Below are 115,343 nucleotides of genomic sequence, written 5' to 3'. Positions count from 1 at the left end.
AAGACGATCGTCTTCAGGCCGTGCTTCGGTTCGGGCGCAGCGAGGAATTCGTCGAGCGCGCGGCCGAGGTCGGGCTCGACGCGGTCGATCTCCACGCCGTCGTAGGCGAGCATGAGTGCCGCCTCGGGCGCCTTGGATCCGCTCACGATCGCCACACGGCCGAGCGACGAGGCATCCGTCGGCCAGAAGTACGAAGGATCGCGGACGTCGGATCCGATGGCGAAGAGGATCTGCTCGGTGCCGGGCTCGATGCTGTCGACGTTCAGCTGATAGCTGGCGGGGTTCTGCACGAGCACGAACTCCACCTCCTGCCCGCGCACGCGCACGCGCTCCCCCCGGCCGAAGACGGCGGGGATGGCGCTCAGCGCGTCGGCCGCCGTCACCGGCGAGAACCGCTCCCCCAGCACCGCCTTCGCGGTGGCGTAGGCGGCCGCGGCGTCCACCGCGTAGTGGGTGCCGCGTGCAGGCAGGCGGACGTCGACGGATGCCGCGCCATCGTGCAGCAGGGCGGACGCACCGTCCACCGACGCCACGACGATGCCGGAGCCCTCCCCGAGGCGCGTCGTGCTCGTCTCCGTGTACCCGAGTCCGCGCGGCGAGCGAGCGAGCACCTCGGCGGACACGCCGAACCGATGGACCGCGACATCCGGACCGGCCTTGGCAGCGAGGCGCTCGAGGTACGCGTCATCCGCGTTCACGACGATCGCCTCGTGTGCACGGGCGGCGATGCGGCCGAGCATGCCGGCCACCATCTCGGAGTCGTGGAACCGGTCGATCTGGTCGACCATCACGTTCGTCAGCGCCACGACTCGCGCGTCGACGCCCTGCATGACGAGGGCGCCGTGGCCCTCGTCCATCTCGAGCACCGCGACCTCGCCGGGCACGCGGCCCTGCCAGTCCGCCCGTTCCAGGAGTGCAGACGTGAGCCCCTGGCTGATGTTCGCGGTCGATGGGTTCGTGAACACGTCGACGCTATGGGCACGAAGGATCGCGACGAGCATCTTCGTGGTCGTCGACTTGCCGCTCGACCCCGACACGACCACGAGACCCTGCGGGAATCCCGACAGGGTGCGCTTCATGTAGCCGGGGGCGATGCGGTTGACGACGAGGCCCGGAACGGCCGATCCGCCGCCGGGCTTGCGCAGCCGGGCGGCGAATCGGGTGAGCCTGCCGACGAGGATCGCCGGCGCGTAGCGCACGTGCGGCCTACTCGAGGTAGTCGCGGAGCGACTGCGAGCGCGACGGGTGGCGCAGCTTCGCCATCGTCTTGGACTCGATCTGGCGGATCCGCTCGCGGGTCACGCCGAAGGTGTCGCCGATCTGATCGAGCGTCTTCGGCATCCCGTCGCCGAGCCCGAAGCGCATCCGGATGACGCCCGCCTCACGCTCGCTCAGCGAATCGAGGAGCGACTCGAGCTGCTTCTGCAGCATCGTGAATCCGACGGCATCGGCTGGGACGACCGCCTCGGTGTCCTCGATGAGGTCGCCGAACTCGCTGTCCCCGTCCTCACCGAGCGGCGTGTGCAGCGAGATGGGCTCGCGGCCGTACTTCTGCACCTCGATGACCTTCTCGGGGGTCATGTCGAGCTCGCGGCTCAGCTCCTCGGGCGTGGGCTCGCGGCCGAGGTCCTGCAGCATCTGCCGCTGCACGCGGGCGAGCTTGTTGATGACCTCGACCATGTGCACCGGGATGCGGATGGTGCGGGCCTGGTCGGCCATCGCACGGGTGATCGCCTGGCGGATCCACCACGTCGCGTACGTCGAGAACTTGAAGCCCTTGGTGTAGTCGAACTTCTCGACCGCACGGATGAGGCCGAGGTTGCCCTCCTGGATCAGGTCGAGGAACTGCATGCCGCGGCCGGTATAGCGCTTGGCGAGCGAGACCACGAGGCGGAGGTTCGCACCGAGCAGGTGGCTCTTCGCGCGCTGCCCGTCCTTCGCCACCCACTGCAGCTCGCGGCCGAGCTGCGAGCGCTTCTCGGCGTCGCTCATGTGCGACAGCTTCTCCTCGGCGAACAGGCCCGCCTCGATGCGCATCGCGAGCTCGACCTCTTCGGCCGCGTTCAGGAGCGCGACCTTGCCGATCTGCTTCAGGTAGTCCTTGACGGGGTCGGCCGTGGCACCGGTGATGGCGCTCGAGTAGACCGGGACCTCGTCTTCATCGTCGACCGCGCGCAGCACGAGGGCGCCGGTCGGGTGCGGCTCGACCACGACTGGCTTCGCATCCTCATCGTCGCCGTCGGTGTCGGATGCCGCGTCGTCGCCGGCCTCGTCCACCGTCACCTCGGTCGTCGCGACCTCGACCTCGACCTCTGCGTCGACCTCGACGTCCTCGAGCTCCGCGGGGTCGACCTCGTCCTCGTCCTCGCCCGCGGCGTCGGCCTTGGCCTTGCCGCGCGGCTTCGCCCCGGCCTTCGCCGTGCTGGTGCGCGGCGTCTTCGTCGCCGGCGTCGCCGCGCCCTTGGACGCGGTCGTCTTCGTGCCGCCGGCCTTCGCCGCGGAAGTCTTCGTCTTCGCCGCGGGCGTCGCGGCCGTCTTCGCGGCGGTCGACTTCGCGGCCGTCGCGCGCGTCGCAGCGGGCTTCTCCGCCTCGCTCTTCGCCGACGTCGCAGCCTTCGTCGTTGCCATTCGTTGAACCTCTCCTACCGTCGCGCGGCGCGTGCCCTCTCGGACACTCGGCTCGCACCCCCGGCCCGGTCGTTTTCGGACACTATGAGGACCCATGTCAAGTCCGCATGATCGGCGCGAGCGCGTCGCACCTGCGGACCAGAACGGGTCCTGCCTTCATTATACAGGCATGTACCCCGCCGAACGCGCGGCCCGCGCATTCCTCCCCACGGATTGCAACGCGCGCCACCTGCCGCGCATTCCCGTCGACCGCCGATCGCGCGGATCCCCCACTCCGCCGCTGCACGCGGCGCGCGCCGGTGATCGGCGTGAGGCAGCGTCAGCCGCCGAGCGGCGTGTCGTCGTCGCGAGTGCGACGGTACGCGAGGAAGTTCTCGAGCTCGGCGGCGATCTCGTCGGCGGATGGCAGCTCGCCGTCCTCGTCGGTGAGCGGCGACCGGAGGGTCGTGCCCTCCATGTAGGAGTCGTGCCGTTCCTCGAGCGTGCCGACGAGCTTCGCGAGCTCGCCGTTCTCCGCGACCTGCTCGTCGATGCGGGCGACGAACTCGCGGCCCTGCTCACGCAGCACGTCGGTGGGGAAGATGCGTCCAGTGGACGCGCTGATCGCCTCGATGGCGGCGACGGCTGCGGTCGGGTACTCGGCGTCGCTGAGGTAGTGCGGGACGAGGAGGACGAAGCCGGTGGTGGGATGGCCCTGCTCCTGCAGTCGGTACTCGACGAGGTGCAGTGCATTCGACGGCACCTGCGTGGTGGGCCGCCAGATCGACATCGCCTCGATGAGGTCGGGGCGGTTGCCGCTCACGGTCATGCCGATCGGTCGCGTGTGGGGCACGGGCATCGGGATCGAGTTGATCCACGTCGTCGACGACACCTGCAGCTCGTCGATCAGGCCGAGCACGGCCGCCCCGAACCGCTCCCACTGGAAGTCGGGCTCGTAGCCCGTGAGCATGAGGAACTGCTGGCCGATCTCGTCGCGCGCGAGGTCGAGGCTCAGGCGCGGCGGTCGGTAGTCGGCGAGGTGGTCGCCCTGGAAGAGGATGATCGGCCGACGCGCTCGGTAGTCGAGCAGCTCGTCGGCATCGAACGTCGCGACGACGGTGGTGTCGAGCGTCGACAAGAGGTACTCGGTCGTCTGCGCGACCGCCGACCCGGCGTCGGCGAACCCCGTCAGCCCGGCGACGAGCGGCAGCCCGGGCGGCACCTGGACGTCCGGATTCAGCTCGTAGAGGGAGCGGGGATCGCGCATGCATCCAGCCTACTGACGCGCCCGACGACCCCCGCTGCCTGCGGCCCGGTCGGATGATGCCGAGAGCGAACACGTACGATCGGCTGCATGACCGTGCCCTCGCTCTCCGTCACCGACGCCCCCGCCTCCCGCTCCGACGCCGATGTCGTGCTTCTCGCGGCGACGTCCGGTACCGAAGGGGCCGAAATGCTCGCCGTCGACGGGTTCGAGTGGGTTGCCGCGGCACTGCACGCGCTCGGCGCGAAGGGGTCGGCGGAGGAACTCACTCGGCTACCCGGCGTCGCCGACGGCCCGCGCGTCGTCGCGGTGGTCGGCACGGGCGAGGGAGTGGATGCGGCGGTGCTGCGCCTGGCCGTCGGCAGCGCGGTGCGCCAGCTCAACGGCATCACCTCGCTCGCGATCGCCATTCCCACGGATGACGCCGAGGTCGCCGCCGCGACCCTCGAGGGGGCGGCGCTCGGCGCGTACGCCTACTCGGAGTACCGATCCAAGCCGAAGTCGCCCGTGGAGCGGATCACCCTGCACACTCCGCTCGATGCGGACGGGATCGGGCTCGAGCGGGTGCGTGCGGTCGCCGCGGGCGTCGCCCGCACCAAGGACCTCGTGAACGCGTCGCCGGCAGACCTCTTCCCCGCGCGGCTCGCCGAGCTCGCGGTCGAGGCGGCCAGCAGTGCAGGCGTGTCCGCGAAGGTGTGGGATGAGGAGGCGCTCGCGGCAGATGACTTCGGGGGCATCCTCGGCGTCGGGCTCGGCTCGAGCCGCGGTCCGCGGCTCGTGCGACTCGACTACGCGCCGGCCGGGGCATCCGCTCACCTGGCGCTGGTCGGGAAGGGCATCACGTTCGATTCCGGCGGCCTGTCGCTGAAGCCCATGGCGTCGATGGTCGGCATGAAGACCGACATGGCCGGCGCGGCCGCCGTGCTCGCGACGGTGGTCGCACTGGCGGAGCTGCGGGTGCCCATCCGCGTGACGGGCTGGCTCGCCCTCGCCGAGAACCTCCCGTCGGGCACGGCGGTGCGTCCGAACGACGTGTTGCGCATGCACGGCGGCACCACGGTCGAGGTCCTCAACACCGACGCCGAGGGCCGCCTCGTGATGGCCGACGGGATCGTCGCCGCGAGCGAGGAGCAGCCCGACGCGATCGTCGACGTCGCGACGCTGACGGGGGCCCAGGTCGTCGCCCTCGGACACCGCATTTCGGGACTCATGGGAGACGATGCCCTCGTCGCGAAGGTGCGGGCCGCCGCCGACGCCGTCGGTGAGGCGACCTGGCCCATGCCCCTGCCGAACGACCTGCTCCCCCTCCTGAAGTCCGACGTGGCGGACCTGGCCAACACGAAGCTCGGCGTGACGGTCCCCGGCATGCTGCTGGCCGGCGTGTTCCTGCGCGAGTTCGTGGGCACGCGGGAGGGTTCGGACGAGCGGATCCCGTGGGCTCACCTCGACATCGCGGGGCCGTCGAACAACGCCGGAGCGGCGTGGGGATTCACCGGATCGGGGGGCACCGGAGTCGCCGTGCGCACGCTCGTGCGGCTGGGCGAGGACCTCGTCGCCGGGTAGTAAGGTCGTATGGGCGAGAACGTCGCCCATACAGCCTGCCCCCGTCTACGAACCGGCGGCAGTTCGTGTCGCAGATCAGTTGCGCAAGGGAGATTGCGGTTTGTCCGAGCAGAACTTTGACATTGTCATCCTCGGTGGCGGCAGCGGAGGGTACGCGGCGGCGCTGCGTGCCGCCGAGCTGGGCTTCACCGTCGGCTTGATCGAGAAGGACAAGCTCGGTGGCACGTGTCTGCACCGCGGGTGCATCCCGACGAAGGCGCTGCTGCACGCGGCCGAGGTCGCGGACAGCTCGCGAGAGTCCTCGAAGTTCGGCGTCCGCTCCACGTTCGAGGGCATCGACGTGCCCGCCGTCACGCAGTACCGCGAGGCTGTCGTCTCCAGCAAGTTCAAGGGCCTGCAGGGCCTCATCAAGGCCCGCGGCATCACCGTGATCGAAGGCGAGGGTCGCCTGGTCGCACCGAACGCCGTTCAGGTCGGCGACGACCGCATCGTCGGCAAGAACATCGTGCTCGCCACCGGTTCCTACTCGCGGTCGCTTCCCGGTCTCGAGCTCGGCGGCCGCGTCATCACCAGCGAGCAGGCCCTCGAGCTCGACTTCGTGCCGCGCAAGGTCGCCGTGCTCGGCGGCGGGGTCATCGGCGTCGAGTTCGCGAGCGTCTGGAAGTCGTTCGGCGCCGAGGTCACCATCATCGAGGCCCTCCCCCACCTCGTGCCCAACGAGGAGGAGTCGGTCTCGAAACAGCTCGAGCGCGCGTTCCGCAAGCGCGGCATCGAGTACAAGCTCGGCACCCGCTTCCAGGGCGTCACGCAGCATGACGACGGCGTCGTGGTGACCCTCGAGAACGGTGAGACCGTCGAGGCCGAACTGCTCCTCGTCGCCGTCGGCCGCGGTCCCGTCACCCAGGGCCTCGGCTACGAAGAGGCCGGCATCACCGTGGACCGGGGCTTCGTCATCACGAACGAGCGGCTCGCGACCAACGTGCCCGGCGTCTATGCGGTCGGCGACATCGTCCCCGGCCTCCAGCTCGCGCACCGCGGCTTCCAGCAGGGCATCTTCGTCGCAGAGGAGATCGCCGGCCTCAACCCGATCGTCGTCGAGGACGTCAACATCCCGAAGGTCACCTACTGCGAGCCCGAGGTCGCCTCGATCGGCTACACCGAGTCGCGCGCGGCCGAGAAGTTCGGCGCCGACCAGGTCTCCTCGTACGAGTACAACCTCGCCGGCAACGGCAAGAGCCACATCCTCGGGACGAGCGGCTCCATCAAGGTGGTGCGCGTGAACGACGGCCCGGTGGTCGGCGTGCACATGATCGGCGCGCGCGTCGGCGAACTGATCGGCGAAGCCCAGCTCGCGGTCAACTGGGAGGCGTACCCCGAGGACATCGCGCCGTTCATCCACGCCCACCCGACGCAGAACGAGGCGCTCGGCGAGGCGTTCCTGAAGCTGGCCGGCAAGCCGCTCCACGTGCTCTGAGCCGGACCCTGGAAACACGACTGCAATAAGCTAGAAAGCGTCACACGCTGTGAAGGAGACAAGCGCATGAGCGAATCCGTCAGCCTCCCGGCACTCGGGGAGAGTGTCACGGAGGGCACGGTCACACGCTGGCTGAAGAACGTCGGCGACCGTGTGGAGGTCGACGAACCGCTGCTCGAGGTGTCGACCGACAAGGTCGACACCGAGATCCCGTCGCCGGTGGCCGGGGTCATCGAGGCGATCCTCGTCCAGGAGGACGAGACGGTCGAGGTGGGCACCCCCCTGGTGACGATCGGCAACGGTTCCGCTGCTGCGGCGCCCGCCCAGGAAGCCCCCGCGGCGGCTGCGCCGGCGCCCGAGGCTGCGCCCGCCGCACCGGCTCCCGTTCCCGCTCCGGCGCCGGTCTTCGAGGCGCCCGCCGCACCCGCGCCGCAGGCGGCACCCGCAGCTCCGGTCGCACCGGCGCCGGTTCCGATTCCCGAGGCGCCCGCCGCACCCGCGCCGCAGGCGGCGCCCGCAGCTCCGGTCGCCGAGGCGGCTCCCGCTGCTCCGGCCGCACCCGCTCCGGCGCCGACTCCCGAGGCGCCCGCCGCACCCGTACCGCAGGCGGCCCCCGCTGCCCCGGCACCCGCAGCGCCTGTCGCTCCGGCTCCGGCTGCGCCCGCCGCACCGTCAGGGGCCCACGCTGGCACGAGCGGCTACGTGACGCCGATCGTGCGGAAGCTGGCCAACGAGCAGGGCGTCGACCTCGCGAGGGTGACGGGCACGGGCGTCGGAGGACGCATCCGCAAGCAGGACGTCATCTCGGCGCACGTGGTGCCGGCGGCGCAGGTCGCGGCCGCCGCACCTGCCCGCACGCCCCTCGAAGTCTCGCCGCTCCGCGGCACGACGGTGCCGATGACTCGCCTCCGCAAGGTCGTGGCCGAGCGTGCCGTCGTCTCGATGACGTCGACCGCCCAGCTCACCACGGTCGTCGAGGTGGACGTCACCCGCGTCGCGCGCCTGCGAGACCGCGTGAAGGGCGCATTCCTCGAGAAGACCGGCAACAAGCTGTCGTTCCTGCCGTTCTTCGCGCTCGCCGCCGCGGAGGCGCTCCGCGCCTACCCGATCATCAACTCGACGGTCGACGGCGACAGCATCGTGTACCCGCCCACCGAGAACATGAGCATCGCGGTCGACACCGAGCGTGGACTCCTGACCCCGGTGATCCGCAACGCCGGCGACCTCGACATCGCCGAGCTCGCGGCCCAGATCGCCGACCTCGCCGGACGCACCCGCAACAACCAGCTGAAGCCCGACGAACTCTCGGGTGGCACGTTCACGCTGACCAACACCGGCTCGCGCGGCGCGCTCTTCGACACCCCGGTCGTCTTCCTGCCGCAGTCGGCGATCCTCGGCACCGGGATCGTCGTGAAGCGCCCCGTCGTGGTCAAGCAGGACGGAGAGGACGCTATCGCGATCCGCTCGATGATCTATCTCGCCCTCTCGTACGATCACCGCATCATCGACGGCGCGGATGCGGCACGCTTCCTCACCGCGGTCAAGGAGCGCCTCGAGGAAGGCGACTTCGAGTCGCAGCTCGGGATCTAGTCGAACAGCTCGCGCAGACGCCAACCGGCCTCGCCCCTCACCATGAGGAGCGAGGCCGGTTCACGTCCGGGGGTCGTCTCGGCGCGGACCAGCACCGCACCACCCATCTCCGCGGCGAGCTCGATGGTCGCAGGGTCGAAGCGGGTGGAGGGCGGCTCGGCGCCATCGCGCGCAGCGGCGATCGCATTCAGGTCGGCCGCCTCGATGGCCGACCCCGGCTGCACCACCGTTCCGATGCAGTCGAGATCGAGGACCTCGAAGCATCCTGCACGGCGCTCCAGCAACACGATCGCCGCGGCGACGGGATCGTCCGCTCTCATGATCGCCGCCTCGTCGTGGGGCTCCGGTGTCTCGGTCGCGTCGGCCACCGCGGCGTCGGGAGCCGCTCCGGCACCCGTGGTCGGGGCATCCGGCATGTCCTCCGGCCGGAGCGTTGCCGCCGAGGAATCCGCCGACGGCCGGCGGACGTCGTCCGCGGTCATGGGCGGCACGAGCGTGAGCATCACCACCAGCGCCGCGCCCCCGATGAGCGCACCGAACGTCAAGGAGCGCCCTCGTCCGCGGACGACCGCGCCGATCCGCCGCTGCACCTGAGCCAGGAGATCCACGTCGGCGGCACCCGCGACCTGCTCCACGACTTCGTCGGGCGCCTGCGCCAGTGCGAGCATCCTTCGGAGCCCGCCACCGATCACGCCGATTCCACGGCCGGGCGGCGACACGACGTCGTGCGCTTCCTCCGCGGCCACGGGCGGGGCGAGGCGTGCGGGCAGCCGTCGCGGCCGTGGCCGCACGTCGATTCCGCGGATCGGCTCGGGCGCCGCCGCCGCGAACAACCGCCGTTCGAGATCGGCCTCGCACGGCACGAACGGGCGCACGGCGAGGCGCGCGCGGATCAGTTCGACGGCCTCGTCGAACGCCCCCACCGGCACGACCGCGGCGGTCACGTCCTCGAGCAGGTCGGCGAGGCGTTCATGCGCGAGCCGCACCATCGCGATGCGCTCCGCCCCATGTGCCGGGAGTCTCTGCAGCGAGCCCAGCCCGACGAGGCGCGGTCGTCCGGCGTCATCGAGGAGGACGTCGTTCGCCGCGAGACCGGCGTGGACGAACCCGCCGCGCGCCAACTCTTCGACCGCCACGACGATCGGCGCCAGGATCGTCACGGCCTCGCCCGCGGCGATCGTGCGCTCGGCGAGGACCCGCGCGAGGGAGACGCCCCCGATGCGCTCGACGACCACGCAGCAACGGCCGTCGTCGAGCGTCGCGACGTCGTGGAGCGCGGGGAGCGTGCCCGAGGCATCCGCCGACATCGCGTCGATCTCGCACGCGATGGATGCCTCGGGCACGTCGGCGTCGTAGACCCGCAGGACCACGAGCACGGGTGCGGCGGCGGCGTCTGCGGACTGCGCTCCCCCCGGCGCGAACTCGACCGCGGGCTCGAGCGGCTCGGCGGCCCCGGCTGCGGCGAGGTACACGTCGGCGCGGTCGCCCGAGGCGATCCGCCGCACGAGGCGGTACCCGACGAGCCTGCCCTCGAGCGGCGGCGCGTCGCCGTTCTGGGGCGACGGCGCGGGACTGGCACGGCGTGGACGACGGCTCATGCGACGATGCTCGACGATCCTCGGGGCGACGGGCTGACGCACGGCGTCGCGCGTGAGCGTCGCGCGCACGCCCGACGGTGTCGAGGACGAGTCCCGCCGGCCTCGCCTTGCCGCCCGTGGCCGTGGGCGGCGCCGGGCCGCCTAGACTGGACCGCATGCTCGACTTCGTCGTCGCGGGGCTAAGCGCCAACTCCGTGCCGTACATCGAGGGTCTCGACCTTCAGCGCGCCGTCCATCGCGCGGTCGTCGGGGGCGAACGCCCCGACACCGTCATCCTCCTGGAGCACCCCTCCGTCTACACCGCCGGCAAGCGCACCGCGCCCGACGAGCGGCCGACCGACGGGACTCCCGTCATCGACGTCGACCGCGGCGGCAAGATCACGTGGCACGGCCCTGGGCAGCTCGTCGGCTATCCGATCCTCCGCCTCGCAGAGCCGATCGACGTGGTCGGCTACGTGCGCCGGCTCGAGGGCATCCTCATCGACGTGCTCGCCGACCTCGGGGTCGTCGGTCGCCGCGTGGAGGGCCGTTCGGGCGTCTGGGTCGGTGAGCCCGGCCGCGAGAACAAGATCGCGGCCATCGGCATCCGCGTCGCCGACGGCGTCACGATGCACGGGTTCGCGCTCAACTGCAGCAACTCGCTCGAGCCCTATTCGAGGATCGTCGCGTGCGGCATCCGAGACGCCGGCGTGACCACCATCACACGCGAACTCGGGTACGACGTGATCCCCGAAGACCTGGTCGCGCCGATCACGCGGCGATTCCTGGCCGACGCCGAGGCGGCGGTCGCCGCATGAGCACCGCACCCGAGGGGCGCCGGATGCTGCGCCTCGAGGTCCGCAACGCGCAGACGCCGATCGAGCGCAAGCCCGAATGGATCAAGACCCGCGCGAAGATGGGCCCCGAGTACCGCCAGCTGCAGAGCCTCGTGAAGAGCGAGGAACTCCACACGGTCTGCCAGGAGGCGGGCTGCCCGAACATCTACGAGTGCTGGGAGGACCGCGAGGCGACCTTCCTCATCGGCGGCTCGCAGTGCACGCGCCGGTGCGACTTCTGCCAGATCGACACCGGCAAGCCCGCCGACTACGACGTCGACGAGCCGCGTCGCGTGGCCGAGTCGGTCGTGCGGATGCAGCTGCGGTACTCAACGGTCACGGGCGTCGCACGCGACGACCTGCCCGATGAGGGCGCGTGGCTGTACGCGGAGACCATCCGCGAGATCCACCGCCAGTCGCCCGGCACCGGCGTCGAGATCCTCGTGCCCGACTTCTCCGGCAATCCGGAGCTGCTCGGCGAGGTGTTCTCGGCCCGGCCCGAGGTCTTCGCCCACAACGTCGAGACCGTGCCGCGCATCTTCAAGCGCATCCGACCCGCGTTCCGCTACGAGCGCTCGCTCGACGTCATCACGCAGGGCCGCGACGCCGGACTCATCACGAAGTCCAACCTGATCCTCGGCATGGGCGAGGATCGCGTGGAGATCTCGCAGGCGCTCCGCGACCTGCACGACGCCGGCACCGACATCATCACGATCACGCAGTACCTGCGGCCGAGCCCTCGCCACCTCCCGGTGCACCGCTGGGTGCGGCCCGAGGAGTTCGTCGAACTGAAGGCCGAGGCAGAGGAGATCGGATTCCTCGGCGTGCTCGCCGGCCCCCTCGTGCGGTCCTCGTACCGGGCCGGACGCCTGTGGGCGCAGTCCATGCAGGTGAAGGGCCGCACGCTCCCCGCCGAGCTCGCGCATCTCGCCGATGCCTCGCTCGGGTTCGCGCAGGCGGTCGGCTAGGGCGACGGGCCGCCTCCGCCCACCGAGAACGCGGTCGGAGGCGGCACCAGCCCCCGGTATCCTTGAGACCATGGCACGCACGAAGGACAAGCCGTCCGCTCCGAAGGAGCCCGGCCGCATGAAGCAGATGTGGCAGGTCTTCCAGATGACCCGCCGCTACGACTCGAGCGCACAGTGGCTCATGCTCCTCGCATTCCTCGCTCCGGTGCTCGTCGGCCTCGCGCTCGCGCTGTGGCTGGGCGAGGGCAACGGCCTCACCATCACGCTCTGGGTCGTCGCCGGAGTGCTGGCGGGCGTGCTGCTCGCCCTCGTCATCCTCGGCCGCCGCGCCGAGCGAGCTGCGTACGCGCAGATCGACGGCCAGCCGGGTGCGGTCGGCGCGGTGCTGCGCAGCGGCCTCCGCGGCGGCTGGATCGGCAACGAGATGCCGATCGCCGTGAACGGCAAGACGCAGGACGCCGTCTACCGTGCGGTGGGTCGCGGCGGGGTCGCACTCATCAGCGAAGGCCCGGTCACCCGAACGAAGCGCATGCTCGACGAGGAGCAGCGCAAGGTCGCCCGAATCCTCCCGAACGTGCCGATCACGCTGATCTCGGTGGGTCATGACGACGGCTCCGTCGAGCTGCACCGCCTGCCGGCCACGCTCCGCAAGACCAAGCGCACGCTCACCAAGCCCGAGGTGCTCGCGGTGTCGAACCGCCTGAACTCGCTCCAGACGCCCCTGCCGATCCCGAAGGGCATCGACCCCATGAAGGCGCGGCCGCAGCGCGGCAAGATGCGCTGAACCCCCGACCTCTCGCGTGCGGCATCCGTCATCGGCGGATGCCGCTTCGCATGTCAGGCGCGGATGAGCACCGTGCCGGCGACCTTGTCGTGGAAGCCGCGCTGGTCGGAGTCCCACACGAGCGCGGGAATCACGATGACGAGCAGGAGCGTGCGCACCACAGGACGCCACGGTCCGACCCATCCGCCGACGATCGGAACGACCCGCATCCCCACGAGGCGGTGGCCGACGCTGCCGCCGATCGTCGGGATGAACACGATCTGCATGAGGGCGAAGATCCCGAGGGTGAGCCACGAGTGCAGCAGCGAGCTGTACGGCGCGAACAGCAGCGCGATCAGGAGGGCGGCCGCCCAGTCGATGGCGAGGGCGACGATGCGCCGACCGACCCGTCCCACGGAGCCGGGCCCCGAATCGGGGAGCCCGAGCCGCTCCCCCGGCCACCGGCTGGGCTCGAGTCCGCCGGGGGTACGGGGTTTCGCGTCGGGCATCCGACGAGTCTACCGACCCCGCATGCGCGTAACATGGCGGAAACATTCGTGTCATGGCAGGGAAACCGCGACTCGATAGCGTCGCTAGCGGCTGTGCACGTCCGTCCGGTCCCACCCGCCCCTCTTGGAGATTCCGTCACATGTTCAGTGATTCGTCTGAAGTGCTCAAGTTCATCAAGGAGACGGATGTCAAGTTCCTCGACATCCGCTTCACCGACCTCCCGGGTGTGCAGCAGCACTTCAACCTCCCGGCGTCGACCGTCGACGAGGAGTTCTTCACCGTCGGCCAGATGTTCGACGGTTCGTCGATCCGCGGTTTCGCGTCGATCCACGAATCCGACATGCAGCTGATCCCGGATGTCTCCACGGCCTACGTCGACCCCTTCCGTGCCGAGCGCACGCTCGTGATGATCTTCGACATCTACAACCCGCGCAACGGCGAGATCTACGGCAAGGACCCGCGCCAGGTCGCGAAGAAGGCCGAGAAGTACCTCGCGTCGACGGGCATCGCCGACACGGCGTTCTTCGCCCCCGAGGCCGAGTTCTACATCTTCGACGACGTGCGCTACGAGGTGAAGCAGAACGGGAGCTTCTACGCCGTCGACTCGAGTGAGGGCGCGTGGAACTCGGGCCGCGCCGAGGAGGGCGGCAACCTCGCCAACAAGACCCCGTACAAGGGCGGCTACTTCCCCGTCTCCCCCGTCGACCAGCACGCCGACCTCCGCGACGACATCGTGCTGAAGCTCATCGAGGCCGGACTCGAGGTCGAGCGCAGCCACCACGAGGTGGGCACCGCCGGCCAGGGCGAGATCAACTACAAGTTCGACACCATGGTCCACGCTGCCGACGACATCCTGAAGTTCAAGTACATCGTCAAGAACACCGCGAACGAGTGGGGCAAGACCGCGACGTTCATGCCGAAGCCGCTCTTCGGCGACAACGGCTCCGGCATGCACACGCACCAGTCGCTCTGGAACGAGGGCAAGCCCCTCTTCTACGACGAGGCGGGATACGGCGGCCTCTCCGACCTCGCGCGCTGGTACATCGGCGGCATCCTCAAGCACGCGCCTTCGCTCCTCGCCTTCACGAACCCGACGGTGAACTCGTACCATCGCCTCGTGCCGGGCTTCGAGGCACCGGTCAACCTGGTCTACTCGGCGGGCAACCGCTCCGCGGCCATCCGCATCCCGATCACGGGCACCAACCCGAAGGCCAAGCGCATCGAGTTCCGCGCGCCGGATGCCTCGGGCAACCCCTACCTCGCGTTCGCCGCGCAGCTCATGGCCGGCCTCGACGGGATCAAGAACCGCATCGAGCCGCACGAGCCCGTCGACAAGGACCTCTACGAGCTCCCGCCCGAGGAGGCCCAGTCGATCCCGCAGGTGCCGGGCTCGCTCGATGCCGTGCTCGACGCGCTCGAGGCCGACCACGACTTCCTCCTCGAGGGCGGCGTGTTCACCAAGGAGCTCATCGAGACCTGGATCGACTACAAGCGCGAGAAGGAGCTGAAGCCCCTGGCCCAGCGCCCGCACCCGTTCGAGTACGAGCTGTACTTCGGCGTCTGACTGCACCCCCTGCAATCCCGGAAGGGCCTGCATCGCTCCGGCGGTGCAGGCCCTTCCGTTTCATTCAGCCCGTGGTGGGCTCGCGGCGCGGCCCGACCCCGTAGAAGCCCCGCTCGAACACCGCGCGTGCACGGCGCGTGACCTGCAGGTAGTCGCTCTCGAGCCGCGACGCCGACCCGGGCGGGTAGCCCATGATGCGCGCGACGCCCTCGAGCTGCGAACGTTCGACGGGCAGCACGTCGGTGGTGCGATCGAGCCACAGCGTGAGGGCCGATCTGGCGCGGGTCGCGAACACCCAGGCGGCACGCAGGGTGCGGGCGTCGCTCGAGGTGATGTGGTCGTGCTCCACGGCGGCGGCCAGGGCCTCGAGCGTCGACGGCGTGCGCAGCGAGGCCTCCTCGGCGCCGTGCTCGAGCTGCACGAGCTGCACGAACCACTCGACGTCCGACAGCGAGCCGCGGCCGAGCTTCAGGTGCCGCGTCGGGTCGGCGCCCTGCGGCAGGCGCTCGTTCTCGACGCGGGCCTTGATGCGCTTGACCTCGCGGATGTCGCGCTCCGAGATCTGCTCGGGGTAGCGCACCGTGTCGGCGAGCTCCATGAAGTCGCGGATGAGCGCGGCGTCGCCGGCGACGCCGCGGGCACGCAGCAGCGCTTGCGCCTCCCAGGTGAGCGACCATCGGGCGTAGTACGCGCGGTAGGCCTCGAGTGAGCGGGCGACCACGCCGTTCCGGCCCTCGGGCCGCAGGTCGGCGTCGAGGTCGAACGGCAACCTGGCGTCCTCGCTGAGTCGCCCGAGCTCCGCGACGATCTTGAGCGCCCGCGAATGCGCCGCCTCGGAGTGGTCATCGGTCGGCCGGTACACGTAGATGATATCGGCGTCGGAGCCGATGCCGAGCTCGCGCCCACCGAACCGCCCCATCCCGATCACGGCGAACTCGAGGCCCTCGGGCTCGTCTCCCCTGATCGCCCTGACGATCGCCGCGATGTGGCTCTGGGTCACGTTGGAGAGCCCGTGGCCGAGTTCCTCGATCGAGCACACGTCGAGGATCGCCGACAGCGCCAGCCGCAGCACCTCGCGCCGTCGGATCGCACGGAACACTTTCGCAGCGGCGTCCACGTCGCCGTGCCGAGCGAGGACGGCCCGCTTCTCGTCGTCGAGGGCGGCGAGCGAGCGCGGACGGAGCTCATCGAAGTCCTCGAGCCAGGCCACGGCCTCGGGGATGCGCTCGAGGAGCTCGCCCGCGAAGCGCGAGCCCGAGAGCACGCGCGTGAGGCGCAGCGCGGCATCCGACGAATCGCGGAGGAGGCGCAGGTACCAGTGGGTGCTGCCGAGCGTGTCGCTCAGGCGTCGGAACGCGAGCAGGCCGTAGTCGGGGTCGGCACCGTCGGCGAACCACGAGATGAGCACCGGCATCAGGTGCCGCTGGATGGTGGCCCGTCGCGAGACCCCTGCGGTGAGCGCGCCGATGTGCGCCAGCGCCCCCTTGGGGTCACGGAATCCGATCGCCGCGAGTCGCGCCTCCGCCTGCTCGCTCGTGAGCTCGAGTCCACTCGCCGGCAGCGCCGCAACCGCCGAGAGCAGCGGACGGTAGAACAGCCGTTCGTGCAGTCCGCGCACCCGCTGCCGGGTCGCGTGCCAGAGGGCGGTGAGGTCGTCGGCGTTGCGCGCGAGGCCCGAGGAGCGCGCAAGCGTGCGCAGCTCGGCGGCGCCGCGCGGCATGAGGTGCGTGCGGCGCAGTCGCTCGAGCTGGAGGCGGTGCTCCAGGACGCGGAGGAAGCGGTAGTCGCGCGCGAACTCCGCGGCCTCGTCGCGGCCGACGTAGCCGCGCTCGGCCAGGGCGGCGAGGGCGGGCAGTGTGGCGGCCTGGCGGATCGCAGCATCCGTGGCCCCGTGCACCAGTTGCAGCAACTGCACGGTGAATTCGATGTCCCTGAGGCCGCCGGGGCCGAGCTTCACCTGCACGTCGACCTCACCGGCCGGGATGTGGTCGGTCACCCGTTCGCGCATGCGCTGCACCGACTCCACGAACCCGTCGCGGCCGGAGCTCGCCCACACCTTCGGCGCCACGCCTTCTGCATATCGCTCGCCGAGTTCGGTGTCGCCCGCGAGCGGCCGCGCCTTGAGGAGCGCCTGGAACTCCCAGCTCTTCGCCCATCGGTCGTAGTACTGCAGGTGCGACTCGAGCGTGCGCACGAGCGCGCCGTTCTTGCCCTCTGGCCGGAGATTGGGGTCGACCTCCCAGAGGGGCGGCTCGATGCCGGGCTCCGAGATGACGCGCATGCCGAGCACGGCGAGGCGCGTGGCGAGCTCGAGCGCCCGCGGGGTGGCGACGACCTCCTCATCGGCGGACCCGGCCACGAAGATCACGTCGACGTCGCTGACGTAGTTGAGCTCACGCGCGCCGGCCTTGCCCATCCCGATGACGGCGAGGCGGGTCGCCTCGACCTCGGACGCCGGGTACCGGCCCGGACCGGCCGGCTCGCCCTCGGCTCGGGCGATGGCACGCCGAGCTGCGGCGATCGCGGCGTCGAGCGTCGCTCCCGCGAGGTCGGCGAGACCCGCTGCGACCGTGTCCACCGCCTCGATCGAGTCGGGGCGCGTGAGGTCGTAGACGGCGATGCCCGCGAGCAGGCGCCGATACCGCACGCGGATCGCGGCGGCGGCGGCCTCCAGGTAGCGCGCGTGCGGCACGTGGACGTCGTCGAGCGCGGCGAGGAGCACGGTGCGGGCATCCTCTGTGCCGTTCGGCGTCACCGGCGCCTGCTGCAGCACGGCCAGTTCGCGCGGATGCCGCATCAGGAAGTCGGCGAACCCCCGTGATGCGCCGAGCAGCCGAGCCATGCGCTCGGCGGACGCGTCGTGCTCGAGCACCGCGGCGACCTCGTGCGGCGCGCGCTCCTGCAGCCGCCTGGCGGCGACGAGCGCCTCGTCGGGGTCGCCGGCGTGCGAGAACGCCACGAGCAGCCGCTCCTCGTCGACGCCCGTCGACGAGGCGAGTGACTCGAGGCCCGCGGCCGCGGCGTCGAGATCGTCGAAGCCCGCTCGTGCGAGCCGGCCGAGGGTCTGGGCCTGACGTGACATCCGGTGCGGGTCAGAGGATCTCGAGGTTGCGCTGCAGCTCGAAGGGCGTCACCTGCGAGCGGTAGTCGCGCCACTCCGCGCGCTTGTTCGCGAGCACGTAGTTGAAGACCTGCTCGCCAAGTGTCTCGGCGATCAGCTCCGACTCCTCCATGTACTCGATGGCGTGGTCGAGGCTCGCCGGCAGCGGGTGGTAGCCGAGCGCTCGGCGCTCGCTGTCGGTGAGGGCCCACACGTCGTCCTCCGCCTCGGGCGGGAGCTCGTAGCCCTCCTCGATGCCCTTCATGCCCGCTGCGAGCAGCAGGGAGAACGCGAGGTACGGGTTCGCTGCGGAGTCGATGGCGCGGTACTCGACGCGGGCGCTCTGCCCCTTGTTCGGCTTGTAGAGCGGCACGCGCACGAGCGCGGAGCGGTTGTTGTGGCCCCAGCAGATGAAGCTCGGCGCCTCGTCGCCGCCCCACAGCCGCTTGTACGAGTTCACGAACTGGTTCGTGACCGCCGAGATCTCATTGGCGTGTCTGAGGAGGCCGGCGATGAACTGGCGACCGATCTTCGAGAGCTGGTACTGCGCACCCGGCCCGTAGAAGGCGTTGGCGTCGCCTTCGAAGAGCGAGAGGTGCGTGTGCATGCCGCTGCCCGGGTACTGCGTAAACGGCTTCGGCATGAACGTGGCGTAGACGCCCTGCTCGATCGCGACCTCCTTCACGACCGTGCGGAAGGTCATGATGTTGTCGGCCGTGGTCAGCGCGTCGGCGTAGCGCAGGTCGATCTCGTTCTGGCCGGGCCCCGCCTCGTGGTGGCTGAACTCGACCGAGATGCCGAGGTCCTCCAGCATGCGCACGCTGCGACGACGGAAGTCGTGGGCGGTGCCGCCAGGTACGTTGTCGAAGTAGCCCGCGGAGTCGACCGGAACGGGGCCATCTTCGCCGTACTTCGACGAGCGCAGCAGGTAGAACTCGATCTCGGGATGCGTGTAGAAGGTGAAGCCGCGATCTGCCGCCCGCGCGAGCGTGCGCTTCAGCACGTTGCGCGGATCGGCGACGGCCGGCTCGCCGTCGGGCGTGGTGATGTCGCAGAACATGCGCGCGGTGGGATCGATGTCGCCGCGCCACGGGAGCGTCTGGAACGTCGTCGGGTCGGGGAACGCGAGCAGGTCGGACTCGTACGTGCGGCTCAAGCCCTCGATCGCGGACCCGTCGAATCCGATGCCCTCGGTGAACGCCCCTTCGACCTCGGCCGGGGCGATCGCGACCGACTTCAGCGTGCCGACGACGTCGGTGAACCAGAGCCTGACGAACTTGACTCCTCGCTCCTCGATGGTCCGGAGAACGAAGTCGCGCTGCTTATCCATCCACACCCTCTCTCGCACCTCTCAGGGTACCGGCTCGGCGAACGCCGGGGCGCCGAGGCCGGATGTCGCGTGTGCCAGACTGGCGACATGTCAGAGCAGCCCGTGAACGACGCAGCATCCGCGACCCCGGCCGCGGCCGAGACGAACCCCTACGGCGGCGGCGCAGCATCCGGAGGCCCGAAGCGGGTGCGCACACGACACTTCCAGAACGCCAAGCGCGAGGGCATCAAGATCACGGGACTGACGAGCTACGACCAGCTCACCGCGCGCATCTTCGACGAGGCGGGAATCGACTTCCTCCTGGTCGGCGACTCCGCCGGCAACAACGTGCTCGGCTACGAGACGACGCTGCCCGTGAAGGTCGACGACCTCATCCCGCTCACCCGCGCCGTCGCGGGCGCGGTCAGGCGCGCGTTCGTCGTCGCCGACATGCCGTTCGGCTCGTACGAGAACGGACCCGAGGAGGCCCTGCACACCGCGGTGCGCTTCATGAAGGAGACGGGAGCGCATGCCGTCAAGCTCGAGGGCGGCGAACGCAGTCACAAGCAGATCCGCCGCATCGTGCAGGCCGGCATCCCGGTCATGGCGCACATCGGGTACACCCCCCAGAGCGAGCACGGGCTCGGCGGCCACGTCATCCAGGGGCGCGGCGAGGGCGTGAAGCAGCTCCTCGCCGACGCGAAGGCCGTGCAGGACGCCGGCGCGTTCGCCGTCGTGCTCGAGATGGTGCCGGCGGATGCCGCGCGGCAGGTCACCGAGCTCCTCGACATCCCCACGATCAGCGTCGGCGCCGGTCCGCACACCGACGGGCAGCTCCTGGTCTGGACCGACTGGGCCGGCCTCACGATCGGGCGCGTGCCGAAGTTCGTCAAGCAGTACGCGGACCTGTCGGGCATCCTCAGCGAGGCGGCCCGCGAATGGCGTGAGGACGTGGAGTCGGGCACCTACCCGAACGCCGAGCACAGCTACGAGTAGACCCCCTCTGCGGGTTGAGGAGGCGCGCAGCGCCGTCTCGAAACCCGACCAGCCGCACCCCGGCTCAGTCCTCCGCGGCCTCCTCCTCGGCCCACTTCGCGCTGTTCGCGCGCAGGATCTCGAGCGCCCGCTCGGCTTCCGCGTGCGTCTCGAACGGCCCGACGCGATCGATCGACGGCGACACGAACCCCTGCTCGACCTCGCCGGTGTGCATGTTGTACCAGAACATGTGCTCGACATCCTCGGCCATAGGCTGATCCTATGCCCAAGGACGCCGCCGGCCACCTGATCCCCGGACGCCTGTCGCCGACGCGTCCGGTGCCCGCCGCCATCCCCCGCCCCGAGTACGTGGGCCGCCCCGCCCCGACGCCGAACACCGCGGGCGACGTGTACACGCGCGACGAGGTGGAGCGGATCCGGGCCGCCGGGAGGATCGCGGCGCGGGCGATCGAGGCCGCGGCATCCGCCATACGACCCGGCGTCACGACCGACGAGCTCGACCGCATCGCGCACGAGTACGTGGTCGCGCACGGGGCCTACCCGTCGACCCTCGGATATCGCGGCTACCCGAAGTCGTCGTGCACTTCGGTCAACGAGGTGATCTGCCACGGCATCCCGGACGACACCGTGCTCGAGGACGGCGACCTCGTGAACATCGACGTCACCGCGTACCTCGACGGCTACCACGGCGACCTCAACCACACCTTCCTCGTCGGCGAGGCGGGCGAGGCAGCGGTGCTGCTCGTCGAGCGCACCCGCGAGGCGCTCGCCCGCGGCATCCGTGCCGTCGCGCCCGGCCGGCAGGTGAACGTGATCGGTCGCGCGATCGAGGCGTACGCGAAGCGGTTCGGGTACGGCGTCGTACGCGACTACACCGGCCACGGCGTGGGGCGGGCGTTCCACACGGGGCTCGTGATCCCCCACTACGACGCCCCCGAGTTCGACACGGTCATGGAGCCGGGCATGGTCTTCACGATCGAGCCGATGCTCACGCTCGGCACCTTCGAGTGGGACGTCTGGGACGACGACTGGACGGTGGTCACGCGCGACCGGGCGCTGACGGCGCAGTTCGAGCACACCCTCGTCGTGACCGAGCGCGGCGCCGAGATCCTGACCCTTCCCTGAATGCCGCCAGTTCGACCCGCGATAATGTGGCGACATGGCGACTGACCACGCGATCGGCATCGACATCGGCGGCACGGGCATCAAGGGGGCGGTCGTCGACCTCGGCACCGGCGAGCTCGTCACCGAGCGGTTCAAGGTGCGTACGCCCGAGGGCGGTCGCCCGTCCGACATCCTGGCGGCCACCGAGGAGCTCCTCGTGGGGATCGACGTGCTCACCGATGGCACGAAGCTGCCGTTGGGCGTGTGCTTCCCGGCGATCGTGAAGCACGGTCGTACCCTCTCGGCGGCGAACATCTCAGACGAGTGGATCGGGCTGCCTGCGGAGGAGCTCTTCCAGAACACGCTCGGCCGCGACATCCACTTCATCAACGACGCGGATGCCGCCGGCTACGCCGAGTCGCGCTACGGTGCTGCGAAAGGGGTCGACGGACTCGTGATCCTCACCACCCTCGGCACCGGGATCGGGTCGGCACTCATCCATGACGGCGTGCTCGTGCCGAACTCCGAGCTCGGGCACCTCGAGATCGACGGGCACGACGCCGAGAGCCGGGCCGCGTACTCTGCGATGGAACGCGAATCGCTGAGTTGGGCGCAGTGGGCGAAGCGCCTGCAGCGGTACTACTCGTTCGTGGAGTTCCTCTTCTCCCCCGACCTGTTCGTCGTCGGCGGCGGGGTGTCGAAGCACCACGAGGAGTTCCTGCCCCTGCTCGACCTGCGGACGCCGATCGCGCCGGCCGTGCACCGCAACAACGCGGGCATCCTCGGCGCGGCGGCCCTCGCGATCCGCTAGAGATCTGCACAGGCGCGTATGCGGCGCTGACTCGGTGCGAGCGGGCCGGCTGATACGCCGGGTTCTGTTCACCGGGCGCTTGCGCGACACCGGCTGGACGGCCATCTCTCTCGGAGTCACGTCGCCGTGACCCTCCAGCGGCCTACCCGGGAACGGGACGGGCCGCCCCATCGTTCCCTGTCTGGCCTTGCTCCGGACGAGGTTTACCGAGCCGACCGCGTCACCGCGGCCGCTGGTGGGCTCTTACCCCACCGTTTCACCCTTACCTCGGACCTGCGCCCGAGGCGGTCTGCTTTCTGTGGCACTGTCTCGCGGGTTGCCCCGGGTGGGTGTTACCCACCGTCCTGCCCTGCGGAGCCCGGACGTTCCTCGGCATCCGATCGCTCGGATGACGCGACCGTCTTGCCGACCCGCTCGCCCTCTCAGGTTACAGGCCGAAGCTGCCCTTCATGCCCGCGGCGCGGGCGACGAGGGCGTCAGAGGCCGGACTCGTCGGTGCGCACGAGGATGCGGTCGCACTCGGGGCAGAGCAGCACGTCGTCGGATGCCGCCCGCCGCACCTTCTCGAGGTCCGATCCGGTCAGCGTGATCGTGCAGCCGCCGCAGGTGCGCTGGCGCAGCAGTGCCGCGCCGACTCCCCCACCGCGCACACGGCGCTGCTCGTAGAGCGCGAGGAGGTCGGCCGGGATGCCGCCCGTCACGACCGCGCGGTCGCGCTCGGCGGCGTCGCGCTCGGCGCTGAAGCCTGCAGCGGCCTCGTCGCGCTCGGCCTCGAGGCTCGCGGCCGTCGCGGCGATCGACGCACGCTCCCCGTCGATGCCCGCGACCGCGGCCTCTGCGGTCTCGACCCGCTCCATGACGACGAGTTCCTGGTCCTCGAGGTCGGAGAGGCGCCTGGCGAGCGAGGAGAGTTCAGCCTCGAGCGCCGCGACATCCTTCACCGACGACGTGTGCTGCAGGCGGTCGCCGTCGCGTGCGATCCGCGCCTCGACGACGGCCACGTCGGACTCGAGCCGCTTCAGCTCGGTGCGGGCGTCTTCGAGGCCGCCCACGGCCTCGGCGCGCGTGCCGCGCACGGCGGTGTCCCGCTGGGCGAGCTCGCCGAGCGGCGCCGCCTGCGGCAGCGAGCCGAGGCGGTGGGTGAGCTGCTGCAGGCGGGTGTCGAGCGTCTGGAGCCGCAGCAGTTCCTGCTGGTCGGCGGGGCTGGCCTTCACGTGGTGCTCCTCGTGGGGGACGGTGGGCAGGAGGTCATCATTGCACGACCTGGAAGTCCCACGGATCGGTGCGGAGCTCGCTCACGCGGACGTCGAGCTCGGGGTGGGCGGCGCGCAGGTCCGTCGCGGCGGCGTCGAGCCACAGCCATTCGCTCGCCCAATGCGATACGTCGATCAGGGCCGGTCCCCCACCCAGCATCGCCTGCTCACGAGCCTCGGATGCCGGGTGGTGGCGCAGGTCGGCGGTGATGTACACGTCGGCGCCGCGCACCGCCGGGTCCGCGAGGAGCGAGTCGCCCGCTCCCCCGCAGAGCGCGACCGTCTCGACGGGATCGTCGTACCCGCCGGCGGCGCGCACGCCGGTGGCGGTGGGGGGAAGCACGTCGGCGAGGACGCGCGTGAGGCGGCCGAGCGTCGTGGGCTCGGGCAGACGGCCGACGCGTCCGAGCCCGCGGGCCGGGTCCACGCCGGGCACGATCGGCCGCACGTCGACGAGTCCCAGTCGCGCGGCGAGCACCGCTGAAGTGCCCTGCTCGACGACGTCGGCGTTCGTGTGCGCGGCCAGCAGCGCGCAGTCCGCTCGGATCAGCCGTGCGAGGAGGGCGCCCTTGTAGCGGTCCTCCGCGATGGACGTGACCCCGCGCAGCAGCAGGGGGTGATGTGCGATGAGCAGGTCGGCGTCGAGCGCGATCGCCTCGTCGACGGTCGCCGCCACGGCGTCGACGGCGAAGAGCACGCGCTCGACGGGGGCATCGGGATCGCCGGTGACGAGCCCCGGGGCATCCCATGGCTCGGCGCCCTCGAGCGGCCAGAGTCGATCGATCGTCGTCATGACCTCGGCGAGAACGACTGGCACGCGCCCCAGCCTAGCGCCGGAGGTGCCGGCACAGGCGCCGCGGGTGCGCACGCGGAAGCGAACCGCCCTCGGGTCGGCCGGCAATGCAGGTGACCGAAGAGCCACTCCACGACGACGAGGATTCAACTCTGACGAGTGGATCGTTTCTGTGCCATCGTTTCTGATGGGCAGAACCATTCGCCGGGAGGGGAAATGCCGCAGCCCATCGTGTACGTGGACACATCCGAGGTCCGGCCGGGCCGGCTCGAGGAGCTCAAGGCCGCCATGGACGACCTGAAGATGTTCGTTGAAGCCAACGAACCGCAGCTGCTGGCGTACCACGTGTACTTCAGCGACAACGGCACGCGGATGACCGTGCTGCACATCAACCCCGACTCGGCATCGCTGGAGTTCCACATGAAGGTGGCCGGTCCCAGGTTCCGCCCCATCGGTGCGTTCATCAACCTGCTGGCGATCGACGTGTACGGCAGGCCGAGCAACGCGCTCGTGGACCAGCTGCGGCAGAAGGCCGCGATGCTGGGGAGCGGGACGGTACGTGTGCACGACCTCCACACGGGGTTCGCCCGGCTGCCGGACCGGTGAGACCGCCCGGGCTGATATCGAGACCACGTCTTGGAGTGGGCCCTGCCGGGCTCGAACCGACGACATCCACGGTGTAAACGTGGCGCTCTACCAACTGAGCTAAAGGCCCACGCCGCGCGGCGCATCCCCATGCTATCCGAGGCTGCCTAGACTCGCCGCCATGGAGCCGATGCAGCAGCATCCGAGTCGGACGGCGCCGTCGGAGCATCGTTGGCCGCCGGTCGTCGCACTGCTCATCGCGCTCGGACTGTACGCGGCACTGCCCGGCAAGATCCTCGGTGTGGAGCGTTACGTCGTCGTGATCTTCGGACTGGCCCTGCTCGTGCCGTTGGTCATCGAGAACCCGCGCCGGTTGACGCGACGCTCGAAGGTCACCAAGTGGCTGTCGATCACCCTGGCTGGCGGACTCGTGTTCGCCAACCAAGCGGCGCTCGTGGTCCTCGTCGTCGCTCTCGCGGTCGGCGCCCCACATGACGCCCCCGAGCTGCTCATCGCCTCAGTGCAGATCTGGGCGGCGAATGTGATCGGGTTCACGACCTTGTATTGGGAACTCGACCGCGGCGGCCCGGTGCTCCGCACGATGGCGGCGCGAGCCGACCTGCCGCCGGCCGACCTCCGGTTCCCCCAGGACGAGGACGAGGACGCGGTTGCCGAGGTCGCCGCGGGTTCGTCGGCGGTTCGGGACTGGACCCCGCGATTCGTCGATTACTTCTATTCCTCGATCTCGACCTCGATGGCGTTCAGCGCCACCGATGCGATGCCGCTCTCATCCCGCTTCAAGCTCCTGATGGCGCTGCAGGCTTTCGGCGGATTCGTCGTCCTCACACTCGTCATCGCGAGGTCCGTCAACCTCCTTGCATGAGGGCGGATGCCGCAACCGCCTCAGATCGCCCCGAGCGCGGCCCTGTACTGGTCGAGCGAGCGCGCCTCGCCCGGGCCCGTCGCGAAGCTCGCCCGGATGACGCCGTCTGCGTCGATCACGAAGGTGGCGCGGTCCGCGTAACCGCGCTCCTCGAGGAAGGCGCCGTAGGCGCGGGCGACCTCGCCGTGCGGCCAGAAGTCGGCGAGGAGCGGGAAGTCGTAGTGCTGTTCCTCGGCCCACGCACGGAGCGTGTACTTGGAGTCCACCGAGATCCCGAGGAGCTGCGTACCGGCGTCGGCGAAGAGGCCCATGTGGTCCCGGAGCTCGCAGAGTTCGCCTTGGCAGGTGCGTGAGAACGCGAGGGGGAAGAAGACGACGGTGACCGGCTTCACGCCCCGGAGGTCGCCGAGTGCGACGGACTCGCCGAACTGGTTGCGCAGTGCGAAGTCGGGGGCGACCGTGCCTGGCTGGAGGATCATCGTCGTGTGGTTCCCTGCGTGGATGCGGTGTGACGGCGCCCAGCCTAGCCCCGACGTGGGAGGCATAGAATCACTAGGATGGCGTGGTGCCACGCGACCGTGATCCGGTCCCTCCGTCGTGCGCACGCCCCGCACCCGCAGGCATGATCTGCTGAAGAGAGAGGTCGAGTGTGACTGTCAACGACCAGGACCCCTACTCGGTCGAGGCGATGGACTCCGATCCCGAGGAGACATTCGAATGGGCCGAGTCGCTCGACGCGCTCGTCGCCGAGAAGGGGCACCAGCGCGGCCGGGAGATCATGCTCAGCCTGCTGAAGCGCTCGAAGGAGCTGCACCTCGGTGTGCCGATGGTCCCGACGACCGATTACCTCAACACGATCGCGCCCGAGAACGAGCCCGAGTTCCCCGGTGACGAGGAGATCGAGCGTCGCTACCGCGCGTGGATCCGCTGGAACGCGGCCATGCTCGTGCACCGGGCGCAGCGACCCGGGATCGCGGTCGGCGGTCACATCTCGACGTACGCGTCATCCGCCGCCCTCTACGAGGTCGGTTTCAACCACTTCTTCCGCGGGCACGACCACCCCGGTGGCGGCGACCAGATCTTCATCCAGGGTCACGCCTCCCCCGGCACCTATGCACGCGCGTTCCTCGAGGGCCGGCTCAGCGCCGACCAGCTCGACGGCTTCCGCCAGGAGAAGTCGCACGCGCCGAACGGTCTCTCGTCGTACCCGCACCCGCGGCTCATGCCCGACTTCTGGCAATTCCCCACGGTGTCGATGGGCCTCGGCCCGATCAACGCGATCTACCAGGCGCAGCTCAACAGGTACCTGACGAATCGCGGCATCAAGGATGCCTCCGACCAGCACGTGTGGGCGTTCCTCGGCGACGGCGAGATGGACGAGGTCGAGAGCCGCGGGCAGCTCCAGGTCGCCGCGAACGAGGGCCTCGACAACCTCACGTTCGTGATCAACTGCAACCTGCAGCGTCTCGACGGCCCGGTGCGCGGCAACGGCAAGATCATCCAGGAGCTCGAGAGCTTCTTCCGCGGTGCCGGCTGGAACGTCATCAAGGTGGTCTGGGGCCGCGAGTGGGACGACCTGCTCGCCCGCGACCACGACGGCGCCCTGCGCAACCTCATGAACGTCACGCCCGACGGCGACTACCAGACCTACAAGGCGGAGTCCGGCGCCTACGTACGGGAGAACTTCTTCGGCCGCGACCCGCGCGCGCTCGAGCTCGTGAAGGACCTCACCGACGACCAGGTGTGGGGGTTGAAGCGCGGCGGCCACGACTACCGCAAGGTGTACGCGGCATTCGAGGCGGCCACCGAGCACACCGGCCAGCCCACCGTCATCCTCGCGAAGACGATCAAGGGCTACGGCCTCGGTCCGAGCTTCGAGGGCCGCAACGCGACCCACCAGATGAAGAAGATGACGCTGGACAACCTCAAGACGTTCCGCGACACGATGCGCATCCCCATCAGCGACGCACAACTCGAGGAGAACCCGTACCTTCCGCCGTACTACCACCCCGGCGACCAGGACGAGGCCATCCACTACCTCCACGAGCGCCGTCGAGAGCTCGGCGGCTATCTGCCCGAGCGCCGTACGAACCACACCGCGATCTCCCTGCCCGACGACTCCGCATATGCGATCGCGAAGAAGGGATCCGGCACGCAGGAGATCGCCACCACGATGGCGTTCGTGCGGATCCTGAAGGACCTCATGCGCGCCAAGGACTTCGGCAACCGCATCGTGCCGATCATCCCCGATGAGGCCCGCACCTTCGGCATGGACGCGTTCTTCCCGAACGCGAAGATCTACAACCCGATGGGCCAGCACTACACGTCGGTCGACCGCGAGCTGCTCCTCGCCTACAAGGAGAGCCCGCAGGGCCAGATCATCCACGTCGGCATCAACGAGGCGGGCGCGCTCGCCGCGTTCACCGCCATCGGCACCTCGTACTCCACCGAGGGCGAGCCGCTCATCCCGATCTACGTCTTCTACTCGATGTTCGGGTTCCAGCGCACCGGCGATGCGATCTGGGCCGCCGGCGACCAGATGGCGCGCGGATTCATGATCGGCGCCACGGCCGGCCGCACCACGCTCACCGGCGAGGGACTGCAGCACGCCGACGGCCACTCGCTGCTGTTGGCGTCCACGAACCCGGCAGTCGTCTCGTACGATCCCGCCTACGGCTACGAGATCGGTCACATCGTGCGCTCGGGCCTCGACCGCATGTACGGCGGCACCCACCCCGATCCCAACGTCATGTACTACCTCACCGTGTACAACGAGCCGATCGTGCAGCCCGCCGAGCCCGAGGGCGTCGACGTCGAGGGCGTCGTCCGCGGCATCCACCGACTGTCGACGTCGCCCGTGCAGGGACCGAAGGCCCAGCTCCTCGCGTCGGGCGTGGCCGTGCCATGGATCATCGAGGCGCAGGAACTGCTCGCTGCGGACTGGGGCGTGTCGGCCGACGTCTGGTCGGTGACCAGCTGGACCGAGCTCCGGCGCGACGGCCTCGCCGCCGACGAGCACAACTTCCTGAACCCCGAGGCCGAACGGCGCACGTCGTACCTCACGCAGAAGCTCTCGGACTCGCAGGGCCCGTTCGTCGCGGTCACCGACTTCATGCACGCGGTGCCCGACCAGATCCGCCCGTACGTACCCGGCGAGTTCGCCACGCTCGGCGCCGACGGGTTCGGCTTCTCCGACACGCGCCCTGCGGCTCGACGCTTCTTCAAGATCGACGGACCGTCGGTCGTCGTGCGCGCGCTCGAGATGCTCGCCGCGCGGGGCCAGGTCGACCACTCGCTCCCGGCGCAGGCCATCGAGAAGTACCGGCTCCACGACGTGAACGCCGGCACCACCGGATCGGCCGGCGGCGAGAGCTAGAAGGCGACGAGGTGGCGACGAAGCCAAGGACGAAGGCGGAGACGCTCGCATGGCTGCGCACCATCGCGGGCGAACTCTCGACCCAGACGCTGAAGCGCCTCGAGGACACGCTGCCGTGGTACGGCGACATGCCCCCGAGTCGTCGATCGGCGGTGGGCCTCGTCGCCCAGGCCGGCATCTCGTCGTTCATCTCATGGTTCGACGACCCGCGGTCGACGCCGTGGATCGCGGCCGACGTCTTCGGCGCTGCGCCGCGCGAGCTCCTGCGGTCGGTGAGCCTCCAGCAGACGCTGCAGCTCATCCGCGTGACCGTCGAGGTGGTCGAGGACCGCGTGAAGGACGGCGGCGAGCTGCTCCGCGAGGCCATCCTGCTCTACTCGCGCGAGATCGCCTTCGCCGCCGCGGACGTCTACGCCCGGGCCGCCGAGGCACGCGGGCTCTGGGACGCGCGCCTGGAGGCGCTCGTCGTCGACTCGATCCTGTCGGGCGAGTACGACGACGAACTGCCGAGCCGTATCGCCGCGCTCGGCTGGCACGGCCACGGCGAGGTCGCGGTGCTCGTGGGCACCGCCCCGAAGCAGCTCGATGTCGACCACGTGCGCCGGGCGGCCCGGCACATGCACGCAGACGTGCTCATCGGCGTGCAGGGCAACCGCCTCGTGCTGGTCATCGGCCGGTCCGACCCGCTCGGCCGCGAGCCCGAGGACACGATCGGCACCTCCCCCGCGCTGACGTTCATGGAGATCGCCACGCAGCTCGAGCCGCACTTCGGCCCGGGCCACCTGGTGCTCGGCCACGAGGTGCCGAACCTCGTGGACGCCTCCAAGAGCGCGAAGGCCGCCCTGGCCGGGTTCGCGGTGGCGAGGTCGTGGCGTCACGCGCCGCGTCCGGTGCACGCCGACGACCTCCTGCCCGAGCGAGCACTGGCGGGCGATCCGCTCGCGCGGGCGACCCTCGTGCATCGCATCTACCGCCCGCTGCAGGCGCACTCGACCGAGCTGCTCACCACGCTGTGGAGCTACCTCGACAACGGTCGGTCGCTCGAGGCGACGGCTCGCGAGCTCTTCGTGCATCCCAACACGGTGCGGTACCGGCTGAAGCGCGTCTCGGACGTCATCGGCTGGGACGCAACCGGTGCACGGGAGGCGCTCATCCTGCAGGCGGCGCTCATCATCGGGTCGATGAGCGACCACGAGCACCAGCCGCGGCGACGCCCGAGCTGACGTCCGTCGCCGCATCGGCATGTCGGGCACGCACAAGGCTTCCGGCGAGAGCTTGTCGCATCGACACACACCCGCCCTCCCGCTCATTGGCAGACTAGGGAGGGTGATCGTCGTCGTCTGCCCTGGACAGGGCTCTCAGACCCCCGGATTCCTCACCCCCTGGCTCACCGACTCCGCGTCCGCGGAGCTGCTCGCCGCGTACTCGGGGGCCGCGGGCGTCGACCTCGCGACCCACGGCACCGTGAGCGACGCCGACACCATCCGCGACACCGCGATCGCCCAGCCGCTCATCGTCGCGGCGGGCCTGCTCACCCTCGGCCGTCTCCTCGCCGACGGTCGCGCCGAGCGCATCGGCGGCATCGCCGGCCACTCCGTGGGCGAGATCACCGCCGCTGCGGGCGCCGGCGTGCTGGCCCAGGCCGACGCCATGCACTTCGTCGCGGAGCGCGGCAGGGCGATGGCGGATGCCGCGGCGCTCGAGCCCACGGGCATGAGCGCGGTGCTCGGCGGCGACGAGTCCGCGCTGCTGGCACGCCTCGACGAGCTCGGCCTGGAGCCGGCGAACTTCAACGGCGGGGGCCAGATCGTGGTCGCCGGTGCACTGGACGCACTGGAGCGGCTGAAGGCCGAGCCGCCGGCCGCCGCGCGCGTCATCCCGCTGCAGGTGGCCGGCGCCTTCCACACACGGTACATGCGCCCCGCGGTCGAGCACCTGGCCGCCGTCGCCGCCGCTCACGACGTGTCGGACCCGGGCGTCACGCTCTGGACGAACCACGACGGCAGCGTGGTGACCTCCGGGGCCGCGTTCGTCGACCTGCTCGTCGGCCAGGTCTCCTCGCCGGTGCGTTGGGACCGCTGCATGGAGGCGTTCGCCGCCGCCGGTGTCACGGGCATCATCGAGGTCGCACCGGCCGGCGCGCTCGTCGGCCTCGCGAAGCGCGGCCTCAAGGGCGTGCCCACCGTCGCCGTGAAGACGCCCGACGACCTCCCCGCCGCCATCGAGCTCATCGACCGGGCCGCCTGAACCTGGCGCACAGAGAAAGCCGAGCATGACGAAACCCACCCTCCAGCAGTCGCACGGACCCGCATACACGCGCATCTACGCGATCGGCGCCGCTCGCGGAGCCAACCTCGTGCCGAACGACGACCTCGTGGGCCCGATCAACTCCTCCGACGAGTGGATCCAGCAGCGCACCGGCATCATCACCCGGGCCCGTGCCGGGGCCGACGTGCCGGCGATCGACCTGGCGACGGATGCCGCACACGAGGCCATCGCGAAGTCGGGCGTCGCGCCCGAGCTCATCGACCTCGTCATCATCGCCACGATCTCCAACGTCCAGCAGACGCCCTCGATGGCAGCCGTCGTGGCCGATCGCGTCGGTGCGAACCCCGCGGCTGCATACGACACGAACGCCGCGTGCGCCGGCTACGCGTACGCGATCGCGCAGGCCGACGCGCTCATCCGTACGGGCGTCGCGCACTACGCCCTCGTGATCGGCGCCGAGAAGCTCTCCGACGTGGTCGACCCGACGGACCGCTCGATCTCGTTCCTCCTCGGCGACGGCGCAGGCGCCGTCGTCATCGGCCCGAGCGACTTCCCCGGCATCGCCCGCACGATATGGGGCTCCGACGGCTCGAAGGCCGACGCGGTCGGCATGAACCACACCCTCACGGAGTTCCGCGACGGGGCAACCGAATGGCCGACGCTCCGCCAGGAGGGCCAGACGGTCTTCCGCTGGGCCGTGTGGGACATGGCGAAGGTGGCGAAGCAGGCGCTGGATGCCGCGGGCGTCACGAGCGCCGACCTCGCGGCGTTCATCCCCCACCAGGCCAACATGCGCATCATCGACGAGTTCGCCAAGCAGCTGAAGCTGCCCGACTCCGTCGTGGTCGCCCGCGACATCGCGACGACCGGCAACACCTCCGCGGCCTCGATCCCGCTCGCGACCCACCGGCTGCTCGAGGAGCATCCGGAACTCTCAGGAGGCCTCGCCCTCCAGATCGGCTTCGGCGCAGGACTCGTATTCGGCGCCCAAGTGGTGGTTCTGCCCTGAACCACCGTCCCCTCGTCCATCTAGACTGTCTCTCGGTCAAACGAGACACCCCCAAGGAGAAGAACAATGGCATTGTCCACCGAAGAAGTGCTTGCCGGCCTGGCCGAGCTCATCAACGACGAGACCGGCATTGCGACCGACACGGTTGAGCTGGACAAGTCGTTCACCGATGACCTCGACATCGACTCCATCTCGATGATGACGATCGTCGTCAACGCGGAGGAGAAGTTCGACGTGAAGATCCCCGACGAAGAGGTGAAGAACCTCAAGACCGTCGGCGACGCCGTCGACTTCATCGTCAAGGCCCAGGCCTAGTCGCTGTTCGGGCGGGCGGGCACGACCTCGTGCCGCCCGCCCAACCGCGTGACCCCTTTTCCTCCTACGGAGTGCTTTCGTTATGACCAAGAAGATCGTGATCACCGGCATCGGCGCGACCTCGCCCCTCGGCGGAACGGCCCGCGACAGCTGGACGGCCCTGCTCGCCGGCGAGTCCGGCACTCGCCACCTCGAGCAGGAATGGGTGACCGAGCTCGCACTGCCCGTCACGTTCGCGGCGACGGCCAAGGTCGAGACGGCGAGCGTGCTCGAGCGCCACGAGCTGAAGCGCCTCGACCCCTCGAGCCAGTTCGCCCTCATCGCCGGCCGTGAGGCCTGGGCCGACGCCGGTGCCCCCGAGGTCGCCCCCGAGCGCCTCGCGGTCGACTGGTCGACCGGCATCGGCGGCGTATGGACGCTCCTCGACGCGTGGGACACCCTGCGCGAGCGCGGTCCGCGTCGCGTGCTGCCCATGACCGTGCCGATGCTCATGCCGAACGGCCCGGGCGCGGCGATCGGCATGGACCTGCACGCCCGCGCAGGCATCCGCACGGTGGTCTCGGCATGCGCCTCGAGCACCGAGGCGCTCGTGAACGCCTACGACCACCTGCAGCAGGGCCTCGCAGACGTCGTCATCGCCGGCGGCTCGGAGGCGGCCATCCACCCGCTGCCGATCGCGGCGTTCGCATCGATGCAGGCGCTCTCGCGCCGGAACGACGACCCCGCCATCGCGTCGCGCCCCTACGACGTCGCACGAGACGGCTTCGTGCTCGGTGAGGGCGCGGCCGCGCTGGTGGTCGAGACCGAGGAGCACGCCAAGGCCCGCGGCGCCCGCATCTACGCCGAGCTCCTCGGCGGCGCGGTCACGAGCGACGCGTACCACATCACCGCCCCCGACCCCGAGGGTTCGGCGGCGGCACGCGCGATGAAGGCGGCCATCGAGGGGGCCGGCGCATCGCTCGGTGACGTGAAGCACATCAACGCCCACGCCACGAGCACGCCGGTCGGCGACATCGCCGAGTACAACGCGCTGCGTCGCGTGTTCGGCGACGTGCTCGACGGCATCCCGGTCACCGCGACCAAGGCTTCGACCGGGCACCTGCTCGGCGGCGCCGGCGCGATCGAGGCGTTGTTCACCGTGCTCGCCCTGCACGAGCGCACGGCGCCGCCCACGATCAACCTCACCGACCAGGACCCCGAGATCCCGCTCGACGTCGTGACCTCGCCCCGCGCGCTCGGCGACGGCGATCTCGTTGCGATCTCGAACTCCTTCGGGTTCGGCGGCCACAACGCCGTCGCCGCGTTCCGCACCCACTGAGCGGATGACGCGGGCGCACGCCCATGCGAAGACCCCGGTCGCCATCTGGCGCCGGGGTCTTCTCGTCATGGTCCGCGGGGTTTCGCCTCATGCGTTGCCGGGAAGGGTCATCCGACCTCGCGTCACGCCACCGCGCGGACCGCGTCGCCCTCAGCCCACCTGGTGCAACCAGACGACCGGGGCGAAATCACTGGCGTGCCGGAACGGCTCGAGCTCGTCGTCCCAGGCCTGCCCGAGCGCGAGCCGGAGCTCGCGGTGCAACTCGAGCGCGTCGTGGCCCGCCACCTCCATCGCGTAGCGGATGCGGTCCTCGGGGATCACCGTGTTGCCGGCGGTGTCGGTCTGGGCGAAGTAGACGCCAAGGTCGGGCGTGTGCATCCAGCGGGCGCCGTCGGAGCCGTGCGTCGGGTCCTCGCTCACCTCGAAGCGCAGCTGCTCCCAGCCGCGGAGCGCCGAGGCGAGCTTCGCGCCGGTGCCGGCCTCGCCCTCCCAGGTGAACTCGGCGCGCATGAGCCCGCGGTACACGGGCTGCTCCGACCAGTCGAAGTTCACCGCCGTGCCGAGTGCGCGACCTGCCGCCCATTCCACATGCGGGCACAGCGCCCGCGGCGAGGAGTGCACGAACAGCACGCCTCGCGCGGCGCGCACAGCCCGCGTGACCATCTCCGCCATCTCCGTCTCCGTTCTCGAGGTGCGTCTTCCCCTACGACCTCGGAACCGCCGGATGGCGGGTGTTCGATTGTGGACGGTCAGACCGTCATGGGCGATTATGCCGCGGAATCCCGGGGAAGACAAGGTTCCGCGCGGGTGGCGCGCCGACGGTGACGGGCGCGGCATCGAAACAGTATGCTCAGTGAAGCGTTCTCACATCCCCGATCCGGAGGCACCCATGGCCGTGCGCGACGCCCTGCTGGTCCTCCTCACCGTCGGGCCCGCCTACGGGTTCCAACTGCACGGTGGCCTCGCGACACGCACCGGCGGACGTCGTTCCGTCAACGTCGGCCAGACGTACGCTACGCTCGAACGGCTCACGAAGCAGCGGCTCGTCGAGCCCGCGGGGACGACCGAAGACGGGCTCCCCCTGCACCGCCTGACGCGGGCGGGCGTCGACGCGGCGCACGCATGGCTCGACGGTGCGGATGCCGCGGGCAGCGACCCGTGGGACGAGACCGTCGATCGGGTGCTCATCGCACGCTCGTTGCCAGGCTTCGACGCCGACGCCGTGATCGCTGCGGAGCGCGGCCGCTGGACGCAGCGGCGTGCGCAGGCATCCCGGGCGGCCGGTGCGACGGCGGGCGTCGAGGCCGCCGAGCCTGCTGAGGCCGCCGAGGCGGAGCTGGCGCGGCTCGCGGCATCCGCGGGGGTGGCCAGGGCCGATGCCGCGCTCGCCTGGCTCGACGCGCTCGACTCGACGGAACGACTCGCGTTCGCGCCGCGCGCGGCGCGCCCGAAGCGCGGCCGTCGCCCCGGTGCCGCGCCCGTCGCCGACGCTCAGCCGGCTGACGCATAGCTGTCGACGACCGCGAGGTCGAGCGGGAACTCCACCGGGAAGTCGCCGAACAGCAGCCGGCCGGCGCCCTGCGCCGACGCCTCCACCGCGGCGGCGACCTCGTCGGCGGTCTCGCGCGGCGCATGCACGATGATCTCGTCGTGCAGGAAGTAGACGAGGTGGGGCGACCGCCCGAAGACCGGACCCGACGCCTCGGCGATGGGAGTCTGCGGCGCCACCCGCCCTCCGATCGCGGCGAGTCGCCCGCGGAGGGCGGCCATCCAGCACAACGACCACTCCGCCGCGCTGCCCTGCACGACGAAGTTGCGGGTGAACCGGCCCCAGTCGCGCGCGGAGGAGCGCGCCCGCCGCTCGTCCACCGCCGTCGCGTCGGGCTCGCTCGCGCGCGCCTGCACGGCCCGCCATCCGGCGGACGGCAGCGGCGAGGAGCGCCCGAGGAGCGTGGTCACCGCCATGCCCCGCTCGCCGTCGCGCGCGGCCCGGTCGACCAGGCTCATCGCCAGCGGGAATGCTCGCGCGAGCCGCGGCACGAGGCGGCCGCTCTCGCCGGTCGTCGCGCCGTACATCGCCCCGAGGATCGCGACCTTCGCCTCGTCGCGCGTGCCCACGACGCCCGCGTCGACGAGGCCGCGGTAGAAGTCGCGTCCGCGGCTCGCCTCGGCCATCGCGTGGTCGCGCGCCATGCCGGCGAGCACGCGTGGCTCGAGCTGCGCCGCATCGGCCACCACGAGCGTCCATCCGGGATCGGCGACGACCGCGCTCCGCACGTTCTTCGGCAACTGGAGGGCTCCCCCGCCGGATGTCGCCCATCGACCGGTGGCGGTGCCGCCCGGGACGTACTCGGGGCGGAATCGCCCGTCGGCGACCCACTCGTCGAGCCACGACCAGCCGTTCGCGCTCAGGAGGCGTGCCAGCCGCTTGTAGGCGATGAGCGGCTCGATGGCGGGATAATCGTGCTCGCGCAGCTCCCACCTCGCGGTCGAGTCCACCTGGATTCCGGCGCCGCGAAGGGCCCGCAGCAGGTCGACCTGCGAATCGAGGTTCACGGATGCCGCGCCGAGCTCCTCGCGCACTTGTAGCGCCAGCGCCTCCATGCGGGCCGGCTTCCACCCCGGCGATGGGCGCGGTCCGAGCTCCTGCTCCAGCACGGCCTCGTGCACCGCACGATCCCACGGCAACCCGGCCACGTGCATCTCGGCGCCGATGAGCGCACCCGCGGACTCGGCCGCGAGGAGGAGGCGCAGCGCACTCGGGTCGGCGCTCCCGGCGACCAGGGCGAGCTGGCGGGCGAGTTCCGCTGCGACGGCGGTGGCGGGTGCGTCGCCGGCGCGGAACGAGGCATCCGTCGCCTGGTCGCCGCCCGGTGGCGTGGATCCGCCCGGTTCGCCGATGTCGACGACCGACTCGGCATCCGCGAAGTCGTCGAGGTCGAACAGCGTGCTGTGAAGTGAGGCGGCCGACACCGCGGCATCCGCGGCCGTCGACGCGACGCCCGTGTCGGCCGGGCCCGGCGGAAGCCATGAAGGCCGTTGGTGACGACCCGTGGCGCGCGCTGCCTCGGTCGAGGTCGAGCGATCGAGGATCGCCCCGGAGAGGCGCAGGTCGTGGCAGCGCTCGACGGGCACCCCGGCCTCCAGGAGTCTCGGGTACCAGCGGCGCGTCTCGGTCCAGACCCATCTCGGATGCTCGCGGGCTTCGAGCTCGCGTACGGCTTCGGCGAACGCGGCGGGCTCTACGACCGCGAGCGGCTCATCGGCACGGTCGGGATCGATCAGGGCGATGCGACCCTGCTCCACCGCCCCGACGACCACCTGCATGTCTCCATTCTCGGGTGCCCCGACGACAGTGTCGGCGGGCCGGCGCACCATGGAGTCATGGAGCAGCGAGCGGAGCGACCATGGTCGCCGTGAGTTTCCGATGCGGTCACGGAGCGAGCGCCGGCGACGACGGCGTGGTCGCGCTCCGCCGGGTCTGCCCGTTGTGCATGCTGCTCGACGAGACGCATCGCAGCCGGGCCGAACTGCTCGGCCGTGTCGCGCCGCCCCAGCGGGCCGCGCTCGCGCGTGAGACGCGCGTGGGGGCGACCTACGACTGGCGGTGCGCGCGGGGTCACGACCGCTACGCCGCGACGGTGCGCGAGGTGCTCACCGGCCCGGGATGCCCGAAATGCGCGGTCAACGCGGCCGGCCCGAGTTCGGTGCGCGAGGCCGGCGTCGCCTTCATGAATCCCGGCCTGCGGGTGCGCACGTCGCAGACCGAGCAGCGGCTTCGGATGCTGCTCGGCGAACGGATCCGGCTCCACCACGGGGTGAACGCCGTGCGCATCGCCCGCACGTTCTTCGGGCGCCAGGAGGTGTGGCCCGACATCCTGATTCCACAGCTGCGGATCGCCGTCGAATACGACGACCCGGGCAGGTCGCGCCGGGCCCACAAGGGGCTCAAGGAGGCCTCCGACCTCGAGAAGGACGAGGCGCTTCGGGAGGTGGGCTGGGAGGTCGTGCGCATCCGTGCCGGCGGCCTCGGCGAACTCGGCCAGCACAGTGTCGTCTGCAACGCGCTCACGCCGGCGGTCGTCGACGAGGTCGTCGCATGCATGCGCCGGATCCGCGGCGACGACGCCGTCGACGCGCTCGTGACGGGGCGTCCGGCGGCCTCCTGATCCGGTGCGACGAATCGGGTGGTCGAAACGGATGCGACGGCGCCCGCGCGCCGATAGTGTGGGTCCACCCGCGGGCGGTCGTCCGCGGGATTCGCGCGCAGAGAGGCCTCTCACGTTGCTCCTCCCGTTCCTCATCGTCGGAGGCGTAGGCCTCGTCCTCCTCCTCGTGTCGCTCGTGCTCGGCGACCTCCTCGACCACCTCGAGGTCGGCGACGGTGCGATCTCGAGCACTGCGCTCGGGGTCGGCCTCGTGGTGTTCGGTGCCGCCGGCGCGTTGACGGTGAGCATGGGCCTCGACCTCATCTGGGCCTACGTGCTCGCGGGTGCGCTCGCCGTGCTGGCGTACGGGCTGAGCGTGCTGGTCGTGCGCAGCCTCACGAGGAGTTCCGACGGAACGCCGGCCTCCGCCGTCGGACTCACGGGCGTGGCGAAGTCCGACGTGTCGCCCTCAGGCGGCGAGGTCAGCCTCGACGGCCCCGGCGAGGTCGAGCGCCGGCTCGCGTACTCGGAGGGGCCGATCGCCGAAGGCGCCCGCATCCGGGTCGTCGAGCAGGCGGGGACTCGCGTCAAGGTCGTCGCCGACTGAACCGGGCGTCTCGCCCCGACCGGCTCGCACCGCGACGACCCGGGCCCGCACATCGCGGTATACCGCACGCCCCGCCCCATCCGAACGCACGAAAGGACCCCTCATGCTCGACCCCTTCCTGATCCAGGTGATCTCGGTCGTCGCGATCGTCATCGCGCTGCTCGCCCTGCTCGCCTTCATCGCGCGCCGCATCCGCCGGGTCCCGCCGAACGAGGCCCTCGTCATCGTCGGTCGCGGTGCCGGACCTGCCTCGCCCGAGAGCGCGATCGGCCAGCGCGTCGTCATCGGCGGCCGTACCTTCGTCTGGCCGATCCTGCAGCAGGGCTTCTCGATCTCGCTCGAGCAGCGCCAGATCGGAATCACGGTCGAGGGCGTCGACAAGAACCGCATCAAGATCGCCATCAAGGCGTCGATCAACTTCAAGGTCAGCGGCACCGAGGATGGGGTCCGCCGCGCCGCACAGCGCTTCCTCTCCCAGCAGGAGCTCCTCACCGAGATCATCAAGGAGTCGCTCGAGGGTTCGCTTCGCTCCATCGTCGGCGACATGACGATCGAGCAGATCATCTCCGACCGCAAGAGCCTCTCCGACCGGGTCGTGGCCGAGACCAAGACCGATCTCGTCGAGCAGGGGCTCCAGGTCGACCTGCTGAACATCTCCGACATCTCAACGCCCGGCAGCGACTACCTCGCGAACCTCGGCCGCGCCGAGGCGGCGCGCGCCCGCCAGGTCGCCGAGGTGACCGAGGCGGAAGCGGCTCGCGCGACCGAGTTCGCGCGCATCGAGGCGGCCGAGCAGATCGCCGAGCGCCAGAAGGCATTGAGCCTCAAGCAGGCCGTCATCAAGGCGGAGACCGACCGGGCGAACGCCGAGGCCGCAGCGGCGGGCCAGCTCGCGAAGGCCGAGCAGGACAAGCTCGTCGCCGTGCAGGAGCGCGACGCGCTCTCGGAGCAGGCGCTCGTCACCCAGGAGCGGCTCGACATCGAGATCCGCAAGCCCGCCGAGGCCGAGGCGTACGCCGAGGTGCAACGTGCGACGGCCCAGCGTGACGCCGCGAACGCGAGCACGGAAGCCGAGGCGTTCAAGCGCACGAAGATCGCCGAGGCCAACAAGGTCGCCGCGGTGCAGGACGCCGAGGCCGCCGCAACATCGGTGCGCGTCACCGGTGAGGCGGAGCGCGACCGCCAGGTCGCCCTCGCCGCGGGCATCCGGGCCGAGGGCGAGGCGCATGCGGCCGCGGTGCAGGCCGAGGGCCTCGCGGATGCCGCCGCGACCGACGCGAAGGCGATCGCCCTCAAGAAGTACGGCGAGGCCGCCCTCGCGCAGGAGATCATCTCGCGCCTGCCCGAGATCGTGCGCGCGGCCGCGGAGCCGATCTCGAACATCAAGACGCTCACGGTCGTCTCCACCGACGGCGCGAGCGCCGTGACGAAGACGGTCGGGCAGGTGCTCGGCGAGGGAACGCAGGTCGTGAAGTCGCTCACCGGGCTCGACGTCGGCGCCATCCTCGCCGGCCTCGCGGGCGGCCAGCTCGTGCAGTCAGAGCTCGCCAAGGACTGAGCGGAGCGGCATGCGGGCCGGTCGGCATCATCGATTCCGGCCGGCCCGCTCCCGTGTCGGGACGGCTACCCGCCCGCCGGCCCGAGCGCCAGGCTCAGCGCATCGCCCCGCGACATCGCGCGGCCCTGCGCCCTCGCGGCCTCGAACTGCATGGCCCACTCCGTCGCGAGGATCTGCTGCGCGTACGGCGCATGGGTGATCCGCGCCCGTTGATCGGCCATGCCAGTGCGCGTTCGCGCCGCCTCCGCCGCACCGAGGAGCAGTCCGCCACGATCGACGTCGCCGAGCAGGGCCGCGGACGCGCCCAGCCCCTCCAGCTCGTACCCCGTGCCATCTTCGTAGCCCAGTTGCAGCGAGAGCTGCAAGGCTCGCACGAAGAGGTCGGGGCGTGCGTCGCCGAGGGCGAGCCGCGCCCAACCGACGTTCGTGAGCGCGACGGCCTCGACGAAGCGGTCGCCGATGTCGACGGCATCCGCGACCACTGCCTCGGCGATCGCCAGCGCGGCCTCCCCATGCCCGCGAAAGAGCTCGATGGTGCCGAGCTGGGCGTGGAAGAACGCGTTGAACGTCGGATCCCGGTCGGCGGTCACCAGCTCGAGCGCGCGCCGCTGGGTCTCCTCCGCGCGGTCGAGATCTGGGGGCGACCGGTACATACAGGCGATGCTCAGCACAGTCAGGGCGCATCCCTCGCTGAAGGCATCCCCTTCCGCACGGAACAGCGTGGCGCTCTCCTCGATCGGCGCAAGGTCGAGATTCCCGCCGGGCTGCAACAGGGAGACGAATGCCGAAAGTGCGAGCGCGATGGCGCGGGTACGATCCGTGAGCCGGACGCGGGCGTTGAGGACATCCGCCATCCAGGCCTTCGCCTCGGGAAGCAGGCCCCGGATCCACCAGTACAACAGCAGGCGCCACACCGCGTCGACGACCGCGTCCGAGTCCCCGAGGGTGATGAGGTGCCGATAGCCCGATCGGATGTTGTCCCGCTCCGCCTCGAGCCGGTCGAGCGCCGCGAGCTGGGTGGATCCGCGAAGCAGCGGCTCGGTCTCGACGGCGAGACGCACGTAGTGCTCGGCATGCGCGCGGCGCACGGCCGGGACATCCGTGTCCTGCTCGAAGCGGGCGGTCGCGATCTCCCGGACCGGCACGAGCATCGAGAAGTATGGCACCCCGGCGTTCACGTGCTGGCGCAGGAGGCTGCCGTCGACGAGTTCGAGGACCGTATCGAGCACGTCGGCGGCCCACGGCGCGTCGACCGCGACCGCCTCGACGGCATCGAGGCTGAAGTCACCTGAGAACACACCGAGGCGCGCGAACATGGCCTGTGCGTCCGAGCCGAGCAGGTCGACGCTCCACTCCACGGTCGCGCGGATTGTCCGCTGGCGCTCTGGCACGTCCCGCGCGGCGGTCGCCAGCATGGAGAGCACAGGGCCGAGTCGTTCCAGCATGCCCGCCGGCGTGAGGACGCGGATGCGGATCGCCGCGAGCTCGATCGCCAGCGGCACGCCGTCGAGCGCCCGGCAGAGGCGGGCGACATCCTCGGCGTTCTCCTCGGTGACGTCGAATCGAGGATCGGCCGCTCTCGCGCGGTCGCGGAACAGGCGCACCGCGGGTGCGGCCATGATCTCGGTCAGTGCCGCGCCGGCCGGATCCGAAGGCAGTTCCAAGGGGTCGACGTCGAAGACGTGCTCCCCGCGCAGGCGGAGCAGGGTCCGGCTCGTCACCAGCACCTTCGCCTCGGGCAACGCGGTCAGCAACGTCGCGACCAGGGGGGCGGACGAGACGACCTGCTCGAAGTTGTCGAGCACGATGAGGTCACGGCGACCGGCGCGCGCGACCGCCAGCCGGTCGATCATCGGCCGGTCGCCCAGGTCGCGCACGCCGAACTGCCGTGCGATCGCCGGGAGCACGTCGCGGTCCTCGCGTACATGCTCGAGCGAGACGAACGTGACCCGGTCGAACCGATCGCGTGCGAGGCGGGCGACCTCGAGTGCCAGGCGGGTCTTGCCGATTCCACCGGCACCCACAAGCGTGACGAGCCTGCGTCCGTCATACTCGCCGAACCATGCGAGCAGTGTCGCGATTTCTGCGTCGCGCCCCACGACCTCGGTCGATGGCGTCGGGAGGACATCCACCGTCGGCACTTCCTCCTCGGTGCCCGACCCTTTCGACGCATGTGACGCGTCGAATCGCTCTGCGAGCAGGGTCGCGAGGTCGGCCTCGATGAGTTCCGCGAGCTCGTCCGCGGTGGCGAACGGCTTGTACGAGGCGGTGTCGTCGTCCCGGATCCGCGCCATGAGCTCGCCGAGCGGTTCCTCGCGTTCGGCGGGCTGTTTCACGTAGATGAGTTTCGGCATCTGCCGCGACGCGAGGCGGTACTCATCCTCGAGCCCCGAGATCTCCTCACCGGGCGCGATCCAGCCGTACTGCTGCCAGTAGACGCCCACGAACACGTCGCTCTGCTGGAGATAGGCGCGATACAGCTCCCGCGGCGGGTGAGGGCTCGCGCCGAGCTCGAACATCACGGGCGCGAGATGCAGCCGCTCGATCGCACGGCGTGCGGCCGCCCGTTCCGGTTCCAGTTCGCGGAGGGTGGAACTGACGAAGACCCGCAGGCGCTGGTCGGGCGTTCGGATCACGGGCGCGTCAGACGGGCCGTTCACGGCGAGGCCGCCGACCAGCGCGCGCACCAAGACCGGTGCCACATGGTGCCATTCTGGGCCGTCGGGCGATGGTGCGTCCAGTGCGCCAGGTGACCGGACGGAGGGCAGGGCGGTCCGCCCGTCACCGCCCGCCCTGCGGACGCCACCGCGACAGGCGGGTGGGAGTGGAGAAGGGCCGGCCGGCCCTTCTCCACTCCCATCTCCTCGTGCCGCCTACCGGGCGCCGACGAGCACCGGCTCTTCGACTGCCGGGTCCTCCGTCGCGGGTGCGTCGGATCCCGGCACTGCGGCAGGCTGCTCCTCGAGCGAGCGGCCCTCGGTGTCGAGATCGGGCAGCACACGCTGGAGCCACCGGGGCAGCCACCATGCGGAGCGCCCGAGGAGGCTGAGCAAGGCGGGCATGATCACCATCCGGACGAGGAACGCGTCCACGACGACTCCGACGACGAGCCCGAGCGCGATCGACGCGGCCATCGCCATCGGGCTGGAGGCGAATCCGGCGAAGACGGCCGTCATGATCGCCGCAGCGGCGACGAGCACCGGCGCCGACCTGGTGAAGCCGCTGACGATCGCCTCCTTCGGAGGCATCCCCTTGGAGTGCATCTCCTGGATCCGGGAGACGAGGAACACCTGGTAATCCATCGCAAGGCCGAAGAGCACCCCGACGAGGATGATCGGCAGCACGCTCAGCATGGGATCGCCCTGCGGGGCGGGGATGATCGGGTCGAGCCAGCCCCACTGGAAGACCGCCGTGCTCGCACCGAATGATGCGCCGACGGAGAGGAGATACCCGAGCGTCGCGATGAGGGGCACCAAGAGCGACCGGAACATGACCACCAGCAGGACGAACGACAGCCCGATGATGACGACGAGGTACTGGATGAGGGCGTTGTGCAGCATCGTGTCACTGTCGACGCCGATCGCCGTCTCGCCGGTCACCTCGAGCTCGACACCGGGGATGCTGTCGGCATGCCCGCGGATCTCGTTCACCAATGTCGACGTAGCCTCGTCGATGGGACTGCCATCGGGGATCACGGTGACGAGTGCAGCATCGTCCTGATCGGTCACCGGCCCGGGAAGCACCATCCGCACGCCTTCGAGGTCTTCGACCATGTTCCTCACCGAGTCGACCCGGCCAGAGACCCCTTCGCCCTGCACGAGCACCAGGAGCGGGCTCTGCACGCCGCCGAACTCGTCGACGATCAGGTCGTACGCACGCCGCTCGGTGTCGTTGGGGTCGGCGCCGCCCGGGATGCTCGTCGCGGTGCGCATGGTGAGCATCGGCGCGGCCACGACCCCGATCACGAGGACGGTCGCCAAGACGGACACGATGGGGTGGCGGGTCAGGAACCGAGCCCACCTCTCGAGGAATGGCTGCGGAGCGCGGGTGCTCGGCACGCGAGTCGCGCGGGAGTGCCGCTCGCGGCGCGGTAGGACGCGACGACCCATGGTCCGCATGAGCACCGGAAGCAGCGTGAGCGCCATGAGCACGGCGACCAGTACGGCGAAGGCCGCAGCGAATCCCATGTCACGGATCGTGCTGATGCCCGTGACGCTGAGACCGACGAGGGCGATGATCACGGTGAGCCCGGCGAAGACGACGGAGGTTCCGGCCGTGCCGGACGCGCGCCCGATGGCGTCCTCGACCGTGCGACCCTCACGAAGCTCGGTGCGGAACCGCGTGAGGATGAACAGGCTGTAGTCGATGCCGACGGCGAGGCCGAGCATGGTCGCGAGCGAGATCGTGGTGGCTTCGATGGGGCTGATCGCACTGTAGGCGAGGATGCCGACCACTCCCACTCCGACACCGGCGAACGAGATGAGGAGGTTGGCTCCGGCCGCGACGAGCGATCCGAACGTGAGCAGGAGCACGAGGAACGCCACCCCGACACCGACCAGTTCGCCGATCCCGAACTCCGGGATCTCCTCGGCGGAGAGGTGCCCGCCGACCTCGGCGCGGAAGTCGGCGCTCGCCGACTCGGCGAGATCGAGCACCTCGTCGTGGAGGTGTTCCTGGTTCGCGTCGGTGACGCCGGTGAAGGTGAGCACCGCCACCGCCGTCGTCTGATCCTCCGAGATGTACGGCTGCGCGGGATCGAGCGGATTGCTCACCGACTCGACATTCGGCAGCGCCCTGGCCTCGACGAGGATCTCGGCGATGTCGCTCGCCATGGCCGGGTCGGTGACCTTCGCGTCACCGGGCGCCTGCAGCACGAGTTGCAGGGTCTTCGTCTCGGACTCGCCGTCGACGAGGGAGGGGAACTCCTCCTCGACGACGCTGAGCGTCTGCGACGCTTCGGTGTCGGGTATGGAGACCGTGCTCTCTCCGGTGTTCATCGAGGTCACGGCGACGGTCGTCAGGAATCCGAGGATGACGAGCCAGGCGGCGGTGATGAGCAGGCGATGTCGGGCGCTGAAGCTCCCGACACGGGCAAGGAATCTGGGCATGGGGCTCCTTCGAGGATGAGGCGTCCCTGTCGCGGCTGCGTCGGGGATCGAAGACCTGTTCATCCTCGGAGAGTGCGGCGCCTGCCGCGTCGTCCGATCGAAGAGCTCCACCTACTGCAGTTGCAGTAGACCCCTCACGAGACGAGCCCCGCCTGGTAGGCGAACGCGACGAGCTGTGCTCGGTCTCTGGCGCCGACCTTCGCCATCGCGCGATTCGCGTGCGTCTTCACCGTGAACGGCGAGACGAACATCTGCGCGGCGATCGCGTCGTTGTCGAGGCCGGACGCGACGGCGAGGACGACATCCCGCTCTCGAGGCGTCAGCGCCGTGAACCGCATCGCGATCTCCTTGTCGACACTGACGACGGGCTGCTCGCTGACGTGGCCGATCAACGCCGCCGTCGCTGCGGCTGAGAGCGCGCCCCCGCCTGCGGCCACCTCATCGATTCCGGCGACGAGCTCAGCGGGCCCGACGGACTTGCCGAGGAATCCGTTCGCGCCGCTCCGGAGCGCCGCGATCACGGTCTCGTCCTGCTCGAACGTCGTGAGGATCACGATGCGCGTCTGCTCGGCAGGGTGGGTCTGACGGATTCGGCGTGTGGCCTCCACGCCATCGATCCCCGGCATCCGGATGTCCATCAGGACGACGTCGACCGGATGGTCCTCGAGGAAGGTGATCGCCTGCAGGCCGTCGCCGAGGGCGGCGACGACTTCGTAGTGCGGCTGTGCCTCGAGGATCGTGCGAAGACCGACCCGAATCATCTCCTGGTCGTCGACGATGAGTATGCGGGTCACCGGATCGCGCCCCCATCGGCGGCGAGCACCGCACTGATGCGGAAGGTCCGGTCATCATCGTCGACTCCGACGTGGAGCGTTCCGTTCGCCGACCCGACCCGTTCCCGCATCCCCTGCAGGCCGTATCCCCTGCCCGGGGCGCGGGGTGCGGCATCCGTTCGGACTCCGTTGGTCACATCGATCAGTATCCTCCCCGCGCGCGTGAGGATCGTCACGGCGGCTTCGCCGTCTCCATGGCGGCTGGCGTTCGTCAGGGCTTCCTGCACGATGCGGTAGACCGTCAGATCCACCCCGGGGTCGATGCTCGCCGGCATCTCGTCGACGGTTGCGGTGACCAGCAGCCCCGCCTGGCGGAACGAGTCCAGCAGCTCGCCGAGTCGCGCCATGCCGGGCGGCGGACGGAGCTCCTCACCTTCTCCGTCGGCGCCCGTGCGCAGGACGTGGAGGATCATCTGCGTCTCCACGAGCACGGCCTTGACCGAGGTGCGCGCCGCGCTCAGCGCTTCCCGGGTGGCCGCCGGATCGGCATCCGCCGCCACCTCGGCAGCGCCCAGCTGCATGCTCAGCACGGCGATCTGATGCCCGACGATGTCGTGGAAGTCCCGCGCGATCCGGAGTCGCTCCTCTGCGACTCGCTGTGTCGCCTCGAGCTCCCGCGTCGCGATCGCGTCAGTCGCGCGCTGTTCGAGCGATGCCCAATACTGCCGCCGGAGCCGCACCGCGATCGCGGTGGCGCCGCCGGCCAGCGTTGAGACGACCGCGGCGAGGGCGTCGGGGCTGAACACTTCACCGGTGGCGAGCGCCACCGCCGCCCATACGGTGACCGCGACGATCACCGTTGCAAGTACCGGAGGCTTGCCTCGCACCACGAACACGAACAGCACGATCACCGCGAGCGACCACTCGACGATCGGAATCCAGCCGGTGCTCGCGACGACGAGACAGCTCGACGCCACCGTCAGCAGGCCGATCCACGGCCACTTCCACACGATGGCGGCGCCGACCACCGTGAGCGCGACCCCGGCGAGCACCACGGGTCCAAGGCCGTAGTAGACGACCCTGACGACCTCCACCGATGCAGCGGCGAGCACTGTGAACGCATAGCCGCCGCGCCGGATGAGCTGTGCGCGTCGCGCCCACATGGAATCTCGGAGCCAGTCCGTCAGGGGGTTGCGAGCACGCATGACCTCGAGTCTGGCGCACGGGATCCGCGACCTCATACAGCAGACGCAGTAGAGCGAGACCGGCTGAGCTACCGCCCGCCTGCCGCTTGTCGCGCTCGCAGGGCTAGACTGCTGCCAGTCAGCGGCCCTGGGACGTCATGGCGGTGCACACGACGGGGATCCGGACTCCCGATCAGCGGCTTCGAGTCTTCGTCAGCTCGACCCTTCGCGAACTCGCGGCAGAGCGCGCGGCGGCACGCGCCGCCATCGAACGCCTCATGCTGAGTCCCGTGATGTTCGAGACAGGCTCACGCCCTCATCCCCCGCGGGACCTCTACCGGGCCTATCTCGCGCAGAGCGACATCTTCGTCGGCATCTACGGAGCGAGTTACGGCTGGATCGCGCCGGGCGAGGAGATCTCCGGCCTCGAGGACGAGTACCGGCTGGCCGAGGGCAAGCCTCGACTCGTGTACCTCACCTCCTCGCACGGTCCGCGGGAGGAACGCCTCGACGCACTCATCGACCGCATCAGGGAACACGACGACGTCGCCTACGCGACGTTCCGCGACCCCGAGGAGCTGGGCGCGCTCGTGGCCCATGACCTCGCCCTGATGATCGGCGAACGGTTCGACCGGGCACACGCCGCCGATCCGGCCCCGACCGGCGACTCGCTCCCCGCTCCTCTCGACTCCTTCGTCGGCCGACAGCACGATCTCGATCTCCTCGAGTCCCTGCTTCGTGAGCGGCGCGATCGACTCGTCACGCTGACCGGGCCCGGCGGAGTGGGCAAGACCCGGCTCGCGGTGGCGGCGGCGTCCCGCGTTGCCGACGCGTACCCGGCGGGCGTGCGCTTCATCGATCTCGCGCCGCTCCACGACCCGGCGCCCGTGATCTCGGCGATCGCGGCGTCGCTCGGCGTCATCGACGTCGGCGACGGCCGCCTCGAGCACCGCGTCGCGTCGGCCATCGGCGACCGGGCCACGCTCCTCGTCGTCGACAACGTCGAGCACCTGCTCGAATCGACGCCGCAGGTCGCCCGGTTGCTCGTCGCCGCATCCGGTGCCGTCGTACTCGCAACGAGCCGAGTCGCCCTCGGGGCCGCCGGCGAGCGTCGTTTCGAGGTCAGACCGCTCGCGACGCGCGGCGACGGGGTGGATGCCACCGCCGTCGGTCCGGCCGAACGACTCTTCCTCGACCGTGCGCTCGCCGCCGGTGGCAGGGCGCTCAACGGAAGCGACCTCGCCGACGTCCGCGCCGTCTGCCGTGCGCTCGACGGACTGCCGCTCGCGATCGAGCTGGCGGCGGCACGCACCCGCCTGCTCACGCCGGCGGAGCTGCGCGAACGGCTCAGCGAGGGCATCGACGTGCTGCCCACCGCGGGCGCCGACCGTCCGGAGCGGCAGCGCACCCTCGCCCGCACGATCGACTGGAGCGTCGAGCTCCTCGACGACGACGCCCGCGCGGTGTTCGACGCGCTCGGCGTGTTCTCGGGCGGGTTCGACCTCGACGCCGCATCCGCCGTCGTGGGGCACGACGCCCTCGAAACCGTCGGACGGCTGGTCAACGCCAGTCTCGTGGTTCACGAGACCGCCGGCCGATCGAGCCGGTTCACGATGCTGAGCACCGTGCGAACAGCATCCCTGGATCGAGCGGCAGCACAGGGTCTCGCAGCGGAGCTGGCCGAGCGGCACGCGGCGCACTTCATTGCCGTCGCACGCCAGCAGGGCCCGTTGCTGTACGGCCCGGGCGGAGTCGACACCCTCTGGCGCCTCCGCGCCGATTACGAGAACCTGCGTGCCGCAGCGAGGACGCTTCTCGATCAGGGCCTGGCCGACCAACTCGGAGTGCTGGCCTGGCGGCTCTTCCCGTACTGGTGGGCCTCCGGACGGCAGGGCGAGGTGCGAGCCTGGATGCGGGAGCTGCTCGCGACCCGCCGGCTCGAGGGTCGGGCCCGTGCATCCGCGCTGTACTTCACCGGTTCGATCAGCTTCGGCGACGCCGACCGCACCGACCCGGTGCGCGAGCTGCGCGAAAGCGCCGAGGGGTTCCGTACCGCGCGCGACGTGCTCGGGGAAGCCTTCGCCCGCAACTCCCTCGCCCTCGCGCTCGCCGATCAGTCCGTCGGTGACCTCGCCGCGGCGGAGCGCGAGATCGCGCGCGCGTTCGAGCTCTTCCACACGCGGCGCCACCCATTGGGCGAGAGCCTCGCATTCGTCATCCACGACCAAATGCGGCTCACCGCCGGCGACCTCGACGAGGCGCACCGGAGCTTCGTCCGCGGGGACGAGATCGCCGCCGCCGGTCGGGACGAATTCAGCCGCGCGATGAGCGAGCACTTCGTCGGCGTCGCCGAGATGCTCGCCGGCGACGCTGAGACCGCCGAGCCCCGATTCCGGAACAGCCTCAGGCGCTCGGTGCGACTCTCCTACGCGGAGGGCATCGCCCACGCCCTCGAAGCCCTGTGCGCCGTCGCGGCCGGCCGGCAGGACGTCGAGCGGGCCGCCACGCTGCTTGGCGCGGCACGCGCCGCGCGCGGAATGAGCGGCGTGTACAACAGTCCGCCGCTGCTGGCCTTCGACCTCGCCGCCCGGCGCCTGGAGGCGGCCCACGACGACGATCCGATGTTCCTCGGGCGGGTGGCGGCGGGGGCGGATCTCGGCACGATCGGGGGTGCAGCGTACGCGCTCGACGAGGATCCGCGCGAATTCGGTAGGGCGGACGGGACTTGAACCCGTGACCGATGGAACTCCTCGGCCCGGACTCGCCGTGTCGGCCTGGCCCGGGATGCCTCGAACAGTATCGACGTGATCAGGAGTTCCTTGTCACGATCGTCACTGTCGAGTCTCGATGTTGCCCGGTGACCTCGACCGTGCTCGAGGCGCCTCGGGTCAAAAGTGTTGGATAGACGTGCGCGAATCAAGTCACCGACCGGGCCGGCCAGCCCTCCGTCAGGCGATCTGGATACGTTCGTCGCCGAGTCCGACCTCGATGCGGAGGAGCCCGCCGACGGCCTCGACGTAGCGGCGCAGCGTGTCGACCTGGGCGCGATTCATCCAGCGAGGTCAACCACTGGCATCGTCGTCGAGCTATACAGGCAGCGAGCGTGTGACTCTGATCCGTTCGCTGTCAGCCGCAGCATCGATCGCGCTGCCGACGCCTGCGTTACACGCCCCGACCGTGGACGGTGAAGCTTTGGGCGAGGAAGTCCGTCATGATCTTCAGCATCGATGCGGTCGTCCAGAACTTCTCCTCCCCGCCTTTGACCGCCAGGTCCCCATGCCCGGCGCCCGTGACGACGTACCGGGTGCTGTTGACTCCAGCCCGCAGGAGGGCCTGGTGCAGCAGTGCGGTCTGCACCGGCGAGATGATTCGATCGTCGCTGCCGTGGAAGATGAGGAACGGCGGTGTCGACGGATTCACGTGCGTCGCGGGGTCGGCGGCGATCACCGCTTCCGAGTCGTCATCGAGGGTCACGGCCCCGGGTCCGTGCACGTATCGGGCGATCGCGTTCCCGGGGGCGTAGACGGCGTCGATCGTCGCCCGGTCGAATCCGTCGGCGAGTCGACGCAGGTCGGACCCGCCGAACTTGTCGATGATCGCCTGGACCTCGGCGTTGCCATCCGGATCGAACCGGCGATCGCCGTTGGTGGCTCCGGCCAGCGCGACGAGGTACCCGCCCGCGGATTCACCCCAGAGCGCCACCCGCGTGGGATCGATGCGATACTCGTCGGCGTTCGCCCGCAAGAACCGAACGGCGGCCCTGACGTCCGCCAGTCCGTCCAGGTAGGTGGCCCCGTGCCGGGTAGTGCGGTACTCGATGCTCGCGACCACGTAGCCGGCGGCGGCGAGCACGCGGCGCATCCGCCGACCGGCTGCCTTGGGCGACCTGACGAATCCACCTCCCGGGACGAAGACCACGAGTGGGTGCGGACCCGGCGTCTCGGGAACAATGATGTCCATCCGCAGCACCAGCGGGGCGCCACCCTTCCCGGCCCCCTCATAGCTGACGAACGCGCGATTCCGGATCTCCCGCAGCCCTCGGACCCGGCCGATCTGACCGGCGGCATTCGCGGCGATCACGACGCAGTCCTCGGCGTCGTACGGCGCAGGCTGTTTCGAGACCGGCACGGGATGTCCACTCAGCGCGGCAACCTTCGTCATCAGGGTGGGGATGTTCATCTCGGCGGCCTCCGGGTCAGCGCACGCTCACGATCTGGATTCGAACGGCATCAGACGCCAGCTCGACAGTAGGTCGAGTATGCCGCACCTGCTCCGACATTGCTATCTTACACATATATCAGTAGAATACCGCTGGCACCTTTCAACGACGAAGGAGAGCACATGTCCCTGCACCACCGGCGCACCAGCGCCCGAATCCTGGCCGGAACCACAGCTCTTGCGGCCGCAGCAGTCCTCGCCGGCTGCACAGCTGGAGCAAGCGGCAACGAGTCGGACACCGATGACCCGATCCGCATCGGTGCTTCGCTGCCCCTGACCGGCCCGGTCGCCGATCGATCCGGCCCCGGCTACAACGGCTACGAGCTCTGGGCGGAACAGGTCAACGAAAGCGGCGGTCTTCTCGGACGGCCGGTCGAACTCGTCGTACTCGACGACGGATTCGATCAAGACCAGGTGGTATCCAACTACACCCGCCTGATCAGTCAAGATCGGGTCGACCTCCTACTCGGCACATTCTCATCGGCCCTGAACCTCCCCGCCTCCGCGGTCGCGGAGCGGAACGGCATGGTCTACGTCGAGCCGTCCGGCGGCGCACAGGAGATCTTCGAGCAGGGCTTCACACGTCTGTTCTTCGCGCAGCCCGGCACCTCGGAGACACTGCCCGACCGGTTCCTCGAGTGGGTCGAGTCGCTGCCCGAAGACGAGCGACCGGCCACCGCGGCATTCCTGACGCAGACCGACCCGAACACCGAGCCGGCCGTCCAGGGAATCCAGGACGGACTCGAGGCACTGGGAGTCGAAACGGTCTACGACGACTCCTACCCGGTCGAGCAGACCTCGTTCGACGCGGTCGCCGACGCCATCGGCAGAGCGGCACCGCAGGTACTGATCCACGGCGCAGTCGCCGAAGACGGCGCCTCGCTCGTGCAGGCCCTGCAGCGGGTCGGCTTCACCCCAGAGGTGCTGTTCCAGACCAACGCGCCGACGGACACGGTCAACTACCCCGATTCGATCGGCGCGGAGAACACCGAGGGGATCTTCACCCCGGTGAGCTGGACGCCGAGCGCCCAGTTCCCGGGCAGCCAGGAGTTCGTCGAGGCGTACGAGACGAAGTACGGCACCACGCCGAACGATGACGCATCGTCGTCGTTCGCCGCCGCACAGATCCTGCAGACCGCGGTCGAAGCGGTCGGCGAGATCGACCAGGACGGCATCGCCGAGTGGCTGCACGCCAACACCGTCGAGACCATCGCCGGACCGATGTCCTGGGACGAACGAGGCGTTCCGCAGGGCTCCCTGTCGCTCGCTCAGTGGCAAGACGGCCGACTCGTGATCGTGCTGCCGGAGGATGCCGCCGAGACCTCGAGCGTCGTCTACCCGAAGCCCGCATGGGTGGGATGAAGAAGCTCCCATGGGTCTCTTGCTCCAGACGCTGGTCTTCGGCGTACTCCTCGGCAGCGTCTACGCGCTCGCCTCGTCCGGCCTGTCACTCACCTACGGGGTGCTGCGGATCGTGAACCTCGTCCACGGCTCCCTGCTCATTGCCGGCGGGTACGTGACCTACACCCTCTGGTCATCCATCGGGCTCGACCCGATCGCGAGCGTGCCGCTGTCAGCCATCACCGTGGGGGCACTCGGCGGCCTGCTCTACCTGGCCTTCATCCGCCCGGCGATGCCGGGCGGCGAGGGAGGGACCATGATGGCCACGTTCGCCCTCATGATCGCCAGCCAGGGTGCCTTCGCGCTCATCTGGGGCAACACCCCGCTCACGGTCGCGGTGCCATACACACGGGCCTCGTTCACGATCGGTGAATTGAACATTCCGGAGGCGCAGCTCTACGCGGCGATCGTGGCGGTCCTCGTGCTCGTGGCGCTGCTCCTGCTGCTCCTGCGCACCGGGCTCGGACGGGCGATCCGGGCAGCAGCCGCCAACCCGGCGGGCGCACGCTTCGTCGGAATCGAAGTCGGCCGGATCAACGCGCTGACGTACACGATCGGCGCGGCCACCGCCGGCGCCGGCGGCGCCCTGGTGAGCCTGATCTATCCGCTCAGTCCCGACGCGTGGGCGCAGTGGCTCGGCCGAGGACTCGCCATCGTCGTGCTCGGCGGCCTCGGCAGCCTCGCCGGCACATTCATCGCAGCACTGATCCTCGGGATCCTCGAGACCTTCATCACGACGTACGTCTCCCTCAGCTGGACCGTCGTCGTACCTTACCTGGTGATCATCGTGGTGCTCATGGTCCGCCCGACCGGCATCCTGGGTCAGCGCGGTCGAACGGACGTGATCCACGCATGAGCATCGCAACCGCCACCCCGCCGACGAACGCCACGCCCCGCCGCCACTGGATCGCCATCGCCGGCGCCGCGCTCGTCATCGTCCTCCTCGCCATCGGCCCACTCACCTGGAGCGACCTCTACATCCAGAACGTGCTCATCCTGATCATGCTGCTGGCCATCATGGCCTCGACCTGGAACGTGATGGGCGGATTCACCGGATACATCTCCCTCGGCCACAGCGCCTTCCTCGGCGTCGGCGCGTACACGACAGCGGTCCTCGTCGTCCAACTCGGCATGCCATGGTGGGCGGGAATCGCCGCCTCGGCGGTCACCTCCGCGCTCCTGGCCGGATGCTTCGCACTCGCCACACGGCGCGCCCGCGGGCACGCATACATCATCGTCACCTTCGCCGCGCTCGAGCTCCTCAAAGTGCTCGCGATGAACCTGACCGCCATCACCAACGGCAACCATGGGCTGGTCATGCCGTTCCTGAGGGTGGACCCCGAGTACCAGCTCTGGCCGTACTACTTCGGCACACTGGCACTGCTGGTGCTCACGGTCGCGCTTGTGATCGTGATCCGTCGATCCAAGTTCGGAGCGGGACTGCTGAGCATCCGCGAGGATGAGGACAAAGCCGCCTCGGTGGGCATCCCGACCTCTCGCTACAAGCTCATCGCGCTCGTCCTGAGCGGCGTGCCGGTGGGGCTCGCCGGCGGCATCTACGCGTACTACATCGGCTTCGTCGAGCCACGCGGAATGTTCCTGATCGCGGTGAGCATGCAGATCGTGCTCGCCGTGCTCCTCGGCGGCCGCGGCACGATCGTCGGACCACTCCTGGGGGCGGCCATCGTCGAACCGCTCTCGCAGCTCACCAACTCACTGGTCGGGGGGGCCGACGGCGGCGCATGGAAGCTCGTGATCTTCGGCGCCATCCTTCTCGCCGTCATCCTGCTCCTGCCGCGGGGAATCATCCCCACGATCGGTGGCCTGCTCGGGAGACTTCGTCAGCGCACCGACGACGCACTGACCGGGCGGCGCTTCGACGACGAAGAGACGCTCCCGATCGGTGAGGCCCTTCGCAGGCTGGCGACCTCGGACCACGGCCGGACCCACGACCGGTCGCCAGACATCCTCGTCGTCGCAGGCCTCTCGAAACGCTACGGCGGCGTCACCGCGTTGGACGGGTGCTCCTTCGCCGTACCCCGCGGCTCGATCACAGCCTTGATCGGCCCCAACGGCTCGGGAAAGACCACCGCGTTCAACGTGATCGACGGGAGCCAGCGCGCCGACGACGGCACCGTGAGACTGAACGGCGAGCGCATCGACGGCCTCTCCCGCTGGGAGCACGCGTATCGAGGCGTCGGCCGCACCTTCCAGTCGACCCGCTTGTTCCCCGCGCTCACGGTCCGGGAGAACCTCGTCGCCCCGCTCCGCGAGTTCCGCTGGTCACGTCTGGCGAGTCCGGCCATGTCCGGTGTCGAACGGGAACGAGCCGAGGCCGCGATCGCCCTCGTCGGGCTCACGCGGTACCTCGACGTGCGCGCCGGCGATCTCTCCTACGGCCAGCAGAAGCTCGTCGAACTCGCCCAGGTCCTCGTGCTCGACCCCGACCTGGTGCTGCTTGACGAGCCCGCCAGCGGCATCAACCCGGCCCTCATCGATCGGATGACCGAGATCATCCTCGCGCTGCGCGATGCCGGCAAGACCGTCCTGATCGTCGAGCACAACATGCCCTTCGTGCTCGGATGCGCCGACGTGGTGCATGTCCTTGCCGCCGGACGACTCATCGCCAGCGGCTCTCCAGACGACATCCGTTCCAACCCGGTGGTGCTCGACGCATACCTCGGGGATTCCGAACCCGTGACCGGGGGTGCGAAGTGATCCGAATGAACAGCGTCAGCGCGGGCTACGGCGGCGGCCTGGTCCTCCGCGATGTGTCGCTCACCGTTGAAGCGGGCCGAGCGACCTGCATCGTCGGACCCAACGGCGCCGGAAAATCCACCATGCTCAAGGTCATCTGCGATGACCTCCGGCCGGTGTCCGGCACCATCGAGATCGACGGCGAGCAGGTCACCGGCATCGGGCCGGCAGCCGCGATCCGCCGCGGAGTCGTGATGATCCCCCAGACGAATGCGCTGTTTCCGGGAATGACCGTTCGGGAGAACATCCTGCTCGGCGGTCACGCCATACGGATCCGCGGGCGCGCAGCCCGCCAGCGGTTCGACGAACTGGCCGTGATGTTCCCGATCATCCGAGAGCGGGCATCGGCGCATGCCGGCCTGCTCTCCGGCGGACAGCGCCGGATGGTCGAGTTCGCCAGGGCGTTGATGAGTCGCCCCCGAGTCGTCCTCCTCGACGAACCCTCGATCGGGCTTGACCCCAAATCCCGGGAGACGCTCGCGGGCTCAGTCCGCGCGCTCGTTGAAGCGGGGACGACCGTCGTGCTCGTGGAGCAGAACGTCCGGTTCGGCCTCTCGCTCGCCGCGACCGGCGTGATCATGGAAAGCGGGCGCTTCGTCGCCAGCGGCCCCGCCGACCGCCTCCTCGATGACCCTGGCCTGCGCGCCGTGTTCCTGGGTGGTCACGCCGCATCCACCACCGAGGAGCACTGATGATCGAACACCGCATCCGAGCCGGACTCAGCGTCGACGCGCGACTCGACGACTTCGTCTCCGACGAACTGCTGCCCGCCGCCGGCATCGACCCCGACACGTTCTGGACCGGTACCGCCAACGTCGTCGCGGAGTTCCGGCCGCGGATCGAAGCCGCGCTCCAGCACCGTGATGCCCTTCAGGCGCAGCTCGATGGATGGCATCGCAAGCACCCAGGCCCGATCGCCGATCTGGACGGCTACGTCGAGTTCCTGGAGGAGATCGGGTACCTCCTGCCCGAGCCGGATGCCGCCGACACCCGGATCCCCGCGAACCGCGTCGACGAGGAGATCTCGAAGATCGCCGGCCCGCAACTGGTGGTGCCGCTCACGAACGACCGCTTCGCGGCGAATGCCGCGAACGCACGGTGGGGCTCCCTCTACGACGCGCTGTACGGCACCGACGCGATCCCACGCGAGGGAACCCTCGCACCCGGTTCGTCGTTCAATCCCGCCCGCGGTGCGGCCGTGATCGCCTGGGCCCGTCGCCTCCTCGACGACGCAGCCCCGTTGGAGCGCGGATCCCACGCCGACGCGACCGCCTACGCGGTGGTCGACTCCACGCTGCACGTCTCACTCCCCGACGGCCCCACCACGGCGCTGCGCGCTCCACACCAGTTCGTCGGCTATCGCGGAGACCCCGCGACCCCCACCGCGATCCTGCTGGCCAACCGCGGGCTGCATCTCGAGATCCTCATCGACCGTGAGGACCCGATCGGCGCTTCCGATGCCGCGGGCGTGCGCGATGTCGTGCTGGAGTCCGCGGTCACGACGATCATGGACCTCGAGGACGCGGCATCCGCGGTCGACGCCGCCGACAAGGTAGGCGCGTACCGCCACTGGCTGGGGCTCATGACCGGCACGCTCGAAGCCGCCGTCCAGAAGGACGGGCACAGGTTCATGCGGGTGCTCGAGCCCGACCGCCCGCACACTGGGGCCGACGGGGAGCCCGCGGTCCTGCCCGGCCGGTCACTGCAGTTCATCCGCCACGTCGGGCACGCGATGTTCATCGACGCGGTGCTCGACCCCGACGGCAGGCCGATCCCGGAAGGCGTGCTCGACGCGATGATCACCGTGGCGGCCGCGCTCCCCGACCTGCACGCCCGGTCAAGACTGCGGAACTCACGGACTGGGTCGATGTACATCGTCAAGCCCAAGATGCACGGCCCCGACGAAGTTGCCCTGACCGTCGACCTGTTCGCCGCGGTCGAGCGGGTGTTCGGACTCCCCGAACGCACCCTCAAGCTCGGCATCATGGACGAGGAACGACGAACCACTCTCAACCTCGCCGCATGCGTCGCCGTGGCGCGCGACCGCGTCGTCTTCATCAACACCGGATTCCTCGACCGAACTGGCGACGAGATCCACACGTCCTCCGTCGCCGGCCCGTTCCCCCGCAAGGCGCAACTGCGAACCCACCCGTTCATCTCCGCCTATGAGGACCACAACGTCGATGTCGGCCTCGCGGCGGGGTTCGGCGGTCGTGCGCAGATCGGCAAGGGGATGTGGGCGATGCCCGACCTCATGGCCGCGATGCTCGATCAGAAGGCCGCCCAGCTTCGCGCCGGCGCCAGCACCGCCTGGGTTCCGTCACCGACGGCGGCCACGCTTCACGCGACGCATTACCACCGAACGGATGTCGCCGCGGTGCAGCGTGAACTCGCCGGGCGGGCACGCCGAGGCATCCGCCCGATTCTCGAACCCCCGATCGCCGTCGCCGATACCTACACCGCAGACGAGCGACTGGCCGAGCTGAACGACAACGTGCAGTCCATCCTCGGCTACGTCGTGCGGTGGATCGACCAGGGCATCGGATGCTCCAAGGTCCCCGACCTCTCGGACACCGCGCTGATGGAGGACCGGGCAACCCTGCGGATCTCGAGCCAGCTGCTCAGGAACTGGCTCGAGCACGGCCTGATCGATCGGGACGACGTGACCGCAAGCATGGATCGGATCGCGCCACGAGTCGACGCACAGAATGCGGACGACCCGGCATACCGCTCGCTCGGCAGCTCCGAGGCACCCACCCTCGCGTACCGTGCGGCCCGGGATCTCATCCTGGAAGCGGCCGAGCGGCCGAATGGCTATACCGAGCCGGTGCTGCACGGTTATCGGCGCCGGGCGAAGGCGGCATCGTGATGGCGTCGACCGCAGGTGAGCCGCGCCTGGTCGCCGAGCTCCGCGCCGGGCGCCCGCAGCTCGTGCTCGGCGTCCGCATCTCCCGCAGCACCGACGTGGTCCGCATCGCGAAGTCGACCGGGCACCACGGGATCATGATCGACCTGGAGCATTCGACCATGTCGATCGACACCGCGGCGACGCTCTGCGCAACGGCTGACGACCTCGGGCTGACGGCATTCGCTCGGGTTCCCGAGAACGACTACGGGGTGATCGGCCGACTGCTCGACGGCGGCGCGCACGGCATCGTCGTGCCGCGGGTCGAGACCGCCGCGCAGGCCGAACTCCTCGCCGGCGCGTGCCGATTCCCACCGCGCGGTCATCGCTCGCAGACGGCGCAGTTGCCCCAACTGGGAATGGTACCGACGCGGTCCATCGAGCTCGCGCCGGTCGTCGACCGGGGCACGATCGTCAAGGTGCTGCTCGAGTCGCCTCGCGGAATCGAGAACGCCGCCGCCATCGCGGCCGTCGACGGCATCGACATCGTCGGTATCGGGGCGAACGACCTCACCGCAGAGCTCGGAATCCCCGGCCGCTACGACGACCCTCGCGTGAAGGGCGCTGCACGGGAGGTTGCGTCGGCTGTCGCGTCGACTGGGAAGCTCGGAATGATCGGCGGCATCTCGGACACCCGCGTGCTCGCCGAGTATCTGGACATGGGGTTCGCGCCGTTCCTGCTCACCGGCACCGATTCCGACCTCTTGTTCGAGGGTGCGAAGACCCGGGTTGAACGGTGGCTCGGCTGGTACGACTCAATGAGCCAGGAGGCCTGAATGGACCTGCCCTTCGCCGTCACGACGCCGATGCGCTCGGCCGACACGTACTCCAGGCCCGGTTTCACACTCCCCGCGGGCACGTGCGACAGCCACTTCCACGTCTTCGAGGCCGGCTATCCTCACGTTCCGGATCCGCAATACACGTTTCCCGAGGGAACCCTGGACCAGTACCTCGCGATGACCGAAGTGCTGGGCATCGACCGCATGGTGCTCGTGCAACCGACGTACTACGGCGACGACAATTCGCTCACCCTCGACACACTGGCCCGGCTCGGCGACCGTGCACGTGGTGTCGTGCGGTTGCCCGACGACACCGACTCGGCAACCTTGGACGAGTACGACCGGGCCGGGGTCCGCGCAATACGCCTCGACTTGTTCGCACGGCGATCGTTGCCCTTGGCGGAGATCGAGGCCTACATCACACGAATGGCCGGGCTCGCCACATCCCTCGACTGGCATCTGCAGTTCTACGCCCCTGGCTCGGTCATCCGTGAATTGCTGCCGTTCCTCGCCGGCCTCGAGGTGCGCTTCGTCATCGACCACATGGGCTACATGCGGAAGTCGGATGGGTTCGTCGACGAGGACTTCACCAACCTCCTCGGGCTGCTCCACGCCGGCAACTGCTGGATCAAGCTGACCGGCCCGTACCGTGTCGCGGGCGACGAGCCGCTCTCGAGCGTCGCGTCGTTGGGGCGGGCACTCGTGGCGGCCCGCGCCGACCGGCTACTCTGGGGCACCGATTGGCCGCACCTCCCCGACGGGCAGCGCGACACAGGCGAGCTTCTCCGTCTACTCGCCGACTGGGCACCGGATGCCGCGGATCGCGAGTGGATCCTCGTGAGGTCACCCGACCTGCTGTTCTTCGGGCGCTAGGAGGAGATCATGGCGTTGCTGACCGAGATCCAGCGCATTCCGACCACCGGCGCTCGAGCGGTCAGCGCCTTCACCCACGCCGGGCAGCACTGGCTCGCCATCCCACAGCTCGCCGCCGACGCGGCCGGAAGCCCGCCTGGGATCAACGGCGGAAGCTCGGACACCGAGGTGCTGCTCCTCCGCGACACCCCGAACGGCTTCGCGCCCGTCGGAACGCTCCCCGTCGGCGGCGGCGAGGACGCAGAGGCGTTCGAACTGGACGGCCGGTCGTTTCTCGCCGTCGCCTCCATCCGGAGCGGGTCCGGACCGTACGACTTCGCGACCCGGTCGCCGATCTTCGTCTCGGAAGGCGGCGGCTTCGTCCCGTTCCAGAGCGTGGACAGCTTCGCCGCGAAGCAGTGGCGATTCTTTCGTGCGGGCGGGTCGGCGTTCCTCGGACTGGCCCAGAATCTTCCTTCGGGCGACGGGTCGAGCCTGGTGCTGCATTGGGACGGAACGCGGTTCGCACCGTTCCAGGAGATCGCGTCGAAGGCCGGATACAACTTCGCCGCCTTCGACATCGATGGCGACACCTACCTCGCCCACGCCGACCACGTGCTCCCGACCCGCCTCTACCGATTCGACGGCGATCGCTTCGTCGAACACCAGTCGCTCCTCCCTGCCGGCGGCCGGGCATTCCAGCTCATCGAGGACGGCGCCGTGCGCTATCTAGCCGTAGCGCGGATCGATGGCGACTCGGTGCTGCTGCGCTGGAACGGCACGGAGTTCGTGCCGCACGACACCCTGCCGGGCGGACCGGGCGGCAGGGAGTTCGCATGGGTGGAGACACCGCGCGGCCGGTATCTGGTCAGAGTCGACTTCATCTACGGCACCCCCGCCGAACCGCAGCCGGACCTTCGCTCCCACATCTACCGCTACGAGGGCGGGCGCCTGGAGACGGTCGCGCGATTCCGCACTACCGGTGGCACCGACGTCACCGTGCTCCCCGGGGACGGGATCCGCATCGCGGTCTCGAACGGGCTGTCCGCGGCACCGGAACCGGGTGCCACCTTCGCGGCGGAGACGGTCGTCTACGGATTCGACGACTCGGAAGGAGACTGAACATGTACGAGAGTCCCGAACTCCGACGCCTCTTCTCGACCTACAGCAACTCGAAGACGCCCGGACGCGAATCGATCGCGGATCACCTCTCAACACTGTCGATGGCAGAGCACCGCGACGACACGCTCATCGTCGCCACCGCGACCGACCTCGCCGTGTACCCGGGCGGGGGCGCTCCGCCTCAGGTGCAGGGATTCCGGATCAATATCCCGGGATTCACCGAACTGACCGCGATCTCGCACCTCGGACCGGCGATCGCGAGCATCGTCGCGATCTCATTGCGCGGTGAGGACGAGCTGTGGCGCCGCGACGCGCAGCGACTTATCGACGACACCAGGCGCGTACGAGCCGCCGATGGCACACAGCTCTGGCAGGAATCACTCGAGATCACGGCCTTCGAAGGTCGCGAAGAACGCATCGCGGCGATGGTCGACTATGCGTGCGCGATCTCGGAGCGCTACCTCGTGCGCGCACTCGCGGAGCCCGGATACCTGAGCCCGGCGACGCTCCGCGACGATCTGCTCGACGGTCGGTCGACCGGGCTCCCGGTTTCAATGAACAGGATCATGATCGCCACGTTCGCCTTGTATGCACTGGACTTCACCCACCGGCTCGTGAACTGGCTCGACGAGATCCGCGTGGACTGGGATCGCACCCTGTTCGCGATCACCGGCCGCCAGGGCCGCCCCACCGCCGGCACCTCGAAGGCGACGACGAATCTCGCCCGCATCATGCACCTGGTGTCGGGTGGTCGCCTCTCCGTCGACCGCATCTTCGTTGCCCCGACCATGCCTGGATTCGAGACCCCGCGCGACGGCGATCTCTCGGAGGTGGTCGCGGCCGAGGAGCCCATCCGGTGGCAACTCGCACGCGTGATGTCCTCGGCGGAGCTCGCCCCGATCATGTACGACGGGTATCCACGATTCGCTGAGCCCGGCCTCTACGGTCCCGACCTTCACGTCGGCGCGAGCTCGGTGACCGAGATGCCGCGGATCCACGGACCAGATGACTGGCTGACGATGTTCACCCGCCTCCGGCTGACGCTGGAGGATCCGCGACAGCTGCTTGCGGCAGGGGTGACGGACTTCGTTGCTGAACAACTGCTCGAGGCCGGCAACGATCCGATGGCCGTAACGGTGCCCGGTCTTGACGGCGAACCATACCCGCCAGTCGCCCTCGCGGCTCCAGAACAGCGACAGTAGGCTGGGACGAAATGACGACGCAGATCCTGCCCACCGGCGCCGAGCGAGCGACGGACCGACCGGTGTCACTCACCGATCAGGTCCAGGCCCGGCTGCGCGAGGAGATCCTGTCTGCGAAGTGGCGACCCGGCGACCTCCTCCTGGAGGCGGAATTGGCCGCTCGCTACGGCGTCTCCAAGACCCCGGTGCGCGAGGCGCTTCGACTGCTCGCCGAGCAGGGTTGGATCGTCACCATTCCGCGCAAGGGATACCTCGTCCGGCCGCTGCGACTGCACGACATCAAGGAGGTATTCGAGCTGCGGTTGCTGCTCGAACCCGGGCTGTTCGCCCATGCGGCCCGCGGCGGTGCGGCAGCTCATTTCGAACTTCTGCGGCAGCTCGTGACGCGCACGGCGGAAGAAGAGGACCCCGACGACTCACAAGCCTCACCGGGCCGTGAGTTCCATATGGCCGCAGTGCGAATGGCCGACAACACGCGGGCGAGCGTGATCGTGTCCGGTCTGCTCGACGAGGTGCGCCGACTCCACCACATCATGCCCGAGGTGCGAACGCATCTGCCGACCCCTGATCTCGCCGCTGACCACGGGGCGATCCTCGCCGCGATGGAGCAGCGCGATGGCGATCTGGTGCACCGACTCGTACGGGACCACATCCAAGCCTCCGCCGACCGAGTACTCAGCGCCTTCCAACTCGAGATGGGCTGACAATCATGTTCGTCACAGTGCACGGGTGCCGACGGATTTCCCTTGATTGAGCGTTGAACTCATTGAGTCCCTGCCGTTCCAGGGACCGCATCGCCAAAGCGCCGCTCGCATCCATGATCGCCTCCGTACACGTCGGCGTGGTCGAAGAATACGATGCTGGCGTCTCGCGCGGTTCCGACGAGGACACAGATCTCCTGATCGTCGAGTATGGAGATCCGCATGAGTCCAAGGATGACGTGAGAAGCTTCGAGAGTCGTCTGTAGCAAAGTGAAGGCGTCATGGGTTCATTCTCATTCGGTCTTCGCTCCTTGAATCTCGTCGGATGGCGCGATGCCGGGCCAGCACACGGCCATGATTTCCGCCGGTAGCCCGTCGGTGAGCGGCTGGTGCTGAAACATCAGCCGGTAGTAGATCGGGGCGAACAGCACATCGGCGACGGCGCCGTAGTCGAGGCCCGCCCGCACTTCGCCGCGCCGGACACCTTCTGCGAGAAGGTTCACGACGGCGGTCCGACGTGGTGCGAGCCAGTCGTCCACGAGAGCGCGGCCGACGCCCGGATCGGCTGAAGAGGCAGCGATGAGTCCCTTGAGCAACGCACCGGCTGGCGTATCGCGCACGAGGGCGACGAGCCGCGCGAGATAGGTGTGGAGTGCCTCGCTCGTCGTCGCTGACGGCGCCGATTCGATGGTGGCATGCGTGCGATCGAGAAGTCCCTCGAGCAGCACGGCTGCGGCCGACGGCCACCACTTGTACACGGTGGTTCGACTAACGCCTGCACGCGCGGCGATCGCGTCCACTCCCGCGCCCGCGGCGCCGTCGAGGGCGAGTTCGGCTGCGGCATCCAGCACGGCCCGCCTCGCGTTCTCGCTGCGCGGACGCCCCCGGCGGGGCACTGGTTGCGAATTAGTGGACACGCTGTACAGTATATGTGGAAGGCCCAGCAAGAGACAACTGATGGCGAGAGAGCAATGACTGATTCAGCGCACACCGATACCAAGACGTTGCGGGTGGCAGTGCTCGGCACGGGAACGATGGGAGCGGCGATGGCACGCGCGCTGCTCAGATCTGGTTTCAGTGTCACCGTGTGGAACCGGAGCCCTGAGAAGACGAGACCGCTTGTGGACGCTGGTGCACGAATGGCGGGCTCGCCGGCCGACGCGGTGCGAGACGCCGACGTCCTCCTGACGATGTTGTTCGATGCTGACGCCGTGCTGACGGTAGCGGCGGAGTTTCTCCCGGCTGTTCGCGAGGGAGCCATCTGGATGCAGAGCAGCACGATCGGCTCGAAAGGGATGCAGGCCGTCGCCGCCGCATCGGAGAATCGCGTCACCGTGGTCGATGCCCCGGTGCTGGGCACGAAGGACCCAGCTGAGCATGGGGAATTGACCGTCCTCGCGTCAGGGGACGGAGCAGCTGTGGCCATCCTGCAGCCGATCTTCGACGCGATCGGGTCGAGAACGATCAACGTCGGAGATCGTCTGGGCGCGGCCTCGAATCTCAAGCTGGTGTGCAACACCTGGGTTGGGAGCCTGACCGCAGGGATCGCGCAGTCGATTGCGCTCGCCCGGAGGTTCGGGCTCGAGCCCAGCCTGTTCCTCGACGCCATCCACGATTCCGCCTCGGACAGCCCGTACGCGCGCATCAAGGGCGCGACCATCCTCGACGGGGATCGTGCTTCGCAGTTCGCGCTCGATGGCCTGTTGAAGGACCTGCGTCTGGCCCAGGCGACCGCCGGCCCCACAAGCGCAACCCCCTATCTCGACGCGCTCGAACACGTCTATGCAACCGCGAGCGAGCAAGGGCACGGCCACGAGGACGTCGCGTGGGTGTACGACGCGATCACTGCGCCGCCCCTCACGACCCCATCGACAGCCACGGACTCCAACGGGAAATGAGTGTGGAAGGCGCTCGTCCGGCCAGGGCCAACAGCTACTTCGCAGATCCCTTGCACGGCCCACTGCCCGCAATCCTGCTCCTGCTCACCATTGGCACCGGTCTCATCGACGCCATCAGCGTCCTCGGTCTGGGTCGCGTGTTCATCGCCAACATGACCGGCAACATCGTGTTCATCGGCTTCGCCCTGGCCGGGGCGCCCGGCTACAGCCCCGGACCGGACCCTGACATCGGACTCGACAGATCATCGAGTTGGTCGAGCCTGCCAGCCATGTCCGCCATCACGCGTAGCGCATCAGTCGGGCTCGGCGGGCGCTCCAGGTACGGACGACCGCGCGAACTCATGCGCCCACGGTACCCGTGCCAACCTCAGCACGTGAGCCACCATGCGCAAGAGGGAACATGCCGGGGACAGGTTCGCGCCGTGGTGGGATGAGCTGGTCGCCCGACTCCCCCGGGCAGACGGCCGATCAGAACTGATGGATGCCGCGGTACATGATCCCGGTCCTTGCCGGGCTGGCGGTGTACATCGGGGCGAGGATGCTGTACGCCGCCGAGCCCGCATGCCGGTCGACATCATGGACATCCGCAACCGAAACACAGCGCTCAGCAGGTCGGTGGCGTTCGCAACATACGCGGCTTCGAGGTGCGCGGTGTCCGGGTTGTGGCGTTGGCTGCCGATCACTGCGCCGCGCCTTCGCTCGCATCGTCGCATGGCCCGGCAGCGGCCAGCGCCCGAATGCGAATCGGATGATCCGGGCTGGACTCCGGGCGGACCTCGGTTTGAAGCACGAAGCCGCTGTGCATTCCGCTGAATCTCAGTCCGGATTGGTGCGATCTGCACATGGGCCGTGATCCAGTCGCTCACTACGGTTGGTCCAACTCATCCCCCACATTCTTGAAGGAGCCTCATGTCTCGCATGGTCCACGCGGACGACTTCGCTCTGTCCCGCGTCAACCCCAGCGCACAGAAGCACTGGTTCGGCATCGCGGTGCAACGGTTCGGGCAGGTCTCTGCGCTTTCGCAGTTCCTCCTCGGCGCCACCCTCGGCTACAGCATGACGTTCGGCGAAGCCTTCCTCGCCCTGCTGCTCGGTTCGATCATCCTCGAGGTGATCATGTGCATCGTCGGCATCATCGGGCAGAAGGAAGGCCTGAACACCGCGCTGCTCGCCCGCTGGACGGGCTTCGGCGAGATCGGCGCCTCGCTCGTCGGCCTGGCGATCGGCATCAGCCTCATCGGGTGGTTCGGCATCCAGAGCGCCATCTCCGCGGAATCGCTCGACGCCCTCATGCCCGGCGTCATGCCCGCCTGGGCGTGGAGCCTCATCTTCGGCCTCGCCGTCACGGCGATCGTCGCCTTCGGGTTCAAGGGAATGCAGTGGCTCGCGAACATCACCGTGCCGCTGTTCCTCATCCTCGTCGGCTGGTCGGTGATTAGCGAGCTCGCCAACCACGACTTCGTCGAGCTCATCACCGGACCCGCTCCCGGCCCGACCGTGACCGTGTGGCAGGGAACCGGCATCGTCGCCGGCGGCCTCATCGTCGGCGCGATCATCACAGCTGACATGACGCGCTTCAACCGCTCGAAGGCCGACGTCGTCAAGCAGACGGTCGTGGGCGTCTCGCTCGGCGAGTTCGTGATCGGCCTCTCGGGTGTGCTGCTCGCCCACGCGGCCGCGTCCGGAAACATCGTCGCGATCGTCACCTCGTCGATCGGCTTCGTCGGCCTGATCATCGTGATCACCGGCACGCTGAAGATCAACGACTGGAACCTCTACTCGTCGACGCTCGGCCTCGTGAACTTCATCTCGACGGCGTTCAACCGCAACCTGCACCGCGTGACGACCACGATCGTGCTCGGCGTCGTCGGGTCGGTCCTCGCGGCAGCCGGCATCCTCGGCCAGTTCACTGAGTTCCTCATCATCCTCGGCGTCGCCTTCCCGCCGATCGCCGGGATCATGGTGGCCGAGTACTTCGTCGTGAAGCGCTGGCGCGGTGAGCTCGACGGCACCCGTCCGGCCGGTACTCTCCCGCACACGGCACCTCGGATCGTGCCGGCGACGATCGTCATCTGGGCGGCCTCGGCGCTCATCGGCTACTTCGTCACCTGGGGGATCCCCCCGGTGCTCTCGCTCGTCGTTTCGATGGTGCTCTACATCATCGCGGGCAAGCTCGGCTGGGTGCGCGGCATCGGGTCGGCACGCACGATCCAGGCTGAGGAACCGGTCGCGGCGTCGACGCCGACCCCGTCCCCCACGCACTGACCACTCGCACGAGTACGAAACGGAACGAAAGCGACACCCACTATGCACATCGGCATCGATGTCGGCGGAACAAACACCGACGCAGTGCTCATGGATGGCACGCACACCCTCGCGGGCGTGAAGCACTCCACCACCCCGGATGTCACGAGCGGCATCGTGCAGGCGATCGAGGATCTCCGCTCCGGACACCACTTCGAGGGCGAGCAGATCGACGCGGTGATGATCGGTACGACGCACTTCATCAACGCGCTCGTGCAGGCGAAGCGCCTGGCGCCCACCGCGGCCCTCCGGCTCGGACTGCCGGCGACCAAGGCGCTGCCGCCGCTCGTCGACTGGCCCGAGGCGCTCGTCGAGGCGATCAGTGCCAGGAGCTACCTCGCGCACGGCGGCTACGAGTTCGACGGCCGTCCGATCTCGCCCCTCGACCCCGATGAGCTGCGGGCGCACGCGGCCGACATGAAGGCCAACGGAATCCGCTCGGTCGCGATCTCCTCGGTCTTCAGTCCGGTGAACCACGACCTCGAGGTCGAGGCCGGCCGCATCATCGCCGAAGAGCTCGGGCCCGACGTCGCGATCTCCCTCTCGCATGAGATTGGTCGGATCGGCCTGCTCGAACGCGAGAACGCGACGATCATCAACGCGGCCCTTCGTGAGCTCGCGTCGGAGATCGTTGACGGTCTGACGACCGCGGTACGCAGGCAGGGAATCGACGCACAGATCTTCCTCAGCCAGAACGACGGAACGCTGATGGACGAGGACTACGTGCGCCTCTACCCGGTGGCGACGTTCGCCTCAGGCCCCACGAACTCCATGCGAGGCGCCGCCGTCACGAGTGGACTCGAGACGTGCGCGGTGGTCGACGTCGGCGGAACGACGGCCGACATCGGCCTGCTCATCAACGGCTTTCCCCGCGAGACCGCCAACGTGGTGAAGGTCGCCGGCATCCGCACGAACTTCCGCATGCCCGACGTGCTCTCGCTCGGCATCGGCGGCGGCAGCATCGTCGACACCGAAACCGGCGAGGTCGGGCCCGAGTCGGTGGGCTACCGGCTCACGACCGAGGCGCTCGTCTTCGGCGGCTCTACCCTGACCGCCACCGACATCGCGGTGGCGGCTGGCCGTGCCGATGTCGGAGACCCGTCGAAGGTCGCGCACCTCGACCCCGACCTCGTGTCGAGGGTGCTAGCCCGCATCGCCGAACGCGTCGCCGAGGCCGTCGACCGCATGCGCACCTCTCCTGAACCGATCCCCGTGGTCGCCGTGGGCGGTGGATCGATCCTCCTGCCCGAGCTGCTCCCGCTGTTCGGCAAGGTGCATCGGCCCGAGAACTACGCCGTGGCGAACGCGATCGGCGCATCCATCGCGCAGGTCGGCGGTGAGATCGACAAGGTCTACTCCATCGAACCCGGCCGACGCGAGGAGGCGCTCTCCGACGTGCGCGCGGAGGCCGTCGACAAGGCCATCGCCGCCGGGGCCTCACCGCGGTCGGTCGCCATCGTCGACTTCGACGAAGTGCCGATTCCCTACCTCCCCGGCAATGCCACGCGGATCCGCGTGAAGGCCGTCGGCGACCTCGACATGGCGGTGTGACATGAGCTGGAAGATCACCTCCGACCTGATCCCCGACCTCGCACGCGGCGCCGCGGTGCTCGGCACCGGAGGAGGCGGCGACCCGTACATCGGAGCACTCCTCGCCACGCAGGCGCTCCGCGAGCACGGCGACGTCACGGTCGTGACGCTCGACGAAGTGCCGGCCGACGCGGTCGTGCTCACGGTCGCGATGATGGGAGCACCGACCGTCATGGTAGAGAAGCTCCCGAGCCTCGACGAGGTGACGGCACCAGTGCACGCACTCGGCACCTACCTCGGCTCGCCGGTCACGCACATCGCGTGCGCCGAGATCGGCGGGGTCAACTCGACCATACCGATCGCCGCCGCGGCGGCGCTCGGCCTGCCGCTGCTCGATGCCGACGGCATGGGCCGCGCGTTCCCCGAGCTGCAGATGGTGCTGCCGACGCTCTCAGGCATCACGGCCTCACCGCTGGCGTTCAGCGACGAGAAGGGCAACGTCGGCGTCCTGCAGACCATCGACAACAGTTGGACCGAGCGCATCGCCCGGGTCGCCTGCGTCGAGATGGGCTGCTCGGTAATGATCTCGGGCTTCCCCATGTCGGGCGAGCAGGCCCAGGAGGCACTCGTGCCGGGTTCGCTCGCCCACTGCATCGAGATCGGGCGCGGCATCGTCGCGGCTCAAGAGGCAAAGGCCGACCCGGTCGAGCGCACCGTCGCCCTGCTCGGCGGACGGGAGCTCTTCGCCGGCAAGGTCGTCGATGTACAGCGCGGGACCACGACAGGCTTTTCGCGAGGCCGAGCGCGCATCGAGGGCGCCGATGCCACGCTGTCCCTGTCGTTCCAGAACGAGCACTTGATTGCAGAGGCCGATGGTCGCACGCTCGTGACCACTCCCGACCTGATCATCGTGCTCGAACACGACTCGGGCGAGCCGATCACCACCGAAGCGCTGCGCTACGGCCAGCGCGTGCGGGTGATCAGCGCACCGAGCGACGAACGCTGGCACGCGCCCGAGGCCCTCGCGATGGTCGGCCCGGCATACTTCGGCTACGACCAGCCCTCGCACCGTTTCGACGGCAGCGTCGAAGAACCCTTGAAGGTGGCAGCGTGAGCTGGCGGCTGACCGCGGCCGACCTTCCCGATCTCGCGCGCGGCGCAACCCTGCTCGGCACCGGCGGCGGCGGAGACCCCTACATCGGTAAGCTGCTCGTCGAACGGGTGCTCGGCGCGGGGTCGATCACGATCCTCGACCCCGACGAGCTCGCTGACGACCTCTTCGTCATCCCCACGGCACAGATGGGTGCGCCGACGGTCATGGTCGAGAAGATCCCGGCCGGCACCGAGTCGACGCTCGCGCTGCGCACGCTCGAGGAGCACCTGGGCAGGCGAGCGGATGCCACGATGCCGATCGAATGCGGCGGAATCAACTCGATGATCCCGCTCGTGGTCGCCGTGGAGACCGGACTCCCGGTCGTCGACGCCGACGGGATGGGCCGTGCGTTCCCCGAGCTCTCGATGGAGACGTTCGCGGTCTACGGCGTGCATGGCTCGCCCCTCGCACTCGCCGGCGAACGCGGCGAACGGGTCGTCATCGACACCGGCGACGACGACCGCCAGATGGAGTGGCTCGCCCGCGCCATCACCATGCGACTCGGAGGCGTGGGGCACATCGCCGAGTATGCGATGACCGGCGCCGACGTGAGACGCACCGCCGTGCCGCGCACCATCTCGATGGCCCTGGCGCTCGGTCGAGGCATCCGTCTCGCTCGCGAACAGCACCGCTCGCCGTTCGAGGCCATCGCCCAGACGCTTGCGCCGACGCTCTACTCGCACCTACGCGAACTCTTCGTGGGCAAGGTGATCGATATCGAACGGCGCACGACCGAGGGGTTCGCGAAGGGCCGCGCGGTGATCTCACCGCTCGACCCGGCCGATGCCGAGACGTTCGAGATCTCGTTCCAGAACGAGAACCTCATCGCACGGCACGGGGGCGAGGTGGTGGCGATCGTTCCCGACCTCATCTGCGTCGTCGACCACGAGACGGCCGAACCGATCACTACCGAGGGACTTCGCTATGGGCAGCGGGTGCGCGTGCTCGGCATCTCGACGCCCGACATGATGCGCACGCCGGCGGCGCTCGATGCGTTCGGGCCGACGGCCTTCGGGCTGTCCGAACCCTTCACCGCGGTCGAAGGCGCCTCGGCGGTCGCTCGAGCCTAGGCTTGGGGCATGGCGAGAACCCTCGAGCTGGCGCAGTTGCCCGCGCTCGCGCGGGGGTTCTCGCTGCTCGGCTCGGGCGGCGGCGGCACCACCATCATGCTCGAGTTGATGCTGCCGGATGCCGCGACCTGGCCGATCACCCTGTACGAGCTCGACGACCTCGACCCTTCGATGCCGTGCCTCGGAGCGGCGTTCGTCGGTTCGACCATGCTCCTCGGCGAGCGTCTGGTCGCCGAAGCACCGTTCGCGCGACTCGTCGCGGCCGCGGAACGCTGGCTCGGCGAGCCGGTGCCGGTGGTGTGTTCCCTCGAGGGCGGCGGTCTCAACGGTCTCACCCCGCTGACCTTCGCCGGCGAGCGAATGGTCGTCGACGCCGACCTCACCGGGCGGGCAGTACCGAGCCTCGACCAGATGTCACTGCTCGTCGATCGGGTGCCGGGCGTCATCGCGACGTGCGACACGGGGGCGGGAGGCGTGATGCTCGTGCAGACCGATCGGCCCATCGACATGGAGCGGGTCATCCGCTCGGCGACGGTCCAAGCTGGCGGAGCCGGCGGAACCGTGTTCGCGGGATTCACGGTCGGCGACCTCGTCGAGCACTCGATACACGGAAGCACCGTGCGGGCGCTCGAGCTGGGTGAGGCGTTCACGGCGACGGCATCCGCTCCCCTGCCCGAGCTCGCCGCCGCGCTCGGCGGCCGCGTTCTCGGACTCGGCCGCATCACCTCGGTCGTGCCCGACGCCCGTGACCCGCACGTGCACGCGATCGGCGTCGACGGGGTCGGCGGCGAGGTGCACCGCATCATCACCCGCTCCGAGACCCTCGCGTTCATGACCGACGGCAGGCTCGAGGCATCCGCGCCGTCCATCATCGTGGTGCTCGACGCCGTTACCCGCGACATCCTCGAGGTCACCGATCTCGTTCTGGCGCGGACCGTCGCCGTACTCGAGCTGCCCGCACCCCAGTGGTGGTCGCGCTCGCCCGAACGCATGCGCCACGTCGTGCCGTCCGCCTACGGGATCCCCGACCTCGACGGCGCCGCATGAACGAGTCGCTGCGCCTGAGCGCCCTCCTCGCCCATCCGGCGAACGGCGGCCTGCGCGTCATCGTCGGACCCGACGACGCGGAATGGACCGACGTGAGTATCGAGTCGACCGAATCGGAACTACCCGCCGACGGCGCGGGTGGGCTGGCGATCCTCACCGTGCCGACACCCGGCACGCCGTGGCAGCAGGATGCGCTCGTGCGCCGCACTCGTGACCGTGGATTCCTCGCCCTCGCCGTGCCGCAGGCCGATCGATTCGGCTCGGGAACCCGCACGCTCGCCGCACGCCTCGGGCTCACGCTGCTGCACGTCGAACGGCCCATGGTGCTCGCGAAGGCCTGCTGGCATCTCCTCGAGGCGCGCGACGCGCTCACCCTGGGCTATGTGCGAAAGGTCGCCCAGTCGATCGAGTATCCCGCAGAGAGCCTGCCCGACCTGTTGCGCCATCTGTCGGCGAGCGTGGGCCACGGCATCGCCCTCATCGATTCCGAGGGCGTGTTGTTCGAAGCCGGCGGCAGCCTCGATCGGGCGGTGCATGCGGTGGTCGACTTCGCCCCGTGGGTCGATCTCGCGCGCGCCGAAGGCGGCGGCACCGCGGCATCCGTGCGCGTCGACAGTCCGAGCCGTGAGGGCCTGCGCCTCGCGTTCTTCGGCGACGGGCTCAGCGACCCGCAGCTCAGCGCGCTCGCCGTCGCTGCCGAGGTCGCCATGCCGGCGGTGGCGGCGCGGATCCTCATCGACGAAGTCGCGGCGGTGAACGAAACATCGGTCTCATCCGGGGTACTTCGGGACTTCGTCGACCTCCGTGGTACGCCCGATGCCGACGTCGAGCGTCGCATGCTCGAGCGCGGGTGGCGCACCACCGGGTACCACCTCGCGTTCCGCATCATCGGCCGTACCCGCCTCGATGCATTCCAGCTGCTCCGGTTCGTGACCGGCGGAATCGGTGAGATCGCCGCCGACTCGCACGCGACGACGAGCGGCCGCGGCGTGAGCGGCTGGCTGACATTCGTCGAGCCGCCCACCCCGACACAGGTGGAGACGCACATCCTGGCTCTGCGCGGACTCCACGTCGCTGCGCGCCGCGCATTCAACATCGCGACGGGAGTCGGGTCGCTCGAGAGCGGGTCGACAGGCCTCTACACGAGCCTCAGCGAGGCAACGGATGCCGCCCGCATCGCGGTCAACCGCTCGACGACCGGCTGGTTCGTTCGCGTCGACGGACTCGGGCTCGAGCAGTTGCTGCTCGCGTGGACGGGCAATGACACGTTCGTGCCGGCCGCGCAGTCGCTGCTCGCGCCGCTGCAGGAGGGCAGCGGCGAACTGCTCACGACCCTCTCGTCGTACCTCGATCACGAGTCAGGCATCGCGGCGACAGCGGCGGCGCTCGGCCTGCACCGCAACACGGTGTCGAGCCGCATCCAGCGCGCGCAGGAGCTCCTCGGCGTTGACATAACTGACCCCGAGGCGCGGTTGGCGCTGCACCTCGCCTGCCGGGTGACACAGTCGTAAGGCGCCGCCCCGCGGTCGCCGCCGGCGCCCGGCCTCCCCGCGCCCGTCAGCGGAACGTGTCCGCCAGCGCGTTCAGCGACTGCACGAGGTCGGAGTCCGCCGGAAGACCACTGTTGATACTGCGCTGCGTCGCTGTCGCCGAGGTCAGCGTCGCCGGCGGGAGGACGAGCAGCGCGATGGTCGCGCCGACCACGATCGTGTCGGCGCCGAAAGGGGGCGCTGTCTCAGGGCACTCGAGGCCATTCGAAAATAGTCGAGCACCTCCCGCATCTCCCCGGGTGGCGGGAGCCGTCCGCCCCCGCCACCCGGCTCTTCATCGGACGGTGTACGTCATCGCATCGACGCGCAGCACCTCGCCCGACGCCTTCACCAGACGGATGGTGTGCTCGCCCTCCTTGAGGTCGGCGCGGGAGAACAGCGGCTGCTGGGTCAGCCGGGCGTCGCCGTGCACGTCGACGGTGTCGACGAGCTCGCCGTCAAGGTAGACCTCCAGCGTGCCCTGGTCGGGACCGACCGGACCGGTGACCGAGATCGCCGTGCCCGAGAACCCGAGCTCGACGGCGGCACCGTCATCGGCGGTCCAATGCACGTCGTCGCGCAGGTCGCCGCGGAACCGGAATTCCAGTGCCGTGTCGCCCTCCGCAAGCGCCGACAGGTACGTGGCACCAAAGGTGACGGTATCGTCCTCGACGGTGTAGTCGGTACCGGCCTTGAGCGCGGCGCCGTCGAGGTAGACCCCGACGAGCTCGCCCGGATCACGCAGCACGTGCACGGTCGCGTCGGCCGGCGCCGCACGGTCGAATGCGACGTGGTCGACGTCGATGAGGCTCTCCTGCACCACGTCGAGCCGGTCGAGCAGCATGAATTGCCCCGACTTCTTCACGACGCGGATCGTGTGGCTGCCGTTGGGAAGGTCCCGCGCGCTATAGACGACCTGCTGCACCCCGCGACCCTGCGACGGATCGAGGTAGGTGCTCACGGTGTCGACGAGCACGCCGTCGAGGTACACCTCGGCGTCGCCCTGCGACTCGTGAGTCTCGGTCACCCAGTCGATACCGGCGCCGACGAACGAGTACTCGAAGGCCGAGCCGTCGGCTTCGCTGTAGTGCACGTCGTCGTCGTGGTCGCCGAGGCCGCGGCCGGTGCTGTGGCCCCAGGTGCCGTGGTAGACGATCGCCGAGTCATCGTCATTGATCGCGAGCACGTTTGACGAGCCGGTTCCAGGCGACGATCCGCCCTGCGAGGAGTCGAACACCGACACGGTCAGCGTCTGCGATGCCGCGGCCGACTCCTCGCCGCCGTTCCGTGACCACACGCCGTCGTACGACAGTCGCGCGTCATCGTCGTTGAGCGTGACCGTGGCGCCCTCGGCGGGCGTGAAGGTGAAGAGGCGCGTGCCATGGATCGGGACATCCTTGGCGACGAACTCACCGTCGAACGTGCCGAGCTTCTTCTGCGCCCACAGGTCACGCACCTTCGCCGAGCCTTCCAGCCCGATGTCGGCGAACGACACCTTCATGTCGGCGTCGGTCTGACCGAGGTTGAACACGGCGACCGTCACCGACCCATCCGGGTTCACCGCGTACCAGGTCTGCCTCTGCGACCCCGTCGAGACCGGGTGCGCGGGACGCCCCGCTTGGTTCACCGCGACGACCTCGGGGTTCGTGAGCAGCTGGATGCCGTACTCGTCGAGCTGCGTCATGTCGTTGCCGACGTACATCGGCGCCGCCGACACCGCCCATAACGTCGTCGCCGTGCGCCGCTCGTCGCGGGTCAGCCCGTCCATCTTGCCGTTGCCGACGTTGAGGGAGTCGAGGTCGTTCCACCCCCGGTCGGGCCCGGCGTAGCGCCACCAGTCGGCCGCGCGCGGGAACAGGCGGGCGATGTTCTGCCACGTGGTGAGCGAGACGCCCTCGCAGTAGCACTCGACGTCCCAGTCGACACGCCAGCCCTGCGCGTGCTCGGCCCAGTAGTCGGCGTAGCGGATGTCGAGGGCCCACGACAGCTCGAACCAGATGCCGTTGCGCTCCAGCGCCTGCGCCCACGCCGCGACGTCGTCGCGGGCGTCGAGCGACAGGTCGCCGATGCCCGACCCCGGGGTTACGCTGTCGAACTTGAGGAAGTCGATCCCCCATTCGCCGAACATGTCGGCGATGGAGTCGACGTACGCCTGCGCGCACGGGTTCGAGAAGTCGATACGATACCCGATGCCCCAGTAGTCGGCCTTCTGGATCGGCTGCTTCACGATATCGCCCGTCGAGCAGTCGGGCGCGCCGTAGATGGGCAGATCGGCCTCGTACACCTGCGGCGAGATGCCCGGGATCGCGTAGAGTCCGACCTTCTGCCCGTTGCCGTGGATGTGGTCGATGACCGCCTGCAGCCCGTCCGGGTACAGCGTCGCGCTCGGAACGGGCCGGCCGTACTCGTCGACGCCGTCGTTCCAGGCGGCGTCGATGTTGATGTATTCGTAGCCGGCCGACTGCAGCTTCTCGTGCATCGCGTCGGACTGGGCGATGATCTGGTCCGCGGTGATCCATTTCGAGCCGTTGCCCGCGTAGACCTGCATGCTGTAGCTGCTCCACCCCATGTAGGGGTGGGCGCCGAGCTCGTCGTCGGGAGTCGTCGCGGCGGGCACGACTGCCGGAGCGGGAGCGGATGCCTCGGCTGGAGGTGCGGCGTTCGCTGCCGCTCCTCCGACCCCGAGGGTTATGGTGCCGACGGCAGCGGCAGCCAGCGCCGCGTGCCACCGTTGCCCGTGGGCATGGCGGTTCCTGGTGTTCATGGTTTCCTCTCTGCGGTGGGTTCGACGGTGAACCCCGCGCCCCATCGCGCGGTTCCCAGAAACAGCGGGACGTCAGCGGCTCATGCGAGCCTCTTGACGTCGAACAGCAGCGCCTGCTGCGGGTTGAGCGTGGGCAGCGGCACACCGGCCACGGCGAGCACGGCGCCGGGCAGTTCTATGCCCGCGTCGCTGACGGCCTCCTCGATCCAGGCCGGGTCGGACGCCTCGTGCCGACTCACCGGGCCCAGTTCGGTGCGCACTCGTACGCGGTAGCGTGCGCCGGCGTCGAGCCCCGGGAAGCGCACGCGACCGCTCTGCCCGTCGGGCGAGGTGGCCAGGCGCGCCCACGTGAAGAGAGCGCGCTCGCCGCCGGGAGCGACGATGCCGGTGAGCATGGCGTCGTCGTCGGCGAGGTCGGCGTTGACGACGTCTCCGGTGTGCAGGAGCCCCCGCAGCTCGCGGTACAGCGCCGACCACGCGGTGATCGTGCGGAGGTCGTCGTCGGTCGCGGCGGTCAAGTCGGTTTCGATGCCGGCATGCGCCGTGAGCGCGACAGCGAGCCGAAACGACAGATCGGTCTCGCGCGACGTGGTGTGCGAGCGGTGGGCGCCCACGTGCGAGCCGATGAGCTCCGGCGGCACGAGCATGCGCGTCCAGCGTTCGATGCGGGCGCGCTCGACGGGATCGTTGCAGTCAGAGGCCCAGACCCGGTCGGTGCGGTCCAGGATGCCGAGGTCGACGCGTCCGCCGCCGCCCGAGCAGGTCTCGATCTCGAGCTTCGGATGGCGCGAGCGCAATTCGTCGAGCATTCGATAGAGCGCCAACGTCTGCGCGTGGACGAGCGGACGATCTCCCCCGTTGCGGCGGGCTACGGGCTCCATGAGGTCGCGGTTGTGGTCCCACTTGAGATAGTCGATGCCGTACTCGGCAACGAGGGTGCTGATGCGTTCGAGCACGAGGTGGTACGCGTCGGGGTTGGCGATGTCGAGGACCTGCTGGTTGCGCGCCGTGGCGCCGGCGCCCTGGCGGGGCGCGAGCACCCAGTCGGGGTGGGCGCGGGCGAGGTCGGAGTCGGGGCTGATCATCTCGGGCTCGAACCACAGGCCGAACTGCATGCCCCGGGCGCGTACCGCCTCGACGAACGGGCCGAGGCCGTCCGGCCATACCGTCTCGTCGACCAGCCAGTCGCCCAGCCCGGTGGTCGCGTCGCGCCGCCCTTGGAACCAGCCGTCGTCGAGGACGATCCGCTCCACCCCGGCCTCGGCGGCACGGTCGGCGATCTCGACGAGCCGGTCGAGCTCGTGGTCGAAATAGACGGCCTCCCACGTGTTCAGCAGGAGCGGCCGCGGAGTGCCGGGGTGGTGGGCGCGGGCGCGGAGGCGGCGGTGGAAGCGTGCCGAGACGCCGTCGAGCCCGCGGTCCGACCACGTGAACAGCACCGTCGGGGCGTCGTAGCGCTCGCCGGGCTGCAGGATCAGCTCGCCCGAACGCAGCAGCTCCCCCGCGCCGATCACGCGCGAGAGGACGCCGGCGCCCTCGGGCAGCCGTTCGGCGAGGTACTCGCCGTCGCCGCTCCACGCGAGGTGCATCCCCCACACCTCGCCGTGTGCGAATCCGAAGCCCGCGGTGCCCGCTGCCAGCAGGTACGGCGAGTCGTGCCCGGGCTTGCCGCGGCGCGCGCGGCGCGCGTAGGTGCCGAAGGCGAAGGGCAGGCGCTGTGGTGCGCGTTCGCGGCACCACTTACCGGTGAAGTCCAGCAGCTCGGTCGCGCGATCCGGCAGGGGCAGAAGGGCGCGCAGGCCGTCGACCAAGTAGGGGCCGGCTGATGCCGCGTCCGAGTCGTTCTCGATCGACAGGTCCGCGGACAGCACACCGGCGGCATCGAGTCGGTATTCCAAGCGGGCTCTTGTGCCGGCGACGACGTCGTCGAGCTGGAGTGCGATGCGCCCGCCCTCGGCGTCGTGCTCCACGGCCGCGTCGACGAGCCGTGGGCGGGGTGTGGTCGCGGTGCCGCCGCGGTTGCCTGCCTGCGCCGGAGTGCCCGCCCAGCCGTCCTGCTCGGTCGGCCATACGGAGAAGGCGCGGGGCACATCGGGAGAGTTGTTGAGCACGGCAGGGACGGATGTCGCACACAGTGCGGCCGCGGTCGCCGGGTCGAGCGGACCGAGGTCGACGCCCCAGTGCAGCACGCGCGGCAGCGCGCCCGTGAGATCGACGACCAGCGAGACACCTGCGGCCCGCAATGCGTGGACCGTGGCCTTGCCGTTGAGCATCCGGACTCCTCCATGAGTTTCTTGACAACGGTAACTAATCATGTTTACCCTGACATCGCAAGCAAGGATCGAGGGTCTGCTGTCGCAGGATCGACTTGCACGGACCCGATCCACGAGCTGACTTGACCAGGAACGAGAGATGACCCGGACCCTCCAGCTTTCGTGGCCGACTCCCGCCGAGCGATGGGATGAGGCGGTCCCGCTCGGCAACGGTCGCATCGGCGCGATGGCGTTCGGTGGCCCGTCCGGGCGGTACGCGCTCAACGACGCCACCGTATGGTCGGGAACGCCCGATGGGCCGGCCCAGGCGCTGCGCGATTTGATCGCGGCGGGCGCCGGCCCGGCCCGCCTCGCACAGGTGCGTGCGGCGCTGGACGCGGGCGACGTCCGCACGGCCGAGGGCCTTCTGATGGCGTTCGAGGGCCGGTACTCGCAGGAGTTCCTGCCGTTCGCCGACCTCGAGCTGCGGATCGCAAATGCGTCGGCCGACGACTCCCCCCGCGTGCTCGACCTCGACGATGCCGTGCTGACCGAGACGCTGCGCGTACCCGCCGGCACGGTGCGGCGGCGGTCGTGGGTGTCGGCCCCCGCCCAGGCGCTGCTCATCGAGCTGACCGCAGACGTCGAGTTCGCGGCATCCATCGCTCTCACGACGCCCCTGCGCGGCGATGTCGTCATGGCCGGGCACGGAGCGCAAGGGGTGACGCTCGACATCACGGCGCCCATCGACGGCGCGCCGCTGCACGAGTCTTCGGTGGAACCGCCCCTGCGGTACGCCGAGTCCGACACCGACTTCGACGCCTTCGCGGCCGTCGCCGTCGGGGTGGACACCGACGGTTTCGTGGACTTCGAGCCCTCAGGGGCGACCGTCCACGGGGCTCGGCGACTGCTGGTCGCCCTCTCCACATCGTCTCGCGCCGCGTCGTGGTGGGCCGGTGAAGACGGGGAGTGGCGGACCGCCTCTCGTGAGGCGATCCGGGACCTCGCCATCGGGCAGGCGGATGCCGCGGTGCGCCGCGACCCGTCCGCACTGCTCGCCGAGCACGTCGCCGACCGTCGGCACGTCGCTCGGGCGCGGTTCGCGATCGGCGGTCGACGGGAAGGCACATGGGACGTCGACCGCGACATCCGACACGGAACGGATCTGCAGTTCAAGGCGACGATGGCGGCCGAGTTCGGCGCGTACCTGCTCGCCTCCTCCTCGCGTGCCGGAGGCACGGCGGCCAACCTGCAGGGCATCTGGAACGACCAACTGCGCCCCGCCTGGTCGTCGAACTACACCATCAACATCAACACCCAGATGAACTACTGGGCGGCACCGGTACTCGGCATGGACGACGCGTTCGAGCCGCTCATCGCCCTCGTCGAGCACGTCGCGCGCACCGGCGCCGACACGGCGCGCGAGCTGTACGGCGCACGTGGCTGGGTGGCCCATCACAACACCGACATGTGGGGCTGGAGCCTTCCGGTCGGGATGGGCCACGGAGCGCCGAGCTGGGCGATCTGGATGATGGGCGGCGTGTGGCTCACCCACAACCTCTGGGACGCGTACGAGTTCGGCGGCGACATCGAGCTGCTCCGGACCCGGATCTGGCCCGTCATGCGCGGCGCGGTCGAGTTCTGCCTCGACTGGCTCGTTCCGGGACCGGACGGGAAACTCAGGACGTCCCCGTCGACGGCCCCGGAGAACTCGTTCATCGGGCCGGACGGCGAGCCCACCGCGATCGGCCTCACCGCGACATCCGACCTGCACCTCATCGCCAGCCTGTTCGAACGGGCGCTCGCCGCGATCGCGGCGCTCGGCGTGGACGACCCGCTCGCGGCGGACATCGATCGCGCCCTGGCCGCGCTCGCCCCCGTCGGCATCCGGCCCGACGGACGGCTGCGGGAGTGGTCGGCGGATGTCGTCGAGGTCGAGCCGCTGCACCGTCACCTCTCACCGCTGGTCGGGATGTACCCACTCGACGTGATCACCCGCGAACGCACACCCGAGCTGTTCGACGCCAGCGTGAGACTGCTCGACGCCCGCGGTCCCGGCGCGATGGGCTGGTCGTGGGCATGGAAGATCGCGCTGCGCGCCCGCACCGGCGACGGCGACGGCGCTGCGGCGCTCCTCGACGAGGCCCTCACCCCGTTCGACGGCGACGCCACCCGCCACGGACCCGTCGACGGCTCCGAGTGGGGCGGCCTGCTGCCGAACCTGTTCAGCACCCACCCGCCGTTCCAGATCGACGCCAACCTCGGCTTCCCCGCCGCCATCGCCGAAATGCTCGTCCAAAGCCACGGTGGCGTGACCCGGCTACTTCCCGCCCTGCCCTCGACCTGGACCGAAGGAGAAGTACAGGGACTGGGCGTTCGCACCGGCCTCGTCGCAGACCTCGCCTGGCACGGCGGCTCCCTCGCCTCGGCGCGGCTGCACAACCGCGGCGCCGAAGACCGCAAGGTCGCCGTCGAGTACGCCGGGCGCGATGCACTGGTGCGCGTGCCCGCGGGCGCGAGCGTCGACGTTCCGGAGGAGGGGTTCACGGATGCCGCGTCCCTCGCGCCCGGAGGCCGCCATGCGCGGTGACCTCACGTTCGTCGACACCCCGACCACGCAGACCGAGCCGGCCGACTTCGACGCCTTCTGGGCCGAGACGCTCACCGAGACCCGGCGCCGCCCGCTCGACGTGACGATCAAGCCGCGCGAGACTCGCCTGACCGTCATCGACGTCTTCGACGTGGCCTTCACGGGATTCGGCGGCACGCGCATCCGCGCATGGCTGCGCATGCCGCGCGGCGCGTCCGGACCGCTTCCCGGCTTCGTTCAGTTCTTCGGCTACGGCAACGGCCGCGGGCACGCGCTGCGAGATCTGCGGTGGGCGGCCGCCGGGTATGCCCACCTCGTGGTCGATGCGCGGGGCCAGGGCCATGGCGACACGGACGACGACCACCCCGACGGCGGGCCCTCGGCTGGCGGGTTCCTCACGCGCGGCCTGCGTTCGCCGTACGAGTACTACTACCGGCGTGTGTATGCGGACGCGGTCCGGGCCGTCGACGCACTGCGGTCGCTCGAGGGCGTCGACGCATCGCGTGTCGGCACCGTCGGGGCCAGCCAGGGTGGCGGCATCTCGCTCGCCATCGCGGGACTCGTCCCCGACCTCGCCGTTGCGATCGTCCAGGCGCCGTTCCTGTGCGAGCTCAACAGGGCCGCCGACCTCAGCACCGAGATCCCCTATGCGCTGCTTACCCAATACTTCGCCGACCGGCGGTTCGACACGGCGACTGCCCTCGAGACGCTGCGCTACTTCGACGGCGTCAACCACGCGAAGCGCGCGACCGCGCCGGCGCTCCTCAGCACCGGACTGCGCGACGGAATCACGCCTCCGGCATCCGTCTTTCCCGCGTTCACGGCATACGCGGGCTCGAAGCAGATCGTGCTGTGGCCCTACAACGGCCATGAAGCTGGCGGCGACCTCGACGAGGAGAACGCGCTCGACTTCGCCGCGACGCACCTTGCGCCCGGCGCAGATCCGGCCGTCGGGGTGGGGCGCCGGCCGCGGCGGAGCGAGGAGCCCTGATGAGACCGCGACGCGCCATCGCGTCAGCGCGCGGCTGCATGATGTGTCCGCGGGCGGGATGCGTGGCATCCGGCCCGCGATCCGCTACCGTATCCGACAACGATCGAGGGTTTCGATGGACTACGACACCGCCACGCGCACGACGCTGATCCGATCGGCGTCGGACGCCGGCTCGAGGGTGTTCGCGACGATTCTGACCCGCAGCCCCATCAGCCGCATCGACATCGCGCGGCAGACCGGGCTGTCGCAGGCCGCGGTCACAAAGGCCGTCTCGCCGCTCGTCGCAGCGGGACTCGTCGACGCTCCGCCCGCGACGCACCACGACGGCAATCCCGGGCGACCTGCAGCCCCGGTCTCGATCGTCCCGGACGCGATGGTCATGCTGGGCATCAAGGTCAACGTCGACGAGGTGATCGCGGTCGCGACCGATCTGGCCACCCACGTGCTGGTCAGCGAGCGGCAGCCCCTCGCCGCACACGATCCGCAGGCGGTCGCCGATGCGATTGTCGACGTCGTCGACGCGCTCGAGCGCGGACTCGGCGACAAGACCGCCGCAATCGCCGGCATCGGGGTCTCGGTCTCGGGCGACGTCGACACGGCGACCGGTATCGTGCGCGAGTCGGCGATCATGGGGTGGAGCGACGAGGACTTCGGCGCAACGCTGCAGGAGCGGCTCGGCCACCCGGTGACGCTCGAGAACGACGTCCACGCTCTCACCGTGGGCGAGCACTGGTTCGGGGTCGGACTCGGCACGGCGTCGTTCGCCATCGTCACGATCGGTCGTGGCATAGGCAGCGGCCTGCACCTGAACGGCCAGGTCGTCACCGGGGCGTACGGCGTGTCGGGCGAGATCGGCCACCTGCCCCTCGCGGACCCGGAGCGGGTCTGCACGTGCGGCCGCCGCGGCTGCGTCGAGGCCGTCGCCTCGACCGGAGCGATCGAAGCCGCAGTCTCGGCGGCACACGGTCGCGCGATCGACATCGAAGAGGCCGTGCGACTCGCCCACGCCGGCGATCCGGCGGCCGAGGACGCGTTCCGCGAGGCGGCCGCGATCATCGGCACCGCCATCGCGACCCTCGTGAACCTCGCGGGGCCCGAACTCGTCATCATCGGCGGAGAAGGGGTGTCGAACTTCGACCTCTTCGAGCAGACGCTCCGCGGCGCATTCGACGAACACGCGTTCGGCGCCGCCGCCCGCTGCCGCATCGTGACGCGGCCGCACACGTTCCAGGACTGGGCGCGGGGCGCTGCCGCCGCAGCGATCCAGTCGCTCGTACGCTGACGCCGCGCCGCGGCATCCGTTCACGCCGCCCTCGGGGGAATTCCGCACCGCGGGCGCACACACGCCGTGCCACGGCCTCGATTCCGCGTCCCGGGGTAATGATCGGCACTCGGTTCCGGGCTTCGGCTCTGCTCGCGAAGTGCCGACCGCACCCGCCGCGCCCAATCGAGCCGGGCACCGGTGCCCCGGACGACGACACACTCGAGGATCTGCGCGTGCGCTGAGCCGACCGACGCCTCCCGGAATGACTCCTGCCCGGTGGTCTGGCGACCACCGGGCAGGAGCGGCTCGGCGCGGGCGGCGACCGCCGCGTCGGGCGGGGGTTACAGCGCGTCGTACAGGTCCTGCTGCATCTGCAGGTACTGCTCGACCCCGAGACCGCTCAGGTCGTCGAGGTACGCCTGCCATGCTGCGTCATCGTTGATGTCGCGCTGCCCGGTGACGAACTCGGCCTGCGCCTGCGTGACATAGTTGGCGATGTTCGTCTGCAGATCGGCGAGATCCGCGGACGTGTCCTCGTTCGGCCACAGCTTCTCGGACGGGAACAGGATGCTCTCGTCCGGCTTGTAGGGGTCGTACGCCTGCGACGCGATGAGGAGGCGGCGCTCGTAGCCGTCCGGCGAGTAGACATCCTCGGGCACGACCTGCGAGTTGCGGTACTCCAGCGAGTCCCAGTACTGAGCCATCGACCGCCATGCGGCATTCGAGGTCTCATCGTACGTGAGCGGCTTGAAGGTCGGGTCCAGCTCGGGGTCGAGCGCGACGTCGCCGTCGACTGCGGGAACCCACGCCTCGCCCTCGGGACCCATGGCACCGCGCTTGTCGCCGTCGTCGGTCACCAGGTAGTCGATGAGCTTGATCGCCTTGATGCGCTCCTCCTCGGTCGACTTGTTGGTGAGGGCGAACATCCCGAGCGGGTTCACCGGCGATCGCCACGTGGCCAGCTGCGTGCCGTCGGGCCCGGCGACCGGGGCGACCGCGTCGTAGTTCTTGTCGCGGCCGTCCGGAGAGTCCGCCGTCACGAAGTCGTACGGGTGCAGATCGACCGCGGAGCCGAGGAGCTCGGTGCCGGCGTTGTCGCCGAGTGCCTTGAGCGCCTCACCGTTCTGCGTGAACGCCGCGGTGTCGAGCAGGCCTTCGGCCGCGAGGGAGTTGATGTACTCCAGACCCGCGCGCCATTCGTCCGAGGTCGCGGCCAGCTTCACATCGCCGTTGTCCATGACCAGCGGTGGCGGGCTCGACGGCCCCGCCACCGGCGCGTAGCTGAACGCGTTCATGAGGTAGTTGATGATGGGCTGCGTGGCCGAACCGCTGAGGGGCACCTCGTCCTGCGCCCCGTTGCCGTTGGGGTCGTCGTTCTTGAACGCGCGCAGCACGGTGCGGAGCTCTTCGGTCGTCGTCGGCTGCTCCAGGCCGAGCTTCTTCAGCCACGACGTGTTCATCCACAGCTTGGACGGGAAGCTGCAGTGGTAGCACTCGCTCCACTGCGTGATCGCGTAGATGTGCCCGTCGGGAGCCGTGACCGACTCCTTCCAGTCCGGCTTCTCCTCGAAACGCTCCTTCAGCGTCGGCGCGTACTCGTCGATGAGGTCCTCCAGCGGCACCAGCACGCCCTGCTTGCCGTACTTGAGGAGCTCGCTGCGCGAGAAGGCGTCGACCCACGGCACCAGGAAGTACGCGTCGGGGTAGTCGCCGCTGGCCAGCGAGACCTGCCGCTTCTCGCCGGCGACGCTGCCGTCGTAGGTCGTGGTCTGCCAGTCGAAGTCGATGCCGAACTTCTCCTCGACCTCCTTGGTGAACGAGTTGTCCTTGAGCGTTCCGTTGTCGCCCTGCGGCCCGAAAGCGACGAGCTGTCCGTTGTCGGCGGGCGGGGTGCAGGCGGTCAGGGCGAGTGAGGTCGCCACGATCGCGGTCGCCGCGATCGCACCTCGGATCATGCTGTGTTTCATTTGCCGGTGTCTCCTTTGCCCGGTTGATGGGTGATGGTGGTGGGTCGGTGGTGGGGAGGTCAGCCCTTGACGGCGCCGACCATGATCCCCTTGTTGAAGTACTTCGCGACGAACGGGTAGGCGACGAGCATCGGCACCGTCGCGATGACGACCGTCGAGTACCGCAGCAGGTCCGCCAGTTCGCGTCTCCTGAGCTGCTCGCTGACATCGCCGCCGCCGCCCATGTCGTTGAGGACGAGGAGACCTCGGAGCACGAGCTGCAACGGTTGAAGGTCGGCGTCGCGGAGGTAGAGCAGAGCGTCGAAGTAGGAATTCCACTGCATGATCGCGTACATCAGCGCGATCACGGCGATCAGAGGCTTGGCCAGTGGCAGCACGATCGTCCACAGGATCCGCAGTTCGCTCGCCCCGTCGAGCTGCGCCGCCTCGTACACCTCGTCGGGGATCGACGTGCGGAAGAAGACCATCGCGATGATGACCTGCCATACGCCGATCGCGTTCGGGAGCAGCATCGCCCACCGGGTGTCCAGTAGGCCGAGCGACTGCACGACGAGGTACATCGGGATCACGCCGCCGCTGAACAGCATCGTGAAGACCACGGCGCCGGTGATCACCTTCCGGCCGAACAGGTTCTGCCGCGACAGCGGATAGGCGATCGCGACGGTGCCGGCCACGCTGATGACGGTGCCGACCACGGTGTAGAAGATCGAGTTCGCGAAACCGCGCACGATTGCTGGATTGCCGAGCGCCTCCGTATAGCCGCGGAACGTGATGTCGACGGGCCAGAACAGCACCTGGCCCGACGAGACGGCGTGCGGGCTCGACAACGAACTCGCGACGATGTTCAGCAGCGGCAGCAGCACGACCAGCAGGAAGACCGTCAGCAGCACGTAGGCCACCGCCACGAAGGCGCGATCCGCCTTGATCTCCTTGATCCGCACCCCGCGCGGCTCGGACCTCCTGCCCCGACCCCCCGTCAGGGAAGGCGCGGCGGCCGCGCCGACGGCTGCTTCTTCGACAAGGACGGCCTCCTTGCTGATGACGTTGCTCACCAGAGCCCGCTTCCCGTGACCCGCTTGGACACTGTGTTGACGACGAGGAGGAGGACCAGACTGATCACGGCGTTGAACAAGCCGATGGTCGCGCCGAGACTGAAGTTCGCGTTCAGGATGCCCGTCTTGTAGACATAGGTCGGGATGATCTCGGACGTCGAGAGGTTCAGAGCGTTCTGCAGCAGGAACGCCTTCTCGAACCCGATGGCCATGATGTTTCCGACACCGAGGATGAGGATGATCGTCGCCGTCGGCATGAGCGCAGGCAGATCGACATGCCTGATCTTCTGCAGCCGGGTGGCTCCGTCGATCTTCGCCGCTTCGTACAGCGACACATCGACGGAGGCGAGTGCAGCCAGATAGATGACCGCGGAGTACCCGGTGGTCGTCCAGAGGTCGGTGGCCACGTAGATATGCCGGAAGAAATCTGCATCCGCCAACAGATCGACCTGACCGGCACCGAAGAAGCTGAATGTTCGCCCCAGCAGTCCGACGCGCGGTGAGAGCAGCAGGATCGTCATCGACACGATCACGACGGTCGAGATGAAGTAGGGAGCGTAGGTCACCAGCTGCACTGTGCGCTTGAAGAAGCGCAGGCGCACCTCGTTCAGGGCCAGCGCGAGGATGATCGGCAACGGCAGGCTCGCGATCAGGGTGTACGCGGCGAGGATGAACGTGTTGCCGACCAGGCGTGGGAACACCGGGTTGCCGAACAGTCGCTCGAAGTTGTCGAAGCCGACCCACGGGCTTCCCCACACGCCGTCGATGGGGTTGTAGTTCTTGAACGCGATGATCGCGTTGGCCATCGGGACGTACCGGAAGACGATGAACCACACGATGGGTACGAGCAGCAGCAGATACAGCTGCCAGTAACGGCGCAGGCTTCTTGCGAATCGCGCTCGATTCGACGCCTGCCGAGGTCGTGGCGTCACCTCGACACGTGGTGCTTGCTCAACGCTGAGCGTCATCTGAACCCTCCCGGGCATTTACTTTACGTCGGAATGTTATATGGTCGATCGCGATTCCGCTACTGGATCCTCCGATACATCTCGCTTCGGGCGTTCCGCGGCCGGCAAGGAGGCGTTCTATGCCCATGTCCCTGGACATACGCGACTTCGGCTTCGAGCCCGGCTCCACGGAGGACGCGGGTGCAGCGCTCCGCGACGCGGTGCAGGCCGCACGCCAGAGCACAGGACGCACGCGGCTCGAGCTTCCGGCCGGCGATTACCACGTGTGGCCCGAAACGTCGGCTCACCGGGAGCTGTTCGTCTCGAACACCGTCGGAACCGATCCGCGGTTCTCGACCAAGGCGATCGGTCTGCTGCTCGAAGATGTCCGCGACCTCGAGGTCGCAGCCCAGGGCGCCCGGCTCATCGTCCACGGCCGCCAGAGCGCCCTCGCCGTGATCGACAGCAGCCGCGTCGCCATCGATGAGCTCGAGGTCGATTGGGCGGTCCCCACGGTCATCGACGTCACCGTGATGGATGCCGGCGTCGATGCCGGCGGAGCGTGGCGGTTGTTGAGCCTCCCCGCGTGCACCCGGTTCCGCATCGACGGGACGGACGTCGTCTGGATGTCGGAGGAATCGCCGTACACGGGCGAGCTCTACTGGTCGGGTCGCGCCGCCCTCGGCTACAGCCAGATCCTCGATCCGGTCAGCGGGAGGGTCCAACGCGCCGCGTGCCCGCTGTTCGGCGACGTGGCGCACATCGAGAGGGTCGATGCGCGGACGATCCTGGTGTCCTACGTATCCGCATCCGCACACGACGATCGGGGTCTCGTCTACCAGTTGCGCGAAACGGATCGCGACCATCCGGGCATGCTCGTGCTCGACTCGGCCGACGTCGCGTTGCAGCGACTGCGCATCGGCTACCTGCACGGATTCGGCCTTGTCGCGCAGAACAGCGCAGACCTCACACTGGACGGCGTCGTCTTCCGCCCACCCGAGGGCACCGGTCGCGTGACGGCGGGATTCGCCGACTTCGTGCAGTGCTCGGGGATGCGGGGGCGTGTCGACATCCGCGGCTGCGAGTTCGACGGACCCCACGACGACGCCATCAACGTGCACGGCACGTATCTCGCCGTCGCCACGGCCGAGGCGAACCAGCTCGATCTCGAATACCGCCACGATCAGACCGGCGGCTTCCCGCAGTTCGCACCGGGCGAGACGATCGAGCTCGTGCGTCGTCGCACGCTCCAGCCTGTCCACACCGCGACCGTCGAACACGTGACGGGTCCGACCGGGCGCGACACGGCGTCGTCGTCGAGCCCGATGCGCGTCGGCGTGGCGGGCGACCTGCCCGCCGACGTCCTCGCCGCCGCGAGGGCTGGCGAGCTCGCGGCCGAGAACACGACCCGGACGCCCGAGGTCGCGATCGTCGGCTGCGTCTTCCGGCATGTGCCCACACGCGCGATCCTCGTGACGACCCGGCGATCCATCCGCATCGAAACGTGCCGATTCGAGAGCATCACGATGCCGTGCATCCAGATCGCCGGCGACGCCGTGGATTGGTGGGAGTCCGGCCCCGTGACCGACGTCGCGATCATCGGGAACACGTTCCGGGACGTCTCGGCCGGCACGCTCGTGGTCGCTCCGGGCATACCGGCCGAAGGCCCTGCGGTCCACGGTGCGATCGTGTTCGAGGCCAACGACGTCGAGCTCACGGAGCCACTGATCGCCGAGCTGCGCGGCCTGCGCTCGTTCATCGCGCGAGACAACGTCCTCTCGTGGTCGCGTCGTGCTGCGCCAGGACATGTGCTCGCCGTCGTCTCCGCAGACCCGGATGTCCTTGTGGAGTGGGAGGGCGTCGGCTCCGATTCGCCGTTTCCGACCGTGCTGCGCGACCTCGGAGAAACGCCGTGGCGAGTTTCTTGACATTGGTAATTAATCGCGTCTACTCTGTCGTCGCAAGCGAGGATCCGGGGTTCAGTCCCGCACCGACATCCCCGCATGCTGGCGGACAACTTACCGAATCGGATTCGCACACGAAATGACCGACACGCTTCATCTGTCCTGGGACTCCCCCGCCACGCGGTGGGAGGAGGCCGTGCCGCTGGGCAACGGCCGGATCGGGGCGATGATCTTCGGGGGCGCGTCGAGGCGTTATCAGCTCAACGACGCGACGGTGTGGTCGGGAACGCCGGACGGTCACGCCCAAGGACTTCGCGACGTGGTGGCTGCCGGAGCGGGGCCGGCACGTCTCGACGAAGTGCGTGCGGCTCTGAACGCGGGTGACGCGCGCGCAGCCGAGGATCTCGTCATGGCGTTCCAGGGCCGCTACTCGCAGGAGTTCCTCCCGCTTGCCGACCTCGAGCTGCGGATCGCGAACGCGACGCCGGGCCATACACGATCGGGCTCGCGACGCCGCCTCCGCCGCGATCCGGTCTCTCGTCCAATGACGCCGCGCCGCGGCATCCATATCTCCACCCGGAGGAGCCATGCCCATCATTAGGCACGCCCATGCCATGCTCGTGGACATTCCCGTCGAGACCGTCCGCACCGACGCGGTGCAGTCGTTCGTCAAGCAGGAGACGATCATCGTCGATATCGAGACGGACGACGGAACTCCCGGCCGAGGCTATTCGTACACGATCGGCACCGGCGGCCGGGCCGTGCTGTCGATGCTGCACGACCACCTCCTGCCGGCGGTCGTCGGGCAGGACGTGCGCCGCCCCGAAGCCGTGTGGCGCCATATGTTCTCACAGACGCGGGCGACGACCGTCGGCGCCGTGACGTCGCTCGCCCTCGCCGCGATCGACACCGCAGTGTGGGACGCCCGCTGTCGTCGCAATGGCGAGCCGCTCTGGCGCGCAGCGGGTGGAAGCCAACCCGAAGTGCCGCTCTACGACACCGAAGGCGGGTGGCTCCACATCGACACGGAAGAGCTCGTCGCCAACACCGTGGCGGCACGAGACGGCGGCTGGCACGGCTCGAAGCTCAAGGTGGGCTCAACGGATCCGCGCCGCGATGTCGACCGCCTCGCGGCCGTGCGCGATGCCGTCGGTCTGGGCTACTCGCTCATGGTCGATGCCAACCAGGGGCTGGGCCTCGCCGACGCGCGCGCGCTTGCGCGTGCACTCGAGCCGTCCGGCATCACCTGGCTCGAGGAGCCGCTCCCCGCCGATGACGTATCGGCGCACGCACGACTGGTCGAATCGACGACGATTCCGATCGCGGTCGGCGAGTCGCTGTACTCGGTCGGCCAGTTCAAGGAGTACCTCGCGAGGGATGCCGCGACGATCGTCCAACCGGACGTCGCACGAGTCGGCGGAATCACGCCGTGGCTGAAGATCGCCCACCTCGCCGAAGCGTTCAACGTGCCCGTGTGCCCCCACTTCCTCATGGAGCTCCATGTAAGCCTCGTGGCCGCCGTGCCGAACGGCCGCATCGTGGAGTACATCCCGCAGCTGCGCGCCGTCACGGCCACCGACTTGCGTGTGATCGGCGGCGGCACGATCGTGCCTGATGAGCCCGGCATCGGCATATCGTGGGATGCCGACGCCCTCGAAAACCTCAGGGTGGCGTGAGCACGGCCGCGCCGTTCGTCCGCAGCGTCATGAGAGTCGCGCTGCACTCGACCCTCCGACCCGGTGCGATCGACGACAACCGCACGCATCACGCTCGGATCCCCGAGGATATGCGCCGGCTGCCGTCCACCGCTCGAGCAATACCTTCTCTCGGGCAACTCCTACCCAGGAGGCTGGCGCTGAGCGGAGTCGCTCGCCGCCCAGGTTGACCGTTCGACCGGAAGTGGGACTCGAAGCTTGACCGCCCGCGCGGCCCTCCGAGCATCCTGAACGGTCAAACGACTGGTGGGTAGCTCTTCGACAACCCTGATCAGATCGATTTCGAGGTAGGGCAGTGAGGCCGCCGAACCACTCGCCCCAGTGCGCCTCGAGGAGGCCCTCGATGCGAATCTCATACCGGTCGTCTCGTCCGGGCCCAGCTGTGTCGCTCATCGCGCTTCTCCTGTCTTCGAATCAATGAGCAGAACCTCTCTGCTTCCCCGGCCGCGGGGTACGGCCGGCCCCAGACCATGGCGCGACCGCGGCGAGGGTGAATCTTGTGAACTTCACGGGCGCGCTCTTGTCCCGGGGTAGCCCAGCGGGCGCCGAGGGACGACCCGAATCTATGGAGGCGTGTGATGACTGGTCATCACCAGATCTGGTGACTGACGTGGTGATTGAGGCCCGGTCTCGCTCTAGAGCAGGCCCAGCTCTCGTGCGCGCCGGACTGCAGCCGGACGGCTGTTGACAGCGAGCTTGCGGAAGATGTGGCTCGTGTGTGTGCGGACGGTGTTCAGGGATACGAAGAGTTCACGGGCGATCTCGGGCCCGCTCAGCTCGGTCGACAACAGCTTGAGCACGTGCACCTCGCGCTCGCTCAATGCCTCCATCTCGGTCGGTGTGAGAGGGCTCTTGCCTTCGGCAGGGCCGAAGGCGCCGAGCAGACGGCGCACATAACCAGGGGCTATCCCCTGTTGCTCGGCCTCCTTCAGCAGTGCCGCCATCGGTGTCCCCTCATCTGCGAAGAGACGGATGTAGCCTTCCGGCTGGCACTGGACGAGCGCGCGGTTGAGGGGCACGAGCGCCAAGGCGGTGTGCCCTTTCGCTTGGTGACCGAGTGCCTGCAGCACGAGGATTTCATTTGCGCTTCCAGTGCGCGATGCTGCTTCCGCGGCTCCCAGCAGCCGTTCCAGTAGGTCGAGGGCTTCGCGAATCACGCCATCCTGACGATCTGCTCGGTGCTCCGCGATGAGCAGTCTCGCGACGGTGATGTGATCGAACTCCCGCAGATAGCTCAGATCGTCTGCGGCGGACAGTCCCTGCCCATCTGCCCACGCACGGGCTTCGGCCAGCTTGCCTTGCGCGATCCAGATGCGCGCTTTCATCGCCGCGATCGGGCGGGTCTCTGGAAGGAACCCGCGCAGGTACAAGCGTTCCGCCTCGTCGAGCAGGTCGAGTGCGGCGTCGGGCTCACCCTCAGCTTCCCGGATTCGAGACATCGCGACGAACCACCGGTACCGGTTCTCCGGTAACGAGGCTCGCCCGCCAAGGGCCTTGCTTGCCCGCAGGTGCTCCGTAGCGGCTTCCAGTTCATCCTGCTCACGATCGAGCTCACTGACACCCGCGTGGAGGTCGGCGGTTGACTGCGGGACCAGCTCACCCTGTGCTGTCGCGAGTTGCAGCGAGTGCTCGTACGCCCGTCGTGCCTCCCGTCGTCGACCCTGCACGACGAACATGTCAGCCAGGACCAGCGTGCTGCCGAGGACATCGGCCGTATTGCCGGCCAGACCCAGACTTGTTCTGGCATCGGCGAAGGTGCGCACGGCCGGCTCGAGGTCCCCGCTCGCCCACAACGCCATCCCCAGAAAACCGGCTGCCGCCCCGCGCCCGAGGTGATCGCCAGGCTGCGCCCGGTCCAGTGCGCGTCGCGCGTGCTCCAATGTGCCGGCAACGTCTCCTCGTGCTTGGGCCAACGATGCCCGGTAGACCGGGATCATCACCGGCAACATGCGAAGCTCTTCACCGTCCGCCGATGCATGCGCGTGCGCACTCCCGCCGAGTGCCCGCTCGGCGTCGTCGAGTCGGCGCTCAACCTCGTCCAGCTCCCCCGAGATGAGCATCGACCAGGCGTAGTAGACGCTGAGCACGGGCCTGCGACTGGCGACCTCATCCGGCAGCAGTTTGAGCCAACCGAGCAGGGTCGCGTCTTGTCTGCGACGGCGAATTTCGGGCATTGCCCGCTCGACGAGGCCCGCGGCGCGCTCGAAATCCGCCGCGGCGAGCGCATGGCGCACCGCGTCCTCTGGCAGGTCGTTCCGCTCGTACCAGTCGCTGGCGAGGCGATGGAGGGCCCGCACGCGATCGGGGCCATCCCTCAACGACCTCGCCCTGAGAACGTCGGCGAAGAGATGGTGATAGCGGTACCACTCGCGCCGGTCATCCAATGGCACGACGAACAAGTTGTCGCGCTCGAGGATCTCCAGCAGCTCGCTGCTATCCGTCCGCCCAGTGACAGCCTCACAGAGCGGAGCACTCAGACGGTCCAGGAAGGCGGTGCTGACCAAGAAATCGCGGACGTGGTCAGGCTGGCGTTGCAGCACCTCTTCGCCCAAATAGTCGATCACGAAGCGATGGCTGCCGGTGAACGCCTTGATGAACCCCGGGATATCGGAGCGGTCCCGCATCGATAAGGCGGCGAGCTGCAGGCCGGCGATCCAGCCCTCGGTGCGGGTTTCCAACGCAGCGATGTCCTCGGCGGCGAGCCCCAAGGCCATGACCTGATTGAGGAATGCGGCAGCTTCCTCCGGCGTGAAACGCAGATCGGCGCCGCGCAGCTCCGTCAGCTCACCCCGGCCACGCATCCGAGCCAGCGGTAGAGGAGGATCCGAGCGACTCGCGATCACCATATGCAGCGCTGATGGAAGATGGTCCAGGAGGAACGTGAGGGCGGTTGGGGCGACTTCCATCGACTGGAAGTCATCGAGTACCAGGACGACGCGGTGAGAGGCCTGTGCAGCTTCGTTGAGAAGTGCCGTCAGCGACGCTTCGACTGACAGCGGTTCAGTGACCTGCGTGGCAAGTGGATCCACTCCTTCGCCCGAAACGGCGCCCCGCAGCGCAGTGACCAGATATGTCAAGAAGCGGGATGGATCGTACGATCGCACCGCCACCGCCGGGTTCTGTGACCAGAGCTGGGGACTCGTGCTTCGCCAGCGGCCGGCATCGTCGAGACGCCCGTTAGCCGGTTCCGGAGCGCAACAACCTGTGATTCTCGCTTGGTTCAAGCTGGACGCCCCGGAGCCCGAGATGGAATTCCGGCAGGCCGGCTTCTCGTGTGAGTTCCACGGCTTCTCCGGAGCTCAGGGCGGACCGCGGTGGGGATTGAGCTCGCTCAATGTCCGGGGACGCCAGGGAATGGAGCATCCCCGTGTCCCCGGTGCGTGCGACGATCCGTAGGACGGGCGATCGGTGGGAGGGCGGGATGCGGGGCGAGGCGACCGTGTTGCACGCGGATCTCGACGCGTTCTACGCCTCAGTCGAGCAGCGTGACGCGCCCGAGCTGCGCGGCCGGCCTGTTATCGTCGGCGGTGGTGTCGTGCTGGCGGCGAGTTACGAGGCGAAGGCCCGTGGGGTGCGCACCGCGATGGGCGGCCGGCAGGCGCGCGACCTGTGCCCGGAAGCCGTGGTCGTCGCGCCACGGATGGACGCATATTCGGCGGCCAGTCGAGCCGTGTTCGCGATCTTCCGCGATACGACGCCGCTCGTGGAGGGGCTTTCCATCGACGAGGCGTTTCTGGAAGTCGGGGGTCTCCGACGCATCGCGGGCACGCCCGAGCAGATCGCGGTGCGATTGCGTGAGCGGGTTCGTGCGGAGGTCGGGTTGGCCATCTCGGTCGGGATCGCGCGGACCAAGTTCCTCGCCAAGGTCGCCAGCGCGGTCAGCAAGCCCGACGGGCTGCTGGTGGTCGAGCCCGAGCGGGAGCAGGCGTTCCTGCTCCCGCTGCCGGTAGAACGGTTGTGGGGAGTCGGTGCCGTGACCGCCGAGAAACTGCATCGGCTCGGCATTCGCACTGTCGGGCAACTGGCCGAGCTCGAAGCCGCGACCGCGGAGAAGCTGCTCGGCAAGGCGACCGGCGCGCATCTGCACGCGCTGGCCCGGCTACGGGACCCGCGCCCGGTTGACACCACGCGCCGCCGCGGCTCCATCGGCTCTCAGCGCGCGCTCGGCAGCCGCCCGCGCCCGGCCGACGAACTGGACCTCATCCTCACCCAGATCGTCGATCGGCTCGCCCGCCGCCTCCGCGATGGGGACCGGGTGTGCCGCACGGTCGTGCTGCGTCTTCGCTACGGCGACTTCGCGAAGGCCACCCGATCGCGCACCCTCCGCTCCGCGTCCGACCGCACCGCGGTGCTGCTCGCCGTCGCACGGGGGCTGCTCGCCGGCGCGCAGCCCGAGATCGCTGAGCGCGGCATCACCCTGATCGGCGTCTCGCTGTCGCTGCTGGCGCGCGCCGACAGCCTCCAGCCGGAGCTGCCAATCGACTGGGACGACGGGGTGCGCCTCGACACGGTGCTTGACGCGGTACGCGATCGCTTCGGCGCGGCGTCCGTCGCGCGAGCTGCGCAACTCGGTCGCGATCCGGGCTGGTCACCGCCGCTGCTGCCCGAACACGAGTGAACACGATGAACGATGCAGCGTCGTCATCGCGGCGGCTCCATCGCGCACTAACACGCGTCTCGCATTGCGCCCGCAAACGGTCGACATCCTGAACGTGCACAACCGAAGCACCGAGCTGCGCGGTGGCGCAAAGTTTGGTGGGAGTGAGATTCCCGTAGACCCACCACAATCCTAGATGCGCTGCGAAAAGTGCTCGATGCGGCGTCCACGCGTGCGCGCCCACCGAGGTTGGGCATCACCCTTCCCCTACTGTCGAGGACTCACTCGGCTCAGCCGACGCGGGAGCGTATCGGATCGAGCACCGCCTCCGCCGCCCACGCTGCAGCGTCGGCGATGTCGCTGCGGGTCATACCGAACTCCCGACGGAAGGTGACCCACGTCGCAGCCGAATCGAGGTGAGCCAGGGCCGCAACGATCGCCCTGCGCTCAGCGTCTCCGAGCGCAGAGATCTCGGCATCGATCATCTCCTCGAGCATCGCCCGCCGGGGGCTGGGCGCGGCACCGCCGATCCCTCGCATCGTGGTCTCGGCCACGACGTGCGCCAGTTCCGGGCGATGGTCGTACGACTCCATCGCCGCCCGAATCGTGAGAGGCATGTCGAAGATGCTCGGGGAGTCCTGCCGCGGGAAGATCCTGCGCTCGATCCATGCCGCCGTTGCGAGCAGCAGATCGACCCTTGTCGCATAGTTGCGAAAGATCGTGCGCTCGCCGACCCCCGCACGTCTCGCGATCAGCCGGAACGACACGTCGTCGGTGCCGAGCTCTTCGATCAGCTCGGCGTAGGCGGCGAGGATCGCCTCCTGGGTGCGGTTGACGTCGCTCGTCGAACGGTCATCGGGTTCGGAAGTGACGGACATCGTCACGGCCGCGCTCGCGAGGAGGAGCGATTCATCTCGATGTCCGCGACAGGGTGGGAAGGCCACTCAGTGCCTGGACGACAGTGCGATCGAAGACATCCGAGATTTCCGGCGCGCTCATCTCGAAGCCCGTCCGCATGCGAGCCCAGAACTGGGCCGACGCGAAATAGCGCAGCGTGGCTGCCACGCGGCGCAGATCGCGTTCGTTCACCGAGGGGTGATTCGTCGCGAGCATCGCCACCAGGGCGCGTGTGAAGAAAGTGGCTTCCAATTCTCCGGTAGGTGAGATGGATGCCGCGCGCGCACACACGAAGGCGAACGCCGGCGACGAATCGAAGGCGCGGAACCGGGCGCGGGACGCCTCCTGGAACTGCAGGATCGTGACAAAAGGGGGCAACGGGAACTCGGTGGACTCGATCCACCCCGCGACGCCCTCCAGGAGATGCGATCTCGTCGGGAAGTGACGGTAGACAGTTCTCTCCGACACGCCGACCGCGTCGCCGAGGGTGCGGTACGAGATCTCGTCGAACGGATTCTCGCGCAGAGCCGCGGCGGCGTTGGCAAGGATCGCGGTCGGAGTATCCACCCCCTCCGCCATCATCCGCCCCTTCCCTTCGGCCGTCTGGTCTCTTCGGCCGTCCGCCCTGGCGGATGGTCCCGCCGCGACGTCGGCTCGGCAGGCAGCACATAATGATCCGAGTCGTCTAGCGTCAGCGCCAGTGACGACACATACTGCGTCTCGCCATGAGCCCCGCGCTCCGCCGATGCCAGCATATCCGGACGCTCGAATGTGTAACCAGTGACATGGCAGCGCAGCCGGTCCCCGGACGGGTTGCCGTCGGCATCGAGTATCGGCGAGGCGATGCCATCCGTCTGGCGTCGCAGGTAATATCTGCCGCCCGTGGCCACTGCCATGAGCGGGGTCGTGATCACCGCGACGCCTATGGCGATCAGCACCGAGAACGGCCGCAGCCCTTCGCCGAACAGGCCCCCGAACGCCGCCAGTGACAGGAGCGACGCCAGGCCGACCGACACGAGGCCGACCGGATTCCAATCGCGCAGCATGCCGCGACGGAACTCGGGGTAGATCGGCGACATGTGCAGCAAATGCTTGTTGATCGCAATATCGGTGGCGATCGTGACCAGCCACGCCATCACGACGTTCGCGTAGAGGCTGAGCACGAAGCTGATGAGACTGAAGACGTCCATCCACATCAGCGCGAGCGCGATGGCGAGGTTGAAGAAGATGAAGATCGATCTGCCCGGGTAGGTCTTGGTGAGCCGGGTGTACACGTTCGACCACGCCAGCGACCCGGAGTATGCGTTAGTGACGTTGATCTTGACCTGGGCGACGACGACGAGAACGAGCGCCAACCCGATCGCCAGCCACTCCGGCATGATCGATTCGTAGAGGGCGATGAACTGGCGGACCGGCTCGGCGGCCTGCTGGCCGAGATCCGGGTCGACGCGGGTGATGAGGTAGACCGCGAGGAAGACGCCGATGACCTGCTTGATGCCGCTGAAGAGCACCCAGCCGGGCCCCGCGAACAAGAGCGAGGCCCACCATGACCGCCGATTCAAGCGCGTGCGCGGCGGCATCGCCCGGATCACGTCGATCTGCTCGGCCAGCTGCGGCGTCAGCGCGAAGCAGACGGCGGCACTCGCGACGATCGCCTCGAACCTGACGGCGCCGTCGGACGCGCCCGTGAACGCGACGAACGCGCTCACCGCATCGGGGTCGGACACGATCACCCAGAGCAGCGGCAGCAGAGCGAGCGCGAGCCACAGCGGTGTGGTCCAGAATTGCAGGCGCTCGAGCGCGCGCATCCCGTAGATCACGATCGGGATCACCACCACGGTGGAGATGAGGTAGCCGATCGGGAGCGGGATAGCGACCGCGATGTGGAGCCCCTGCGCCATGATCGCCCCCTCGAGGGCGAAGAAGATACACGTGAACACGGCGAAGATCACGGTCGTGATCGACGAGCCGTAGTAGCCGAACCCCGACCCGCGCGCGATCAGATCCAAATCGAGGTTGTAGCGAGCGGCGTAATACGCGATGGGCAGGCCGACGATGAAGATGGTGACCGACGCGAACAGGATGCCGAGCACGGCGTTGTTCGTTCCGTGCTCGATCCCGACGCTGGCCCCGATCGAGAAATCGGCGAGGAAGGCGATCGAGCCGAGGGCGGTGACCCCGATCGAGCCGGCGCTCCAGCGCCGGAACGTCCGCGGAACGTAGCGGAAGGCATAGTCCTCGAGGCTGTCCTCGGCGGCTGCCCGCGCGTTGTCTGCCCTCGCCACGTCGCACTCCCTGCGCCTCGCACGTTGGGCTCATTGTCGCCGCACTGTGTTTCCGACACATTGCGCGCAGACAGCGTTTTGGACCCCCATTCCCGCTCGGGCTGCCTCTGATGCCTCCGATCCTCGGACGCTAGTTAGATCGCCATTGCCGCGCGCACGCCTTCGGCCGCGGATGCTCCGCCTTCGCCGGTGCTCGACGCGAAGCCGCTCGCGAGCACGAGGTACTTGTCCGCGGCCTCCAGCGCGAAGCCGATGTGCTGCTCGACGAGCAGCACGGAAAGGCCCTCGCTCGCGAGCTGCATCACCGTGTGCTCGATCTCGGCGACGATCGTCGGCTGAATGCCCTCGGTCGGCTCGTCGAGGATGAGCATCTTCGGCTCGGTGATGAGCGCCCGGGCGATCGCGAGCTGCTGACGCTGGCCGCCCGAGAGCAGGCCGGCCTTGCGGGTGGCGAACTTCTCCAGGGCGGGGAAGCGCGAAAGCTGCTGCTCGATGAGCAACTTGCCCCGCTTGCGGCCGTCGGCGACGAGCTGCAGGTTCTCCATCGTCGTGAGCTGCGAGAACGACTGCTGGCCCTGCGGCACGTATGCCATGCCGCGCGCGACGCGCTTGTTGGGTGGCAGCACTGTCACGTCCTCGCCGTCGAAGATCACATGGCCGCTGCGCGGCTTGATAAGTCCGATCGCGACGCGCAGCAGCGTCGTTTTTCCGGCGCCGTTGTGGCCGAGCACGGCGACCACCTTGTCGGAGTCGGGCAGCGTCACGCCGTGCAGCACGAGCGTGCGTCCGTAGCCGGCCTGGATATCGTTCAACTCGAGCACTTCAGGCCCCCTCCCCTTGCGTAGCGGTATCCGTTACCGCGGTCGTCGTGTCGGCCACGGCCAGCATGGCGGTCGTGGTCGCGGCCCCGGCGGTGCCGAGGTAGACCTCCTGCACCTTGGGGTCGGCCTGCACCTGCGCGACGGCGCCCTCCGAGAGCACCTTGCCCTGGTGCAGCACCGTGACGCGCGACGCGTAACGGCGCATGAAATCCATGTCGTGCTCGACGACCAGCACGATGCGGCGCTGGGCGATGCGCTGCAGCAGCTCGCCTGTGCCGGTCCGCTCGTCCTGGCTCATACCGGCGACGGGTTCGTCGAGCAGCAGAGCGCGGGGCTCCTGCACGAGCATCATCCCGATCTCCAACCACTGCTTCTGGCCGTGAGACAGGATGCCTGCGGGCGTCTCGCGCTCCTTGCTGAGTCCCGTCTCCTCCAGCGCCAGCTCGATCGCCGGATCGACGCCGCGTCGGGCACGCAACAGGGAGAGCGAAGAGCGGTGGAGCCCTGCCGCGATGTCGAGGTTCTGCAGAACCGAGAGCTGCTCGAAGACGCTCGCGGTCTGGAAGGTTCGGCCGACTCCGAGCCGGACGATCTTGTTGACGGACTTGCCCAGCAGCTCCTGGTCGCCGAGCTTCACCGATCCGGAGCCCTTGGACAAGCCGGTGACGGCGTCGATGCACGTCGTTTTGCCGGCGCCGTTGGGGCCGATGAGGAATCGGACCTCGCCGGGGTGGGCGTCGAAGGAGACGCCGCCGACGGCGACGAATCCATCGAACTCGACGCGCAGATCGGTGACGACGAGCGAACCAGTCATGGTCACTTCTTCACCTCATCGAGCACAGGTGCCGAGGCGGTGGCGGGCGCGGTTGGCGTTGCGCGTGAGCGCCACCCCAAGCTTTTCGCTCTGCCCAACAGCGAGGACAATCCCATCGGTAGGAAGAGGGTCACCAGGATGAAGACGAGGCCCAGGATGTAGATCCACCCACTGGGCCAGCTGGAACCCAGGCTCGACTGACCCCATCCAATCGCCATCGCCCCGAGAGCCGGACCGAACAGCGACGCGCGCCCACCCAGCGCCACACCGGCGATCATCAGGATCGAGGCGGAGGCGCCGATCTCCGCCGGCGTGATGATGCCGACGATGGGGACGAACATGGCCCCCGCGATGCTGGCCATCACGGCGGCGACCACGAAGGCGACCAGCTTGATGTTGGCGGGGTCGTAGCCGAGAAACCGAACGCGCTCCTCCGCATCCCGCGTGGCGATCAGCAGTTCGCCGAAACGGCTGCGGTTGAGCTGCCACACCACCAGAAGGCACACGATGAGCAGCGCGGCGGCGATCATGAAGACCATGATCTTGTTCGCGTCGTCGTCCAGGACGAATCCGAAGAAGTACTTGAAGTCGCTGAGCCCCGTGTCGCCACCGGTCTCCCGGATCGTCGAACTGATCAGGACGGCCAGCGCCACAGCGAGCGCCTGAGTCAGGATCGCGAAGTACGCCCCTTTGACGCGACGCTTGAACAGCGCGTAGCCGAGAATCGACGCCACGATCACCGGGAGCAGCACGATGGCCACGAGTGTGAACACGTCACTGCGGAACGGCTCCCAGAAAGCCGGAAGCGGCGCCGACGGGTCGTACAGGATCATAAAGACCGGCAGGCTGTCGGGCCCCGCGGTCTCCAACGTGAGGTGCATCGCCATGGCGTAGGCACCGAGCCCGAAGAAGACACCCTGACCCAAGACCAGCATTCCGCCTCGGCCCCAGGCCAGTCCGATCCCCACCGCCGCGATCGCCCAGCAGCAGTACTTTCCGAGGTTGTTGATCCAATGCATGGAGAGCACCGCGGGGGCGACGACCAGCAGGAGAACGGCGAACACCCCGATGCCGATGAGGGGAAGCCACGGTTTGAGTCTTGTCATGTCAACCCCCTGGTGCGGACCGTGAACAGGCCCTGTGGGCGGAACTGAAGGAAGATCACCACGAGCACGAAGGCGAGCACTTGTGCCATGCTTCCGGTCGTCCAATCGGCGAAGAACGACAACGCGATGCCGAGAGCCCACGCGGCGATGACGGTGCCCTTGATCTGGCCCACGCCGCCGGCGACGACAACAAGGAAGGCCGGGATGATGTACTGCGTGCCCATTTGAGAATTCGTGCCGCCGATCAAGGATGCGGCGACACCGGCGAGCCCGGCCAGGCCGGATCCGACGAAGAAGGTGATGCGGTCGACAGTGCGGGTAGGGATACCGCTGGTCTCGGCCAGGTCCCGGTTCTGGACTGTCGCTCGGATCCGGCGTCCGAAGGACGTGTACTTGAGCCAGGCCGCCAGGGCAGCCAGGCAGAGGGCTGCGAGCACGATCGTGAACACCTGGCGAAGCGGCCACGCATAGCCGAGGATGTCCACCTGCCCATCCAGCCAGCCTGGGCTCTCCACGGGAACGCCCTGGGCGGGGAAGATCTGCAACGCGATCTGCTGCAGGATCAGACTCACCCCGACCGTGACGAGGAGGGTATCCAGTGGCCGTCGGTACATCCACTGGATGATGCCGACCTCCAGAAGGAGGCCGAGGAGGCCTGCGCCCAGGAAGGCGAGCGGTAGCGCCAGCACGATCGAGATGTTGCTGGAGGTGAAGACCAGCTGGGTCAGGTACGCGATGAAGGCACCGGCCATGATGAACTCGCCGTGGGCCATATTGATCACCCCCATCTGACCGAAGGTGAGGGTGAGCCCGAGCGCTGCGAGCAGCAGGAGCGCACCCAGCGCGGTGCCGTTCAATAGCGGCGGTATGAGTGCATCCACGTGCTGTCGCTCTCTGTACGGTGAGGAGTTCTGGAGGCGGTTCTGGAGCGTGGGGTCCCGTACCCGGGTGGGCACGGGACACCACGCCCAGTAGGCGATCAGCCCGCGGCGGCTACGAGAGCATCGCGGACGTCGGCGGGGAACCAGTCATACCCCTCGAGGTACGGGTCAGGATCGATAAAGCCGTCGGACGACCAGACGATGTCGAACTGGTTGTCGGCGTTGATCCTGCCGATGTTGCCCGGCTTGGAGATGTGGTGGTTCTCGCCGTCCAGCGTGACGACGCCCTCCGGCGCGTCGACGGTGATTCCGCCTTCCGCAGCGGCGGCATTGATCTCGTCGACGTCGAACGAACCGGCCGCCTCGGCCAGAGCCTTGTAGAGGTACAGCGAGATGTACGCGGCCTCCATCGGGTCGGAGGTCACCCCGCTGCTGTCGGGGTACGCCTGCCAGCGCTCGATGAAGCCCGGATTGTTGGGGGTCCCGAGCGACTGGAAGTAGTTCCACGACGCGTAGTTGCCGGTGACCTCGTGACCCATGGCCGGCGCCTCCTCCTCGGCGATCGACACCGAGATGATCGGCGTCGTCTCCGGGGTGAGACCGGCGTCGTAGTACGCCTTGATGAAGCCGACGTTCGACGAGCCGTTGATCGTGTTGAAGACGAAGTCCGGGTCCGCCGCGACGATCTTCGACACCTGAGTGGTCCAGTCATCCTTGTCGAGGGGCACGTACTCCTCGCCGACGATCTCGATCCCGAGTTCGGCGGCGTACAGCTTGATGATCGCGTTCGCGGTGCGCGGGAACACGTAGTCGGAGCCCGCCAGGAACAGCGTCTTCACGCCCTGCGCGGCGAGGTAGTCCATCGCGGGGATGATCTGCTGATTCGTGGTCGCACCGGTGTAGTAGATGTTCGGCGACGACTCGAGGCCCTCGTACTGCACTGGGTAGAAGAACAGGCCCTTGTTCTCTTCGACGACCGGCTTGACCGCCTTGCGGGACGACGAGGTCCAGCCGCCGAAGATCGCGGCGACGCAGTCCTGAGTGAGCAGCTTCTCCGTCTTCTCCGCGAAGGTCGGCCAGTCGGTGGCGCCGTCTTCCTGGACGTACTCGATCTGCTTGCCGAGGATGCCGCCGTCGGCGTTGATCTCGTCCGCGGCCATGTGCAGGACATTGGAGACGGTCTGCTCCGAGATCGCCATGCCACCGGTCAGAGAGTTGAGGAAGCCGAGCTTGATCGTGTCGCCGGACGTGTCGATGCAGCTCTCGGACGCCGCGGCGCCGGATTCGGTCGGCTCCGCGGAGTCGCCGGCGCGGGAACCGCAGCCGGCGAGCACGAGGGCCGCCGCCGCCGCGAGGGCGGGGACGGCCAGCAGGCTGCGCGCCCTTCGAGTTCGTGTCGCTTTCATGTGGATCTCCGTTTCTGTGTGATGCAGGGTGATGCGTTCTCGGGTTGGGTGCTGCGTCCTGCAGGCACGCCGAATGACGCCGTCGCCCCGGCACCATTCCGGGGGACGCCGAAGGAGGGCGTGCCGAGGGAGTGACGGAACGGGCTGATCGGTGAATCAGGGCGTGGCGCAGGGGGTGGGCCGGTGGTGCGTGCGTCTCGATGTCGGATGGTGCCGGGCCTCGCATGCCGGTATGGATCGGCGGAAGGTGATCGCCGACTGCTGCGGTAGTGCCAGCATGGGACCGTGGCATTACTCTGACATTTCTCGATTGTTCCGATTCTGTTAACCATCAGCCGGGCTTCAAGGCACAAGCGGCGTAATTCCGGGCTTTCATGATCGAATGCGGGGGATCAGGCGGGCGAGGACCTCCGGCGAATGGGCTCGATATGGCACACTTCTGACATCACCCGCCGGAGGCCCGAATGCACTTCACTCCCGCCGAAACCGAGAAGCTCCTGCTGTCGGTCGCTGCGATGGTCGCGCGCGACCGGCTCGAGCGGGGCATCCTGCTCAACCACCCCGAGACTGTCGCTCTGCTGTCGTCCTGGGTCATCGAACGGGCCAGAGAAGGACATGGCGTCGCCGAGCTGATGCAGGAGGGCCGCGCCGTGCTCAAGCGTGATCAGGTGATGCCGGGCGTTCCTGAAATGCTCGCCGACGTTCAGGTCGAGGCGACGTTCCCGGATGGTCGCAAGCTCATCACCGTCCACCACCCGATCGACTGAGGAGTCGCCGTGACATCCGCTTCCTCGCATGGCCCTGGCGCCTACCAAATCCAACCGGGGCGCATCGAGCTCAACGCCGATCGCAGCGAGGCCGAGCGCATCCGGCTCGTGTTCGTGAACACGGGTGATCGCCCGATCCAGATCGGTTCTCACATCCACCTCCCTGACGTGAACGGAGCCCTCGAGTTCGACCGTGCCCTCGCACACGGATTCCGCCTCGACATCCCCTCCGGGACGTCGCAGCGCTTCGAGCCGGGCGCGTCGCGGGCGCTTGACGCCGTGGCACTGCGCGGGGCGCGCCGGGTTCCGGGCATCCAGATCAAGACCGACGGACAGGAGCTGCTCCATGGTCTGGCTTGACCGATCACGGTACGCAGCGATCTACGGGCCGACGGTAGGAGACGAGGTGCGGCTGGGCGACACCGACCTGTGGATCCAGATCGAGCGCGACCTCACCGTCGGCGGCGAGGAGGCCGTCTTCGGCGGCGGCAAGTCGATCCGCGAGTCCATGGCGCAGGCGACGACGACGCGAGCGGACGGCGCCCTCGACACGGTCATCACGAACGCGATCATCCTGGACTGGTGGGGCATCATCCGCGCCGATATCGGCATCCGAGATGGTCGCATCGTCGGGATCGGGCATGCGGGCAATCCCGACATCAGCGACGGCATCGACATGATCATCGGGCCGTCCACGGATGTCATCTCCGGTGAGGGACGCATCGTCACCGCAGGCGCCATCGACTCGCACGTCCATCTGCTCTCGCCCTCGCAGATCCACGAGGCCCTCGCCACCGGGATCACGACGATCGTGGGCGGCGGCACGGGGCCCTCGGAGGGGTCCAAGGCGACGACGGTCACCCCGGGGGCGTGGCATCTGTCAGCCATGCACCGTGCGCTCGATCCCCTGCCCATCAACGTCCTGCTGCTCGGCAAGGGCAATACGGTGTCGATGGCCGCACTGAAGGAGCAGGCTCTCGGTGGCGCCGCTGGCTACAAGGTGCACGAGGACTGGGGCTCCTCCCCCGCCGCGATCGACGCGTCATTGCGTGCGGCCGAGGACTGGGGACTGCAGGTCGCGCTGCACTCGGACTCGCTGAACGAGGCGGGATTCGTCGAGTCCACGATCGCGGCGATGGGCGGCCGATCGATCCACGCGTTCCACGTCGAAGGCGCCGGCGGCGGTCACGCCCCCGACATCCTCTCGATCGCAGGGCTGTCCAACGTGATCCCCGGTTCCACGAACCCGACGCTCCCTCACACCGTCAACACGGTCGCCGAGCACCTCGACATGCTGATGGTCTGCCATCACCTCAACCCGGCGGTGCCGGAGGACCTCGCGTTCGCCGAGTCGCGCATCCGTGCCACCACGATCGCCGCGGAAGACATCCTTCACGACATCGGAGCCCTGTCGGTGACCTCGTCCGACGCGCAGGCGATGGGCCGGATCGGCGAAGTGGTCACGCGCACCTGGCAGGTCGCGCACGTCATGAAACACCGTCGCGGCCCGTTGGGCGGCGGGATGCCGGCAGACAACGAGCGCGCGCGTCGTTATGTGGCGAAATACACGATCAACCCCGCGATCGCTCACGGGATCGCGTACGACGTGGGGTCGATCGAGGTCGGCAGGCTGGCTGACCTCGTTGTGTGGGACCCGAAGTTCTTCGGTGTCCGGCCTGCCGTTGTCATCAAGGGCGGCGCGATCGCGTGGGCGGCGCTCGGCGACCCGAACGCCTCCATCCCGACGCCCCAGCCCGTGATGATGCGACCGTCCTTCGGTGACACGATCGGGGCAGACCTGTCGGTGACCTACGTCTCGCCTGCGGCGCTCGATGCCGGCCTCGCCGAGACGCTCGGCCTGCGTCGTCGACTGGCCGCGGTCGAGCCCACGCGTCATATCGGCAAGGCCGACATGAAGAACAACGACGTTCGGCCGGCGATCCGCATTCGTCCCGACACGTTCGAGATCGCGATCGACGGCGAAGACGTTGAACCGGCGCCCGCGGCATCCCTCCCCCTCGCCCAGCTGTACAACCTCTTCTGATGCAGCCGTCACCGCACACGATCAGCCTGCTGCTGGCGGATGCGCGCCTCCCTAGCGGCGGTCATGCGCAGTCGTCGGGGGTGGAGCCGGCGCTGCTGGCGGGGATGCCGGTCGCGGACGTGCCCGCATTCCTGCGTGCCAGAGCGCGGACGACGGGCATGGTGGATGCCGGCACCGCGGTGCTCGCCCGGCACGCGGCGCTCGACTGCATCCCGATGGCATCGATCGAGCGGGCATGGGCTGCGCGCACGCCGAGCCGCGCGATCCGTGATGCCTCGAAGTATCTCGGACGCGGCCTTCTTCGGCTTGCCGGGCGGATCTGGCCCGAAGTGCGATCCTCGCTCGACGACCTCGACGAGTCCCCGCCGCGGCCGCTCGTGCTCGGTGCGATCGCCGCACACGCGGGAATCGATGCCGAGAGCCTGGTCCGGCTCACGGTCTACGACGACATGGCATGCGCCGTGGCCGCGCTCCTCAAGCTCGAACCCGGCGATCCCGCGCACGGTGTCGCGATGGTGCTCGAAGCCTGCTCATCGATCGAGCCGCACGTCGCCGCAGTGTCGAGCATCACATCTGCCCACCAGATCCCCGCGGCGAGTGCGCCGCAAAGCGAGGCATGGTCGGAAGCCCATGCCCTGACCACCAGGAGACTCTTCCGTGCCTGACATCACCGCCGCGAACCGCGCTCTTCGACTCGGCGTCGCCGGACCCGTGGGAACCGGCAAGTCCTCGCTCATCGCTACCGTGTGCCGCTCCCTCGCCGACGAGCTCAGACTCGGCGTCATTACCAATGACATCTACACCGACGAAGACGCTCGATTCCTCCGCTCCGCCGGCGTTCTCGAGCCGGAGCGCATCCGTGCCGTCGAGACCGGCGCGTGCCCGCACACCGCGATCCGCGATGACATCACCACGAATCTGCTCGCCGCCGAAGACCTCGAGCGTGACTTCGCCCCCCTCGATGTCGTGCTCATCGAGTCCGGTGGCGACAACCTCACCGCGACGTTCTCACCGGCGCTGGTCGACGCGCAGATCTTCGTGCTCGATGTCGCTGGTGGCGGCGACGTGGCCCGCAAGGGCGGCCCGGGCATCGGCCGAGCCGACCTGCTGGTGGTCAACAAGACCGACCTTGCCCCCTACGTGGGGGTCGACGTTCCGCAGATGGTGGCGGACGCGTCTGCGGCGCGAGACGGCCGGGCAGTCCTGGCGCTGTCCCGCTCGGACGTCGCGTCCATCGCTGCGCTGCGCGCCTGGGTGCTCAGCGTTCTCGATAGCCACCGACGCGGCACGCACGTGCCTCAGGACCCCGGGCCGATGGCGCCACACTTCCACGCCGACGAAGAGCACCCTGAAGGCGGCTTCGTCCACACCCACGACGAGAAGAGCGGGGACGAGCACCACTCGAGTGCGCCACATCAAGTCCGCTCGCATTCCGACACTCGGAAATGACGACGACGCGGATCGCGGTGCGGGCCGGGCATCCCCGGGCGCACGTCGACTTGGTGGTCGGCGCGCTGGCTCCGCGGCTTGTGGGACGGACCTCCTGCACCGCGCACGTTGCTCTCAGCGCTGCCGGCATGCTCCTCCTCGGCGGCGACCTCGTTCACGTCGAGGTGGACGTCGGGCCCGACTGCACCCTTGAACTCGAAGACGTCGGCGGCATGGTCGCCTTTCGCGCTCCGCGGTCGGCTTCTCAATGGACGCTCGATGTGCGGGTCAGATCTGGGGGAACTCTCCTGTGGCGTGCCTTGCCGCTGGTCGTCGCCGAGGGCGCACGCGTCGAGCGCCGCATACAGATTCACCTTGATAAGGGTGGATGCGCTGTCATCCGGGAGACCATCGTGCTGGGTCGGCAGGGTGAGACGGGTGGGAGCCTCAAGTCCCACGTCTCGATCACGGATCCCGACGGCCCCGTGCTCAACGAGGACCTCGACGTCGACGGATCCTTCCCTGAGCCAGGCATATTGGGCTCGGCGCGAGTGCTGGACGCGGTCATCGCGGTCGGATTTCGCCCCGACCCCGAGCCTGGTGCGATGCTGCTCGACCAGCCCGGGGGCGTGGCAAGACACTTAGGCAACCTCACGCACGAGTCGCCAATGGATCACGTCTGGGCGACGTGGTCGGAAAGAGCCAAGTCATCTGCGGGGTCCCCCGTGACCATTGCCGTGCCTATCACGGCAGGAGGGCTGTCCTCGCCTCGAGGGGTTGACTCGGTCAGGGCAGTCGATTGACTCGTCTTTCCACGGGCGCGGAGGCGCTACGTCTGATGTCGACGACGGCGAGCAGCAACGCCGCCGCGTCAACGCGTTCTCATCGCCACGGAACCGGCCTCTCTCTCGTGGGGATGGTTGGGGCCATTCTGGCCCTCCATCTCGCGGGGTTCAGTCTCCTTCTGGCACAAGGTGGGCGAGAAGCGGGTGCCAGCGCGTCCCTCAGTGTCGGGGTGGGGCTCACCGCCTACGTCCTGGGCCTACGGCACGCGTTCGACGCCGACCATATAGCGGCGATCGACAACACCACCCGGAAGCTGCTCAATGACGGCAAGAAGCCCGTGTCGGTGGGGTTCTGGTTCTCCCTAGGCCATTCCACGGTCGTGCTGGCGTTCGTGGTGCTTCTCGCGCTCGGCGTGGGTGCTTTGGCCGGTCCGCTCCGAGACGACAACTCCGCGCTACACCAGGTCACCGGCACCGTGGGCACGACCGTGTCGGGCCTGTTCCTGGAAATCATTGCGGCAATCAACGTCGTCCTGCTGGCATCGACGTGGCGAACATATCGGCACGTGCGCTCCGGTGAGATGACGATGACTCAGGTGGAAGAGCACGCGACGAGCCGCGGCCCCCTAACCCGTCTCTTCGCACCGGTGATGCAAGCGATCCGCGCACCCTGGCAGATGTATCCGCTCGGTGTGCTCTTCGGCTTCGGATTCGACACGGCAACCGAGGTGGGCTTGCTGGTCCTTGCAGGAACCAGCACCGCATCCGGTGTCGCGTGGTACACCCTGCTAGCGTTACCGCTCCTCTTTGCCGCGGGCATGTCCCTCCTGGACACCGCCGACGGACTGGTGATGCGCTACGCGTACGGTTGGGCGTTCGCCGACGGCGCACGCAAGCTTCGGTACAACCTGGCCATCACCGCGATCTCCGTCATCGTTGCCGTCGCAGTCGGAACCACCGAGCTTGTCGCGATGTTCGGCCATGAACTCGGTCTCGACGGCGGCGTGTGGCAGCTAGCAGCCAGCTTGGACCTCAACGTGATCGGGTTCGGAATCGCCGGTGGCCTGATCATCATGTGGCTCGGCGCTCTTGTCGTATGGCGGCGACCGCGCCAGAAGTAAGGCCCTGGGCAATTCGACCCGCTGAAGGATCGTTTGGCGGACCTTCTACGAGACGATTTTCAAGGGCCAGGCCCCGATTGCCATCTCACATGGCCGCGACACGCGGAATATTAATCCAGTCTGGCTCGGTGCCGCATCAGGGACTCGTGCCGCCCGGTCGGCGCGAAGGGCTCGATCTCGCAGCCGACCCGAGGTCACTCCAAGCCCGCCGAATACCTTCAAAATCACGGCAGAAAACGAATATGCGTGCAGGGAATCGGACATGGCCCTGACGGCGAACACCCTGATCAGAGGCAGGTTTCCGTAGGGCGGACGGGACTTGAACCCGTGACCGATGGATCTCCTCGCCTCGGATCCTTCGTCTCGCCCAACCAGCGGAACCCTCGACCGATCTCGAGTTGATCAGGAATTCCTTGCCCGACAATGGCTTTCAGTTCTTCGATCCTATGCGCTCAGCTCGAGCGATCTCGGGTGATCTTGGATCAAAAGTGTTGAATAAACGTGCGCGGATCAAGTCATCGAAGTGGGATGTGATGACGCTCCTATTGGCTGTCAAGCCGTGTGGAGCCACCGTCGGTATGCGTTTGCGAGGTCGTCGTCGCGGCGGCGGCCGAGCTCGAGGTCGGNATGTGATGACGCTCCTATTGGCTGTCAAGCCGTGTGGAGCCACCGTCGGTATGCGTTTGCGAGGTCGTCGTCGCGGCGGCGGCCGAGCTCGAGGTCGGAGATCCGGCCGGGCCAGAGCCCGAGCGCGTGTGCGGCCGTGGTCTGGCTGATGCCTCGTTCCTGGCGCAGGCCTCGCAGGTCGTCGGTTCGTGGAACATCGACTGGGTTGGTGAGCAGGTTGAAGACGTCGCGGGCGATCGCGCGCTTGAGACACCGCAGGATCTCCTTGTTTCCTCGCCCTTCGCTGCGCTTCTTCGCGACGTAGTCGCGGGTGCGCTGCTCGTGCGCCATTCGGACCAGAGCGATGCGGTGCAGGGCGGCGTTGGCCTGACGGTCGCCGCCGCGGTTCAGGCGGTGCCGGGTGGTCTTGCCACTGGATGCCGGGATCGGTGCAGCCCCGCAGAGCGCAGCAAACGCGGCCTCGCTGTGCAGCCGCTCCGGGTTGTCGCCGGCAGTCACGAGAAGCTGTGCGGCGGTGACCGGGCCGATGCCCTTTGCCGCGGCCAGCGCCGGGTTCGTCTCAACAACCAGTGGAGCGAGCATGCTCTCGAGCTCGGCAACTTCGGCTGAGAGCTGCTGGTGGCGGCGCGCGAGCGACTTCAGCGCTGCGACGATGGGGTCGGCGGAACTCGGCCGCAACCGGGCCAGTCCATGGATCAGGGACTTGTCGGTCGCGCCGCGGAATCGTTGCCGCAACGGTTCGGGCGCAGTGACGAGCAGGGTCTTGATTTGAATTTGTGCCGCGGTGCGCGCCTTGACCGCGCTGCGGCGGGTCACCAGTARGTAACGGATCGCCTCGACCGGCCCATCGGCAGATTTCGGAACCGGATGCTGTGACTCGGCCAATGCAGTCGCCGCAGCAGCGTACGCATCGATCGGGTCGGACTTGCCTCGCATCCGGCGGACCTGCCGGTTGGGGCGGATGACCTCGACGACCTCGAGGCCGGCATCCCGCAGATACCGGGACAGGCCAGCCCCGTAGGAGCCCGTCCCTTCGATGCCGATGCGGACCACGGCCCCGAACGAAGCAATGAACCCGAGCAGCGCCGCGTACCCGCCGTGGGTGGTCGGGAACTGCATGTCGCCAAGGTGTTTGCCGTTGGTGTCGATCACCGCGGCATGGTGGGTGTCGGCGTGCGTGTCGACGCCCGCAATGACTTCCCCGACGAGTGTTGTCATGATGGTCGTGCCCCTCCTCGAATCGGATCGGCAACCGACCGGGCGGGCAGACAAGACGTTGACGGGGGCCTCTACCCAGGCTCCTATGAGGTCATGTCCGCCTGGTCGGCTCCCTCAAAAAGCACCCCGTTCCAGCCGACGAGTCATTACAAAGGCACGAGGCCAGTCTCAGGATGGGTCAGGCCGAAACGAGGCCCTACAAGCATCAACGTCTCARGACATCGGTGACAGTTCTGCMTCAGGACATCGGTGACACTTCATGTGTCAGGACATCGGTGACAGTCAGTGCATGGTGCGTCGCCCTCGAGGTCGGCCGCTGCCGACGTACCTGGTGCCGGGCTCCGGCCAGGGGTGCTCGATGATGAGCGTGCCCTGGCTGTCGAAGACCATCAGGGCGTGCTCCTCCTCGACGAGGTAGGCGATCGCGCCGGCGAGCGTTCGGCTGGTCTGGAACAGGGTCCGGCGCGCGAACACGGTGCCGTTGTCGCGGATGCGGGTCACCCGCACGCCGTCCTCAGTCGACGGTGCCGCGGGCTGCGGCACTGGGGGCGGCGGCTCGACCTTCGGTGTCGCTTCCCACGCTTGTTGGTGTGATTCGGCCGGGCAGCGCCTGGTGCGGACGCGGTGGCCTCCGTCAGGTCGTTCAGTCCCTGGAACGTCAACTGCGCCGTGCGAGGCGAGAATCCGGTCTACAACCACCAGTTCGCGCGTGGCGGGTGGGCCCGCGACATGTAGCGGAAGCGGAAGCTGCCGTATCCCACCATTGGGCGACCCCATGGCCGGAGCGGTGCCAGTGATGTCGCCGAAGATCTGGGCGAGCCGCAGAACTTCCTCACAGCGGCGGGCCGCCGTCGCGGCCGCGTCGAGGAACTCATGCACGTTCGCATCCGTTGGCACCGTCTTCGGTTCACTGGGCGTTCGCCACCAGCGACGTGGCGTGGCGGTCTGATCAAGCACGCCCGCGGCGGCCGCCCTGAGATCCGAAGACCAAGGGGCGGAGTGATTTCCGCCGCTCGCCAGGGCGGCGCAGATGTGCCATCTCAGGACTCGACGCCAGCTAAGGCCCTGTATTCGGTCGGCGACCTGCCGAACGCCAGGGCGAACAGCTTGCAGAAGTGCGCGGGGTCGCTCAGGCCCCACCTCGCCCCGATCTCCCCGACGGAGAAGCCGGAGAACGCCGGGTCGATCAGATCTTCGCGTGCACGATCGAGGCGCCTGGCGCGTATCCATGAGCGCACGGTCTCGCCATGTTCCTTGAAGAGGCGATTGAGCGTCCGGGTCGAGATATTGAGGTGGGCTGCTATGCGTGACTGATCGAGCTCGCAGTCCGCGATGTTGTCCTCGATGTAGCGTTTCGCTTCTTCGAGACATCGAGCATCCTCACCCAGACCGTGAAGATGAGTGGGGTGACCTCCCGATGCGCTGGAGGCTTCTGGCGGCCGATCGGGGGTTTCGGCGGCTTGCATGAGCGTGCTCCCTTGAACTGGCCGATCCGATCCAACAGGGCCCTGGTTCGATAGAGATCATCGGCGATGGTGGCACGGAGTTGGGCCCGACTGGATTCAACGCCGCGGCCGCGTGGGACTTGGCCGGCTGTCACTGGGGCAAACAAGGCACCGTTCGCCGGGCTTCATCGTGACGGCGCTGATTGTTTCCACCATCCTCCTCGATCACAGTATCGATGATCTGCCACATCTTAAACAATTGCGAAGCAATTCTTGAGCGATGCACATCCGAGTGGAGCGGTGGCCGCGTAAAACGCGGCGCATATGTCCTTGACGGATTCTCAGACACCCCCCTAAGTTCTGGAGCGCATCGAGACCTGACGGTCGCTCAGCTTCTGATCTGGGCAGGTCGGCAGGACATCAGAAACGAGTTGAAAGGGGACGAGACGAAACGAGTGGGTTGTGGCAGTGGTCGCTGCTCTGCGATGACGCGACCCGAACATTGCCAGCCGCGGGATTCGCTCGCCGCTGCGCATTCCGACCAGTCCTAGATGGGAAATGAAATGCAAATCGATCAACGGAGATCGGCCAAGACCGTAGTCGCGGTAGTCGCGTCCGGCGCCTTGGCATTCGGCGTACTTTTCGTCCCGCTGTCGGCCGCGGCGGCGCCGCCCCCCTCACCCGCGGAGCGGGCAGCTGCGTTGCTCGCGCAGATGACCCTCGATGAGAAGATCGACATGCTCGAGGGCGAGCAGAACAACTTCTATGGGTTCTACAACGCTCCCATCGAGCGGCTCGGCATCCCCGCCCTGACGATGGCGGACGGTCCGGCGGGAGTCAGGATTGCCAACCCGAACGTGAACGACAAGCAGGCGACCTCGCTGCCTGCGCCCCTCGCCCTCGCGGCAACGTTCGACCTCGAAGCGGCGACGACGTACGGGAACGTGATCGGAGATGAAGCCTTCAAGACGGGCCATAACGTTTCGCTTGGCACGGCCGTGGACATCGCGCGAGTGGGACAGGCCGGTCGTGCGTTCGAAGGTTACGGGGAGGATCCGCTCCTTTCGGGATGGGTCGCCGCGTCGCAGCTCAATGCGATCCAGTCGCATTCGGTGGCTGGCAACATCAAGCACTTCAATGCGTACAACCAAGAGGACGACCGGCTTGTCGGGGGCAACTCGGTGGTCGGGGAGCGCGCGCTGCAGGAGATCTACACGCGCCCGTTCGACATCGGCATTCGCGAAAGCGCGCCCGCCTCGGCGATGTGTGCGTTCAACAAGGTCAACTACGTATTCGCCTGTGAGAACTCGGAAATCCTTACTGGAATCCTGCGCGAACAGCTGAAGTTCGAGGGCTGGGTCATGAGTGACTACGGCGCAACTCACAGCACCGTAGAAGCCCTTCGAGCTGGACTCGACCAGGAGCAACCGAGCTTCGGCCTCTTCAACGCTTTGAAGCAGGCGGTGGAGAGCGGACAGGTCGCGGAATCGGAGATCGATGTCGCCGTACTTCGAATCTTGACCTCGATGTTCCGTCTGGGGCTGTTCGATGACCCTGTGGTGGTCCAGAGCTTCGACGAAGCTGGCCATGCGATTCTCTCGCAGCAGATTGCGGAAGCGTCGATGGTGCTGCTCAAGAACGACGGGGCGCTGCCGCTCGATCCGGAGGCGACCGCATCCGTGGCCGTCATCGGCGCGGACGCCGATCAGGCTACTGCGGGTGGTGGTAGCTCACTCGTGCTTCCCACCTCGACGATCAGCCCCCTTCAGGGCATTCAGGACCTGCTTCCGAACGCGACGGTCGAGCACGCCCGCGGCACCGACTTCGTCACGTCCTCTTCGCTGCTTCCGGGCCTCGAGGCGATCCCGTCCGACTACCTTCGTGCAGGCGACGGGAGTGCTGGTGCAGACGCGCAGTTCTTCGATTCCAACGGTGCGGTGATTGCCCAGGAGACGCTTCAGGACATCACGGTC

Annotated in this window: 93 protein-coding genes, 1 tRNA gene and 1 other RNA gene (2 of these 95 cut by a window edge); 56 read left to right on the top strand and 39 right to left on the bottom strand. The window is 68.8% G+C overall.

What is annotated here, in order from left to right:
• From ASG80_RS13790 to ASG80_RS13780, 3 genes are all read right to left on the bottom strand, one after another.
• On the bottom strand, positions 1–1,199 hold the 5' portion of the coding sequence (locus ASG80_RS13790; RefSeq protein ID WP_056731648.1) for a MurT ligase domain-containing protein. 58 nt of this gene lie to the left of the window's left edge; the window shows 1,199 of its 1,257 coding nt (coding positions 1–1,199); it begins with the start codon at positions 1,197–1,199; its stop codon lies off the left edge, out of view.
• Positions 1,200–1,206: 7 nt separating this feature from the next.
• Positions 1,207–2,628, bottom strand: a complete 1,422-nt coding sequence (locus tag ASG80_RS13785; protein WP_056731646.1) for an RNA polymerase sigma factor — start codon at positions 2,626–2,628, stop codon at positions 1,207–1,209.
• A 319-nt stretch (positions 2,629–2,947) separates the two neighbouring features.
• The gene (locus ASG80_RS13780; RefSeq protein ID WP_056731644.1) at positions 2,948–3,874 is read right to left on the bottom strand and encodes a proteasome assembly chaperone family protein; all 927 of its coding nucleotides are present in this window, start codon (positions 3,872–3,874) and stop codon (positions 2,948–2,950) included.
• 87 nt (positions 3,875–3,961) lie between these two features.
• On the opposite strand from ASG80_RS13780, the gene ASG80_RS13775 reads away from it, so the two are divergent.
• The 3 genes from ASG80_RS13775 to sucB all read left to right on the top strand — a co-directional run bounded on the left by ASG80_RS13775 (position 3,962) and on the right by sucB (position 8,498).
• The gene (locus ASG80_RS13775; RefSeq protein ID WP_056731642.1) at positions 3,962–5,434 is read left to right on the top strand and encodes a leucyl aminopeptidase; all 1,473 of its coding nucleotides are present in this window, start codon (positions 3,962–3,964) and stop codon (positions 5,432–5,434) included.
• Positions 5,435–5,534: 100 nt separating this feature from the next.
• Positions 5,535–6,908, top strand: coding sequence for a dihydrolipoyl dehydrogenase (lpdA, locus tag ASG80_RS13770; RefSeq protein ID WP_056731640.1), 1,374 nt, complete (start codon positions 5,535–5,537; stop codon positions 6,906–6,908).
• Between the two features lie 66 nt (positions 6,909–6,974).
• Positions 6,975–8,498 carry a 2-oxoglutarate dehydrogenase, E2 component, dihydrolipoamide succinyltransferase gene (gene sucB / locus ASG80_RS13765; protein WP_056731638.1) on the top strand — a complete coding sequence of 508 codons (1,524 nt, stop codon included), beginning with the start codon at positions 6,975–6,977 and terminating at the stop codon, positions 8,496–8,498.
• Here the strand turns inward: sucB and ASG80_RS13760 are convergent.
• Positions 8,495–10,096 (bottom strand): hypothetical protein, encoded by a 1,602-nt coding sequence (locus tag ASG80_RS13760; RefSeq protein WP_156401849.1) that lies wholly within the window; start codon positions 10,094–10,096, stop codon positions 8,495–8,497. The genes sucB and ASG80_RS13760 overlap by 4 nt on opposite strands.
• 155 nt (positions 10,097–10,251) lie before the next feature.
• Here ASG80_RS13760 and lipB point away from each other — a divergent pair, with 155 nt between their 5' ends.
• The 3 genes from lipB to ASG80_RS13745 all read left to right on the top strand — a co-directional run bounded on the left by lipB (position 10,252) and on the right by ASG80_RS13745 (position 12,663).
• Positions 10,252–10,893, top strand: coding sequence for a lipoyl(octanoyl) transferase LipB (lipB, locus tag ASG80_RS13755; protein WP_056731634.1), 642 nt, complete (start codon positions 10,252–10,254; stop codon positions 10,891–10,893).
• Complete coding sequence (gene lipA, locus ASG80_RS13750; protein WP_056731632.1) at positions 10,890–11,879, top strand: lipoyl synthase; 990 nt, start codon at positions 10,890–10,892, stop codon at positions 11,877–11,879. The genes lipB and lipA overlap by 4 nt, the downstream gene beginning before the upstream one ends.
• Before the next feature lie 70 nt (positions 11,880–11,949).
• The gene (locus tag ASG80_RS13745; protein ID WP_056731630.1) at positions 11,950–12,663 is read left to right on the top strand and encodes a DUF4191 domain-containing protein; all 714 of its coding nucleotides are present in this window, start codon (positions 11,950–11,952) and stop codon (positions 12,661–12,663) included.
• A 53-nt stretch (positions 12,664–12,716) separates the two neighbouring features.
• On the opposite strand, the gene ASG80_RS13740 is transcribed toward ASG80_RS13745, so the two are convergent.
• Positions 12,717–13,151 carry an RDD family protein gene (locus ASG80_RS13740; protein WP_056731628.1) on the bottom strand — a complete coding sequence of 145 codons (435 nt, stop codon included), beginning with the start codon at positions 13,149–13,151 and terminating at the stop codon, positions 12,717–12,719.
• 140 nt (positions 13,152–13,291) lie between these two features.
• Here ASG80_RS13740 and glnA point away from each other — a divergent pair, with 140 nt between their 5' ends.
• Positions 13,292–14,716 (top strand): type I glutamate--ammonia ligase, encoded by a 1,425-nt coding sequence (glnA, locus tag ASG80_RS13735; protein ID WP_056731627.1) that lies wholly within the window; start codon positions 13,292–13,294, stop codon positions 14,714–14,716.
• Positions 14,717–14,780: 64 nt separating this feature from the next.
• On the opposite strand, the gene ASG80_RS13730 is transcribed toward glnA, so the two are convergent.
• Positions 14,781–17,798, bottom strand: coding sequence for a bifunctional [glutamine synthetase] adenylyltransferase/[glutamine synthetase]-adenylyl-L-tyrosine phosphorylase (locus ASG80_RS13730; protein ID WP_056731626.1), 3,018 nt, complete (start codon positions 17,796–17,798; stop codon positions 14,781–14,783).
• Positions 17,799–17,808: 10 nt separating this feature from the next.
• Complete coding sequence (locus tag ASG80_RS13725; RefSeq protein ID WP_056731624.1) at positions 17,809–19,146, bottom strand: glutamine synthetase family protein; 1,338 nt, start codon at positions 19,144–19,146, stop codon at positions 17,809–17,811.
• A gap of 87 nt (positions 19,147–19,233) precedes the next feature.
• Here ASG80_RS13725 and panB point away from each other — a divergent pair, with 87 nt between their 5' ends.
• Complete coding sequence (gene panB / locus ASG80_RS13720; protein WP_082590357.1) at positions 19,234–20,121, top strand: 3-methyl-2-oxobutanoate hydroxymethyltransferase; 888 nt, start codon at positions 19,234–19,236, stop codon at positions 20,119–20,121.
• A gap of 64 nt (positions 20,122–20,185) precedes the next feature.
• Here the strand turns inward: panB and ASG80_RS13715 are convergent, their stop codons facing one another.
• Complete coding sequence (locus ASG80_RS13715; RefSeq protein ID WP_056731621.1) at positions 20,186–20,371, bottom strand: SPOR domain-containing protein; 186 nt, start codon at positions 20,369–20,371, stop codon at positions 20,186–20,188.
• Between the two features lie 11 nt (positions 20,372–20,382).
• Between ASG80_RS13715 and map the strand changes: the two genes are divergently transcribed.
• Together map and ppgK are read left to right on the top strand one after the other, a co-directional pair.
• The gene (map, locus tag ASG80_RS13710; protein WP_056731618.1) at positions 20,383–21,246 is read left to right on the top strand and encodes a type I methionyl aminopeptidase; all 864 of its coding nucleotides are present in this window, start codon (positions 20,383–20,385) and stop codon (positions 21,244–21,246) included.
• Between the two features lie 34 nt (positions 21,247–21,280).
• Entirely contained in the window at positions 21,281–22,036 is a 756-nt protein-coding gene (gene ppgK, locus ASG80_RS13705) for a polyphosphate--glucose phosphotransferase (RefSeq protein WP_056731616.1), read from the top strand.
• A 37-nt stretch (positions 22,037–22,073) separates the two neighbouring features.
• Here the strand turns inward: ppgK and rnpB are convergent.
• The 3 genes from rnpB to ASG80_RS13695 all read right to left on the bottom strand — a co-directional run bounded on the left by rnpB (position 22,074) and on the right by ASG80_RS13695 (position 24,082).
• An RNA gene (rnpB, locus tag ASG80_RS15210) (RNase P RNA component class A) lies at positions 22,074–22,449 on the bottom strand.
• Between the two features lie 63 nt (positions 22,450–22,512).
• Entirely contained in the window at positions 22,513–23,250 is a 738-nt protein-coding gene (locus tag ASG80_RS13700) for a zinc ribbon domain-containing protein (RefSeq protein ID WP_056731614.1), read from the bottom strand.
• A gap of 37 nt (positions 23,251–23,287) precedes the next feature.
• Positions 23,288–24,082 carry a Nif3-like dinuclear metal center hexameric protein gene (locus ASG80_RS13695; RefSeq protein WP_056731612.1) on the bottom strand — a complete coding sequence of 265 codons (795 nt, stop codon included), beginning with the start codon at positions 24,080–24,082 and terminating at the stop codon, positions 23,288–23,290.
• 216 nt (positions 24,083–24,298) lie between these two features.
• On the opposite strand from ASG80_RS13695, the gene ASG80_RS13690 reads away from it, so the two are divergent.
• Positions 24,299–24,688 (top strand): hypothetical protein, encoded by a 390-nt coding sequence (locus tag ASG80_RS13690; RefSeq protein WP_056731610.1) that lies wholly within the window; start codon positions 24,299–24,301, stop codon positions 24,686–24,688.
• 36 nt (positions 24,689–24,724) lie between these two features.
• On the opposite strand, the gene ASG80_RS13685 is transcribed toward ASG80_RS13690, so the two are convergent.
• Positions 24,725–24,797, bottom strand: a tRNA-Val gene (locus tag ASG80_RS13685).
• 51 nt (positions 24,798–24,848) lie between these two features.
• On the opposite strand from ASG80_RS13685, the gene ASG80_RS13680 reads away from it, so the two are divergent.
• Positions 24,849–25,550, top strand: a complete 702-nt coding sequence (locus ASG80_RS13680) for a hypothetical protein (protein ID WP_235508328.1) — start codon at positions 24,849–24,851, stop codon at positions 25,548–25,550.
• A gap of 20 nt (positions 25,551–25,570) precedes the next feature.
• Here ASG80_RS13680 and ASG80_RS13675 read toward each other — a convergent pair whose 3' ends face one another.
• The gene (locus ASG80_RS13675) at positions 25,571–26,029 is read right to left on the bottom strand and encodes a peroxiredoxin (RefSeq protein ID WP_056731608.1); all 459 of its coding nucleotides are present in this window, start codon (positions 26,027–26,029) and stop codon (positions 25,571–25,573) included.
• Positions 26,030–26,199: 170 nt separating this feature from the next.
• Between ASG80_RS13675 and aceE the strand changes: the two genes are divergently transcribed.
• From aceE to ASG80_RS13645, 6 genes are all read left to right on the top strand, one after another.
• On the top strand, positions 26,200–28,926 hold the full coding sequence (aceE, locus tag ASG80_RS13670; RefSeq protein WP_056731606.1) for a pyruvate dehydrogenase (acetyl-transferring), homodimeric type: 2,727 nt from the start codon (positions 26,200–26,202) through the stop codon (positions 28,924–28,926).
• 11 nt (positions 28,927–28,937) lie between these two features.
• A complete protein-coding gene (locus tag ASG80_RS13665; protein WP_056731604.1) occupies positions 28,938–30,149 on the top strand; it encodes a CdaR family transcriptional regulator in 1,212 nt (403 codons plus the stop codon).
• 103 nt (positions 30,150–30,252) lie between these two features.
• Positions 30,253–31,173, top strand: coding sequence for an ACP S-malonyltransferase (locus ASG80_RS13660; protein ID WP_056731602.1), 921 nt, complete (start codon positions 30,253–30,255; stop codon positions 31,171–31,173).
• 25 nt (positions 31,174–31,198) lie between these two features.
• Positions 31,199–32,203, top strand: coding sequence for a beta-ketoacyl-ACP synthase III (locus ASG80_RS13655; RefSeq protein WP_056731600.1), 1,005 nt, complete (start codon positions 31,199–31,201; stop codon positions 32,201–32,203).
• Between the two features lie 66 nt (positions 32,204–32,269).
• On the top strand, positions 32,270–32,518 hold the full coding sequence (locus ASG80_RS13650) for an acyl carrier protein (protein WP_056731598.1): 249 nt from the start codon (positions 32,270–32,272) through the stop codon (positions 32,516–32,518).
• An 82-nt stretch (positions 32,519–32,600) separates the two neighbouring features.
• On the top strand, positions 32,601–33,836 hold the full coding sequence (locus ASG80_RS13645) for a beta-ketoacyl synthase (RefSeq protein WP_056731596.1): 1,236 nt from the start codon (positions 32,601–32,603) through the stop codon (positions 33,834–33,836).
• Positions 33,837–33,986: 150 nt separating this feature from the next.
• On the opposite strand, the gene ASG80_RS13640 is transcribed toward ASG80_RS13645, so the two are convergent.
• Complete coding sequence (locus ASG80_RS13640; RefSeq protein WP_235508327.1) at positions 33,987–34,508, bottom strand: DUF3145 domain-containing protein; 522 nt, start codon at positions 34,506–34,508, stop codon at positions 33,987–33,989.
• A 181-nt stretch (positions 34,509–34,689) separates the two neighbouring features.
• On the opposite strand from ASG80_RS13640, the gene ASG80_RS13635 reads away from it, so the two are divergent.
• Positions 34,690–35,346: a PadR family transcriptional regulator gene (locus tag ASG80_RS13635; protein ID WP_162256634.1), complete on the top strand. Its 657-nt coding sequence runs from the start codon at positions 34,690–34,692 to the stop codon at positions 35,344–35,346.
• Here ASG80_RS13635 and ASG80_RS13630 read toward each other — a convergent pair.
• Complete coding sequence (locus tag ASG80_RS13630; RefSeq protein WP_056731592.1) at positions 35,328–37,163, bottom strand: bifunctional 3'-5' exonuclease/DNA polymerase; 1,836 nt, start codon at positions 37,161–37,163, stop codon at positions 35,328–35,330. The genes ASG80_RS13635 and ASG80_RS13630 overlap by 19 nt on opposite strands.
• 89 nt (positions 37,164–37,252) lie before the next feature.
• On the opposite strand from ASG80_RS13630, the gene ASG80_RS13625 reads away from it, so the two are divergent.
• The 3 genes from ASG80_RS13625 to ASG80_RS13615 all read left to right on the top strand — a co-directional run bounded on the left by ASG80_RS13625 (position 37,253) and on the right by ASG80_RS13615 (position 40,149).
• On the top strand, positions 37,253–38,005 hold the full coding sequence (locus tag ASG80_RS13625; protein ID WP_156401848.1) for a hypothetical protein: 753 nt from the start codon (positions 37,253–37,255) through the stop codon (positions 38,003–38,005).
• 115 nt (positions 38,006–38,120) lie between these two features.
• Entirely contained in the window at positions 38,121–38,591 is a 471-nt protein-coding gene (locus ASG80_RS13620) for an NfeD family protein (RefSeq protein ID WP_056731588.1), read from the top strand.
• 103 nt (positions 38,592–38,694) lie between these two features.
• Positions 38,695–40,149: a flotillin family protein gene (locus ASG80_RS13615; protein WP_056731586.1), complete on the top strand. Its 1,455-nt coding sequence runs from the start codon at positions 38,695–38,697 to the stop codon at positions 40,147–40,149.
• 65 nt (positions 40,150–40,214) lie between these two features.
• On the opposite strand, the gene ASG80_RS13610 is transcribed toward ASG80_RS13615, so the two are convergent.
• From ASG80_RS13610 to ASG80_RS13595, 4 genes are all read right to left on the bottom strand, one after another.
• Positions 40,215–42,851, bottom strand: a complete 2,637-nt coding sequence (locus ASG80_RS13610) for a DUF4062 domain-containing protein (RefSeq protein WP_056731583.1) — start codon at positions 42,849–42,851, stop codon at positions 40,215–40,217.
• A 171-nt stretch (positions 42,852–43,022) separates the two neighbouring features.
• Positions 43,023–45,257, bottom strand: coding sequence for an MMPL family transporter (locus ASG80_RS13605; RefSeq protein ID WP_082590351.1), 2,235 nt, complete (start codon positions 45,255–45,257; stop codon positions 43,023–43,025).
• A gap of 134 nt (positions 45,258–45,391) precedes the next feature.
• Positions 45,392–46,051 carry a response regulator transcription factor gene (locus tag ASG80_RS13600; RefSeq protein ID WP_056731580.1) on the bottom strand — a complete coding sequence of 220 codons (660 nt, stop codon included), beginning with the start codon at positions 46,049–46,051 and terminating at the stop codon, positions 45,392–45,394.
• On the bottom strand, positions 46,048–47,235 hold the full coding sequence (locus ASG80_RS13595) for a sensor histidine kinase (protein WP_056731578.1): 1,188 nt from the start codon (positions 47,233–47,235) through the stop codon (positions 46,048–46,050). Before ASG80_RS13595 ends, ASG80_RS13600 begins: the two co-directional genes overlap by 4 nt.
• 137 nt (positions 47,236–47,372) lie before the next feature.
• Here ASG80_RS13595 and ASG80_RS13590 point away from each other — a divergent pair, with 137 nt between their 5' ends.
• Entirely contained in the window at positions 47,373–49,943 is a 2,571-nt protein-coding gene (locus ASG80_RS13590; RefSeq protein ID WP_056731577.1) for a DUF4062 domain-containing protein, read from the top strand.
• A gap of 433 nt (positions 49,944–50,376) precedes the next feature.
• On the opposite strand, the gene ASG80_RS13585 is transcribed toward ASG80_RS13590, so the two are convergent.
• Positions 50,377–51,393 carry an alpha/beta hydrolase gene (locus ASG80_RS13585; protein ID WP_056731575.1) on the bottom strand — a complete coding sequence of 339 codons (1,017 nt, stop codon included), beginning with the start codon at positions 51,391–51,393 and terminating at the stop codon, positions 50,377–50,379.
• A 162-nt stretch (positions 51,394–51,555) separates the two neighbouring features.
• Here ASG80_RS13585 and ASG80_RS13580 point away from each other — a divergent pair, with 162 nt between their 5' ends.
• The 10 genes from ASG80_RS13580 to ASG80_RS13535 are packed head-to-tail and all read left to right on the top strand — an operon-like array spanning position 51,556 to position 63,154.
• Positions 51,556–52,794 (top strand): amino acid ABC transporter substrate-binding protein, encoded by a 1,239-nt coding sequence (locus ASG80_RS13580; RefSeq protein WP_082590347.1) that lies wholly within the window; start codon positions 51,556–51,558, stop codon positions 52,792–52,794.
• A 10-nt stretch (positions 52,795–52,804) separates the two neighbouring features.
• Positions 52,805–53,689, top strand: a complete 885-nt coding sequence (locus ASG80_RS13575; protein WP_056731574.1) for a branched-chain amino acid ABC transporter permease — start codon at positions 52,805–52,807, stop codon at positions 53,687–53,689.
• A complete protein-coding gene (locus tag ASG80_RS13570) occupies positions 53,686–55,551 on the top strand; it encodes an ATP-binding cassette domain-containing protein (protein ID WP_082590343.1) in 1,866 nt (621 codons plus the stop codon). Before ASG80_RS13575 ends, ASG80_RS13570 begins: the two co-directional genes overlap by 4 nt.
• Before the next feature lie 5 nt (positions 55,552–55,556).
• Positions 55,557–56,282: an ABC transporter ATP-binding protein gene (locus tag ASG80_RS13565; RefSeq protein WP_200952572.1), complete on the top strand. Its 726-nt coding sequence runs from the start codon at positions 55,557–55,559 to the stop codon at positions 56,280–56,282.
• A complete protein-coding gene (locus tag ASG80_RS13560; protein WP_056731570.1) occupies positions 56,282–58,459 on the top strand; it encodes a malate synthase G in 2,178 nt (725 codons plus the stop codon). Before ASG80_RS13565 ends, ASG80_RS13560 begins: the two co-directional genes overlap by 1 nt.
• Positions 58,459–59,271: an HpcH/HpaI aldolase/citrate lyase family protein gene (locus ASG80_RS13555; protein ID WP_056731568.1), complete on the top strand. Its 813-nt coding sequence runs from the start codon at positions 58,459–58,461 to the stop codon at positions 59,269–59,271. The genes ASG80_RS13560 and ASG80_RS13555 overlap by 1 nt, the downstream gene beginning before the upstream one ends.
• Complete coding sequence (locus tag ASG80_RS13550) at positions 59,272–60,147, top strand: amidohydrolase family protein (protein ID WP_056731566.1); 876 nt, start codon at positions 59,272–59,274, stop codon at positions 60,145–60,147.
• Positions 60,148–60,156: 9 nt separating this feature from the next.
• Complete coding sequence (locus ASG80_RS13545; protein WP_056731564.1) at positions 60,157–61,248, top strand: hypothetical protein; 1,092 nt, start codon at positions 60,157–60,159, stop codon at positions 61,246–61,248.
• Between the two features lie 2 nt (positions 61,249–61,250).
• A complete protein-coding gene (locus ASG80_RS13540; RefSeq protein ID WP_056731562.1) occupies positions 61,251–62,450 on the top strand; it encodes a DUF5624 domain-containing protein in 1,200 nt (399 codons plus the stop codon).
• Between the two features lie 11 nt (positions 62,451–62,461).
• A complete protein-coding gene (locus ASG80_RS13535) occupies positions 62,462–63,154 on the top strand; it encodes a GntR family transcriptional regulator (RefSeq protein WP_056731561.1) in 693 nt (230 codons plus the stop codon).
• A gap of 290 nt (positions 63,155–63,444) precedes the next feature.
• Here ASG80_RS13535 and ASG80_RS13530 read toward each other — a convergent pair whose 3' ends face one another.
• Positions 63,445–64,002, bottom strand: coding sequence for a TetR/AcrR family transcriptional regulator (locus tag ASG80_RS13530; protein WP_255355599.1), 558 nt, complete (start codon positions 64,000–64,002; stop codon positions 63,445–63,447).
• A 78-nt stretch (positions 64,003–64,080) separates the two neighbouring features.
• Here ASG80_RS13530 and ASG80_RS13525 point away from each other — a divergent pair, with 78 nt between their 5' ends.
• The 8 genes from ASG80_RS13525 (at position 64,081) to ASG80_RS13490 (ending at position 73,664) form a co-directional block, all read left to right on the top strand.
• Entirely contained in the window at positions 64,081–65,049 is a 969-nt protein-coding gene (locus ASG80_RS13525; RefSeq protein ID WP_082590341.1) for an NAD(P)-dependent oxidoreductase, read from the top strand.
• Positions 65,046–65,483, top strand: a complete 438-nt coding sequence (locus ASG80_RS13520) for a DUF1275 family protein (RefSeq protein WP_082590338.1) — start codon at positions 65,046–65,048, stop codon at positions 65,481–65,483. The genes ASG80_RS13525 and ASG80_RS13520 overlap by 4 nt, the downstream gene beginning before the upstream one ends.
• Before the next feature lie 475 nt (positions 65,484–65,958).
• On the top strand, positions 65,959–67,314 hold the full coding sequence (locus ASG80_RS13515) for a cytosine permease (RefSeq protein ID WP_056731556.1): 1,356 nt from the start codon (positions 65,959–65,961) through the stop codon (positions 67,312–67,314).
• Positions 67,315–67,356: 42 nt separating this feature from the next.
• Positions 67,357–68,904: a hydantoinase/oxoprolinase N-terminal domain-containing protein gene (locus tag ASG80_RS13510; protein WP_056731554.1), complete on the top strand. Its 1,548-nt coding sequence runs from the start codon at positions 67,357–67,359 to the stop codon at positions 68,902–68,904.
• Between the two features lies 1 nt (position 68,905).
• Positions 68,906–69,997 (top strand): DUF917 domain-containing protein, encoded by a 1,092-nt coding sequence (locus ASG80_RS13505; RefSeq protein WP_056731552.1) that lies wholly within the window; start codon positions 68,906–68,908, stop codon positions 69,995–69,997.
• Entirely contained in the window at positions 69,994–71,106 is a 1,113-nt protein-coding gene (locus ASG80_RS13500) for a DUF917 domain-containing protein (protein ID WP_056731550.1), read from the top strand. The genes ASG80_RS13505 and ASG80_RS13500 overlap by 4 nt, the downstream gene beginning before the upstream one ends.
• A 9-nt stretch (positions 71,107–71,115) precedes the next feature.
• A complete protein-coding gene (locus ASG80_RS13495; RefSeq protein WP_056731548.1) occupies positions 71,116–72,153 on the top strand; it encodes a DUF917 family protein in 1,038 nt (345 codons plus the stop codon).
• A complete protein-coding gene (locus ASG80_RS13490) occupies positions 72,150–73,664 on the top strand; it encodes a CdaR family transcriptional regulator (RefSeq protein ID WP_056731546.1) in 1,515 nt (504 codons plus the stop codon). Before ASG80_RS13495 ends, ASG80_RS13490 begins: the two co-directional genes overlap by 4 nt.
• A gap of 46 nt (positions 73,665–73,710) precedes the next feature.
• Here the strand turns inward: ASG80_RS13490 and ASG80_RS23610 are convergent, their stop codons facing one another.
• The 3 genes from ASG80_RS23610 to ASG80_RS13480 all read right to left on the bottom strand — a co-directional run bounded on the left by ASG80_RS23610 (position 73,711) and on the right by ASG80_RS13480 (position 78,719).
• On the bottom strand, positions 73,711–73,857 hold the full coding sequence (locus ASG80_RS23610) for a hypothetical protein (RefSeq protein WP_156401847.1): 147 nt from the start codon (positions 73,855–73,857) through the stop codon (positions 73,711–73,713).
• 120 nt (positions 73,858–73,977) lie between these two features.
• A complete protein-coding gene (locus ASG80_RS13485; protein WP_056731545.1) occupies positions 73,978–76,446 on the bottom strand; it encodes a X2-like carbohydrate binding domain-containing protein in 2,469 nt (822 codons plus the stop codon).
• Positions 76,447–76,526: 80 nt separating this feature from the next.
• Positions 76,527–78,719, bottom strand: coding sequence for an alpha-galactosidase (locus tag ASG80_RS13480; protein ID WP_056731542.1), 2,193 nt, complete (start codon positions 78,717–78,719; stop codon positions 76,527–76,529).
• A 139-nt stretch (positions 78,720–78,858) separates the two neighbouring features.
• Here ASG80_RS13480 and ASG80_RS13475 point away from each other — a divergent pair, with 139 nt between their 5' ends.
• The 3 genes from ASG80_RS13475 to ASG80_RS13465 all read left to right on the top strand — a co-directional run bounded on the left by ASG80_RS13475 (position 78,859) and on the right by ASG80_RS13465 (position 83,561).
• Entirely contained in the window at positions 78,859–81,288 is a 2,430-nt protein-coding gene (locus ASG80_RS13475; RefSeq protein WP_056731540.1) for a glycoside hydrolase N-terminal domain-containing protein, read from the top strand.
• Positions 81,278–82,279, top strand: coding sequence for an acetylxylan esterase (locus ASG80_RS13470; RefSeq protein WP_056732142.1), 1,002 nt, complete (start codon positions 81,278–81,280; stop codon positions 82,277–82,279). Before ASG80_RS13475 ends, ASG80_RS13470 begins: the two co-directional genes overlap by 11 nt.
• Positions 82,280–82,394: 115 nt before the next feature.
• Entirely contained in the window at positions 82,395–83,561 is a 1,167-nt protein-coding gene (locus tag ASG80_RS13465; protein ID WP_056731538.1) for an ROK family transcriptional regulator, read from the top strand.
• 323 nt (positions 83,562–83,884) lie between these two features.
• Here ASG80_RS13465 and ASG80_RS13460 read toward each other — a convergent pair whose 3' ends face one another.
• The 3 genes from ASG80_RS13460 to ASG80_RS13450 are packed head-to-tail and all read right to left on the bottom strand — an operon-like array spanning position 83,885 to position 87,530.
• A complete protein-coding gene (locus ASG80_RS13460; protein ID WP_082590336.1) occupies positions 83,885–85,510 on the bottom strand; it encodes an extracellular solute-binding protein in 1,626 nt (541 codons plus the stop codon).
• Between the two features lie 59 nt (positions 85,511–85,569).
• A complete protein-coding gene (locus ASG80_RS13455; RefSeq protein ID WP_235508324.1) occupies positions 85,570–86,562 on the bottom strand; it encodes a carbohydrate ABC transporter permease in 993 nt (330 codons plus the stop codon).
• Positions 86,559–87,530, bottom strand: a complete 972-nt coding sequence (locus ASG80_RS13450) for a sugar ABC transporter permease (protein WP_200952571.1) — start codon at positions 87,528–87,530, stop codon at positions 86,559–86,561. The genes ASG80_RS13455 and ASG80_RS13450 overlap by 4 nt, the downstream gene beginning before the upstream one ends.
• Positions 87,531–87,649: 119 nt before the next feature.
• Between ASG80_RS13450 and ASG80_RS13445 the strand changes: the two genes are divergently transcribed.
• The 3 genes from ASG80_RS13445 (at position 87,650) to ASG80_RS13435 (ending at position 91,089) form a co-directional block, all read left to right on the top strand.
• Entirely contained in the window at positions 87,650–89,437 is a 1,788-nt protein-coding gene (locus tag ASG80_RS13445; protein ID WP_056731530.1) for a hypothetical protein, read from the top strand.
• Between the two features lie 115 nt (positions 89,438–89,552).
• Positions 89,553–90,014: a glycoside hydrolase N-terminal domain-containing protein gene (locus ASG80_RS13440; protein ID WP_056731528.1), complete on the top strand. Its 462-nt coding sequence runs from the start codon at positions 89,553–89,555 to the stop codon at positions 90,012–90,014.
• Positions 90,001–91,089, top strand: coding sequence for a mandelate racemase/muconate lactonizing enzyme family protein (locus ASG80_RS13435; protein WP_056731526.1), 1,089 nt, complete (start codon positions 90,001–90,003; stop codon positions 91,087–91,089). The genes ASG80_RS13440 and ASG80_RS13435 overlap by 14 nt, the downstream gene beginning before the upstream one ends.
• A 674-nt stretch (positions 91,090–91,763) precedes the next feature.
• Here the strand turns inward: ASG80_RS13435 and ASG80_RS13430 are convergent.
• Entirely contained in the window at positions 91,764–94,205 is a 2,442-nt protein-coding gene (locus ASG80_RS13430; protein WP_156401846.1) for a LuxR C-terminal-related transcriptional regulator, read from the bottom strand.
• Positions 94,206–94,549: 344 nt separating this feature from the next.
• Between ASG80_RS13430 and dinB the strand changes: the two genes are divergently transcribed.
• Positions 94,550–95,746, top strand: a complete 1,197-nt coding sequence (gene dinB, locus ASG80_RS13425) for a DNA polymerase IV (protein ID WP_056731522.1) — start codon at positions 94,550–94,552, stop codon at positions 95,744–95,746.
• Positions 95,747–96,015: 269 nt separating this feature from the next.
• Here the strand turns inward: dinB and ASG80_RS13420 are convergent, their stop codons facing one another.
• From ASG80_RS13420 to urtA, 8 genes are all read right to left on the bottom strand, one after another.
• Positions 96,016–96,603, bottom strand: coding sequence for a TetR/AcrR family transcriptional regulator (locus ASG80_RS13420; RefSeq protein ID WP_056732137.1), 588 nt, complete (start codon positions 96,601–96,603; stop codon positions 96,016–96,018).
• A gap of 31 nt (positions 96,604–96,634) precedes the next feature.
• Positions 96,635–97,201 (bottom strand): TetR/AcrR family transcriptional regulator, encoded by a 567-nt coding sequence (locus ASG80_RS13415; RefSeq protein WP_056732132.1) that lies wholly within the window; start codon positions 97,199–97,201, stop codon positions 96,635–96,637.
• Positions 97,201–98,907, bottom strand: a complete 1,707-nt coding sequence (locus tag ASG80_RS13410) for a cytosine permease (protein ID WP_056731520.1) — start codon at positions 98,905–98,907, stop codon at positions 97,201–97,203. Before ASG80_RS13410 ends, ASG80_RS13415 begins: the two co-directional genes overlap by 1 nt.
• A gap of 134 nt (positions 98,908–99,041) precedes the next feature.
• Positions 99,042–99,728, bottom strand: coding sequence for an ATP-binding cassette domain-containing protein (locus ASG80_RS13405; protein WP_056731518.1), 687 nt, complete (start codon positions 99,726–99,728; stop codon positions 99,042–99,044).
• A gap of 1 nt (position 99,729) precedes the next feature.
• On the bottom strand, positions 99,730–100,542 hold the full coding sequence (urtD, locus tag ASG80_RS13400; protein ID WP_056731516.1) for an urea ABC transporter ATP-binding protein UrtD: 813 nt from the start codon (positions 100,540–100,542) through the stop codon (positions 99,730–99,732).
• A gap of 2 nt (positions 100,543–100,544) precedes the next feature.
• A complete protein-coding gene (urtC, locus tag ASG80_RS13395; protein WP_056731512.1) occupies positions 100,545–101,648 on the bottom strand; it encodes an urea ABC transporter permease subunit UrtC in 1,104 nt (367 codons plus the stop codon).
• Positions 101,645–102,529, bottom strand: coding sequence for an urea ABC transporter permease subunit UrtB (gene urtB, locus ASG80_RS13390; protein ID WP_056731510.1), 885 nt, complete (start codon positions 102,527–102,529; stop codon positions 101,645–101,647). The genes urtC and urtB overlap by 4 nt, the downstream gene beginning before the upstream one ends.
• A 98-nt stretch (positions 102,530–102,627) precedes the next feature.
• Positions 102,628–103,935, bottom strand: coding sequence for an urea ABC transporter substrate-binding protein (urtA, locus tag ASG80_RS13385; RefSeq protein ID WP_056731508.1), 1,308 nt, complete (start codon positions 103,933–103,935; stop codon positions 102,628–102,630).
• 464 nt (positions 103,936–104,399) lie between these two features.
• Here urtA and ASG80_RS13380 point away from each other — a divergent pair, with 464 nt between their 5' ends.
• From ASG80_RS13380 to ASG80_RS13350, 7 genes are all read left to right on the top strand, one after another.
• Positions 104,400–104,702, top strand: coding sequence for an urease subunit gamma (locus tag ASG80_RS13380; protein WP_056731506.1), 303 nt, complete (start codon positions 104,400–104,402; stop codon positions 104,700–104,702).
• 9 nt (positions 104,703–104,711) lie between these two features.
• Complete coding sequence (ureB, locus tag ASG80_RS13375; RefSeq protein WP_056731504.1) at positions 104,712–105,062, top strand: urease subunit beta; 351 nt, start codon at positions 104,712–104,714, stop codon at positions 105,060–105,062.
• The gene (locus tag ASG80_RS13370; RefSeq protein ID WP_056731502.1) at positions 105,049–106,746 is read left to right on the top strand and encodes an urease subunit alpha; all 1,698 of its coding nucleotides are present in this window, start codon (positions 105,049–105,051) and stop codon (positions 106,744–106,746) included. The genes ureB and ASG80_RS13370 overlap by 14 nt, the downstream gene beginning before the upstream one ends.
• Positions 106,746–107,411 (top strand): urease accessory protein UreF, encoded by a 666-nt coding sequence (locus ASG80_RS13365; RefSeq protein ID WP_056731500.1) that lies wholly within the window; start codon positions 106,746–106,748, stop codon positions 107,409–107,411. Before ASG80_RS13370 ends, ASG80_RS13365 begins: the two co-directional genes overlap by 1 nt.
• Complete coding sequence (gene ureG / locus ASG80_RS13360; protein WP_056731498.1) at positions 107,404–108,195, top strand: urease accessory protein UreG; 792 nt, start codon at positions 107,404–107,406, stop codon at positions 108,193–108,195. Before ASG80_RS13365 ends, ureG begins: the two co-directional genes overlap by 8 nt.
• Positions 108,192–108,977 carry an urease accessory protein UreD gene (locus tag ASG80_RS13355; protein ID WP_164470563.1) on the top strand — a complete coding sequence of 262 codons (786 nt, stop codon included), beginning with the start codon at positions 108,192–108,194 and terminating at the stop codon, positions 108,975–108,977. Before ureG ends, ASG80_RS13355 begins: the two co-directional genes overlap by 4 nt.
• Before the next feature lie 212 nt (positions 108,978–109,189).
• Positions 109,190–110,080, top strand: a complete 891-nt coding sequence (locus ASG80_RS13350; RefSeq protein ID WP_200952570.1) for a HoxN/HupN/NixA family nickel/cobalt transporter — start codon at positions 109,190–109,192, stop codon at positions 110,078–110,080.
• 651 nt (positions 110,081–110,731) lie between these two features.
• On the opposite strand, the gene ASG80_RS13345 is transcribed toward ASG80_RS13350, so the two are convergent.
• The 3 genes from ASG80_RS13345 to ASG80_RS23040 form a co-directional block, all read right to left on the bottom strand.
• Entirely contained in the window at positions 110,732–111,925 is a 1,194-nt protein-coding gene (locus tag ASG80_RS13345) for an IS110 family transposase (protein ID WP_056731494.1), read from the bottom strand.
• A gap of 282 nt (positions 111,926–112,207) precedes the next feature.
• Positions 112,208–112,426 carry a hypothetical protein gene (locus ASG80_RS13340; RefSeq protein WP_156401845.1) on the bottom strand — a complete coding sequence of 73 codons (219 nt, stop codon included), beginning with the start codon at positions 112,424–112,426 and terminating at the stop codon, positions 112,208–112,210.
• Between the two features lie 539 nt (positions 112,427–112,965).
• Positions 112,966–113,391 carry a helix-turn-helix domain-containing protein gene (locus ASG80_RS23040; RefSeq protein WP_082590332.1) on the bottom strand — a complete coding sequence of 142 codons (426 nt, stop codon included), beginning with the start codon at positions 113,389–113,391 and terminating at the stop codon, positions 112,966–112,968.
• Between the two features lie 530 nt (positions 113,392–113,921).
• Between ASG80_RS23040 and ASG80_RS13330 the strand changes: the two genes are divergently transcribed.
• On the top strand, positions 113,922–115,343 hold the 5' end (the start) of the coding sequence (locus ASG80_RS13330) for a glycoside hydrolase family 3 C-terminal domain-containing protein (RefSeq protein ID WP_156401844.1). It continues 1,647 nt past the right edge of the window; the window shows 1,422 of its 3,069 coding nt (coding positions 1–1,422); it begins with the start codon at positions 113,922–113,924; the stop codon falls past the right edge of the window.

Origin of the sequence: Agromyces sp. Soil535 (assembly GCF_001428255.1) — a bacterium.
Classification (GTDB): Bacteria; Actinomycetota; Actinomycetes; order Actinomycetales; family Microbacteriaceae; genus Agromyces.
Note: the sequence above shows the minus strand (reverse complement) of the source record. Positions and strands in the feature narration are given on the sequence as shown.

Bases quoted from the DNA above. Each gene is read 5' to 3' on its own strand.
- ASG80_RS13580 (WP_082590347.1), top strand. From the start codon at position 51,556: ATGTCCCTGCACCACCGGCGCACCAGCGCCCGAATCCTGGCCGGAACC.
- ASG80_RS13545 (WP_056731564.1), top strand. From the start codon at position 60,157: ATGGCGTTGCTGACCGAGATCCAGCGCATTCCGACCACCGGCGCTCGA.
- ASG80_RS13485 (WP_056731545.1), bottom strand. From the start codon at position 76,446: ATGAACACCAGGAACCGCCATGCCCACGGGCAACGGTGGCACGCGGCG.
- ASG80_RS13715 (WP_056731621.1), bottom strand. From the start codon at position 20,371: ATGGCCGAGGATGTCGAGCACATGTTCTGGTACAACATGCACACCGGC.
- ASG80_RS13775 (WP_056731642.1), top strand. From the start codon at position 3,962: ATGACCGTGCCCTCGCTCTCCGTCACCGACGCCCCCGCCTCCCGCTCC.
- urtC (WP_056731512.1), bottom strand. From the start codon at position 101,648: ATGACAAGACTCAAACCGTGGCTTCCCCTCATCGGCATCGGGGTGTTC.
- ASG80_RS13590 (WP_056731577.1), top strand. From the start codon at position 47,373: ATGGCGGTGCACACGACGGGGATCCGGACTCCCGATCAGCGGCTTCGA.
- panB (WP_082590357.1), top strand. From the start codon at position 19,234: ATGTCAGAGCAGCCCGTGAACGACGCAGCATCCGCGACCCCGGCCGCG.
- urtA (WP_056731508.1), bottom strand. From the start codon at position 103,935: ATGAAAGCGACACGAACTCGAAGGGCGCGCAGCCTGCTGGCCGTCCCC.
- ASG80_RS13480 (WP_056731542.1), bottom strand. From the start codon at position 78,719: ATGCTCAACGGCAAGGCCACGGTCCACGCATTGCGGGCCGCAGGTGTC.
- ASG80_RS13680 (WP_235508328.1), top strand. From the start codon at position 24,849: ATGGAGCCGATGCAGCAGCATCCGAGTCGGACGGCGCCGTCGGAGCAT.
- ASG80_RS13585 (WP_056731575.1), bottom strand. From the start codon at position 51,393: ATGAACATCCCCACCCTGATGACGAAGGTTGCCGCGCTGAGTGGACAT.
- dinB (WP_056731522.1), top strand. From the start codon at position 94,550: ATGCGGGGCGAGGCGACCGTGTTGCACGCGGATCTCGACGCGTTCTAC.
- ASG80_RS13445 (WP_056731530.1), top strand. From the start codon at position 87,650: ATGCCCATGTCCCTGGACATACGCGACTTCGGCTTCGAGCCCGGCTCC.
- ASG80_RS23040 (WP_082590332.1), bottom strand. From the start codon at position 113,391: ATGCAAGCCGCCGAAACCCCCGATCGGCCGCCAGAAGCCTCCAGCGCA.
- ASG80_RS13450 (WP_200952571.1), bottom strand. From the start codon at position 87,530: ATGACGCTCAGCGTTGAGCAAGCACCACGTGTCGAGGTGACGCCACGA.
- ASG80_RS13505 (WP_056731552.1), top strand. From the start codon at position 68,906: ATGAGCTGGAAGATCACCTCCGACCTGATCCCCGACCTCGCACGCGGC.
- ppgK (WP_056731616.1), top strand. From the start codon at position 21,281: ATGGCGACTGACCACGCGATCGGCATCGACATCGGCGGCACGGGCATC.
- ASG80_RS13470 (WP_056732142.1), top strand. From the start codon at position 81,278: ATGCGCGGTGACCTCACGTTCGTCGACACCCCGACCACGCAGACCGAG.
- ASG80_RS13745 (WP_056731630.1), top strand. From the start codon at position 11,950: ATGGCACGCACGAAGGACAAGCCGTCCGCTCCGAAGGAGCCCGGCCGC.
- ASG80_RS13675 (WP_056731608.1), bottom strand. From the start codon at position 26,029: ATGATCCTCCAGCCAGGCACGGTCGCCCCCGACTTCGCACTGCGCAAC.
- ASG80_RS13645 (WP_056731596.1), top strand. From the start codon at position 32,601: ATGACCAAGAAGATCGTGATCACCGGCATCGGCGCGACCTCGCCCCTC.
- ASG80_RS13695 (WP_056731612.1), bottom strand. From the start codon at position 24,082: ATGACGACGATCGATCGACTCTGGCCGCTCGAGGGCGCCGAGCCATGG.
- ASG80_RS13550 (WP_056731566.1), top strand. From the start codon at position 59,272: ATGGACCTGCCCTTCGCCGTCACGACGCCGATGCGCTCGGCCGACACG.
- ASG80_RS13760 (WP_156401849.1), bottom strand. From the start codon at position 10,096: ATGAGCCGTCGTCCACGCCGTGCCAGTCCCGCGCCGTCGCCCCAGAAC.
- map (WP_056731618.1), top strand. From the start codon at position 20,383: ATGCCCAAGGACGCCGCCGGCCACCTGATCCCCGGACGCCTGTCGCCG.
- ASG80_RS13475 (WP_056731540.1), top strand. From the start codon at position 78,859: ATGACCCGGACCCTCCAGCTTTCGTGGCCGACTCCCGCCGAGCGATGG.
- ASG80_RS13420 (WP_056732137.1), bottom strand. From the start codon at position 96,603: ATGTCCGTCACTTCCGAACCCGATGACCGTTCGACGAGCGACGTCAAC.
- ASG80_RS13725 (WP_056731624.1), bottom strand. From the start codon at position 19,146: ATGGATAAGCAGCGCGACTTCGTTCTCCGGACCATCGAGGAGCGAGGA.
- ASG80_RS13380 (WP_056731506.1), top strand. From the start codon at position 104,400: ATGCACTTCACTCCCGCCGAAACCGAGAAGCTCCTGCTGTCGGTCGCT.
- ASG80_RS13570 (WP_082590343.1), top strand. From the start codon at position 53,686: ATGAGCATCGCAACCGCCACCCCGCCGACGAACGCCACGCCCCGCCGC.
- ASG80_RS13575 (WP_056731574.1), top strand. From the start codon at position 52,805: ATGGGTCTCTTGCTCCAGACGCTGGTCTTCGGCGTACTCCTCGGCAGC.
- ASG80_RS13560 (WP_056731570.1), top strand. From the start codon at position 56,282: ATGATCGAACACCGCATCCGAGCCGGACTCAGCGTCGACGCGCGACTC.
- ASG80_RS13640 (WP_235508327.1), bottom strand. From the start codon at position 34,508: ATGGCGGAGATGGTCACGCGGGCTGTGCGCGCCGCGCGAGGCGTGCTG.
- ASG80_RS13415 (WP_056732132.1), bottom strand. From the start codon at position 97,201: ATGGCGGAGGGGGTGGATACTCCGACCGCGATCCTTGCCAACGCCGCC.
- ASG80_RS13435 (WP_056731526.1), top strand. From the start codon at position 90,001: ATGCCCATCATTAGGCACGCCCATGCCATGCTCGTGGACATTCCCGTC.
- ASG80_RS13650 (WP_056731598.1), top strand. From the start codon at position 32,270: ATGGCATTGTCCACCGAAGAAGTGCTTGCCGGCCTGGCCGAGCTCATC.
- ASG80_RS13540 (WP_056731562.1), top strand. From the start codon at position 61,251: ATGTACGAGAGTCCCGAACTCCGACGCCTCTTCTCGACCTACAGCAAC.
- ASG80_RS13565 (WP_200952572.1), top strand. From the start codon at position 55,557: ATGAACAGCGTCAGCGCGGGCTACGGCGGCGGCCTGGTCCTCCGCGAT.
- lipB (WP_056731634.1), top strand. From the start codon at position 10,252: ATGCTCGACTTCGTCGTCGCGGGGCTAAGCGCCAACTCCGTGCCGTAC.
- ASG80_RS13740 (WP_056731628.1), bottom strand. From the start codon at position 13,151: ATGCCCGACGCGAAACCCCGTACCCCCGGCGGACTCGAGCCCAGCCGG.
- ASG80_RS13525 (WP_082590341.1), top strand. From the start codon at position 64,081: ATGTGGAAGGCCCAGCAAGAGACAACTGATGGCGAGAGAGCAATGACT.
- ASG80_RS13605 (WP_082590351.1), bottom strand. From the start codon at position 45,257: ATGCCCAGATTCCTTGCCCGTGTCGGGAGCTTCAGCGCCCGACATCGC.
- ASG80_RS13780 (WP_056731644.1), bottom strand. From the start codon at position 3,874: ATGCGCGATCCCCGCTCCCTCTACGAGCTGAATCCGGACGTCCAGGTG.
- sucB (WP_056731638.1), top strand. From the start codon at position 6,975: ATGAGCGAATCCGTCAGCCTCCCGGCACTCGGGGAGAGTGTCACGGAG.
- ASG80_RS13555 (WP_056731568.1), top strand. From the start codon at position 58,459: ATGGCGTCGACCGCAGGTGAGCCGCGCCTGGTCGCCGAGCTCCGCGCC.
- ASG80_RS13535 (WP_056731561.1), top strand. From the start codon at position 62,462: ATGACGACGCAGATCCTGCCCACCGGCGCCGAGCGAGCGACGGACCGA.
- ASG80_RS13370 (WP_056731502.1), top strand. From the start codon at position 105,049: ATGGTCTGGCTTGACCGATCACGGTACGCAGCGATCTACGGGCCGACG.
- ASG80_RS13355 (WP_164470563.1), top strand. From the start codon at position 108,192: ATGACGACGACGCGGATCGCGGTGCGGGCCGGGCATCCCCGGGCGCAC.
- ASG80_RS13630 (WP_056731592.1), bottom strand. From the start codon at position 37,163: ATGCAGGTGGTCGTCGGGGCGGTGGAGCAGGGTCGCATCGCCCTGATC.
- ASG80_RS13615 (WP_056731586.1), top strand. From the start codon at position 38,695: ATGCTCGACCCCTTCCTGATCCAGGTGATCTCGGTCGTCGCGATCGTC.
- ASG80_RS13655 (WP_056731600.1), top strand. From the start codon at position 31,199: ATGACGAAACCCACCCTCCAGCAGTCGCACGGACCCGCATACACGCGC.
- ASG80_RS13690 (WP_056731610.1), top strand. From the start codon at position 24,299: ATGCCGCAGCCCATCGTGTACGTGGACACATCCGAGGTCCGGCCGGGC.
- ASG80_RS13465 (WP_056731538.1), top strand. From the start codon at position 82,395: ATGGACTACGACACCGCCACGCGCACGACGCTGATCCGATCGGCGTCG.
- ASG80_RS13365 (WP_056731500.1), top strand. From the start codon at position 106,746: ATGCAGCCGTCACCGCACACGATCAGCCTGCTGCTGGCGGATGCGCGC.
- ASG80_RS13730 (WP_056731626.1), bottom strand. From the start codon at position 17,798: ATGTCACGTCAGGCCCAGACCCTCGGCCGGCTCGCACGAGCGGGCTTC.
- lipA (WP_056731632.1), top strand. From the start codon at position 10,890: ATGAGCACCGCACCCGAGGGGCGCCGGATGCTGCGCCTCGAGGTCCGC.
- ASG80_RS13440 (WP_056731528.1), top strand. From the start codon at position 89,553: ATGACCGACACGCTTCATCTGTCCTGGGACTCCCCCGCCACGCGGTGG.
- ASG80_RS13595 (WP_056731578.1), bottom strand. From the start codon at position 47,235: ATGCGTGCTCGCAACCCCCTGACGGACTGGCTCCGAGATTCCATGTGG.
- glnA (WP_056731627.1), top strand. From the start codon at position 13,292: ATGTTCAGTGATTCGTCTGAAGTGCTCAAGTTCATCAAGGAGACGGAT.
- ASG80_RS13515 (WP_056731556.1), top strand. From the start codon at position 65,959: ATGTCTCGCATGGTCCACGCGGACGACTTCGCTCTGTCCCGCGTCAAC.
- ASG80_RS13520 (WP_082590338.1), top strand. From the start codon at position 65,046: ATGAGTGTGGAAGGCGCTCGTCCGGCCAGGGCCAACAGCTACTTCGCA.
- ASG80_RS13510 (WP_056731554.1), top strand. From the start codon at position 67,357: ATGCACATCGGCATCGATGTCGGCGGAACAAACACCGACGCAGTGCTC.
- ASG80_RS13785 (WP_056731646.1), bottom strand. From the start codon at position 2,628: ATGGCAACGACGAAGGCTGCGACGTCGGCGAAGAGCGAGGCGGAGAAG.
- ASG80_RS13490 (WP_056731546.1), top strand. From the start codon at position 72,150: ATGAACGAGTCGCTGCGCCTGAGCGCCCTCCTCGCCCATCCGGCGAAC.
- ASG80_RS13495 (WP_056731548.1), top strand. From the start codon at position 71,116: ATGGCGAGAACCCTCGAGCTGGCGCAGTTGCCCGCGCTCGCGCGGGGG.
- ASG80_RS13460 (WP_082590336.1), bottom strand. From the start codon at position 85,510: ATGAAACACAGCATGATCCGAGGTGCGATCGCGGCGACCGCGATCGTG.
- urtD (WP_056731516.1), bottom strand. From the start codon at position 100,542: ATGACTGGTTCGCTCGTCGTCACCGATCTGCGCGTCGAGTTCGATGGA.